This is a genomic window from Clostridiales bacterium (assembly GCA_017569285.1).
Lineage (GTDB): Bacteria > Bacillota > Clostridia > Christensenellales > Aristaeellaceae > Aristaeella.
In genome coordinates, this window is record CP069419.1 from 287,125 (window position 1) to 402,467 (window position 115,343).

100 protein-coding genes and 2 tRNA genes (2 of these 102 only partly in view) are annotated in these 115,343 nt (G+C 54.0%); 50 read left to right on the plus strand and 52 right to left on the minus strand.

Features of this window, described 5'->3' with window-relative positions; all coding sequences use genetic code 11:
* The 6 genes from JNO48_01340 to JNO48_01365 all read left to right on the plus strand — a co-directional run.
* Nucleotides 1-236: the 3' end of a hypothetical protein gene (locus JNO48_01340; GenBank protein ID QTE68584.1), read on the plus strand. 1,183 nt of this gene lie to the left of the window's left edge; 236 of the gene's 1,419 nt are visible here — the last part of the coding sequence; its start codon lies beyond the left edge, outside the window; its stop codon occupies nucleotides 234-236.
* Complete coding sequence (locus JNO48_01345) at nucleotides 233-2,749, plus strand: AMP-binding protein (GenBank protein QTE68585.1); 2,517 nt, start codon at nucleotides 233-235, stop codon at nucleotides 2,747-2,749. The genes JNO48_01340 and JNO48_01345 overlap by 4 nt, the downstream gene beginning before the upstream one ends.
* A gap of 400 nt (nucleotides 2,750-3,149) precedes the next feature.
* A tRNA-Val gene (locus JNO48_01350) sits at nucleotides 3,150-3,225 on the plus strand.
* 448 nt (nucleotides 3,226-3,673) lie between these two features.
* The gene (locus JNO48_01355; GenBank protein QTE68586.1) at nucleotides 3,674-4,252 is read left to right on the plus strand and encodes a DUF308 domain-containing protein; all 579 of its coding nucleotides are present in this window, start codon (nucleotides 3,674-3,676) and stop codon (nucleotides 4,250-4,252) included.
* On the plus strand, nucleotides 4,236-5,942 hold the full coding sequence (locus JNO48_01360) for an AarF/ABC1/UbiB kinase family protein (GenBank protein ID QTE68587.1): 1,707 nt from the start codon (nucleotides 4,236-4,238) through the stop codon (nucleotides 5,940-5,942). Before JNO48_01355 ends, JNO48_01360 begins: the two co-directional genes overlap by 17 nt.
* Before the next feature lie 214 nt (nucleotides 5,943-6,156).
* Nucleotides 6,157-6,594 carry an Hsp20/alpha crystallin family protein gene (locus tag JNO48_01365; protein ID QTE68588.1) on the plus strand — a complete coding sequence of 146 codons (438 nt, stop codon included), beginning with the start codon at nucleotides 6,157-6,159 and terminating at the stop codon, nucleotides 6,592-6,594.
* 124 nt (nucleotides 6,595-6,718) lie between these two features.
* Here the strand turns inward: JNO48_01365 and JNO48_01370 are convergent, their stop codons facing one another.
* Nucleotides 6,719-7,648, minus strand: a complete 930-nt coding sequence (locus JNO48_01370; protein ID QTE69652.1) for a hypothetical protein — start codon at nucleotides 7,646-7,648, stop codon at nucleotides 6,719-6,721.
* A gap of 43 nt (nucleotides 7,649-7,691) precedes the next feature.
* Nucleotides 7,692-8,045 carry a hypothetical protein gene (locus JNO48_01375; protein QTE68589.1) on the minus strand — a complete coding sequence of 118 codons (354 nt, stop codon included), beginning with the start codon at nucleotides 8,043-8,045 and terminating at the stop codon, nucleotides 7,692-7,694.
* Nucleotides 8,046-8,310: 265 nt separating this feature from the next.
* Between JNO48_01375 and JNO48_01380 the strand changes: the two genes are divergently transcribed.
* The 5 genes from JNO48_01380 (at nucleotide 8,311) to JNO48_01400 (ending at nucleotide 14,977) form a co-directional block, all read left to right on the plus strand.
* Complete coding sequence (locus JNO48_01380; GenBank protein ID QTE68590.1) at nucleotides 8,311-9,192, plus strand: hypothetical protein; 882 nt, start codon at nucleotides 8,311-8,313, stop codon at nucleotides 9,190-9,192.
* Nucleotides 9,193-10,405: 1,213 nt separating this feature from the next.
* On the plus strand, nucleotides 10,406-11,083 hold the full coding sequence (locus JNO48_01385; GenBank protein QTE68591.1) for a response regulator transcription factor: 678 nt from the start codon (nucleotides 10,406-10,408) through the stop codon (nucleotides 11,081-11,083).
* Nucleotides 11,073-12,434 (plus strand): PAS domain-containing sensor histidine kinase, encoded by a 1,362-nt coding sequence (locus tag JNO48_01390; GenBank protein ID QTE68592.1) that lies wholly within the window; start codon nucleotides 11,073-11,075, stop codon nucleotides 12,432-12,434. The genes JNO48_01385 and JNO48_01390 overlap by 11 nt, the downstream gene beginning before the upstream one ends.
* Before the next feature lie 56 nt (nucleotides 12,435-12,490).
* Nucleotides 12,491-13,087 (plus strand): HD domain-containing protein, encoded by a 597-nt coding sequence (locus JNO48_01395; protein QTE69653.1) that lies wholly within the window; start codon nucleotides 12,491-12,493, stop codon nucleotides 13,085-13,087.
* A 141-nt stretch (nucleotides 13,088-13,228) separates the two neighbouring features.
* Nucleotides 13,229-14,977 carry a Na/Pi cotransporter family protein gene (locus JNO48_01400; GenBank protein QTE68593.1) on the plus strand — a complete coding sequence of 583 codons (1,749 nt, stop codon included), beginning with the start codon at nucleotides 13,229-13,231 and terminating at the stop codon, nucleotides 14,975-14,977.
* Between the two features lies 1 nt (nucleotide 14,978).
* On the opposite strand, the gene JNO48_01405 is transcribed toward JNO48_01400, so the two are convergent.
* From JNO48_01405 to JNO48_01415, 3 genes are all read right to left on the minus strand, one after another.
* On the minus strand, nucleotides 14,979-15,992 hold the full coding sequence (locus tag JNO48_01405; protein ID QTE68594.1) for a recombinase zinc beta ribbon domain-containing protein: 1,014 nt from the start codon (nucleotides 15,990-15,992) through the stop codon (nucleotides 14,979-14,981).
* A 170-nt stretch (nucleotides 15,993-16,162) separates the two neighbouring features.
* Entirely contained in the window at nucleotides 16,163-17,371 is a 1,209-nt protein-coding gene (locus JNO48_01410; GenBank protein ID QTE68595.1) for a hypothetical protein, read from the minus strand.
* 228 nt (nucleotides 17,372-17,599) lie between these two features.
* A complete protein-coding gene (locus JNO48_01415; protein QTE68596.1) occupies nucleotides 17,600-18,610 on the minus strand; it encodes a rod shape-determining protein in 1,011 nt (336 codons plus the stop codon).
* Nucleotides 18,611-18,784: 174 nt separating this feature from the next.
* On the opposite strand from JNO48_01415, the gene JNO48_01420 reads away from it, so the two are divergent.
* The 6 genes from JNO48_01420 to hemW are packed head-to-tail and all read left to right on the plus strand — an operon-like array spanning nucleotide 18,785 to nucleotide 25,588.
* A complete protein-coding gene (locus JNO48_01420; protein ID QTE68597.1) occupies nucleotides 18,785-20,116 on the plus strand; it encodes a DUF512 domain-containing protein in 1,332 nt (443 codons plus the stop codon).
* A complete protein-coding gene (der, locus tag JNO48_01425; GenBank protein QTE68598.1) occupies nucleotides 20,113-21,438 on the plus strand; it encodes a ribosome biogenesis GTPase Der in 1,326 nt (441 codons plus the stop codon). The genes JNO48_01420 and der overlap by 4 nt, the downstream gene beginning before the upstream one ends.
* Nucleotides 21,439-21,442: 4 nt before the next feature.
* On the plus strand, nucleotides 21,443-22,075 hold the full coding sequence (gene plsY, locus JNO48_01430) for a glycerol-3-phosphate 1-O-acyltransferase PlsY (protein ID QTE68599.1): 633 nt from the start codon (nucleotides 21,443-21,445) through the stop codon (nucleotides 22,073-22,075).
* A gap of 18 nt (nucleotides 22,076-22,093) precedes the next feature.
* Nucleotides 22,094-23,893, plus strand: coding sequence for a translation elongation factor 4 (gene lepA / locus JNO48_01435; GenBank protein QTE68600.1), 1,800 nt, complete (start codon nucleotides 22,094-22,096; stop codon nucleotides 23,891-23,893).
* A 1-nt stretch (nucleotide 23,894) separates the two neighbouring features.
* The gene (locus JNO48_01440; protein QTE68601.1) at nucleotides 23,895-24,572 is read left to right on the plus strand and encodes a DUF1273 family protein; all 678 of its coding nucleotides are present in this window, start codon (nucleotides 23,895-23,897) and stop codon (nucleotides 24,570-24,572) included.
* Nucleotides 24,515-25,588: a radical SAM family heme chaperone HemW gene (hemW, locus tag JNO48_01445; protein QTE69783.1), complete on the plus strand. Its 1,074-nt coding sequence runs from the start codon at nucleotides 24,515-24,517 to the stop codon at nucleotides 25,586-25,588. The genes JNO48_01440 and hemW overlap by 58 nt, the downstream gene beginning before the upstream one ends.
* Here hemW and ppk1 read toward each other — a convergent pair.
* The 4 genes from ppk1 to JNO48_01465 are packed head-to-tail and all read right to left on the minus strand — an operon-like array spanning nucleotide 25,569 to nucleotide 31,708.
* Nucleotides 25,569-27,614 carry a polyphosphate kinase 1 gene (ppk1, locus tag JNO48_01450; protein ID QTE68602.1) on the minus strand — a complete coding sequence of 682 codons (2,046 nt, stop codon included), beginning with the start codon at nucleotides 27,612-27,614 and terminating at the stop codon, nucleotides 25,569-25,571. The two genes, hemW and ppk1, sit on opposite strands and share 20 nt — an antisense overlap.
* A gap of 16 nt (nucleotides 27,615-27,630) precedes the next feature.
* On the minus strand, nucleotides 27,631-29,637 hold the full coding sequence (gene recG / locus JNO48_01455) for an ATP-dependent DNA helicase RecG (GenBank protein QTE68603.1): 2,007 nt from the start codon (nucleotides 29,635-29,637) through the stop codon (nucleotides 27,631-27,633).
* Between the two features lie 3 nt (nucleotides 29,638-29,640).
* Nucleotides 29,641-31,314 carry a DAK2 domain-containing protein gene (locus JNO48_01460; GenBank protein QTE68604.1) on the minus strand — a complete coding sequence of 558 codons (1,674 nt, stop codon included), beginning with the start codon at nucleotides 31,312-31,314 and terminating at the stop codon, nucleotides 29,641-29,643.
* Between the two features lie 43 nt (nucleotides 31,315-31,357).
* Nucleotides 31,358-31,708 (minus strand): Asp23/Gls24 family envelope stress response protein, encoded by a 351-nt coding sequence (locus JNO48_01465; GenBank protein QTE68605.1) that lies wholly within the window; start codon nucleotides 31,706-31,708, stop codon nucleotides 31,358-31,360.
* A gap of 420 nt (nucleotides 31,709-32,128) precedes the next feature.
* Between JNO48_01465 and JNO48_01470 the strand changes: the two genes are divergently transcribed.
* From JNO48_01470 to JNO48_01480, 3 genes are read left to right on the plus strand one after another with little or no spacing between them, the layout of a single operon-like run.
* The gene (locus tag JNO48_01470) at nucleotides 32,129-33,313 is read left to right on the plus strand and encodes a PLP-dependent aminotransferase family protein (protein QTE68606.1); all 1,185 of its coding nucleotides are present in this window, start codon (nucleotides 32,129-32,131) and stop codon (nucleotides 33,311-33,313) included.
* A 12-nt stretch (nucleotides 33,314-33,325) separates the two neighbouring features.
* Nucleotides 33,326-34,555: a tyrosine--tRNA ligase gene (locus tag JNO48_01475; protein QTE68607.1), complete on the plus strand. Its 1,230-nt coding sequence runs from the start codon at nucleotides 33,326-33,328 to the stop codon at nucleotides 34,553-34,555.
* Nucleotides 34,552-35,208, plus strand: coding sequence for a YigZ family protein (locus tag JNO48_01480; protein QTE68608.1), 657 nt, complete (start codon nucleotides 34,552-34,554; stop codon nucleotides 35,206-35,208). Before JNO48_01475 ends, JNO48_01480 begins: the two co-directional genes overlap by 4 nt.
* Here JNO48_01480 and deoD read toward each other — a convergent pair.
* The 7 genes from deoD to JNO48_01515 form a co-directional block, all read right to left on the minus strand.
* Entirely contained in the window at nucleotides 35,197-35,913 is a 717-nt protein-coding gene (deoD, locus tag JNO48_01485) for a purine-nucleoside phosphorylase (protein ID QTE68609.1), read from the minus strand. The genes JNO48_01480 and deoD overlap by 12 nt on opposite strands.
* Nucleotides 35,914-35,932: 19 nt before the next feature.
* The gene (locus JNO48_01490) at nucleotides 35,933-36,631 is read right to left on the minus strand and encodes a TetR/AcrR family transcriptional regulator (GenBank protein ID QTE68610.1); all 699 of its coding nucleotides are present in this window, start codon (nucleotides 36,629-36,631) and stop codon (nucleotides 35,933-35,935) included.
* A gap of 24 nt (nucleotides 36,632-36,655) precedes the next feature.
* Nucleotides 36,656-37,888: an aminoacetone oxidase family FAD-binding enzyme gene (locus JNO48_01495; protein ID QTE68611.1), complete on the minus strand. Its 1,233-nt coding sequence runs from the start codon at nucleotides 37,886-37,888 to the stop codon at nucleotides 36,656-36,658.
* Nucleotides 37,889-37,912: 24 nt separating this feature from the next.
* Nucleotides 37,913-38,668 carry a methyltransferase gene (locus JNO48_01500; protein ID QTE68612.1) on the minus strand — a complete coding sequence of 252 codons (756 nt, stop codon included), beginning with the start codon at nucleotides 38,666-38,668 and terminating at the stop codon, nucleotides 37,913-37,915.
* 76 nt (nucleotides 38,669-38,744) lie between these two features.
* Nucleotides 38,745-40,244, minus strand: coding sequence for a glycogen synthase GlgA (glgA, locus tag JNO48_01505; GenBank protein QTE68613.1), 1,500 nt, complete (start codon nucleotides 40,242-40,244; stop codon nucleotides 38,745-38,747).
* Between the two features lie 12 nt (nucleotides 40,245-40,256).
* Nucleotides 40,257-41,378 carry a glucose-1-phosphate adenylyltransferase subunit GlgD gene (gene glgD / locus JNO48_01510; protein QTE68614.1) on the minus strand — a complete coding sequence of 374 codons (1,122 nt, stop codon included), beginning with the start codon at nucleotides 41,376-41,378 and terminating at the stop codon, nucleotides 40,257-40,259.
* Nucleotides 41,379-41,401: 23 nt separating this feature from the next.
* Entirely contained in the window at nucleotides 41,402-42,586 is a 1,185-nt protein-coding gene (locus tag JNO48_01515) for a glucose-1-phosphate adenylyltransferase (protein QTE68615.1), read from the minus strand.
* A gap of 343 nt (nucleotides 42,587-42,929) precedes the next feature.
* Here JNO48_01515 and JNO48_01520 point away from each other — a divergent pair, with 343 nt between their 5' ends.
* Nucleotides 42,930-43,499: an RNA polymerase sigma factor gene (locus JNO48_01520; protein ID QTE68616.1), complete on the plus strand. Its 570-nt coding sequence runs from the start codon at nucleotides 42,930-42,932 to the stop codon at nucleotides 43,497-43,499.
* Nucleotides 43,486-43,944: a hypothetical protein gene (locus tag JNO48_01525; protein QTE68617.1), complete on the plus strand. Its 459-nt coding sequence runs from the start codon at nucleotides 43,486-43,488 to the stop codon at nucleotides 43,942-43,944. The genes JNO48_01520 and JNO48_01525 overlap by 14 nt, the downstream gene beginning before the upstream one ends.
* A gap of 11 nt (nucleotides 43,945-43,955) precedes the next feature.
* Here JNO48_01525 and sigH read toward each other — a convergent pair whose 3' ends face one another.
* From sigH to JNO48_01545, 4 genes are all read right to left on the minus strand, one after another.
* Nucleotides 43,956-44,585 carry an RNA polymerase sporulation sigma factor SigH gene (gene sigH / locus JNO48_01530; protein ID QTE69654.1) on the minus strand — a complete coding sequence of 210 codons (630 nt, stop codon included), beginning with the start codon at nucleotides 44,583-44,585 and terminating at the stop codon, nucleotides 43,956-43,958.
* A gap of 106 nt (nucleotides 44,586-44,691) precedes the next feature.
* Entirely contained in the window at nucleotides 44,692-45,741 is a 1,050-nt protein-coding gene (rlmB, locus tag JNO48_01535) for a 23S rRNA (guanosine(2251)-2'-O)-methyltransferase RlmB (protein QTE68618.1), read from the minus strand.
* Complete coding sequence (locus JNO48_01540) at nucleotides 45,731-46,477, minus strand: FAD-dependent thymidylate synthase (protein QTE69655.1); 747 nt, start codon at nucleotides 46,475-46,477, stop codon at nucleotides 45,731-45,733. Before JNO48_01540 ends, rlmB begins: the two co-directional genes overlap by 11 nt.
* 10 nt (nucleotides 46,478-46,487) lie before the next feature.
* Nucleotides 46,488-46,901 carry a ribonuclease III gene (locus JNO48_01545; GenBank protein QTE68619.1) on the minus strand — a complete coding sequence of 138 codons (414 nt, stop codon included), beginning with the start codon at nucleotides 46,899-46,901 and terminating at the stop codon, nucleotides 46,488-46,490.
* Nucleotides 46,902-47,027: 126 nt separating this feature from the next.
* Between JNO48_01545 and JNO48_01550 the strand changes: the two genes are divergently transcribed.
* A tRNA-Lys gene (locus JNO48_01550) sits at nucleotides 47,028-47,100 on the plus strand.
* Nucleotides 47,101-47,203: 103 nt separating this feature from the next.
* On the opposite strand, the gene JNO48_01555 is transcribed toward JNO48_01550, so the two are convergent.
* The 4 genes from JNO48_01555 to JNO48_01570 all read right to left on the minus strand — a co-directional run bounded on the left by JNO48_01555 (nucleotide 47,204) and on the right by JNO48_01570 (nucleotide 49,993).
* Nucleotides 47,204-47,374, minus strand: a complete 171-nt coding sequence (locus JNO48_01555; protein QTE68620.1) for a 4Fe-4S binding protein — start codon at nucleotides 47,372-47,374, stop codon at nucleotides 47,204-47,206.
* 87 nt (nucleotides 47,375-47,461) lie between these two features.
* Nucleotides 47,462-48,631: a stage 0 sporulation family protein gene (locus JNO48_01560; protein QTE68621.1), complete on the minus strand. Its 1,170-nt coding sequence runs from the start codon at nucleotides 48,629-48,631 to the stop codon at nucleotides 47,462-47,464.
* The gene (gene holB / locus JNO48_01565) at nucleotides 48,625-49,647 is read right to left on the minus strand and encodes a DNA polymerase III subunit delta' (protein ID QTE68622.1); all 1,023 of its coding nucleotides are present in this window, start codon (nucleotides 49,645-49,647) and stop codon (nucleotides 48,625-48,627) included. Before holB ends, JNO48_01560 begins: the two co-directional genes overlap by 7 nt.
* Nucleotides 49,648-49,660: 13 nt before the next feature.
* Nucleotides 49,661-49,993: a cyclic-di-AMP receptor gene (locus tag JNO48_01570; protein ID QTE68623.1), complete on the minus strand. Its 333-nt coding sequence runs from the start codon at nucleotides 49,991-49,993 to the stop codon at nucleotides 49,661-49,663.
* 227 nt (nucleotides 49,994-50,220) lie between these two features.
* Here JNO48_01570 and JNO48_01575 point away from each other — a divergent pair, with 227 nt between their 5' ends.
* On the plus strand, nucleotides 50,221-51,393 hold the full coding sequence (locus tag JNO48_01575; GenBank protein QTE68624.1) for a nucleotidyltransferase family protein: 1,173 nt from the start codon (nucleotides 50,221-50,223) through the stop codon (nucleotides 51,391-51,393).
* On the opposite strand, the gene JNO48_01580 is transcribed toward JNO48_01575, so the two are convergent.
* Complete coding sequence (locus JNO48_01580) at nucleotides 51,381-52,769, minus strand: NAD(P)/FAD-dependent oxidoreductase (protein ID QTE68625.1); 1,389 nt, start codon at nucleotides 52,767-52,769, stop codon at nucleotides 51,381-51,383. The two genes, JNO48_01575 and JNO48_01580, sit on opposite strands and share 13 nt — an antisense overlap.
* A gap of 137 nt (nucleotides 52,770-52,906) precedes the next feature.
* Between JNO48_01580 and JNO48_01585 the strand changes: the two genes are divergently transcribed.
* The 7 genes from JNO48_01585 (at nucleotide 52,907) to JNO48_01615 (ending at nucleotide 60,898) form a co-directional block, all read left to right on the plus strand.
* Nucleotides 52,907-53,983: an LCP family protein gene (locus JNO48_01585; protein QTE68626.1), complete on the plus strand. Its 1,077-nt coding sequence runs from the start codon at nucleotides 52,907-52,909 to the stop codon at nucleotides 53,981-53,983.
* Nucleotides 53,984-54,000: 17 nt separating this feature from the next.
* Nucleotides 54,001-55,776: a zinc ribbon domain-containing protein gene (locus JNO48_01590; GenBank protein ID QTE68627.1), complete on the plus strand. Its 1,776-nt coding sequence runs from the start codon at nucleotides 54,001-54,003 to the stop codon at nucleotides 55,774-55,776.
* Between the two features lie 30 nt (nucleotides 55,777-55,806).
* On the plus strand, nucleotides 55,807-56,565 hold the full coding sequence (locus JNO48_01595) for a hypothetical protein (protein QTE68628.1): 759 nt from the start codon (nucleotides 55,807-55,809) through the stop codon (nucleotides 56,563-56,565).
* A gap of 75 nt (nucleotides 56,566-56,640) precedes the next feature.
* The gene (locus tag JNO48_01600; GenBank protein ID QTE68629.1) at nucleotides 56,641-57,708 is read left to right on the plus strand and encodes a branched-chain amino acid aminotransferase; all 1,068 of its coding nucleotides are present in this window, start codon (nucleotides 56,641-56,643) and stop codon (nucleotides 57,706-57,708) included.
* A 62-nt stretch (nucleotides 57,709-57,770) separates the two neighbouring features.
* Complete coding sequence (locus JNO48_01605) at nucleotides 57,771-58,784, plus strand: hypothetical protein (GenBank protein ID QTE68630.1); 1,014 nt, start codon at nucleotides 57,771-57,773, stop codon at nucleotides 58,782-58,784.
* A 1-nt stretch (nucleotide 58,785) separates the two neighbouring features.
* A complete protein-coding gene (locus JNO48_01610; GenBank protein QTE68631.1) occupies nucleotides 58,786-59,667 on the plus strand; it encodes an RluA family pseudouridine synthase in 882 nt (293 codons plus the stop codon).
* Between the two features lie 40 nt (nucleotides 59,668-59,707).
* The gene (locus JNO48_01615; GenBank protein ID QTE68632.1) at nucleotides 59,708-60,898 is read left to right on the plus strand and encodes a glycoside hydrolase family 27 protein; all 1,191 of its coding nucleotides are present in this window, start codon (nucleotides 59,708-59,710) and stop codon (nucleotides 60,896-60,898) included.
* Nucleotides 60,899-61,113: 215 nt separating this feature from the next.
* Here JNO48_01615 and JNO48_01620 read toward each other — a convergent pair whose 3' ends face one another.
* From JNO48_01620 to JNO48_01665, 10 genes are all read right to left on the minus strand, one after another.
* The gene (locus tag JNO48_01620; GenBank protein ID QTE68633.1) at nucleotides 61,114-61,914 is read right to left on the minus strand and encodes an amidohydrolase family protein; all 801 of its coding nucleotides are present in this window, start codon (nucleotides 61,912-61,914) and stop codon (nucleotides 61,114-61,116) included.
* Nucleotides 61,915-61,947: 33 nt separating this feature from the next.
* Nucleotides 61,948-63,918: a chitobiase/beta-hexosaminidase C-terminal domain-containing protein gene (locus tag JNO48_01625; GenBank protein QTE68634.1), complete on the minus strand. Its 1,971-nt coding sequence runs from the start codon at nucleotides 63,916-63,918 to the stop codon at nucleotides 61,948-61,950.
* Nucleotides 63,919-63,976: 58 nt separating this feature from the next.
* Nucleotides 63,977-64,813: a hypothetical protein gene (locus JNO48_01630; GenBank protein ID QTE68635.1), complete on the minus strand. Its 837-nt coding sequence runs from the start codon at nucleotides 64,811-64,813 to the stop codon at nucleotides 63,977-63,979.
* Nucleotides 64,788-65,711, minus strand: a complete 924-nt coding sequence (gene hslO / locus JNO48_01635) for an Hsp33 family molecular chaperone HslO (protein QTE68636.1) — start codon at nucleotides 65,709-65,711, stop codon at nucleotides 64,788-64,790. Before hslO ends, JNO48_01630 begins: the two co-directional genes overlap by 26 nt.
* A gap of 19 nt (nucleotides 65,712-65,730) precedes the next feature.
* The gene (locus JNO48_01640; protein ID QTE68637.1) at nucleotides 65,731-66,483 is read right to left on the minus strand and encodes a class I SAM-dependent methyltransferase; all 753 of its coding nucleotides are present in this window, start codon (nucleotides 66,481-66,483) and stop codon (nucleotides 65,731-65,733) included.
* A 23-nt stretch (nucleotides 66,484-66,506) separates the two neighbouring features.
* Nucleotides 66,507-67,559, minus strand: coding sequence for a DUF624 domain-containing protein (locus tag JNO48_01645; GenBank protein QTE68638.1), 1,053 nt, complete (start codon nucleotides 67,557-67,559; stop codon nucleotides 66,507-66,509).
* 45 nt (nucleotides 67,560-67,604) lie between these two features.
* Nucleotides 67,605-69,323, minus strand: a complete 1,719-nt coding sequence (locus tag JNO48_01650) for a phospho-sugar mutase (GenBank protein ID QTE68639.1) — start codon at nucleotides 69,321-69,323, stop codon at nucleotides 67,605-67,607.
* 83 nt (nucleotides 69,324-69,406) lie between these two features.
* Nucleotides 69,407-71,659, minus strand: a complete 2,253-nt coding sequence (locus JNO48_01655) for a hypothetical protein (protein ID QTE68640.1) — start codon at nucleotides 71,657-71,659, stop codon at nucleotides 69,407-69,409.
* Nucleotides 71,660-71,692: 33 nt separating this feature from the next.
* The gene (locus tag JNO48_01660) at nucleotides 71,693-72,847 is read right to left on the minus strand and encodes a DUF58 domain-containing protein (GenBank protein ID QTE68641.1); all 1,155 of its coding nucleotides are present in this window, start codon (nucleotides 72,845-72,847) and stop codon (nucleotides 71,693-71,695) included.
* Nucleotides 72,844-73,788, minus strand: coding sequence for a MoxR family ATPase (locus JNO48_01665; protein ID QTE68642.1), 945 nt, complete (start codon nucleotides 73,786-73,788; stop codon nucleotides 72,844-72,846). Before JNO48_01665 ends, JNO48_01660 begins: the two co-directional genes overlap by 4 nt.
* 272 nt (nucleotides 73,789-74,060) lie before the next feature.
* On the opposite strand from JNO48_01665, the gene acpS reads away from it, so the two are divergent.
* Nucleotides 74,061-74,423 (plus strand): holo-ACP synthase, encoded by a 363-nt coding sequence (acpS, locus tag JNO48_01670; protein QTE68643.1) that lies wholly within the window; start codon nucleotides 74,061-74,063, stop codon nucleotides 74,421-74,423.
* Between the two features lie 49 nt (nucleotides 74,424-74,472).
* On the opposite strand, the gene JNO48_01675 is transcribed toward acpS, so the two are convergent.
* From JNO48_01675 to JNO48_01690, 4 genes are all read right to left on the minus strand, one after another.
* Nucleotides 74,473-75,117: an MBL fold metallo-hydrolase gene (locus JNO48_01675; protein ID QTE68644.1), complete on the minus strand. Its 645-nt coding sequence runs from the start codon at nucleotides 75,115-75,117 to the stop codon at nucleotides 74,473-74,475.
* 1 nt (nucleotide 75,118) lies between these two features.
* On the minus strand, nucleotides 75,119-75,610 hold the full coding sequence (locus JNO48_01680) for a hypothetical protein (protein QTE68645.1): 492 nt from the start codon (nucleotides 75,608-75,610) through the stop codon (nucleotides 75,119-75,121).
* A gap of 9 nt (nucleotides 75,611-75,619) precedes the next feature.
* Nucleotides 75,620-76,951, minus strand: a complete 1,332-nt coding sequence (locus tag JNO48_01685; GenBank protein QTE68646.1) for a CapA family protein — start codon at nucleotides 76,949-76,951, stop codon at nucleotides 75,620-75,622.
* A gap of 183 nt (nucleotides 76,952-77,134) precedes the next feature.
* On the minus strand, nucleotides 77,135-81,514 hold the full coding sequence (locus JNO48_01690) for an SH3 domain-containing protein (GenBank protein ID QTE68647.1): 4,380 nt from the start codon (nucleotides 81,512-81,514) through the stop codon (nucleotides 77,135-77,137).
* A 183-nt stretch (nucleotides 81,515-81,697) separates the two neighbouring features.
* Between JNO48_01690 and JNO48_01695 the strand changes: the two genes are divergently transcribed.
* The 7 genes from JNO48_01695 to JNO48_01725 all read left to right on the plus strand — a co-directional run bounded on the left by JNO48_01695 (nucleotide 81,698) and on the right by JNO48_01725 (nucleotide 88,280).
* Complete coding sequence (locus JNO48_01695) at nucleotides 81,698-82,315, plus strand: GNAT family N-acetyltransferase (GenBank protein QTE68648.1); 618 nt, start codon at nucleotides 81,698-81,700, stop codon at nucleotides 82,313-82,315.
* A gap of 268 nt (nucleotides 82,316-82,583) precedes the next feature.
* Nucleotides 82,584-83,333 carry a metallophosphoesterase gene (locus tag JNO48_01700; protein ID QTE68649.1) on the plus strand — a complete coding sequence of 250 codons (750 nt, stop codon included), beginning with the start codon at nucleotides 82,584-82,586 and terminating at the stop codon, nucleotides 83,331-83,333.
* Nucleotides 83,334-83,369: 36 nt separating this feature from the next.
* Nucleotides 83,370-84,227 (plus strand): energy-coupling factor transporter ATPase, encoded by an 858-nt coding sequence (locus JNO48_01705; protein ID QTE68650.1) that lies wholly within the window; start codon nucleotides 83,370-83,372, stop codon nucleotides 84,225-84,227.
* Nucleotides 84,203-85,075 (plus strand): energy-coupling factor transporter ATPase, encoded by an 873-nt coding sequence (locus JNO48_01710; protein QTE68651.1) that lies wholly within the window; start codon nucleotides 84,203-84,205, stop codon nucleotides 85,073-85,075. Before JNO48_01705 ends, JNO48_01710 begins: the two co-directional genes overlap by 25 nt.
* On the plus strand, nucleotides 85,069-85,878 hold the full coding sequence (locus JNO48_01715; protein ID QTE68652.1) for an energy-coupling factor transporter transmembrane protein EcfT: 810 nt from the start codon (nucleotides 85,069-85,071) through the stop codon (nucleotides 85,876-85,878). The genes JNO48_01710 and JNO48_01715 overlap by 7 nt, the downstream gene beginning before the upstream one ends.
* 32 nt (nucleotides 85,879-85,910) lie before the next feature.
* The gene (truA, locus tag JNO48_01720; GenBank protein ID QTE68653.1) at nucleotides 85,911-86,696 is read left to right on the plus strand and encodes a tRNA pseudouridine(38-40) synthase TruA; all 786 of its coding nucleotides are present in this window, start codon (nucleotides 85,911-85,913) and stop codon (nucleotides 86,694-86,696) included.
* Nucleotides 86,697-86,699: 3 nt separating this feature from the next.
* The gene (locus JNO48_01725) at nucleotides 86,700-88,280 is read left to right on the plus strand and encodes an FAD-binding protein (protein QTE68654.1); all 1,581 of its coding nucleotides are present in this window, start codon (nucleotides 86,700-86,702) and stop codon (nucleotides 88,278-88,280) included.
* A gap of 95 nt (nucleotides 88,281-88,375) precedes the next feature.
* Here JNO48_01725 and fusA read toward each other — a convergent pair whose 3' ends face one another.
* Both fusA and murI read right to left on the minus strand, forming a co-directional pair.
* Nucleotides 88,376-90,463 carry an elongation factor G gene (gene fusA / locus JNO48_01730; GenBank protein QTE68655.1) on the minus strand — a complete coding sequence of 696 codons (2,088 nt, stop codon included), beginning with the start codon at nucleotides 90,461-90,463 and terminating at the stop codon, nucleotides 88,376-88,378.
* Nucleotides 90,464-90,594: 131 nt separating this feature from the next.
* Complete coding sequence (gene murI / locus JNO48_01735) at nucleotides 90,595-91,362, minus strand: glutamate racemase (GenBank protein QTE68656.1); 768 nt, start codon at nucleotides 91,360-91,362, stop codon at nucleotides 90,595-90,597.
* A 167-nt stretch (nucleotides 91,363-91,529) separates the two neighbouring features.
* Here murI and JNO48_01740 point away from each other — a divergent pair, with 167 nt between their 5' ends.
* The 8 genes from JNO48_01740 to JNO48_01775 all read left to right on the plus strand — a co-directional run bounded on the left by JNO48_01740 (nucleotide 91,530) and on the right by JNO48_01775 (nucleotide 99,774).
* Nucleotides 91,530-91,742, plus strand: a complete 213-nt coding sequence (locus JNO48_01740) for a DUF951 domain-containing protein (protein QTE68657.1) — start codon at nucleotides 91,530-91,532, stop codon at nucleotides 91,740-91,742.
* Nucleotides 91,743-91,865: 123 nt separating this feature from the next.
* Nucleotides 91,866-93,422 (plus strand): hypothetical protein, encoded by a 1,557-nt coding sequence (locus JNO48_01745; protein QTE68658.1) that lies wholly within the window; start codon nucleotides 91,866-91,868, stop codon nucleotides 93,420-93,422.
* 157 nt (nucleotides 93,423-93,579) lie between these two features.
* On the plus strand, nucleotides 93,580-94,584 hold the full coding sequence (locus JNO48_01750) for a deoxyguanosinetriphosphate triphosphohydrolase (GenBank protein ID QTE68659.1): 1,005 nt from the start codon (nucleotides 93,580-93,582) through the stop codon (nucleotides 94,582-94,584).
* 26 nt (nucleotides 94,585-94,610) lie between these two features.
* Nucleotides 94,611-96,386, plus strand: a complete 1,776-nt coding sequence (dnaG, locus tag JNO48_01755; protein ID QTE68660.1) for a DNA primase — start codon at nucleotides 94,611-94,613, stop codon at nucleotides 96,384-96,386.
* A 25-nt stretch (nucleotides 96,387-96,411) separates the two neighbouring features.
* Nucleotides 96,412-97,557, plus strand: a complete 1,146-nt coding sequence (gene rpoD / locus JNO48_01760) for an RNA polymerase sigma factor RpoD (protein QTE68661.1) — start codon at nucleotides 96,412-96,414, stop codon at nucleotides 97,555-97,557.
* Nucleotides 97,557-98,270, plus strand: coding sequence for an SAM-dependent methyltransferase (locus tag JNO48_01765; protein ID QTE68662.1), 714 nt, complete (start codon nucleotides 97,557-97,559; stop codon nucleotides 98,268-98,270). Before rpoD ends, JNO48_01765 begins: the two co-directional genes overlap by 1 nt.
* Nucleotides 98,267-99,037, plus strand: a complete 771-nt coding sequence (locus JNO48_01770) for a Nif3-like dinuclear metal center hexameric protein (protein QTE68663.1) — start codon at nucleotides 98,267-98,269, stop codon at nucleotides 99,035-99,037. The genes JNO48_01765 and JNO48_01770 overlap by 4 nt, the downstream gene beginning before the upstream one ends.
* Before the next feature lie 35 nt (nucleotides 99,038-99,072).
* Nucleotides 99,073-99,774: a hypothetical protein gene (locus JNO48_01775; GenBank protein QTE68664.1), complete on the plus strand. Its 702-nt coding sequence runs from the start codon at nucleotides 99,073-99,075 to the stop codon at nucleotides 99,772-99,774.
* Nucleotides 99,775-99,826: 52 nt separating this feature from the next.
* Here the strand turns inward: JNO48_01775 and JNO48_01780 are convergent, their stop codons facing one another.
* On the minus strand, nucleotides 99,827-100,621 hold the full coding sequence (locus JNO48_01780; protein QTE68665.1) for a leucine-rich repeat domain-containing protein: 795 nt from the start codon (nucleotides 100,619-100,621) through the stop codon (nucleotides 99,827-99,829).
* Nucleotides 100,622-100,849: 228 nt separating this feature from the next.
* Between JNO48_01780 and JNO48_01785 the strand changes: the two genes are divergently transcribed.
* From JNO48_01785 to glgP, 3 genes are read left to right on the plus strand one after another with little or no spacing between them, the layout of a single operon-like run.
* Nucleotides 100,850-101,875: a LacI family DNA-binding transcriptional regulator gene (locus tag JNO48_01785; GenBank protein ID QTE68666.1), complete on the plus strand. Its 1,026-nt coding sequence runs from the start codon at nucleotides 100,850-100,852 to the stop codon at nucleotides 101,873-101,875.
* Between the two features lie 25 nt (nucleotides 101,876-101,900).
* A complete protein-coding gene (gene malQ / locus JNO48_01790) occupies nucleotides 101,901-103,373 on the plus strand; it encodes a 4-alpha-glucanotransferase (GenBank protein QTE68667.1) in 1,473 nt (490 codons plus the stop codon).
* A gap of 9 nt (nucleotides 103,374-103,382) precedes the next feature.
* Nucleotides 103,383-105,722, plus strand: coding sequence for a glycogen/starch/alpha-glucan family phosphorylase (glgP, locus tag JNO48_01795; protein QTE68668.1), 2,340 nt, complete (start codon nucleotides 103,383-103,385; stop codon nucleotides 105,720-105,722).
* Nucleotides 105,723-105,726: 4 nt separating this feature from the next.
* Here glgP and rsmI read toward each other — a convergent pair whose 3' ends face one another.
* The 10 genes from rsmI to dnaJ all read right to left on the minus strand — a co-directional run.
* Nucleotides 105,727-106,584 (minus strand): 16S rRNA (cytidine(1402)-2'-O)-methyltransferase, encoded by an 858-nt coding sequence (rsmI, locus tag JNO48_01800; protein QTE68669.1) that lies wholly within the window; start codon nucleotides 106,582-106,584, stop codon nucleotides 105,727-105,729.
* Nucleotides 106,585-106,587: 3 nt separating this feature from the next.
* Nucleotides 106,588-107,535 carry a 16S rRNA (cytosine(1402)-N(4))-methyltransferase RsmH gene (gene rsmH / locus JNO48_01805; GenBank protein ID QTE68670.1) on the minus strand — a complete coding sequence of 316 codons (948 nt, stop codon included), beginning with the start codon at nucleotides 107,533-107,535 and terminating at the stop codon, nucleotides 106,588-106,590.
* Between the two features lie 61 nt (nucleotides 107,536-107,596).
* Nucleotides 107,597-110,251 (minus strand): valine--tRNA ligase, encoded by a 2,655-nt coding sequence (locus JNO48_01810; protein QTE68671.1) that lies wholly within the window; start codon nucleotides 110,249-110,251, stop codon nucleotides 107,597-107,599.
* A gap of 100 nt (nucleotides 110,252-110,351) precedes the next feature.
* Complete coding sequence (gene rpmF, locus JNO48_01815) at nucleotides 110,352-110,543, minus strand: 50S ribosomal protein L32 (protein QTE68672.1); 192 nt, start codon at nucleotides 110,541-110,543, stop codon at nucleotides 110,352-110,354.
* A 3-nt stretch (nucleotides 110,544-110,546) separates the two neighbouring features.
* Nucleotides 110,547-111,038 carry a DUF177 domain-containing protein gene (locus tag JNO48_01820; protein ID QTE68673.1) on the minus strand — a complete coding sequence of 164 codons (492 nt, stop codon included), beginning with the start codon at nucleotides 111,036-111,038 and terminating at the stop codon, nucleotides 110,547-110,549.
* A 65-nt stretch (nucleotides 111,039-111,103) separates the two neighbouring features.
* Nucleotides 111,104-112,342, minus strand: coding sequence for an acetate kinase (locus tag JNO48_01825; protein ID QTE68674.1), 1,239 nt, complete (start codon nucleotides 112,340-112,342; stop codon nucleotides 111,104-111,106).
* 74 nt (nucleotides 112,343-112,416) lie between these two features.
* Entirely contained in the window at nucleotides 112,417-113,580 is a 1,164-nt protein-coding gene (gene nifS, locus JNO48_01830) for a cysteine desulfurase NifS (GenBank protein QTE68675.1), read from the minus strand.
* A 36-nt stretch (nucleotides 113,581-113,616) separates the two neighbouring features.
* Nucleotides 113,617-113,973: a hypothetical protein gene (locus tag JNO48_01835; GenBank protein ID QTE68676.1), complete on the minus strand. Its 357-nt coding sequence runs from the start codon at nucleotides 113,971-113,973 to the stop codon at nucleotides 113,617-113,619.
* On the minus strand, nucleotides 113,951-114,496 hold the full coding sequence (locus JNO48_01840) for a VanZ family protein (protein QTE68677.1): 546 nt from the start codon (nucleotides 114,494-114,496) through the stop codon (nucleotides 113,951-113,953). Before JNO48_01840 ends, JNO48_01835 begins: the two co-directional genes overlap by 23 nt.
* A gap of 129 nt (nucleotides 114,497-114,625) precedes the next feature.
* A protein-coding gene (gene dnaJ / locus JNO48_01845) for a molecular chaperone DnaJ (GenBank protein ID QTE68678.1) crosses the window boundary here: on the minus strand, nucleotides 114,626-115,343 show its 3' portion. Its footprint extends 401 nt past the window's final position; 718 of the gene's 1,119 nt are visible here — the last part of the coding sequence; its start codon lies beyond the right edge, outside the window; its stop codon occupies nucleotides 114,626-114,628.

A 115,343-nucleotide genomic window follows, 5' to 3' on the forward strand; every position in this document is an offset into this window, starting at 1 on the left:
TTGCGGCGGCGTTCAACTCCATCGAAAAGGCAACCGGACGCCACTTCGAGCTGGAGGACTTCCAGATTCAGGCCATTACCGAAGGACGGGAAGCCGTCGGAGAAACCATCGTCAAGCTCCGCCATGAAGGCAAACTGTATTCCGGGCGCGGTATTTCGACGGATATCGTGGGTGCCGGGATCCTGGCCTATATGAATGCCCTGAACAAGATTGTTTACGAGGAGGAAGAAGCATGAAGCTCTCTTTTTCAACCCGCGGATGGAAAGAGCTCCCCTGGCCGGAGCAGGTGAAAGATGCCTCCGAACTCCGTTTTCAGGGAATTGAGGTCTATAATCTTCATAAATGTCCTTCCCTGACAGACCGGAGCGGTGTCTTCCACAAGTTCCACCGGAATGAGACCCTGCGGGAACTGCGGGAGCACCATCTGACGATCCCGTGCCTGGATACCTGCATTGACCTCGGCGCAGAAGAGGATGAAACCGGCTTCATCCCCGATCTGATCGATACGGCTGCTACCATGAAAATCCCGTATGTCGCCGTTTGTGCCCTGCATGACGATGATGAACGGATCCGGGAACGCATTGACCGGCTGATTCCGCAGTTCTCCGAAAAGGGAATCTGCATGCTGATTAAGACTGTCGGCATTTTCGCGGATACCGGAAAGCTCCGGAAACTGATGGATGAATATGCCTGTGACGAACTGGGCGCACTGTGGGATATGCACCATCCATACCGGGATTTCCACGAAACGCCGGATACCACCATCCGCAACCTCGGCGGATACGTCCACCATGTCCACCTTCGTGATTCGGATGATGACCTGAATTACAATCTGATCGGTGAAGGCACCATTCCCATACAGGACATGATGAACGCGCTGTCTTCGATTGACTACAACGGCTTCATTTCCCTGGAGTGGAAAACGGAATGGATGGAAGATATTCCGGACCGTGAAATCATTTTTGCGCATTTCCTCAACTATATGGGCCGTTTTGACAATCCGAAGGGCAAAAAGAAATCCCTCTATTTCAATCACGACGGCACCGGCAAATATGTCTGGAAAAAGGACGAGCTGATCGACCTGACATTCGGGCAGGTCCTGGACCGCATGGCGGAAGAGTTCCCGGATCAGTACGCATTCAAGTACACAACGCTGGATTACATCCGTACCTATACCGAATTCCGCGATGATGTCAACCGCTTTGCCAAAGCCCTGATTTCCCTGGGAGTCAAAGCCGGCACCAAGGTGGCTGTATGGGCCACGAATGTCCCCGCATGGTATATCGCTTTCTGGGCATCCGCCCGAATCGGCGCCGTACTTGTAACCGTCAATACCGCCTATAAAATCCATGAGGCCGATTACCTGCTCCGCCAGAGCGATACACATACGCTGGTCATGATTGAAAGTGCGCTGGACAGCAATTACCGCGCAATTATCAATGAGCTCTGCCCTGAGATTGCGGTATCGAAGCCCGGCGAACCGCTGCACTGCAAGCGGCTGCCCTTCCTCCGGAATGTCATTACCGTCGGTTTCACCCAGAGCGGATGCCTCACCTTTGAGGAGGCGATGCGCCGCGCTGATTCCGTTACCGATGAGACACTGGCAGCGATGGCTGAACGCGTGAAACCGGATGATGTATGCAATATGCAGTATACTTCCGGCACCACCGGCTTCCCCAAAGGCGTCATGCTGACCCATTACAACGTCGTCAATGACGGCAAATGTATCGGCGACCGGATGGGCCTTTCCACCGCAGACCGCATGATGATCCAGGTTCCCATGTTCCACTGTTTCGGCATGGTCCTCGCCATGACCGCCTCCATGACCCACGGAACTACGCTCTGTCCGCTTCCCTATTTCTCTGCCAAGAACTCCCTGGCATGTATCAACCAGGAACGGATTACCTGTTTCCACGGTGTCCCGACCATGTTCATCGCCATGTTCAACCATGAGGATTACCGGAAAACGGATTTTTCCTACATGCGGACAGGTATTATGGCCGGTTCCGGATGTCCGCCCGAACTCATGAAGCGTGCTGCCCGGCCGGATGAAATGAATATGCGCGGAATTGTCAGCGTATACGGGCAGACCGAGTCTTCCCCCGGAAGCACAATGTCCGCCTGGACTGATTCGCTGGAGCTCCGTACCGAAACGGTCGGATATGCATTCCCCCACGTCCAGTGCAAGGTGATTGATCCGGAGACCGGAAAGGAACTGCCGGACGGACAGGACGGCGAATTCTGCTCCCGCGGCTACAATATCATGAAGGGATACTATAAAATGCCGGATGCCACCAGTGCGACCATCGACGCGGATGGCTGGCTTCATTCCGGTGACCTGGCTCGTCGGAATCCGGACGGCACCTATCTCATCACCGGCCGTCTGAAGGATATGATCATCCGCGGCGGTGAGAATATCTATCCGAAGGAAATCGAGGAATTCATCTACACACATCCGGCAGTTGCCGATGTACAGGTAATCGGTGTTCCGGACGCGCGATACGGCGAGGCAGTCATGGCGTGCATCATCAAAAAGGAAGGCGCTTCCCTGACCGCGGAGGAAATGACCGAGTACATCAAGAGCCATATGGCCCGCCATAAGGTTCCGCAGTATATTGAATTCATGGACACATTCCCGATGAATGCAGCCGGCAAGGTGCTGAAATACAAAATGCGCGAAGAGGCTGCTGAACGCCTCGGACTGGTCGGCGCCGCAGGAATCGATACCGCCGGCGGCGGAAAGAACTGACAGAGCAAAACATCCACCGGCGCAGATACGCCGGTGGATGTTCATATTATGAGGAATTAACTTAGCGCAAACATACCAAGGACTCAGTACCAACTGGTCAAAACATCAAAACGGTAATCTCTTTCACGGTGGCATGGCTCAGTCGGTAGGACACCTTGGTAGGAACTTCAAACCGACACGTGGTGGCATGGCTCAGTCGGTAGTCCGAAGTGGTAGCTTGTATAGACCAAAAGCGTGGTGGCATGGCTCAGTCGGTAGTCCGAAGTGGTAGCTTGTATAGACCAAAAGCGTGGTGGCATGGCTCAGTCGGTAGGACACCTTGGTAGGAACTTCAAACCGACACGTGGTGGCATGGCTCAGTCGGTAGTCCGAAGTGGTAGCTTGTATAGACCAAAAGCGTGGTGGCATGGCTCAGTCGGTAGAGCACATCGTTCACATCGATGGGGTCGTTGGTTCGAGTCCAACTGTCACCACCACGAATCCGGTAGGCGTTCAAGTTCAACGCTTACCGGATTTTTTTGCGTACCCCTCAAGGGTACGCACTTTTCGAAGTCAGGAGTACGCACTTTTTTGTCAGAGGGGTACGCAAAAAGGGTACGCAGTTCACCTGAAAACTGCGTACCCTTGGAAGCATTTCGTTCACATCCATCGTGATGCTTTAGCCAACTTCCGTTTTTTTCACCAGAAACATAAGCAATTAACGAGCAGTTTTTCTTTCGAGTTTCGTATGCCTAATAGGAAAAAATTTCAAAAAATAATAAACACTCACCTAGTAGCAGTGCTATGATAATATATGTTGAACAAAGGAACAGAAATCCAATAAAGCACTGTTCCAATGCTTAAATTAACATGGCATGGCTGCCAAAGTGATCAACACACGAGGAGGAATCCTTCATAAACTGATTAAATAAGGAGCACTGCTGTATGTTGTTTCAATCATTGGATAAACTCAAGCGGCAGTCGATACTGGCTGCAATTCTCATGATGGCTCTCGGTGTGGTCATGCTGATCTGCCCCGAAAGCTATGTGAATACCCTCGTTGTGACCGTGGGCTATGGGATGATTATCTTTGCGCTCGTGGAGATGCTTGAATTCATTGTAAGCAAAAAAGCCTTGATTCACTACATCATTTTTACCGGCGCATTATTCATCGCTATTCTCGGCGTCTTCATACTCATTTACAATCAGGATCTTCTGAAAGCCTTGGGCTGGCTGTTCGGATTCGTGCTGGTGCAAGATAGCCTGTTTACGCTGTTGAATGCTCTGTTGTTTGCCCGCCGCTCCAATCGGAAGGGTTGGTGGATGCTGATCATATTTGCCATTGTGCTTATGGCTTTGGGTGTATTGATCTTTTTGAATCCCTGGTGGGATTCCCCGACCTTACTCATGAGGATCATCGGTGGCGCGCTCCTGTTTTCCGCTTTTGTGAGCACGCTTAGGCTCATTTGGGTGTGGCCGTTCAAAAACGGGAAGGAGAGTGCGGAAGATGCCTCTGAACGATAAAGCGCAAAAAATGGTGGACAAGCTTGAAACTGAAAAAGAACAGATCAAACATAGTACGGAGGAAATGAGTGCGGAACTGAAGCGGCTCCTTGAAAGTGAGATCAATGCGTTTCAGAAGCGCGAGAAGCACCGCTCCACCGAAATGATCGCTATCTTTGCCAGGCATAATTTCTACGCCAACGGTTTTACACCGCAGGAGCTTCGGACGACCCTGGAAGATCTTGGGCCAACCTATGTAAAGATCGGCCAGATCATGTCCAGCCGGGTTGATCTTCTGCCTGTCGGGTATTGCAGGGAACTGGCAAAGCTGCGTGATAGCGTAAAGCCTCTGGACCCGGCTGTGGCCAAAGCCGTCATCGAGCAGGAAACCGGCAAAAAAATCGACGAAATCTATTCTGAGTTTCGGGATGAACCACTGGGATCCGCATCGATCGCACAGGTCCATTATGGTGTCCTCAAGGATGGTACCCGAGTCGTTACCAAGATACAGCGCCCTTTGATCGCCGACATGATGCGAAAAGACTTCGTGCTTCTCAACAAGCTTGTTGACCTGGTGAACATCGTCGAGGAAGATTCCGACGAACAGGTCATCGACTTCAAATCGGTGATCAGAGAGGTTGAACGTGTTACCAAAGCTGAACTTGATTTCCGCGTGGAGGCAGAAAACACACGTCTTTTTAGGGAGAAGTGCATTGATGACGAAGAACTGATCTCCTGCCCAACCGTCATCGATGAGCTGACCACCGAACGCATCTTTACCATGACCTATATCGATGGCTGCTCTGTCGCCAACACGGAAAAATTGACTGCGGATGGTTGCGATCTGGATGAGATCGGGCGCGTGATTGTGGACAGTTACCTGCATCAGGTGCTGGACGTAGGCACATTCCACGCCGATCCGCATCAGGGCAACATCCTGGTCAGCCATGGCAAGCCCTATTGGATCGACTTCGGGATGATCGGGCACGTCACGGACAAGGATATCGATTTAATCCAAGACGCGGTCAAGGCGCTGTTGATCCAGGATGCTGACTCTTTGGTCAACGCGGTCATGGGTATGGGCGCTGCTTCGGAGAAAACCGACCGCACTATGCTTACCCGGGATGCAGAAATGTTCATCCAGAAGTATATGAATGTGAAGAGCGTCAGCGACATCAATGCGATCGAGGTGTTCGACGAAGTGATGAGCTTGGCTGCCAAAAACCACGTTTCTATGCCTGGCAGGTTCACCATGCTCGCCCGCTCCCTCACCACCCTGGAAGGCGTCATTGAGCAGCTTTGCCCTGACCTGAACATATTCGATATGCTTTATGATAAGCTGAAGGAGCGTGCGCGGCAGAATATGAACATTCCGCGTGAGCTTTTTGAGAAAGGGCAGGAACTGGTCAAGGCGGGTAAAAAGGCAGCAAGAATCCCTCTCCTCGCTTCTGAAGTTCTGGAGGGTATGGTGAAGGGAAAGACGAAGGTGCGCTTCGAGTTGTCCGGCTATGAGGAACCCCTAAACCGGATCTTCCACTTCCTGCGGTACACCGTACTGACGCTGGTGGCTTTGGTACTGTTCATCGGATCCTGCATTCTTTGCACCACCGATTTCAAGCCGATTCTACCCAACGGAGTGCCCCTGCTGGCTGTAGCCGGGATCGTCTTTTCCATCGCGTTGGCGATATTCTCGATCAAAAAGCTGAAATAGCTGGCATTTGTCGTAGCACGATGGCACTCTAAGGTTGCCACATAGAAAAGAGAAAAAAATTAAAAAATTAGCACTCACCTCTTGACAGTGCTAACAATATGACTATAATATGTGCTGAACAAAGGAACAGCGATCCAATAAACCACCGTCCCAATGCTCAAAATCAACATGGCGTGGCTGCCATAGCGGCCCAACACCCAAGGAGGTAAGAGTTATGTTGATGCCGAGTATTTTTGCTGAGAATTTGTTCGATGATTGGTTTGATTTCCCGTCTTTCCGGAACATGGATCGTCAGCTCTACGGCAGGCACTTTGCCCGTGAGATGAAGACCGATGTGCATGAGCATGATGACCATTACGAAGTGGACATTGACCTGCCCGGCTTCCAGAAGGATCAGATTCAGTTGAGTCTTGAGAATGGTTATCTGACCATCACGGCCACGAAAGAGGTCGAGAAGGATAAGACGAAGAAGGGCAAGACCATACGTCAGGAGCGTTACGACGGAACGCTGCAGCGGAGCTTCTATGTGGGCGATGCGCTTACGGAGGAAGATATCACCGCAAAGCTGGAGCATGGTGTGCTGAGCTTGAACATCCCGAAGAAAAACGAGAAAAAGCTTCCTGAAAAGAAGCTGATCGCGATTGAAGGATAATGGGCTCTCATCCCAAGCAAGCTAAACCAACCGCATGGCTCATCATGGAAACATGGTGAGCCCTTTTTCTATAAAAGAAAGCGTATTAATTATATAATGCAAATATTGTTACTGATTGATGCTTCTATTTCCTTATAATATTCTCGATCTTAGTAATGGGTCTGTTCTCCAGCCTTTCCAGATCCGCATCTATTGTTGCTTTCAGAGCTTTTACTTCCTCGTTCGCCGTTTTTTCATCGTATAACAATGCAATCAAATTTCCCTGTCGCTCAATCAGACTGGCTTTAACCAAAGCTGTTGGCTCAGCGATTTGCCCAACCTTTTTCGTCAGGTCCTGTGCTCTTTGTTCTGCCTCCTTCTTAAGCATTTCTGTCTCTGCTTTTATTTCAGCCAACCGCGCCTTTATGCGGTCAGTCCTATAAATCACGTCTGGATAGGCTTCAGCAAAGCGGCGATAAAAAACAGATTTATCTGTGAGCGTACGTCTGATCTCCAAACTTATTTCCTCTGTATTGTCTGCCTGACTACACTCAACGCTCGTTTTCACCAGTTTCAGGATAAAGTGAGTCATGGCATAGTCCGAAGCACAGACCGCGGCCAGCACTCCAACTGCAATTTCTTTTGTCAGCAGAGCAATCCTATCCAGTATTGTAAAAAGTACCGGATTAAAGAAATGGACGATCGCAACACCACCCAATCCAAACAGAATCAAATTTCCTATCCATACCCGACCATGCAGATTCATGGGCTTTTGACTATAATCCCACCAACGGGCATGAAAGCGTTTCTCCAAATACCAGCTTGTAAAATACTCTACTCCACCGCACAATAGAAATGATATGACAAAGGTTGTACCAAAGGCTTCTTCAAAGGGAGTCAAGAGGTGTACCGCAACGGTGATCAGTACTGCCCCGGTTCCATAGATAGGGCAGATCGGCCCTGTAAGGAATCCACGGTTGATAAAACGGTGATACTGGATATATTTTAGACAAACCTCAATACACCATCCCGTAAGAGAATAAATGAAAAACAGAAGAACAAGATCTATCAGCATTGTGCCTGTCGCATTCATGATGGCGCTCCTCCTTAACCGGAAGTCAAGGTTGTCTGTTTATGCCTAACAATGGTTCCCGGTTCCAATGATAGCATATCCTGGTGATTTTTTCAGAAAATTTTCGCCGCTGGCATTCATCAACAGAAGAATGCCAGCGGCTTTCCGTCATGAAAACATGACGTCCAGCCCGCTGCTGCTGGGTGAGCTTGTTGCCCAGCATGGACAGCTTGGCTTCCGTGCCCGCGATGGTCTTTTCATAGTTTTCAACGCCAGCCCCGGCCAGACGGAAGGTGGGCTCGGCTTCCTTGATCTGCTGGTTGATGGTGCGCATATTGCGCGAGAAATTGCTGGAGTCCAGCGACAGCGCGACTACCAGTTCGCGCAGGGTTTCAGCCATAAAGTTTCACTTTGATTGCAGGAGATTCGGGAAAGATGGCAGAATACTGGTTAGGAACATCGGTTCGACAACTCGGGATCTGAAAAACCACTTAACTTTGAATTCAAAGAACTGTCGACAAATCAAAACTTCCTTTTGCAATTGACCTCTGAGGAATATATTTCCTTCTTTCCTTTTCAGAGAAAAGAAGTATAATGATTCAGCGGAATCGAAAGACCGTCCGGTTGGCCTTTTATTCTGATTCACACTCTTGAGAGGCAGCCTTATGAATCGATTTTTTATTGACTCACTGAAGATGATGCGGGAAAATTACATCCGTGCCTTCGGGGGAAAATACGACACGGAGATGTGTCCAATCAAAGATGTGGAAGTGGACGAGCGGGACGCGGCGGGCATCGTGACTGCTTCTACGGGATTTCTTCGGGGGCTGACGATCGACGGCGTCAGCAGTCTGAAGAAAATCTACACAAATGACGTAAACGGAAAAACAGAGGAAATTCTTGATATTCGGGAGCGGGATGGAAGTGAACACGAATACAGGGATCTGGCGCTGACGAGATACCGCTGTTCCCTGATGACGGTTTTCGCGATGGAACAGCTGATGCGAAAAAAACCGAAAAACGTGGGATTCATCGGGACAGGCCGCACGAACCTAGCGAACTGCATCGGAATCTGCGAGCGCTTCTCTCCCTTGGGAATCGTAATCCGCGGAAGCAAAAGGAACGTCGACAAGAACATCGGGGATTTCCTGCTGGTTAACGGAAAAACGAAAGTGGATGACACGGAGGATATGATTCATCTTAACGCCTGCGATACCGTGATTATCTGCACTTCCGCCACAAGGCGGGAGGAAATGATAAGCGCCAACCTTCTGATGGGCCCGGATTTGATCATCGTTCTGGATAGCGGGTATTACCTGGATGAATCCTTCCGGAAAACCCGGGATAATTATTCGGACAGCCCGGAACAACTGGAAGCTCATTTCCGGGATGAATTTCCCTGGGATGAAAAAGACTATACCTTTAAAACACTGCTGGATAAACGGGACGCCAGAAAATGCACGGCCTACCTGTACGGCATCGGCCTGGCCGACGCCGTGGCGGGGGAGGAAATCACGAACCGCATTGAAAAATCTCACAGGAAATAAAGGCATCCTCTAGAACAAAAATTCTTCATCAAAAACAGGATGCGTCTCCGCATTCAGAGACCAAAATATTTCTCGGAATATAATCTTGTCCGAGAGTCGCCAAAGGGAATACATATGATCCTGTACCGTTCCCTTCCCTTTTTGAGATGAACGGTATGGATAAATCGGGGTAAATAATTGCCCTTCGAGTGTCATGTGAAAACCCGCAGAGCTTATCACAATCTGCTCTGCGGGTTTTCGTCATCTTTGGGTTTAAGCAGCAATCACTTATGGCGATGTATGTATTGACAAGAAGAATGTATATAATGAAACCGTAAATGAATACAGGGGGCTAATCTTAGAACTCTTTACAATAGATATCTCTTCCTCTGTAAACTTTGAATCTCTAGCCATTGTCAACTATCCTTCCTTTCGTTTGGTATATCACCTCCATCCTTTGTCCAGCAAGCATTCTGCATTGCTTTTCTTGTTAGTGTGCTATTTCCATTGTCCAGGTATGAGGACTCTGTGTTAATAGTCTTGTCCATTTTTGAGGATTTCGGCTATTTTATCTGTCCACAAACCGGGATCGGGTTAAATTCATCTGTCCATTCTATGGGGAGTATTTTACACTCCTGGCCCGTGAACACCCCCTGAACACCCCTGAACACCTTTTCATTGAACACCTCCGAAAATAGAAAAAGCCTTTATTTTAAAGGCTTTTCAGGTGTGTTCACGTCCACATTTCAGTTTGACAACTTGACCGGTAGCCCAGTGCACATCGTTCACATCGATGGGGTCGTTGGTTCGAGTCCAACTGTCACCACCACTCTGAAGCCCTTGTAGATCAAGGGCTTCTTTCTTTTTGTCCATTTCCGGTAAAGTGTACCCCGGGGTACACGGCTGTTGCGTATACAGTGTGCTCACTCACAAAAGTACCATATTGTATAGTAGCTTTTGTGGTGGATTCGGTATGGCTTTTTTGCCCGCAATCGGTCTGCCTTTAGCGCCTGCGTACGTGTGAACGGCGTGGTTGCAAGCAGCCATAGATAAATTGTAGAAACAGCATAAAGCGGTGAGAAGGATAATCATCTTTTTAACAAAGGCATAGTCCTGCAAAAATATACGGCTAAAGGATAAAGGATCTAAATAACTTTACGCCGATTTTACAATACAGAGGTTGCAGGACTTACAATATAAAACTATGCTTAAGAGTGACAGAGGAGGTTTTCCTATGATTTATTGTGTTGAAGATGAAAGCGCCATTCGGGATCTGATGGTCTACACGCTGCAAGTGTCCGGATTCGATGCGCAAGGCTTTGAGAACGATGTTGTCTTTTGGGCAGCCATGAAAGAGCAAAGGCCGGAACTTATTATTCTGGATGTGATGCTGCCCGGGGAAGATGGGCTAACGATCCTCCGTAAACTGCGCTCCTCTCCTGTAACGACAGATATTCCCGTTATTATGGCTACGGCAAAGGACAGTGAATATGACAAAGTGATCGGCCTCGATTCCGGTGCGGATGATTATCTTGCTAAGCCGTTTGGAATGATGGAAATGGTTTCCCGTATCAAAGCAGTTCTTCGCAGGGCAGGCAACAGACAGTCTGTGATTCTTTCATATGGGATGATCGTCCTCGATGAAAACAGGCACTCTGTTACCATTGACGGGAAGGCGGTTTTGCTCACATTGAAGGAATATGAACTTCTGAAGCTGTTTATGGAAAGCCCCGGCAGAGTCTTTACAAGAGACAATATACTATCCAGTGTATGGGGCGTTGGTTTTGCAGGTGAAACAAGAACAGTGGATGTTCATATCGGGACTTTAAGGACAAAGCTGGAGAAAGCGGGAGACTATATCCGGACCGTTCGAGGGGTTGGGTACAAGTTGGAGGAAGAAAATGAGCAGTAAGATATTTAAGGCAATCTGGATCGTTGCCATCTCGGTTTTCCTTGCCTCGCTGTTGCTGATTATGGGAACACTATACAACTATTTTTCGTCCTTACAGAGAAATCTGCTGCGCAATCAGACTGAATTGGCGGCACAGGGTGTTGCCATGTCCGGAATGGACTATCTTGACAAATTGAACATAGAAAACTATCGCATCACCTGGGTCAGCACGGATGGAACTGTTCTGTTTGATAACGAAGCAGATACAGCATCGATGCAGAATCATCTGGAACGACCGGAGATCCAGCAGGCCCTGAAGGAGGGATTCGGAGAATCTACCAGACATTCCTATACCCTGGCAGATCAGCAGTACTATGCTGCTAAAAGACTTCCTGACGGGTCGGTTTTCCGTATGTCAATCGCTCAGCTTTCTGTATGGAGCCTTCTCCTCGGCTTTGCTCAACCGATATGTTTTGTCATCCTTGCCGCATTGATCCTTTCATTTATTCTGGCGTCCCGGATCGCCAAAAAGATCGTCAAGCCCATTAATGAAATCGATCTGGAACATCCAAACCAGTACTATGGGCAGGAAGCTTATAAAGAAATTGAGCCGCTGCTTCACCATATTTCAGTGCAGCAGGCACAGTTAAGACAGGATCAGGAAGAGATCGAAAAAGCGGCCCGGATTCGGCAGGAGTTCAGTGCAAACGTGTCACATGAGCTGAAAACACCGCTCCATGCCATATCTGGCTATGCGGAGCTTATTGAAACCGGGTTGGTAAAAGAGGAGGATATCAAGCCGTTTGCCGAAAAGATTCACGCAGAATCGCTGCGGATGACGAAACTGATCGAAGATATTATTGATCTGACAAAGCTGGACAGTGGCGATGTTGATATGAAGTGGGAGGACTGCGATCTGTATCGTATTGCAGAAAATGCTGTCGATTCTCTGGAGGCTGCTGCTTCTGAGATGGATATTACGATTGATATTGGTGGAGAAAGTGCGACCGTAAAAGCAATCCCACAGTTGCTGTACAGCATTGTGTATAACCTTTGTGATAATGCGATCAAGTATAACCATACCGGAGGCAATGTAATTGTTACGGTTGCGCAAAAAGAGCATAGCACCGTACTGTCGGTAAAAGATACAGGAATAGGCATTCCTGAAGCGGATCAGAAACGTATTTTTGAGCGTTTTTATCGTGTGGATAAGAGCCGCAGCAAAGAGGTTGGCGGAACAGGTCTTGGCCTGTCTATCGTTAAACACGCGGTTATGATTCATAACGGAGGAATTGAAGTGAAAAGCGCAGTTGGGGAAGGGTCAGAGTTTATCGTTACGATACCGAACCATCCAGAGGAGATTAAGCTGTGACGTATCAGGAAATAAGAGATAATGAAGAAATCAATACTTATATCCGCCAGGCAGATATGTCACTTTCTGCCCTGGGATATACTGAGCACAGTTTTGCGCATGTAACGATAGTGGCAGAAAAAGCAGGCTATATTTTGCAGACTCTCGGTTACGACAAACGGCTTGTTGAGCTTGCAAAAATAGCGGGCTATCTTCATGATATCGGGAATCTCGTCAATCGTGAAGAACACAGTCAATCCGGAGCCATTATTGCCTTCCGAATACTGGATCATCTTGACTTCCCTCCTGAGGAAGTAGGATTGATTGTTACTGCAATCGGGAATCATGATGAAGGAACAGGCACTCCGGTCAGTCCGCTTGCAGCTGCTTTAATACTTGCTGACAAAAGCGATGTGCGGCGAAACCGTGTACGAAATCAGGACATATCGACTTTCGATATTCATGATCGTGTGAATTATTCAGTCAAAAAAGCAGAGCTTAAAATCAATGAAGCACATACAATCATCAAACTGAAGCTTTCCGTTGATACCCGTTATGGTTCTGTGATGGACTATTTTGAAATATTCATGCAGCGTATGATTTTATGCAGGAAAGCAGCTGAAAAGCTTGGGCTTCAATTCAAGTTGATGATTAACGAACAGCAGTTGATATAGTGCAGAGAATCTTGCAGGGGTTACCAGGCCCCTGCGTTTTTTTAGCCTTCGCTTTACACGAATTTTACTAAGGCGAGATAATGATTTTGACATTGAATCTCTATTCTGGATCTGTAACAAGAAACAGAGTGGAGAATGATTATGGATTTATTTAATGCGTTGAACCTGATTGGCGGCTTATGTCTGTTCCTGTTCGGTATGACTTTGATGGGTCAGGCACTTGAACGACGCGCTGGCAATAAACTGAAAACGCTTTTAGAGCGTATTACAGCGAATAAGTTTGCCGGACTCATGACGGGACTTGGTGTAACCGCCATTATCCAGAGTTCGTCTGCAACTACTGTGATGGTAGTTGGATTTGTCAATTCTGGGCTCATGACGCTGAGGCAATCCATCAATGTGATCATGGGGGCAAATATCGGTACGACGGTAACCGCATGGATTTTAAGTCTTGCCGGAATAGAAAGCAGCAGTTTCTTTGTACGCCTTTTCAAACCATCTTCTTTTACCCCGATTCTCGCGTTAGTCGGCATTGTATTCTATATGATGTCAAAAAACAGTAAGCGTAAAGACACAGGGATGATCCTGCTTGGATTTGCTACCCTTATGTTTGGAATGGAAACGATGTCCGGCGCCGTCTCGGGGCTGCGGAATGTACCGGAATTCCAACAGCTGTTTTTGACTTTCACCAACCCCATTTTAGGCGTTCTTGCCGGTGCGGTCCTTACAGCGATCATTCAGTCGAGTTCTGCTTCCGTCGGTATTCTGCAGGCCCTGGCTTCCACAGGAGCAGTTTCTTACGGTGCGGCCATCCCGATCATTATGGGACAGAATATCGGTACCTACATAACGGCAATACTTTCTTCAATCGGTACAACCAGAAACGCAAAAAGAGCCGCGCTTGTTCATTTTGCTTTCAACTTCATGGGAGCCGCCGTATGGCTGACGGTTTTCTGGCTGGTAAAAACAATTTTTGCTCCGGTATTTCTTGCACAGGCTGCCAGTCTGATAGGGATCGCGGTTTTCCATTCGGTATTTAACATTCTTTGCACCTTACTGATGCTTCCGTTCAGCCAGGTTCTTGAGCATATGGTCTGCAGGATTCTTCCTGATGCCAAGACAACGGAGAAGATTCAGGAACTGGATGAGCGTTTACTTGGAAGCCCTGCCCTTGCTTTAAATCAATGCAGGCAGGTACTCGGTAACATGGCAGAATTGTCAATCCAGGCATTCCGGGATAGCACTGCATGCGTTCTGAATTATGATAAAGTAATTGCAGATCGTATCCATGAAGCAGAAGATAACACGGATCATCTTGAAGACTTGATCAGCACGTATCTTTTGAAACTGACCTCCCGCCATCTGGGAGATGAGGAAAGTGTCAAAGCAACAGAGTATTTGAAACTGATTGGAGACTATGAACGAATTGCAGATCATGCAGTGAATATTCTGGAGTCAGCAGAAGAAATCGCAAGCAAAAATGTTGCGTTTTCTGAAGATGCCGTAGCCGAATACAGAACGATATGTGCCGCGGTAACAGAAATACTGAATCTGTCTTTTTCTGCATTTTCAAACGAAGATATTGAAGCTGCACGTAAAACGGAGCCTTTGGAAGAAGTCATTGATACACTGAAAGAAGATCTTCGAACCCGTCATTTTTTACGACTCCAAAGGGGCGAATGTTCCGTAGCGGCGGGATTTGTGTGGTCAGATCTTCTGTCGAATCTTGAAAGGGTGTCCGATCATTGTTCAAATATTTCGGGATGTGTCCTTGATTCGGCAGGCAACACTATGAACATACACGAAAACCAGCGTGCTCTCAAAAATTCTGATGAGGAATATAAGCAGGAATACAATTTCTTTCAGCACAAGTACAGGCTGACAATTTGAATTATTTGCTCTGATGGATATGGATATCAGAGGGGTTATGCCCACAAAAAAAGGAGCAGCCCGCTCCGCATCTCTCCTGACCGATCAGGCAGTCTGCCGGATGAACTGCTCCGCAGAAACCTTGAATTGAATGTGGACTTCGTAATTCTCGCCGATCTCGATTCTGTCGACCAGCGCAGCGATGATCATATGCTTGGCTTCCACTGGCCTTGTCGTACCGTTCAACCCAGGTCAGCATTTCTTTCACCTGCGCCTGAGCGGCCTTGTTGTTTTCCGCTTCCGCTTCCTTCTTTGCCTTGGCTTCCTCCATGGCCCGCTGGCACTCTTCCAGCTTGGCCCGGTGCTTCAGGAGCATTCCGTTTACGACGCTCAGATCCAGCTGGCTTTCCCCGGTGAGCGCCTTGACCGTTTCCTCTTCCAGAGCCGCTACCTGCCGGGAAGCTTTCTGGAACTCCTCCTCGGCCTGCCTATAAGCGACCTCGTACAGATCAGCATTCTGGCTGCAGGCCGCTTTCAGGAGATCTTCCTCGCTGATGCTGCCGAGCCTGGCCAGATGCTTCCGGATCTCGGTATCAACAGCGTCATTGAGCCTTTCAGCGTTGTAGGCGCTGGGGCCTCTGCAGGTTTTCCGGGAGGACAGTTTCCGGTAGCACCGGTACATATCCCTTTCGTATTTTCGCTTGGTTCCGTCCGCCAATTTCTTCGTCGTTGTGTTATGGCTGAAATAAAGCCTGGTACCGCAGTCCGCGCAGTAGAGCAATCCGCTGAGCAGGCTGCGGCTATCTGTATGAACTACCCCGTCCGGAGCGTGAGCCGGAGTGCAAGCTCGGCCTTTCACCAGTTGGATGCACTTCTCGAAAGTCACGTCATCGACAATCCGCAGTTCCTCAAACGGCTCGGAGCGCTCATCGCCGAATCTCCGTATGCCCTTGTAGATCGGATTCTCGATGATCGCCCGGATCGTCGTTCCGCGCCACAGGGAGGTTCCCTTCTTCGTCAGAATGCCTTGCTGCACAAGCCTTTCGGAAAATGGAAATGTGCAGATCGATGCAGGTCACGGAGTAAATTCAGACCAAAGTCTGATTTCAAACGCTTTCACGCTCCCCTCCTGCCGCTTCCATCTGATTGCAACTGTTGGCGATATGCCCTATGGAGAAAACCTGTAGGGCATTTTCAACAAGGCCTTTACCTGAGCCAAAAGATTGACCACAGATGCTCCAGTTTCTTTCTCTCAGGCGGCAATCCATGATTGCGTATTCCGAGTGCTGGATCTTCGCGAGCAACGGACGGATCAAACCAGTCTGCTTTTTCTGTTGCCCAATCAATCCATTTCTGGGTTTTCTGATCAGAAGAGTCAGCTAAGGAGCGAACACGTTCTACGTACCGTCTGATTCTGCAGGCGATCTCATAGTCATTTGCCTCATTGACAAGGCTGTTTGTGATATCAACCTCTGCGTTATACAGCTCCAGGCGGCGTTCTTTCCTCTGTCTTTCTTCCTCCGCCTTTCTCGCTTCTTCCTCCTGGCGTAATCTTTCCAGACGTACATCCTCCGATGCTTTATACAGGGCAAAGAGAATTTCTGTCAATCTGTCTTCTATTTGGCGTGATTCTGAATCTCTGAAAACATAATGATCATTGATTTTCATTGTCAATTTTCCGTTGTAAACGTGATCATACTTTCGGATATTTGGTTTGTGCGCCCATGAATATGTTTTGCTTTTTCTTTCATATTCTGCCAGTTCCCGCTCTTCCTGCTTTGTCAAAACATGATCATTTTTGTCCTTTGCTTCGCTGAAAGTAACAGGTACCGTTTCACCGCGGACAATCATATACAGTTTTTCTGTGATGCCGCACCCCAGTTCAGCGGTGCTTTTAACCAGTGAATTAAGGATACAAAAAACCCTTGGGCGGGTCTGATCGGAAACGGTGTTCGTCAGTTCCGGAGCAGGATGCTCTCTGTGTTTGGCCAGATGATAATCATATTTCCCATATTCTTTCTTCCAGGTATCAATTGATGCTTTGTATGCTGCAATAGTCTTGTGATATCTGCTTCCTTCCGGCAGCATCTCAATTGATTCCGCCACAGAATACAACTTCTGATATTCCTCCTCAGACAGGATATCCATCAATTCCGGTTCCGGAGCCGGTGCCTTCCTCTCAATAGAAATATACCTGGTTACAGTTGTTCTTTTATCCGTTTTGGGAAGTGGTTCCTTTTTTACTTTCTGTCCAGCGCGTTTCTTTGCCCAGTATCCTCTGGGCGGAACAGGGATATCCATTAACTTGCAGATTTTATGAATGGCAACATCTGAAACGCCGTATCGTTTTGCAACAGTCGAAACTGGTTCATCCCAGACTTCTTTGTAGAGTTTTTCACGTTCATACTCAACCACGGCTTTCCCTCCAAATCATTGTTTTTTCCGTTTGACAAAGGTATGTCCATACTATAGTAAGTAGTAAAAAGGAGTTTCTTTATAATCCACATAGCTATAAGCTTAACCGAACTCAACGCCTATAGCGTGGGATTTTGGTAAACAAAAAAACGGAAGTGAAGGAAATCAACGCTTCCGGGAGTCGAATTCTTTGGATTCGGAACCTCTTCCAGAGATCTGTTACGGTATTTATCCCCGTTCCAGCAGATGGCGCATTCCCGCGGGATTCATCAGCACCTTGGCGCATCCGAGCACCACACAGTCCTTTGCGTCCTGCGCCACATGGCATGGGATTTTCAGCACGTCACTGATTCGTTCTGCCAGACCGTACAGTCCGGAAGCGCCGCCGGTGAGCGTCAGTCCGCCTTCAAAGATATCGGAAACCAGCTGGGGCGGCGTCCGTTCGATGACCACCTGGACCCCCTCAATCAGTTCATTGACGTTGTCCACAAGCGCTTCATAAATCTCGTCCGAATCGATGGCAAGGGTTTTCGGAAGGCCGGAAATCAGGTTCCGGCCGGTCACATCCATCACAACCTTCGGATTGCGCCTGACAGCACCGCCGAGAGTCATCTTCACCTGTTCCGCTGTTCTTTCGCCGATCAGCAGGTTATGCTTCTTCCGGAGATACCGGATTACCGAATCATCAAAATGATCCCCGCCGACAGGAACAGAGCTCATCACAGTCACCGCACTGTTGCAGAGAACCGCAAGATCCGTGCCTCCCGCGCTCATATCAGCAACCAGGCTGCCGTATGAACCCAGGAAATTCAGCTGGGCTCCGAGCGCCGCGGCAATCGTCCGGTCCAGGAGCTGGGTCCTCCGAAGCCCGGCATCAAACATAGCGGATACCAGTGCCTTTTTCTCCATCTCCTTGACCCCGGACGGAACCGCCATCACAGCGCGCGGACGGGCAAGGAAACGTTTCCCCGTAATATTGGTGATATAGTAGCGCAGCATGGAATTCGTCAGATCAAAGTCAATCATTTCACCCTGGGCCAGCGGCCGGATGATGCTGACATTGGAAGGCGCCCTTCCGATCATCCGGTAAGCTTCCGTACCGAAAGCAATAATATTGTTGGTCTCCCTGTCCACCGCCACAACAGAAGGCTCACGGAAAATCACACCGCGTCCTTTCATGTAAATCACGACGTTGGAAGTACCCAGATCGATTCCGAGATCCCCTGCTGCCTGTGCCATCTGCCCGCACCTTTCAACCCTGCATAAAATCCATTATCCGGCTTCCGGATAATGGATACATCATATCATTAACCCCGTAAAATTACAACATCGCATCCCGGTGCCATTCTTGACAATAAACGCGTGATTCAGCATAATATATTGTGGAATGTTATGGAAATGGGAGGGAGTTTCTTGGCAATACCAATCCTGTCGGTGACCAGCCGTTCACCGGCTGATAAAGCCGGTGTCAGGGCAGGCGAAAAGCTGGAATCCGTCAACGGTGAAAAGATCATCGACGAGATTGATTACCAGGCACTTACCTCTGCTTCCCGGCTGACACTGGACCTGATTGACCCTGAGGGAAATCCACGCCAAGTATTCATCTATAAATCCCCCTGGGAACCGCTCGGACTCTGCCTGGATGAGACGGTCGCGCTGAAGCCGCGCAGCTGCCGTAATCACTGCCTGTTCTGCTTTATTGACCAGATGCCGAAAGGAATGCGGAATACGCTGTATGTCAAGGATGATGACTGGCGTCTCTCCATGATGATGGGAAATTATGTCACCCTGACCAATGTGGATGACAGGGAGTTCGTCCGGATTCTTGAGCGAAAGGCTTCCCCTCTCTTTATCTCCATTCACGCTACGGATCCGGAAACCCGGATCCGCCTGCTCCGCAACCCGCATGCCGGTAACCTGATGGAACGGCTCCGCCTGCTGCGCGATCATGGTATTCAGTTTCACGGACAGGTTGTCCTCTGCCCGGGTATCAATGACGGCGATATCCTGGCCCGGACCATTGAGGATACTGCTTCCCTCTTCCCGGCTGCCTGCTCGCTTGCGATTGTACCGATCGGTATGACCAGTCACCGGGAAGGCCTGACCCCCATGCAGTGCGTTACCCCGGAAAAGGCAGAAGAAGTCATCCGCCTCTGTGAGTCCTTCCAGGAGCAGTACCTCCGGGACTTCGGCACCCGGTTCGTATTCCCTTCCGATGAGTTCTACTGCATCGCCGGGAAGCCGCTTCCGGAAGACAATGACTATGAGGATTATCCGCAGATTGAAAACGGTGTCGGAATGCTGCGCCTTCTGGAAAAGGAATGTGAATCCGCTGCAGATGAGGAAATCGCTGATTCTGCCGCTTCGGCGGATCAGCCTGTTCACGGTGAACGGCTGATCATCCCGACCGGTGTTTCAGCTCAGCCGTTTATCCGTGACCTGGCCGAACGATACGCACCGCCCGGCACCAGCGTGGAGGTTATTGCCGTTCCCAACCGTTTCTTCGGGGAATCCATCACGGTAACCGGCCTGATCGTCGGCCGGGATCTCGTGGATGCCCTGAAATCCCACACATTTGACCGCGTCCTGATTTCAGGAACCATGCTGCGGGAGCAGACAGACCGGTTCCTCGATGATATGACACTGGAGGAAGTCCGGCAGCTCGTCGGAAAACCCATTACCGTTGTTGCCAATACAGGAGATGCTTTTATCCGCGCGCTTCGCGGACCGGAGGTTGAATCATGAGCAAGCCGCTTGTCGCAATTGTCGGACGGCCCAACGTCGGCAAGTCTACCTTTTTCAATAAAATGGCCGGAAGGCGGATCAGTATCGTGGAGGATACGCCCGGCGTAACACGTGACCGGGTTCATGCCGATGTGGAGTGGCTCGGCCATTCCTTCACGCTGATCGATACCGGCGGTATTGATCCGAAAAGCGATGATGAACTGCTCAGCCAGATGCGTGCCCAGGCACAGGTCGCCATGGATCTGGCGGATGTTATCTGCTTTTTTACCGATGCACGGGACGGCCTGACCGATGACGACCGTGATGTGGCCAACCTGCTGCGCCGCACCGGCAAGCCGGTACTGCTGGTTGTCAACAAAATCGACTATATGGGCCTGAACGACCAGATGTACGAGTTCTATGAACTGGGACTCGGCGACCCGATTGGTATCAGCAGCGTCAATATGCTGGGTTTCGGTGATCTGCTGGATGAGATCATCCGCCTGTTCCCGGAAGATACAGGCGAAGCAGCGGATGAATCCTCCCCGATTCAGGTCGCAATCGTCGGCCGGCCAAATGTGGGAAAAAGCTCACTGACCAACCGGCTCCTCGGTCAGGAAAGGACCATGGTATCCGATATTCCGGGCACCACGCGGGATGCGATTGATACGCCCTATACTGCGGAGGACGGCACATCCTACAACATCATTGACACGGCCGGTATGCGCAGAAAGCGGTCTGTGGAAGATGAATCGCTTGAGCATTTCAGCGTGCTTCGTTCCGTCGCTGCGATCCGCCGCTGTGATGTCGCCCTTCTGATGATCAATGCCGAAGACGGCGTCACGGAACAGGACACGAAAATTGCCGGCCTCATCCATGAGGAAGGAAAAGGGGTCATCATTATCGTCAACAAATGGGACCTGATCGAGAAGGAAACCGGTACGTTTGAAAAATACCAGAAGGAAGTCCTCTCCGCCCTCAAGTTCATGGACTATGCGCCGGTTCTCTGTATTTCAGCAAAATCCGGCCAGCGGGTCAACACGGTATTCCAGACGGTGAAGGCCGTATATGAGACATCCTGCCGCCGGATTACCACCGGCGTACTGAATGACGTCCTGAATGACGCAATGAACGATCTCCAGCCGCCGATTCAGGGAACCCGCAGGCTGAAAATCTATTATGCCACCCAGTGCGATACCCAGCCGCCGACATTCGTCCTGTTCGTGAATGATGAGACCCTGATGGTATTCTCATATGAACGCTATCTGGAAAACTATTTCCGGAAAACATTCGATTTTACCGGTACACCCATCCGGTTTATCCTGCGCGAAAGGAAAAAATGAGTATATGATTCCTGCTGTTTTTACCGAAAAGCCATGGCTCGTCCTGCTTTCCTGTGTAATTGCCTATCTGCTTGGCTCCATTTCATTCGGGCTGATTGTCGCCCGGTTTGCCGGCGGTCCCGATCTCCGGAAGGTCGGCAGCGGAAATACCGGAGCCAGCAATGTCCAGCGGACCATGGGCTGGAAATTCGGCCTGATCACATTCGCCGGGGATTCCCTGAAATCCGTGCTTTCCTGCCTCATTGCCCAGCTGCTGACCGGTGACCATATGGCCTGCCTGGCAGCCGGCCTGTTCTGTATTATCGGGCATAACTGGCCCGTTTATTACCGGTTCAGGGGCGGAAAAGGTGTGGCAGCCAGCTGCGGTGTGCTGCTTTACTGTTTCCCGGTTCCCGCGCTGATTTGCTTTGTCCTGACGATCGCGCTGATTGCCGTTACACGGTATATTTCCCTGGGCAGCATGTTCCTTCTGACTTCATTTTCAGTGCTCGTTTCCCTGACTTACCAGGGCGAATACCGCCTGTATGTCATCATCTGGTCTGTGCTGCTTGCGATCATCTGCGTGGCACGCCATCATGCAAATATCGGGCGTCTCCTGAAAGGAACGGAAAATAAGCTTCGCTTCAAATCAAAGTAAGACCGGAGGTATTCACCCATGGCGGATGATATGCGGAAAATCCGCAATTTCTGTATCGTCGCGCATATCGATCACGGAAAAAGCACGCTGGCAGACCGGATTCTGGAAACAACCGGCGTTTTTGAGCAACGCGAAATGGTGGATCAGATCCTGGACAGCATGGAACTGGAACGTGAACGCGGAATCACCATTAAGAGCAAAGCCGTTCATATGAAATACCGGGCGGAAGACGGGCAGGAATATATCCTGAATCTGATCGATACCCCCGGGCACGTGGACTTTACATACGAAGTCAGCCGTGCCCTGGCCGCATGTGAAGGCGCCCTGCTGGTCGTGGACGCAACCCAGGGTATTGAAGCCCAGACACTGGCCAATGTGTACATGGCCCTGGAGCACAACCTGGAAACCATACCGGTCATCAACAAGATTGACCTGCCTTCCGCACGCCCGGAAGAAGTCCGCCGGGAGATCGAGGACGTCATCGGGCTGGATGCCAGCTATGCCCCGTGTATTTCCGCCAAAACAGGTCAGAATATCAAAGACGTCCTGGAAGCGGTTGTCCATCATATTCCGGCACCGGAAGGCGATCCGTCCGCCCCGCTTCAGGCGCTGATTTTCGACGCGTTCTATGACAATTACCGCGGCGCGATCTGCTTCATCCGGATCAAGGAAGGCACCATCCGTCCCGGCATGAAAATGCGCCTGATGTCCACAGGTACCGAGTTTGACATCGTGGAAGTCGGTCACTTTACCCCGGGATATACCCCGTGCGATGCCCTCCAGGCCGGCGATGTCGGCTACGTATCCGCATCCATCAAGGACGTCCGTGATACCCGGGTGGGTGATACCATCACGGATGCCGCCCGGCCCGCCGAATCGCCCCTGCCCGGATACCGGCATGTAACCCCAATGGTATACTGTGGAATCTACCCTGCCGACGGGGCTGACTATCCTGCGCTGAAGGATGCGCTGGAAAAGCTTCGCATGAATGATGCTTCCCTTTCCTTCGAACCGGAGACTTCCGTCGCGCTCGGCTACGGATTCCGCTGCGGTTTCCTCGGCCTGCTTCACATGGATATTATTACTACCCGGCTGGAGCGTGAGTTTGACCTGGATCTGGTCACCACAGCTCCCAGCGTTATTTACCGTGTGATTAAAACCAACGGCGCGGAGCTCATGATCGATAATCCGACGAACCTGCCGCCTGTCGGAGAAATTGCCTGCATGGAAGAGCCTTTTGTACATGCCACGATCTATACCCCCCAGGATTCCGTCGGAACACTGATGGAACTCTGCCAGGACAAGCGCGGCATCTTCCTGGATATGCAGTATGAAGGAAGCCGGGTCAAACTCAACTATGACATGCCCCTGAACGAGATCATTTTCGACTTCTTTGATCAGGTCAAAAGCCGCAGCCGCGGTTATGCTTCCTTTGATTATGAACTGAAGGATTATCGGGAAAGCGATCTGGTCAAGCTGGATATCCTGCTGAACGGCGAGATCTGCGACGCGTTCTCCATCATTGTCCACCGCGATAAGGCCTATGCCCGCGGCCGCGGAATCGCGGAAAAGCTGAAGGATGTGATCCCGCGGCAGATGTTTGAAATTCCGATCCAGGCCGCCATCGGCGGAAAAGTCATCGCACGTGAAACCGTCAAGGCCGTTCGGAAGGACGTTCTGGCCAAGTGCTACGGCGGTGATATTACCCGGAAAAAGAAGCTGTTGGAAAAGCAGAAGGAAGGCAAAAAGCGGATGCGGCAGTTCGGTACCGTCCAGGTCCCCAGCGAAGCTTTCCTTGCCGTGCTGAAAATGGACTGATATGAGAATTCCACGATGCGAAACCGCGCGGGTTGAACAGAATACGGTATGTTTTACCGGCCACCGCCAGATTGACCGGGAATCTGTGCCGGAAATCCGGCAGCGCCTGAAATCCGCCATTCACCGGTGCTATGAGCAGGGAGCCCGCTGGTTTATCTGCGGCGGAGCTCTGGGTTTTGACACGCTGGCTGCGGAAGAAGTGCTTGCCTTCCGCACGGATCATCCGGATATCGGTCTGTTTCTGGCCATTCCATGTGCAGACCAGTCCTCGCACTGGTCCGTTTCCGACCGGCGCAGGTATGAGCGGATCCGGAATTCCGCCGACGATGAACTGGTCCTGGCTCCTTCCTATTTCAAGGGATGCATGCATGTCCGGAACCGGTTCATGGTCCGGCATTCTTCAATCTGTATCTGTTATCTCAGAGAGTTTGAAGGCGGTACCGGTTATACGGTCCGGTATGCGCTTTCCGCTTCGCGGGATGTCATCAACCTGTATCCGGATCTTTCTTCCCCGGCCCTGATGAAGGAGCAGTTATGGAACTGTACATTCACATCCCCTTCTGTGTCCGGAAGTGCACATACTGTTCGTTCGCTTCGTTTTCCGGCTGCAGCCGGCCGGAAATGGAGCGTTACCTCCTTGCGCTTCTCACGGAAGCACAGCTCCGGCAGCACGAAATAAGTGAACCGATCGAAACCGTTTATATCGGCGGAGGGACCCCCTCCCTGGTTCCGGCCGGTATGCTTTGTTCATTTCTTTCAGAACTGAAGACAATACTGGATCTTTCCCGGGTTGATGAATTCAGTGTGGAAGCCAATCCGGGCACCGTAACCCCTGCCTGGCTGGACGCAGCCGTCTCCCATGGCATCAACCGCATTTCCTTTGGAATGCAGGCATTCCAGGATTCCATTCTGCAGACGCTTGGGCGGATTCACCGCTCCGGGGATGTGGCTGCATCGGTAAAAGCAGCCCGGGATGCCGGTCTGGAAAACATCAGTCTTGACCTGATGTTCGGAATTCCAGGCCAGACCATTGCAGACTGGGAGGAGACCGTTCGCTTTGCTTTATCCCTTCATCCGGATCACATCAGCGCATACGGCCTGATTCCGGAGGAAGGAACGCCCCTGTCTGCACAGCTGGATTCCGGCATCCTGGAACTGCCGGATCCGGATCTGGAGCGGGATATGTATGACCTTTGTATCCGTCTTCTGGCCGAAAACGGTTTTGAGCAGTATGAGATCTCCAATTTTTCCCGGCCCGGATTTGCATGCCGGCATAATATCGGTTACTGGGACCAGGTTCCGTACCTGGGGCTCGGGCTGGCCGCCGCTTCGATGCTGCGCCCGGCCGTTCTGCCAAAGGATGTGTTCAGTATCCGAACGACGAATCCGGATACCTTTCCTGAGTATTACCGGCTGATCCATTCTCCGGCTTCTCCCGCTCCCGAAGAGTCAATCTCCCTTGCGGAAGCCCGTTTTGAAACCGTAATGCTGTCCCTGCGCATGACGGCCGGTATGAACCGGAAGCGTTTCCGGGAACTGCATGGTGCACCACCGGAAGCCTTCTACGGAGATATACTCGGGCGCCTTGCATCCCAAAACCTCCTGGTCCTGAAAGATGACAGCTGGCGCCTGACGCGGCGCGGGATGGATATTCAGAACAGCATCCTGCTGGAATTTATGGAAGACAGGGCGTGAAGGACGGATCATGAAAAGCATCCTGTGCGTCACAGTACGGCTTTCCCGGATCGTTCCTCTTCCGGTAAGCTCCTGTACTTTCCAGCTCCCATGACTGTTCTGTATCACTCAGGCAGGTTTCCATAATCCGGCTCAGCATTTCAATATGCGGCCTGTGCAGCACAGGGCAGGCGATTTCCACCCGCCGGCTCATATTCCGCGTCATCCAGTCCGCACTGGATATAAACGCTTTTGTCTCTTCCCCTTCTCCGAACAGGTAAATCCGGGAATGCTCCAGATAACGGCCTACAATGCTGATGATCTGTATATTTTCTGTCATTCCGGGTATACCCGGCAGCAGGCAGCTGATTCCGCGGATCACCATCCGAATGCTGACGCCGGCCTGGCTGGCTTCAATCAGCTTGTCCATCAGTTCCTTATCGGTCAGGCTGTTCAGTTTCAGCCGGATCCTGCCGTTCCGGCCTTTCCGGATCTGTTCGTCAATCAGTTTCATCAGGGGAACCTGCATATCGTTCGGGGATACCAGCAGCGTTTCTGCATGGCGGATGGTCTCTCCCTGGGTCAGGGCGTCAAAAACCATCCGTCCGTCCCAGCCGATCTGCTGGTTGTATGTCATCAGGCACAGATCCGTATAGATCCGGCTGGTGTTTTCATTGTAATTACCCGTTCCGATCTGGGTTATATATTCTTCCCCGCCGTCATCGTTCCGGAGGCTGATCAGGCAGAGCTTGCTGTGAACCTTGATATGCTCAATCCCGTATATCACCCGGCAGCCGGCGCTTTCCAGGCGGCGGCTCCATTCAATATTGTTTTCCTCATCAAACCGGGCTTTCAGTTCAACAAAAACTTCAACCTGCTTCCCGTTTTCCGCCGCTTCCTCCAGCACCTCGGCAACCTTGCTGTTCCGGGCTACGCGGTACAGCGTCATCCGAATGGCGGTGACGCACGGATTCACGGCCGCTTCGCGCAGCAGCCGCAGAAAGGTGTTGAAGCTGTCATAGGGATAGTGAATCAGCACATCGCCCCGTTTGATCATTCCGATCATGGAAGGATCCGTTTCATCCGGTACCGCCAGCTTCCGGGATGACCGCGGCGGGTAAAACAGATCAGCTCTTCCCCTCAGCATATCACTGAACTGATACAGGAACGAGAGTTCCAGCGGTGTGTCATATTCAAACACCTGGCTTGCGCTCAGTCCCATGTATTCCCGCAAGCGGTCCACAATGGCCGTATCAATCTGGCGGCTGAGTTCCATCCGTACAGGACAGAGCCGTTTCCGCATACGGATGATTTCCGCCATATGATCCCGGTAATTCAGGTCTTCATCATATACCGCATCCGCATCAATATCCGCGTTCCGGGTAATCCGGGCCAGGCTTTTCCCGATCACCTTTTCTTCCGGAAAAAGCGTAGGCACATAGTGCAGGATAAATTCCTCCAGCAGGATAAACCGACCTTCTTCACCGGGTACCCGGATCAGCCTGGGCAGAACCGTCCCCGCGCATGGAATGACGGCAACACGGACGGCTCCATCCCGTGATTTCAGGACAGCAATTGCGTAGATTTCCCGATTCTTCAGAAACGGAAAATCTTCTTTCCGGGTAATCATAAACCGTGAAAGATAAGGCAGAACATCTGAATGGAACAGCTTTCCCAGCTGCTCTTCCGCTTCATTGGAAATATCAGAAAACCGGACTGTCCGGATTCCCTGGGATGCCAGGTCGTCCATCAGTACATTGTAGACTTCATCCCGTTCCCGGCAGATACTTCGGATTTTGGCCAGGGCCGCCTCAATCTGGCTGGATGGGCGCATTCCGGTCTTATTCTCCCGGCTGCCGTCATCCAGCAGTTTCTGGTCGTGCAGGCTGCCGATCCGTACCATGAAGAACTCATCCAGGTTCGACTGGAAAATTGAAAAGAAATTCAGCCGTTCACACAGCGGAACCAGCGGATTGCTTGCGTTCATCAGCACCCGATGGTTGAATTCGAGCCAGCTGAGTTCACGGTTGGTAAAGCAGTTCAGCATATCCGTCCCTCCCGGTTCAGTTCACTGCAATCTGATGACCGTCTTTTTCAAAATAAGCCTGCGCGTACGCTTCCAGCCGTTCAAGGATTCCGGCCATGGACGGATCACGGTGAAGCTCCCGCACGGTCTGCGCCACTTCGTCCAGCAACCGTGCATCGCCGCCGGCAAACGGTCCGGCTGCGTCCCCGGACTGCCGGGTCCCGATCAGGTCGCCGGGCCCACGCAGTTCAAGGTCCTTCCTGGAAATTTCAAACCCGTCATTGGTGCTGCACAGGATCTGCAGCTTATCCGTCGCATCTGAAAGCAGGAAACACCAGCTTTCCTCCGTTCCGCGGCCAACCCGCCCCCGCAGCTGATGCAGCTGGCTGAGGCCGAATCTTTCCGCGTTTTCAATCACCATGACCGTTGCGTTCGGATTATTGACCCCCACCTCAATCACGGTGGTGGAAACCAGGACCTGGCTGCTTCCGTCCATAAACCCGCGTATGGCTTTTTCCTTATCCTCAGTTCTTTGTTCTCCCCACGTCAGGGCAATATTCAGGTTCTGCAGTTCGTTGCTTTTCAGCTGTTCATAGACCGCCTTGGCGCTCCGTACACCGTCGGTTTTCTCACTGTCCTCCACCATCGGGCAGACGACATATGCCTGCCGTCCCTTGAGAACTTCGCGCCGAAGAAACGCATACATCGCTGCCCGCTTTTCTTCCGGTACCATCCGTGTCCGAACAGCCGTTCTTCCGGCCGGCAGCTCATCAATAATCGAAAGGTCCAGATCCCCGTAAAGGATCAGCGACAATGTCCGGGGGATCGGGGTTGCGGACATCACCAGCACATGCGGTGCCGTACCGGTTTCCCCGGTTCCTTTTTCTTCCAGTCCGGACCGCTGGTTCACCCCGAACCGATGCTGCTCATCCGTAATCACCAGCCCCAGCTGATGATATTTTACATCCCTGCTGATCAGTGCATGGGTGCCAAAGACCGCCTGGCAGCTTCCGCTTTCCAGTTCGCCCAGGATTGCTTTGCGTTCCTTTGCTTTTGTGCTTCCGGTCAGCAGCCGGCATGTGATACCGGCAGGCTCCAGGATTGTTTTTGCATTCCGGTAATGCTGCTCCGCCAGGATTTCAGTCGGGGCCATCATACAGGCCTGAACTCCAGCCCTGCATGCCATGTATATGGCGCCAAAGGCAACTGCGGTCTTTCCGCAGCCCACATCCCCCTGAACCAGCCGTGCCATGGCCGTATCCTTCCGCAGGTCGGATGCAATCTCACAGAGCACCCGGTTCTGGGCCGAAGTGGGCGGAAACGGAAGAAGCTTCCAGTATGATTCGGGGGCATCGTCTGGAGTCTGCAGCGGAACCGCCGGCTTCCGGTGGCTTCCGTTCATGGACACATACAGCAGATATACCAGTATTCCCTCAAAGGCAAGCCTCCGGCGGGCTATTTTCAGGTTCGCTTCATTCGATGGAAAATGCGCCTGACGGATTGCAAAATTCAGTTCACACAGCCGGTACCGCAGACGGAATTCATCCGGCAGTGTTTCCGGACAGCAGTCATCCACACTGTCCAGTGCCATCCGGATCAGTTTCCGGAAGGATGCTGCCGGTATCTGCCTTACCGCACGGTATATGGGTGCCCATCCCGTTTCCGTCACGATCACGGGATTCTGCAGCATTCTCCGGTTGTTTTTGATATTCACACGCCCGTAAAGCGTAATTTCATCCCCCGGACGGATATTTTTCGCCATCCAGGGTTCATTGAACCAGCACACCGGCATTTTCCCGGATGTGTCGGCAATCGTACCGGTAACGTGGGAAAGGCCGTGGAAATAACTGAGTTTCAGGGATTCCGGGAATGATCCGCGGACCATAACCGGTCCTTCCTGCCGGGTTGCACACGGATAAACGGTACTGTGATCTTCATACCGGACCGGAAGCGTATACAATAAATCGCGCAATGAGAGAATCCCCACTGCGCGTAATGCTTCAGCACGTACCGGGCCGATGCCTTCCAGGTCTGTCAGTTCCATGCTTTACTCCACGGAGATCAGATAGTAGTACAGCGGCTGGCCTCCGTTATGGCATTCCACATCGCAGAAATCATATTCCTGCTCAATGGCGTCTGCAAGATCCTTTGCGTCCTCTTCCTTCACATCTGCCCCATAGTAGACAGTGATCAGTTCATCCTCGTCGGTCACAATGTTTTTCATCATTTCAGTCACGACTTCCTGGATGGACGAACCGGAAAATTCAATCTTGCCGTTGTGCAGACCGATAATGTCGCCCTGCTTGATTTCAATCCCATTATACTCACTGTCCCGGATCGCGTAAGTCACCATGCCGGTTTTGACATGCTGGGAGGCTTCATCCATCCGGGCCACATTCTCGTCCGGTTCCAGGTCATTCTGGAACGCAATCGCTGCCGCAATGCCCATCGCGACATTCTTTGTCGGAATCACGCGGACATCCTTCTTGCTCAGTTCGGCTGCCTGGTTGGCTGCGAAAATCACGTTTCCGTTGTTCGGCAGGATAAACACACACTGGGCTGGCACCTGATTGACCGCATTCAGCAGGTCATCCACCGACGGATTCATCGTCTGTCCGCCTTCCACAATCTGGTCCACACTCAGGTCATGGAAGAACTGGGAAAAACCGGCGCCCAGGGAAACCGCCACAAATCCGTATTTCTTTTCAGGTTCAGCAGGCGCTGCCGGTTCTGCTTCCTCAGCCGGCTGTGCTGTTCCGTTTTCCGCATCATATGCCCGTTTCATTTCCGCCAGGTTGTCAATCCGGATTTCGGAGATCTCCGCCAGTTCAATACCGTATTCCAGCGCAGAACCGGGATTGTCCGTATGGACGTGCACCTCGGCTTTTGTCAGGTCACCGCTGACCGATACATTGTCGCCGATCCGGTTCAGGCGGCGGCGGAAGGAGTCCAGGTCATGCTCGTCACAGTCCTCCCGGAATCTGGAAAGCGTGAAATTGACACAGTAGGAATACGTAAGTTCCTTACTCAGGTCATGGCAGTCATCGGAATCCGCAATGCTGTCATTTTCCATCCCGGTTTCCGCCATGCTGATATCTTCGCCGCGGAGTACAGCAGCATACCCCTGATAAATCAGCAGCAATCCGCGTCCGCCGGAGTCCACAACACCGGCCTGTTTCAGGGCCGGAAGCATATCAGGTGTTTTCTTCAGAATGGCCTCGCCGCTCTTCAGGATCACATTGAACAGTTTGTCGTAATCTTCCGGATCGTTGGCCGCCTGTTTCATGGCATCCTCAGCAACCACGCGGGCAACCGTCAGGATTGTGCCTTCCTTGGGCTTCATCACGGCCTTATAGGCCATCTCGGCACCTTTCCCCAGCGCCTCGGCAAACTGAACCGGAGTAATCTTTTCAATTCCGCTCACCGCTTTTGCAAAACCGCGCAGCAGCTGGCTTGTGATTACACCCGAGTTGCCGCGTGCGCCTTTCAGCGCTCCCTTGGCCAGGGCGTTTGCCGCCTCATCCGCCCGGAGGAATTCCTTGCTGTTCACTTCCCGGGTGGCAGACTGCATGGTCAGGGACATATTTGTACCGGTATCACCGTCCGGCACAGGGAAAACGTTCAGGGCATCCACCGCTTCACGGTTCTTTTCCAGCAGTGCTGTGCCGGCCATCACCATATCGCGCAGCAGGAGGCCGTCAATTGTCTTAAACTGAATCAAGAAATTTTCCTCCGTATTACAATACTTGTGAGTTCAAACAGGATCAGATCCGGATGCCTTCCACCGAAATACTGATCTTCCGGACTTTGACACCGGTCATGCTTTCCAGTTTATACCGAACCGTTTCGACAATGGTCTTGCAAACTTCGGAAATGGAAATTCCGTATTCGACAATGATAAAAAGATCCACATCAAGCATATCGCCGACATTCCGGATCTGGACGCCCTTGGACAGGTTTTCCCGTCCCAGCCATTCAGAAATCCCGTCTGTTGCCCGCTTACCGGACATTGCCACAATCCCGTAGCATTCCAGGGCAGCATAGCCGACAACCTTCAGCATGACGTCTTCCGCAATATAGATTGTGCCGTAATCATTCTTGATTTTGCATTCCATTGAATACGCCTCCTTGCACATCCCGAGGAAATAGCCGGGCTGCAGTATCCTGAAAAAGACCCAGTAAATTATACAGGATTTCGGGGGCTTAATCAAGCTTTTTCCAAAATGCCCATGCCGCGGGCACTTGACATTTTGCCTTCCGTCGGTCATAATATGGCCAATACGATGATGGGAAGATGTTCCCCGGAAACGGTCTTCAGAGAGCTTCCGGCAGGTGGAAGGAAGCGTCCGGCGGGGAAATGTACATCCCGGAGTTATCGTCTGAAAGCTGCGGCAAGTAGGATGGATCCGGTGCGCCGGTTACAGCGTTCAGATGAGGACATTGCATGGTTGTCCGCAATGTCAAATGGAAGTGGTACCGCGGTTCTTCGCCTTCCGGAGAACTGCGGATTTTTTGTTTTTGAAGGAGGCTTTTCCATGGACCAGTCCGCTGTTCATTTTGCCCACCGGTTTGACAATGTATCCGGAAGCGCTATCCGGGAAATCTTCAAGATCATTGCGCAGCCCGGCATGATCTCGTTTGCCGGCGGCAATCCTTCCCTCAATGCCCTTCCCGACAGGCTGGTTTCCGAGCTGGCCGTCGATGTCCTGGCACAGAACGGGAAAGCGATCCTGCAGTACGGGGCAACGGAGGGATACGCGCCTTTCCTGGAGAGCCTTCATGCTTATGCTGCGGATATGCTGAAGTGTGAAATCCCGGCCGTCCTGCCGGTTACCGGTTCCACCCAGGCGATGGACCTGCTCTGCAAGGCCATGATTGATCCCGGTGACACGATTCTGGTGGAAAATCCTTCCTTCCTGGGCAATCTCCAGTGCATGAAGCTTTATCAGGCCAACCTGGTGCCGGTGGAAAGCGATGGAGACGGGCTGCTTCCGGATGATCTCGAAGCGAAAATCCGGCAGCACCATCCCAAGATGCTCTACACGATTCCGACATTCCAGAACCCGACCGGGAAGACGCTTCCGGCAGACCGCCGCAGGCGTATTGCGGAGCTTGCCAATGAGTACCATGTCGTGGTGGCGGAGGATGATCCGTACCGTGATCTTCGCTATACAGGCTCTCCGCTTCCTTCCATCAAGAGTTCCGATACAGATGGATGGGTGATGTTCCTCGGCAGTTTCAGCAAGATCATTTCTCCCGGCCTGCGCGTCGGTTTCATGGCCGGCGATGCGTCCATCATCCGGAAATGCACGGTCGGCAAGCAGTCCACTGACGTCCATACAGCCAACCTGAACCAGGCGGTTGTGGACCAGTTCATTCGCCGCGGTCTGCTGCCGGGCCATATCGCTTCCATCTGCGCCGAGTACGGAAAGAAGATGAAGCTGATGCTGGACCAGCTTTCCGCATTCCCCGGCGGCGTCTCCTATACAAAGCCGGAAGGCGGCCTGTTCATCTGGGCGGAACTTCCGGAGAACATCAGCGCGCTTGACATGCTGACCAAAGCCATCGATAAAAAGGTTGCCTTTGTCCCCGGCACGCATTTCTGTGTCGGCGGCGGCCACGAAAACACCATTCGGCTGAACTTCTCCAACAGTACCGAAGAACAGATCATAACCGGCATGGGCATCCTGAAGGACCTGATTGCCGAAGCAATACGATAAGGAGGAATCCCCATGGAACACATTCTCGACATTCTGAAAGAGCGCGGCTTTATCGCGCAGGTTACATTTGAGGATGAACTGTACGAGCAGCTGAAGAATCCGACCGTTTTCTATGTCGGCTTTGACCCGACTGCCGACAGCCTCCATATCGGCCATTATATCCCGATTATGGCGATGGCGCATATGCAGCGGGCCGGCCATAAGCCCATCGCCCTGATGGGCGGCGGAACCGCCATGATCGGCGATCCGTCCGGCAAAACCGATATGCGGAAAATGCTGACCACCGAAGCAATCGACCACAACGTTGAATGCATCAAGAAGCAGATGTCCCGCTTCCTTGATTTCAGTGACGGGAAAGCCGTCATCGTAAATAACGGGGACTGGCTGCGCCACCTGAACTTTATTGAGTTTATGCGGGATATCGGCTCCCAGTTCTCCGTCAACAAAATGCTCACCGCAGACTGCTACAAAGCCCGTATGGCAACTGAGAACGGCCTCAGCTTCCTGGAATTCACCTACATGCTGATGCAGAGCTATGACTTCCTCGAACTGTTCCACCGCTTTGGCTGCCGGCTGGAAATGGGCGGCAACGACCAGTGGAGCAACATGCTCGGCGGTGCGGACCTGGTCCGGAAAAAGGAGGGCGAAAAGGCTTTTGCCTGCACCTTCCAGCTGCTCCTGACCCATGACGGCCGGAAAATGGGCAAAACGGAAGCCGGCGCACTCTGGCTGGATCCGGTCAAAACCTCTCCCTATCAGTTCTACCAGTACTGGAGGAACGTGGATGACAAGGACGTGGAAAAGTGCCTTGCCCTGCTGACCTTCCTGCCCATGGATGAAGTGCGCCGCCTGGGTGCTCTCCGGGATTCTGAAATCAACGAGGCCAAGAAGGTCCTGGCCTATGAAGTCACCAAGCTGGTTCATGGTGAAGAAGAAGCCCGGAAAGCCGCGGATGCATCCGCTTCTCTCTTCGGCGGCGGCGCTTCCATGGAGAATGTCCCGACCCTGGAGGTTTCAGAAGCGGAGCTGAACGAGGATGCCCGTGTTTCCACAATGCTGGTCCGTTCCGGCCTCTGCAAGAGCCAGAGCGATGCCCGGAAACAGATCGAGCAGAACGCGGTCTCCCTGGATGACAGCAAGGTGACCGATCCGGCTGCGCAGATTTCCGTCTCGCAGCTGAAAGAGGACGGAATCCTCCTGAAAAAAGGCAAGAAGGGATTCTGCCGCATCAAGCTGGCATGAAAGACTCGTATATTACCGTAAAATCATCGGCCTCCGATGAATTCACAATCGAAAAAAGCCGGTTCATCGGCTATGCATGTCCCTGTGCGACAGAAAGCGAAGCCCTGTCCTTCCTGCAGTCCGTCCGCGATCAGCACCACGGGGCAACACACCACTGCTATGCGTATATCATCGGTGAAAACGCCGGGATTATGCGGTACAGTGACGACGGAGAGCCCGGCGGTACCGCCGGGCTCCCGATTGTCGAAGTGATGAAATCTTCGCATGTGGTAAATTGCTGTGTGGTTGTCGTCCGGTATTTCGGCGGTGTCCTGCTGGGGACCGGCGGCCTTGTCCGTGCCTATACGCAGGGCTGTAAAACAGCCCTGAACGCAGCCGGAATCGCCAGGATGGAGCTGACTTCCCGGATGCTCTGCGACATTCCGTATTCCTGCTGGGACTCACTCTGCCACGCTGCCGGGAACCTGCCCGTCCGGATTGAAAATCCCGAGTTTGCCTCCTCCATCACATTTACCCTCGCCGTCCGCACACGGGACCTGGCTTCCGTAACAGATGCCCTGAACCGTGTTACCGGCCGGAAAATCGAAATGATTCCGGGGGAAGAGCTGTACGTTCCATGGGAAGTGGAGAAATCCGGCCCGTCAGGCGATTGAAAGGGCCAGTTCCATCATTTTGGTGAAACCTTCCTGCCGTTCTTCCGCACTGGTAATCTCTCCGGTAACCAGGCTGTCGGAAATCGTACAGATACAGAGCGCGTTTTTGCCTGCCCGCGCGGCGTTCAGATAGAGCGCCGCGCTTTCCATTTCAATTGCAAGCACGCCCTGCCTTGCCAGTACTTCATTTTCCTCTTTGCTGATGTCCGAATAGAACATATCACTGCTGAAAACAGGTCCGGCAAATGCCCGGATTCCCATTTCTTCCGCCTTGTCCATCGCTTTGCGGAGCAGATCATAGCTGCAGCACGGCGCGGCACTGCCTGTAAAACCGAATGCTTTGATATATCCGGAATTGGTGTAGGCGCTCATGCCGATTACAATATCCCTTACCTTGATTTCAGGGCGAAGCGCACCTGCACTGCCGATCCGGATGATATTGTCCACATTGTAAAAATTGAACAGCTCATAGGAATAGATTCCGATGGACGGGCATCCCATGCCGCTGGCCATCACGGATACCCTTTTCCCATGCCAGGTTCCGGTATATCCCTGGACTCCGCGGACATTGTTGACAAGTACCGCATTCTCCAGGTAATGTTCCGCAAGGAATTTTGCCCGCATCGGGTCTCCGGGCATCAGGACAGTTTTTGCAAAATCGTTCTCTCCTGCAGTGATGTGGGGGGTCGGGATATTGGGATTCATGTTTCAGTCCTCCTTATGATTAATGTTGACGATTCCAGGAATAATGAATCTGTTCGGTCAGGCGGATCAGTTCATCCAGATTCATCAGGCGGATGGATCCGAATGGAGCAGACAGCAGTCTTTCCACAGAATGGCGGTAATGCTCGGTCAGGCTGAGCAGTTCGGCAGGATCCGTCTCCGATCCGGCCTGTTCATTCCGGATAATGAGCATACAGATCCGGATCCAGCAGTCATGAATCACCAGCCAGCACATTTCTGCGGAGTGCTGCGGATCTGTACAGTAAAACTCACCGGTTTCATTCCCGCGTTCGATCTCCTTCACTGTGGACGGCAGCATCATTTCCGTCAGTGCATCCGCATAGCCGGCTCGGACCTGTCTTCCCTCCGGAAGGGTGAAAACCGGAAGAAGCATCCTCAGGAAAGACAGGTTTTCCCCGTTCAGGGGCATTGCGCCGGAAAAAAGCCGGTTGATGTTCTCAGCTGCCGGCATGCTGTCCGTAAGGCCCGAAAGGATCTGTTCCATTCCGTTTTTTGCACGGGTCCGGCATATTTCCTCCAGCAGCAGTTCCTTGCTGGCATAATGATGGTAGAAACTGCCCTTGCTGGTATGCAGTGCATCCAGGATATCCTGGACGCTGGTTGTTTCGTATCCATTCCGGCAGAACATCGTCTCTGCTGTCTGCAGGATAACCTGCTTTTTGATATCCCCTTTTTTCAACTTGTTATTCACCTCCTCCGGATTTCAGAAATCCGGTTTACGCCCGTTCAGTCCGGCCAGGATGCCGGAACCGAACGCAAACATCAGATTAAACCCGCCGCAGTCTCCGTCCACATCCAGAATTTCCCCGGCTGCATGCAGGCCGGGTACCAGAACGGATTCCAGGGTATCCGGCCGGAATTCTTCACAGGCAGCTCCGCCTGCCGTCACCTGGGCATTTTCCATTCCCCGGGTGCCGGTTACTGTGATCCGGTAATGATGCATCGTGTAAATCAGTGCGGGGATGATTTCCCCGGGGATTTCTCCCAGTTTTTCACCGTGCAGGGGAACTCCCGCCTGTTTCATCACCGCATAGGATATCCTGGAAGGGACCAGCCCGACCAGCATCGTCTGTGCTTCCATATCCGCATAGCATTTCATCCGCCGGATCAGCTCTTCCGACAGGGCGGTATCATCCGGGAACAACCGGTCTGCGATGTCCAGTTCCAGGCAGCATCCTTCTCCGGAAATAAACCTTGCGCACTGCATCACACAGATTCCGCTGACACCGGTGTCAGAAAAAAGGACTTCTCCGGATTCCCGGTGCAATTCTTTTCCGGACGGATCAGTCAGGGTTACAGTGCACCGGATCCGGATTCCGGACAGCCCGGATATACTCCGGCGGTCTGTTTCAACGGGAACAAGGGCCGGAAATAAAGGATGAATTGCGTGACCGAATCCCTTCAGGATCCCGTAACCGCTTTCCGCACTGCCGGGTTTCAGCGCCGCCGCTCCTCCCGCCGCCACGATGACCCTGCGGGCACGGATTCTGTTCCCGTTCTCCGCTTCCAGAAGAAAAAAACCGTCGTTTCCTTTCCGGCACAGGCGGATTCGCGTATTCAGGCATATCTCTGCTTTCCGGCTTCCGATCTCCCGCCTGAGCACATCCAGGACAGACGCGGCCTGGTATGTGCACGGATAAACACGGCCGTCACTCTCCCGGGCAAGCGCCAGTCCGATACAACTCCAGAAACGGGTCTGCTCCGCAGCTCCGCAGCGGGAGATCACGTTTTCCGCAAAGGAAGCGCCCCCATAATACCGGGGAATGCCCGCATTCATCAGATTGCACCGTCCGTTCCCGGAAGCCAGAATTTTCCGGCCGATGGAGGAGGCGCCTTCCAGAACAATCACACGGTCACCCAGCCGGGACGCCGCTGCGCAAGCCGCCAGTCCCGCCGCGCCGCCGCCGATGATGGCCAGATCGTAGATATTCTCCATTCCGTCATACTTCCTTGTGTCAATTCAGACCGGATTCTGTTCCTGTATATGATAAATAGACTTGAGTTTGTTTGTCAAGTGCATGCTGTTGTCGTAAATTATCAGCGGAGCCATGGGCTTCAGGGTTGGCCGTGCATCCTTTACTCCTTCAATCAGCACCAGGTTCGCGGGCTTGTTTTCCCGGGGATACACCAGCTGGAAGCGTTTGGGCTCCAGATGGCACCGGCGCATCATTTCCATCGCCTGCAGCATCTGCGGAGCCGGATACACCATGCTGAATTTTCCCTTTCCCCGCAGGATCCGGAATGCGGCAGTAAAAAACCGGCAGAGGGTATCTTCCTCCTGGTTCCTTGCTGTCGCCCGATCGGGAAACGGGCTCGTCAGCGAAGCCCCGTGTATCCCGTAGGGCGGATTGCAGATTACCGCATCGACACTGCAGGGAGGAAGCAGCCGGTCTGCGTTTCCGGCATCCCCGCAGATGATGGACACTCTGTCTTCCAGGTGATTGAGCACCATCGTCCGGGATGCCATTTCGCAATACTCTTCCTGAATCTCAATCGCCCGGAAAAGCTGCCCTTTATCTCTTCCAATGAGCAGAAGCGGAAGAATTCCTGTTCCCGTTCCGAAATCCGCCACTGTATCCTCTTTCCGGACTGCTGCAAAATCAGCAAGCAGTACGGAATCCATTCCAAACCTGAATCCCGTTTTTTTCTGCAGCAGCTGAAGTCCGCCCAGCTGCAGATCCTCCACCGTCTCATCTTCACGAATCAATTGATCCAAAGTCGCTTGCCTCCATGCATTTTTCAAAAAGAGATGCGCACGTTCGGCGCATCTCTTTTATAGCATCTGCAACCTGTTACAGGTCTTCCATCACCACCGGATTCTTTTCAGGAACCCGGGGCGGTTCTTCCGGCTTTTTCTCTGCAAACAGATCCTGGTAAATCTTCATATATTCACCGGCGGAATGAGTCCAGCTGTAGTCCCCTTCCATTCCGCGCCTCTGGATAATCTTCCAGATATCCTGATGATGCAGGTAATAATCCACTGCGCGCTCAATCGTATGCAGCATATCATGCGCGTTATAGTTGAAGAATGTGAATCCGTTTCCTTCACCGGAGAACTCATTGTAGCTCAGCACGGTGTCCCGCAGTCCGCCGGTTTCCCGAACGATCGGAACCGTACCGTACCGCATCGCAATCATCTGGCTCAGACCGCATGGTTCAAACTGGCTGGGCATCAGGAACATGTCCGCGCCGGCATAAATCTTATGGGCCAGCGCGTGATCCATCGTAAACCGGGCGGCTACCCTGCCCTTGTATTCTCCTTCTGCCCAGCTGAACAGGTTGAAATACCGGCCTTCACCCATTCCCAGGACCACCAGCTGGATATCCTGCCGCATAATATCGGCAATCACATAGTCCACCAGGTCCAGGCCCTTCTGGTTGCTCAATCGCCCGACCATTCCGATAATCGGGACATCCGGACGCACATCGAGGCCCAGTTCCTCCTGGAGGGCTTTCTTGCATGCTGCTTTTCCGGTCAGGTCATCCATGGAATAGACAGACGCGATTCTCTGATCTTTCGCCGGGTCATAATCCGCCATGTCAATTCCGTTCAGGACACCGTGCAGGTCGCCTTTCCGTGCCCGGAGGAGGCCGTCCAGCCGCTCCCCGTAATACGCAGTCTGGATTTCTTCGGAATAGGACGGACTGACGGTCGTAATCGCATCGCTGTAGACCAGCGCCGCCTTCAGGAAGTTGGCACATCCGAAGCATTCCAGTTTGTCATCCGTCCAGAGGCTGTCACCGAGCCCCAGGATATCCTGGACTTCACGGATTCCGAAGATGCCCTGATACTGGAGGTTATGGATGGTAAAGACCGTTTTGATTTTCCCGTAGAACGGCAGGTGGGCATACTGGATCTTCAGGAGCGCGGGCACCATGCCGCTCTGCCAGTCATGGGCATGGATCACATCCGGCTGGAAATCAATCAGCGGCAGCATATTCAGGACGCCGCGGCAGAAGAAGCCGAACCGTTCATATTCATCGCCGCCCATTCCGTAGATGTACGGTCTTCCGAAATAGAACTTGTTATCCATGAAGTACCAGGTAACTCCGTCCATTTCGATCTTTTCGATTCCGCAGTACTGACGGCGCCAGCCCAGCTGAACCTCGAAGTCGCATACGTGAACCATTTTTTCCGTGTACTCCTGCGGAATTGCACTGAAATCCGGAATGATTACACGGACATCATGCCCCTGCGCAGCGAGCACGGGAGCCAGTGCACCGACCACGTCAGCCAGACCGCCGGTTTTGACAAACGGTACAGACTCACTGGCAGTAAACAGGATTTTCACGATGATTCCTCCTTAAATCACAACATTCTTGCCGATTACAATCGGATATGCTTCCGGTCCGATCAGGCGGGCATTCTGCCGGATAATCGCTTCCTTGTCCAGGATGCAGTTTTCAATATAGGCTCCCTCCTGCACCTGGCCATCCTGCATGATGATACAGTTTTTGACGTGGGCATTTGGAGCGATCTTGACGCCGCGGAAAAGCACGCTGTTTTCCACTTTTCCTTCAATCTGGCAGCCGTCTGCCACCAGGGAATTCAGCTCGGTCGAATTGTCACCGTAGTAAGCCGGCATTTCATCGCGGACTTTTGTATAAACCGGAAGCTCGTCCCGGAACAGTCCCTTCCGCATTTTCGGATCCAGGATCTCCATGTTGAACCGGAAATAGCTCTGGACAGAATCGATATGCCAGCATTTCCCCTTGTATTCATAAGCATTGATCTTCGCGCTGCGGCTCTGGATCAGGCGGAGGAAAATATCCTTATCCATGGAATGCAGGCCGTGTGCGACTGCTTTGTCCACCAGGTCCAGCAGCAGTTCGCGTTTCATCACAAACACCTGCATATAGCAGTTCCCGTATGCAGGATGGGTCGGCTGAACCTCCATATCGGTTACGTCGCCGTTCTCCTCAACCTTGATATACGTGCCGTACTCATCCCGGATCATGGTGGGATCCTTGGTGTACATCAGGGTGATATCCGCACCTGTTTCCCGGTAAAAACTGATCAGTTCATCCAGGCGGGCATTGTACAGGATGTTGCTGTTGCTCAGCACCAGGGTTTCCTGCTTGCTGCGGGTCAGATAGCTGTTGTTGGATCGGAGAGCATCCAGGATGCCCGGATACAGTCCGACATTCTCACGCGTCAGGAACGGCGGCAGAATATGAAGGCCCTCATGTTTGCCGTGCAGATCCCATTCCTTGCCGGATCCGAGATGGTCCATCAGGCTGTGATAATTTTTCTGCATGATCACGCCGATGTTTTTCATTCCGCCGTTCACCATGCTGGAAACCAGGAAGTCAATCACGCGGAATCTGCCCGCGACCGGCATGGCGGCGATTGCCCGGGTAATCGTCAGTTCCCGGAGTCTGGCGTCATTTTCACCGGTATAGATAATTCCCATTATATCTTTCATTCTATTTCATTCCTTTCCATTTCTCAGAAAGAATACGACTCGTCCACCTGTTGTCCGGCCGGAACGGTTGCTCCCGCGGGAATCGAAATACCCTGTCCGATCACCGCAATATTCCCTTCTTCTTCCCCGACGATTGCACCGGCGCCGATTACGGCATTTTCAGCAACAATGGTCCTGCGGATGACAGCGCCCCGCTTGATGACACTGCCGGGCATAATCACGCTGGATTCAACATACGCGCCTTCTTCCACCACAACACCGGCAAACAGAATGGAATGATGGACATTCCCGTACACCTCGCCGCCTTCGGTGATCAGCGTATCGGTGACAGTCGCGCCCTTGGCGATATAGTGGGGCGGCATTCCCGGGTTCTTGGCATATATCCGCCATTTCTTGTCATGCATATCCATCGGCATCGGATTCTCAAGCAGGTCCATATTGGCCTCCCAGAGGCTTTCAATGGTTCCCACGTCTTTCCAGTACCCGGTAAAGTTATAGGCCATCATCACCTGGTTGTCATTAAGCATGTTCGGGATGATGTTTTTACCGAAGTCATTGGAGCTTCCCTTGTCCGCTTCATCATCTGTCAAGTATTTGTACAGTTTCTCCCATGTGAAGATATAGACACCCATGGAAGCTTTGTTGCTCTTCGGTTTTTTCGGTTTTTCCTCAAATTCGATGATCCGGTCATTTTCATCGGTATTCATGATGCCGAAACGGGGAGCTTCCTCCCAGGCGACCGGACGGACCGCGATCGTCGCGTCCGCACCATGGCTGATGTGGTAATTCAGCATGGCATTGTAATCCATCTTGTAGATATGGTCGCCGCTCAGGATCAGCACATAATCCGGATTGTACTGTTGGATAAATGCAATATTCTGGTAAATTGCATTTGCTGTGCCGCGGTACCACTCCCCGCTTTTCCCCTTCTGGTACGGGGGAAGCACGAAAACGCCGCCGTTGGAAATATCCAGGTCCCACGGGGCGCCGCTTCCGATATAGGCATTCAGTTCCAGGGGCTGGTACTGAGTCAGCACGCCAACCGTATCAATGCCGCTGTTGGTACAGTTACTCAGCGGAAAGTCGATTATTCTGTACTTCCCGCCATACGGAATTGCCGGTTTTGCCACATTCTTGGTCAGAATACCAAGCCGGCTTCCCTGGCCGCCAGCGAGAAGCATTGCAACACAAGTCTTTTTTCTTAACACAGGATAACACGCTCCTTTATTATTTTGATGTGCACGCATAATACACGAACTGACATGCAAAATCGTTTTATGCTTTCTCTGGTAGTATATTAACCCGTTTACGACACTTTCGTCAAGTGCAATTTGCACATTCGGCAGGTAACAAATCCTTGCGGACTGGTTTCAATTATTGACGGATTGTGTTATACTATTTTATTGATAACTGTATTGAAACGTTTTCTGTCATCAGTTATCCGGACCTGCACCGCGCTCTGTACCGGCAATGGCATTCCGGTTTTCGGCCGGTATTCTTGCCGCGGTGAAATTTTATCGGATTTTTTCCGTTAACGGGGGAATAAACCGCTTGTTTGTTTCGTTACTATCAATGGAAGAGGGTTCCGGCCTCCGGCCGGCAGACGGAAACGGTTCTCCCGCTTCCGGGCTCTCTTTTGAACAGCTATACGATCTGTACGCTACCGACGTTCTCCGTGTATCGTATTATTATCTCGGAGACCGTCAGCGCGCGGAGGATGTTACGCAGGATGTATTCGTCCGGTTCCTCACTTCCCGTCCTCCCCTGGTGGAGGGACGGGAAAAGGCGTGGCTCCTGAAAGTTGCGCTCAACCGGTGCCGGGATCTCTGGCGCGGTGCATGGATGAAACGAGTCGTCCTGGGGCATCCGGCTTTCGAGCTGTTTCCGGCAGATGATGAAATTGGCCGCCTGGCGGAGAATACTGCCCTGGCGGAAGCGGTCAACCGGCTGCCTGCGATTTTCAAGGAGGTTGTCCTGCTGCACTATTATCAGGGATACGGAGTATCCGAAATTTCCATGATGCTCGATATTTCAGAAGGCACGGTATCCTCCCGGCTCAGCCGGGCCCGGACGCGCCTGGCAAATGATTTGAAAGGAGATGGAGCAGATGAGCAGAATTGAACAATTGCCCGAAGTAACGGAACAGGTCCTCTCCGGTCTCCAGGCCGGTGATGAACTGAAAAACCGTATTTACCGGAAAGCCCTTGAACCGGATTCTGTTCCGGCCCGCCGTTCCGTACGGATCCCGATGATCGCACTCTGCTCTCTTTCCGTAGTGATGATTGCACTGGTGGCAGTTCTCGGCCAGGTGCGCTCCCTGAACGATTCCGATACCGCAGATATCCGGACAATCACCGCCGGTGCGCGCCGGATTGAATCACCGGTTATCCTGCAGACGATTATCGACGAAACTGTCAGCCAGTATACCACCGGGATTCCGGTTCCGGATGAAACGGAAGAAGCAGCCCCTGAAACAGGCGAAACCGATGAGGCTGAAGAAGATGATGAAGCGGCGGATTCTGCCGAACCCGCCGCTTCCATTCCTGAAAACCAAAGCACAAACTGATAACCGGTCGGTTATACCCACTTTTCTTCCAGATACTTTTCAAGCTTTCTCTTTACGCGCTGTAACGCATTGTCAATGGATTTGACATGGCGTCCCAGCGCGTCTGCTATTTCCTGGTAACTTTTTCCGTCCAGATAGGCCTGCAGGACTTCCTGTTCCAGCCCGGAGAGCACCTCGCTGATCTTGTTGTGGATATTTCCCAGGTTTTCCCGGTTGATAATCAGCTCTTCCGGATCGGATATCCGTCCTTCCATAATCACATCCAGCAAAGTACGGTCGCTTTCCTCATCATACAGGGGCTTATTCAGCGATACATAACTGTTCAGCGGAATATGCTTCTGCCGGGTTGCCGTCTTGATGGCGGTAATAATCTGGCGGGTAATGCAAAGCTCCGCAAATGCCCGGAATGAGCTGAGCTTTTCCGGTTTGAAATCTCGGATCGCCTTATAGAGCCCAATCATTCCTTCCTGCACAATATCCTCATGGTCCGCGCCGATCAGAAAATAACTCCTCGCTTTGGCCCGGACAAAATTCTTGTACTTGTTCAGCAGGTATTCCTCGGCTTCAGAATCACCCTGGTGGCACATTTCAACCACCTGTTCATCATTCATCTGCTGATAGCGGGCGCTCAGGAATCCCATTTCGTTTTCTTCGCTGACAGCAGTATCGGGTGCGCTATTCATTTCTTCCGGCTGTTCGTCCGGCACTCTGTTCTCATCCAGCATGCAGTTCTCCCGCCCTCAGTTGTCATTCATTCCGCGCTGTGAACACCCGATACATCATGATGCCTGCGGCAACAGATGCATTCAGGCTGTCCAGATGTCCTTTCATCGGAAGGGATACGGATTCATCGCACTTTTCTTCTGTCAGCCGGCTGATTCCCTCGCCTTCGGCGCCGATCACGAGCGCAGTTCCGCCTTCAAAGGAGACTTCACGAAAATCCTTTCCGTTCATCGTCAGCGCATAAACCCAGATGTTTTCCTTCTGGAGTTCCTCAATGGTACGGTTCAGGTTCATCACGCGCGCCACTTTCACATACTCAACCGCACCGGCGGATGATTTGACAGCAGCCGGCGTCAGTCCGACACTGCGGTGCTGCGGCACAATCACGCCATGTGCACCCACACATTCTGCCGTTCGGATAATCGCACCGAGATTGTGGGGGTCTGTCACCCCGTCCAGAATAATGATAAAGGGCGCTTCGCCCTTTTCACGGGCAGCTTCCAGGATATCCTCCACCGTGCAGTACTGATAGGCAGAAGCAAATGCGATCAGGCCCTGATGCCGCGGTGCAATCTCGTCCAGGCGGCTCTTGTCCACGGTCTGGATCATGATTTTCTGTTCCTTGGCTTTCTGGATAATCTCCAGGGCAGATCCGGACAAGTCACCCTTCTGGACCATCAGTTTCTCCAGGTCCCGATGATTCTTCAGCGCTTCGCGGATCGGATTCCGGCCGGTCAGGATATACTTTTCCGTATCGGTATCCTGCTCCGGACGGGATTCAAAAGAAGGAATCCGTTCGCGGCGTGGGCGCGCCTCCTCCCGGTATTCATAATCACGGTATCCGCCGTTCTTCCGGCTGCTGTCCCGTTCCGTTTTTCCATCCGGGAAAGGCCGTCCGGTCCGGCGCAGGCCATCTTCTGCTTTGCGGGCTGCCGCCGGGCGGAAACTGCTCCGTTCCCGTGGATTGTCCCCGTTTTTCCGCCCCCCCGCAGGCGCAAATCCTTTCCGTTCCCGCTGGCCGTATGAGGCCGCCGGGGTTTTCTTCCGATCCTTGCTGCTGTAATTATTCGGCATGATGATTCTCCTCATTCAGGCGGGCAAGAAGCTTTTCCCGCTCTTCCCGCTTAATTGTCTGCATTCCGCAGCTTTTTTCCCCTTCCGGGCATTTCCCGCGAAGGCAGGCCGGTCCGGCATCCCGGAAAAGCTCCGGGGAAACCTGAAGGCAGAGCTCGTGCATCTTTTCCGCCAGGGTGCGAATCTCCCACTGGGCACGTGAGCACATCCGCAGGCTGAAGAAATGGCGGAGCTCCCGTACGTTCATGGTTACAAGCATCCGTGTTTCACAGGCGTTCGGAAGGACAAACCGGGCATCTTCATTCGACTTTTCCCCCTGCTTTCCGAGTCTTTCCTGCCAGTTTTTGTACCATTCCTCAATCTGGTTCATCTGGGCATGGTATTCCTGAACAGCCGCCTCTCCGAGCGCCTCAATGCTCGGCGGAATAATATATCCGAATCCGTTCTCATAGGAAACGTACCGCTGGCTCTGAACCGAGAAGGCCACACCCACACGGTGCCGGGTAATCTGTGCCAGGAGCGCCCGGCTTACACCTTCAATCCCGAAGGTAAATGTGGCATGTTCCAGCACCGATTCATGTCCCATGTTCATCAGCCTCTGGATAAATGCAGACTGATCCTTCTCGGATATTTTGGCTTTCAGATCCTCAATATTGGCCTTGGAATAGCACAGTTTTGCTCCAAGGGATACCGTTTCCTCCGGAAATCCGGTATGCCGGATCAGAATCACATTCATCTGTTTTCTTTCAGCCATCGCCATTCCCTCCGATAATCATTCCGGCAAACTGCAGAATCCGGTCCTCCCTGCCGGTTATATAAAGAAACCCGATCAGGGCTTCAAATCCGGTCGCCGCCGAATAGTCCCCAAGCTCCTGGTTCTTCGGTGCAGGATGCCGCGCATGGGCGTTGCGTCCCCGCCGGATAATTTCCTGCTCCCGTTCATCAGTTTCCGGCAGGATCATTTCCAGAAAAGAAGCCTGTGCGGCTGCGTTTACATATTCCACACATGACCGGTGCATATGGTGGACATTCAGCCCCCGGTGTACGAGTGTATCCCGGACTACGGTTTCCCATACAGAATCACCCAGGTACGCCAGCTGAAGCGCATTCAGCATCCCGGCGTCCCGTTCTGCCAACGGTTCTGTCAGTCTCAGACTCAAGTTCATCCCTCCGCTGTTACGGAAAGATTATACCATAAATCAGTGAAAAAAATAGTCCTGCGATTTTTGAATATTTCTGCTTGACAAACCCTCTGTTTTCTGTATAATAACATCTGTTCGCTGTGAGCACCATTAGCTCAGTTGGTAGAGCACCTGACTCTTAATCAGGGTGTCTAGGGTTCGAGTCCCTAATGGTGTACAGGGCCTGCGGTTCAGACCGCAGGCTTTTTTCATGTTCCCGGTGGTTTCTGTAATAAAAAAACCGGCCATCATGATATGGCCGGCAAAACCGCGAAATCAGATTATGCCTGGGCAGGAGCTCCTACAGGGCAGGTCTCCGCGCAGGCACCGCATTCGATGCACACATCGGGATTGATTTCGTACTTGCCATCTCCTTCAGAGATCGCGTTCACGGGGCATTCCGCAGCGCAGGCGCCGCAGCTGATGCAGTCTTCAGAAATTTTGTAAGCCATAAATCCTACCTCCAAAAATTATTTGGGGAACGTTGTCACCCATAATATATCATCGAATACGTGTTTTTGCAATACCATCCGCGGGCATCAGTTGATCGCATCCATTGCTTTCTGCAGTGCATCCGCCCAGCTTCCCCGGGTGGTTGTCTCCGCTTTTTTCTCCGGAACCGAAACCGGTTTCTCCGCGGATCCGCTTTCTTCCTTTGGCCGGTTTGGATTTTCCCGCCGTACGGGTTTTCCCAACTGCTGTCCGTCCCGTCCGGAATTCCGGCTGCCTTTTTTTCCTTCCGGGTTTCCCGGCCGGCCGGAATCCGGTCTGGTATCACGCGGATCCGGTTCGCTGGCGCGCTCTGCTTCATTTCCGGATGTCTTATCCCCATTCCGGTTTTCAGCGTCCGCCGGGACACGGTTCTTTTTTCCCGCCGGCTGCGTGTTTTCATGCGTCTTTTCGGCATCAATCCGGACGATCTCCTCCAGCGGGAATTCCTTAATCTCACTGGAGTCACCGGTTGTAATCCGGACACTGACCGTTTCCTTCAGAATATTCAGATCAGAAACAATTCCCGTTCCTGCAGGCGTGGAAACTTCCCTGCCGGTTTTCGGCATCTTTTTTCGGGTCTGCTCATAATGATCCTGCTCATATTTCAGGCAGCACATCAGTCTTCCGCATACGCCGCTGATCTTGGTGGGATTCAGCGAAAGATTCTGTTCCTTGGCCATCTTAATGGATACCGGCTGGAATTCATCCAGAAACGCCCCGCAGCAGATGGGGCGGCCGCACGGACCGAGCCCTCCGAGCATTTTGGCTTCATCCCGGACCCCGATCTGCCGAAGTTCAATCCGCATTTTGAACACGGATGCCAGGTCCTTCACCAGGCTTCGGAAATCCACACGGCCGTTGGCAGTAAAATAGAACAGGATCTTGCTGTTGTCAAACGCATATTCCACAGATACCAGTTTCATATCCAGCTGATGCTCTGCAATTTTCTTCTGGCAGGTCTGATAGGCTTCCCGCTCTTTTTCCCGGTTCTCAGTACTGTGCTGGATGTCCTGCGGAGTGGCAATCCGGACAATTTTACGCATCGGCGCATTTGCGGATTCCTCCACTTCCCGGATCCCGATCACAACCTCCCCAAGGTCCAGTCCCTTGGCCGTATCCGCCACCACATAATCGCCGGGCTTCATCATCATGTCGCACGCGTCAAAATAATGAATTTTCCCGTTATTCTGAAATTGGATTCCAACAATTTTTACCATTTGTTTCCTTCCCCCATAAAGACAAAAAGAAGCTGTTCCAGAACCGCCTGGAAATTGACATTTGACTCCAGCTGCTTCCGGGCGTCACTGACTGCATTGATCAGGCCCGTAAAGGCTTCAGGCCCGGCTTTCCCGGAAAAGCGTCTCCAGTTATCCGGCAGGCCGGAAGCTTCACCGCCGGTCCCGTTCTGAAACCGGAAACGAGCCATCCGTTCCAGGGACGACTCCAGTATATTCAGCATGATTCCGGCTTCTGCTTTCCTGTCCTTCCAGCTGTTTGAGAGCCGGAGGATATCACTTCTGCCGGTCCCGGCCGGACGGAAGAACATGCTGTTTATTTCATCCCGTGTCTTCCAGTATTCCTCGTCACCGGCCAGTTCAAGCGCCCTGCCGATGGAGCCGTGCGCTTCTGCCATGCATTCCTCGGCGTGGCTTCCCCGGATTCCTTCCTGTGAGAGCACTTTCAGGATATACTCATCACTCCATGCTTTCAGCCGGATCGGACGGCATCTGCTGATTACCGTTGTGAGAAGCGTCTCCGGATGTTCTGTCACCAGAATGATATACGTGTTTTCCGGCGGCTCTTCCAGGGTTTTCAGCAGGCTGTTCTGTGCCTGGGCGGTCATCCGGTCCGCATCAAACAGAAGCACCACGCGGGCTTTTCCCTCCAGCGTATGGCTTCCGCAGATCCGGATCATTTCCCGGATATCATCCACCGGGATGGTCGTCCTGTCTTTCTTGCCGTCCGGTGCCAGCGGCACTCCCTGCCGGATGATCGTCATATCCGGATGCTCTCCCTGCTCGGCCAGCAGGCAGTCCCTGCAGGTGCCGCAGGGGCGTTTTTCGCCTGAACTGCACAGAAGAGCGGACGCCATCAGCTTTGCCAGCGTCCGTTTTCCGGTTCCTTTTTCTCCTGTGATCAGGCTTGCATGAACCAGCCTGCCTTCTGCCATCTGGGACAGCAGCCCGCTGACCTCTTTGCCCTGTTCATGAAAAGACGCTAATTCCGGTTTCATACCATCCGACCCGTTATACTTTCAGGAACTGTTCCACGTTCAGCACAAAGAGGGTCGCTCCTCCGACAGTAACTTCCATCGGAAATGCGGCATATTCCCCGTGGGTGATATTGTTGATGCCGGTGGTTGCAGCCGTCATCTGCTTCCTGCTCTTGCAGACAGTTTCGATAATATGGATTGCTTCGGATATCCGATCCTCATCGACACCGAGCAGCAGGGTGGTATTCCCGGCCCGCAGGAAACCGCCGGTGGTTGCCAGCTTGGTAACCCCGAACCCTTTTTGCATCAGCTTGGACAGCAGCTTAGAAGAATCTTCATCCTGAACGATCGCGATAATCAGTTTCATAATGAATCCTCCCTCCTGACAAATCAATTTAGTATATCCTACATCTGCCAGAAAATCAATATTCCCCGCTGTTCCGGGCTGTCCGGCCATTCTGTTTCAGGAATCATCCCTTTGTTTCATGTGCCTTTTCTGGTATAATCCTTATAACGCATATGATCCTGTCCGACCGGATCTGTATCCCGGTACCATCAGCTGAGCATGCTGGACCGGAACGTATGGAGGAAGAAATGTCAGATCGGAAAACCATTCTGGGGATTGTCGCCGAGTATGATCCTTTTCATAACGGACACGCCTGGCATCTTTCGGAGTCCCGGAAGGCCGTCTGTCCGGATTCCGTATATATCGCGCTTTCCCCCTGCCTGAAACAGCGGGGCGAATTATCCATGCTGTCCCCGTTTGACCGGGCTGCCTGTGCCGTCCACGAAGGCGCCGACGCCGTCTTTTTGCTGCCGGTTCTCTGGACTGTCCGGGACGCGGAGCATTATGCTTTCGGAGCTGTCCACATGCTTGCCGGCCTGGGGATTTCCCATCTGGCGTTCGGTGCGGAAACACCGGATCTTCATTTGCTGGATGGCATTGCCGGTCTTCTGGAGGATGTCCCGCCCCGTTTCACCGAAATGCTGAACCGGCAATTGTCCGGCGGAAAAGGATATCCCGCTGCGCTGTCAGCCGCTGTCGATGACTGTATGCCGGGAGCCGGTTCTGTGCTGTCCCGTCCGAACAACATCCTTGCCGTCTGTTACCTGCGTGTACTGCGCCGAATGCATTCGCATATTGTCCCGGTTGTCATTCCGCGCCGCGGCAGTTACCACAATCCGGATATCCGGCCGGAAGCACCGTCCGCTTCCGCACTTCGGGACAGCCTGTTCCGGGGTGTTTACCTGCCCGCATTTTCATCCATGCCGCCATTCTCCGCTGATCGGGTAAAGGCGGCTTTCCTGGACCGGCGGATTCCCGATCCGCGGAAACTGGACATTCTCCTGATCAGCAAACTCCGGACCGCTGATCTCTCCGGTCTTCCGGATTTGTCAGAAGGGCTGGAGAATGCCCTGAAAAAAGCAGCGTCGGTATGTTCTTCCCGTGATCAGCTGCTCCGGCAGCTGTCCACCCGCCGTTATCCGGGAGCACGGATCAGCCGGCTGATGGCTGCTGCACTGCTGGATATTACCCGTACACGGCTGGAGTCGCTTCCTCCTCCGGATCGTACGCTGCTGCTGTCGATTCGGAAAAGCTCCGCCCTCAGTGACCGCTGGAAAGATCTTCCGGTGAAAATCCACACGGCTGCTTCGGAATGGAAAAAAGCCGCGGATCCGGAAGATCTCGCGGCCTGGAAACTGTGGGCCGGCTGCTGCGGTCTGCCCGATTCAGTCCCTTATTCTGAAAAAATTTATACCGAATAGCCCATATCTGCCAGGATTTTCCGGGCCACGTGAACCCCGCTGGCACTGGCATGGGAGAGGCTGTGGGTCACACCGCTTCCGTCGCCGATCACATAGAGTCCGCGATACTGCGTCTCCAGGTTTTCATCAAGTTCCACTTCCATATTATAGAATTTTACTTCCACACCATACAGAAGCGTGTCGTCATTTGCCGTTCCCGGTGCGATTTTGTCGAGCGCGTAAATCATCTCAATGATCCCGTCCAGGATCCGCTTCGGAATCACAAGGCTCAGGTCTCCGGGAGTCGCGGTCAGCGTCGGGGTGACGAATGACCCGGCAATTCTTCCCGGCGTGCTTCTTCTGCCGCGGACCAAATCCCCGAAGCGCTGGACGATTACGCCTCCGCCCAGCATATTGCTGAGCCTTGCAATGGATTCACCGTACCCGTTTGAATCCTTGAAGGGTTCTGAAAAATGCTTGCTGACCAGCAGGGCAAAATTGGTATTGTCCGTATGCCGGGCCGGATCCTCATAGCTGTGGCCGTTCACAGTCACAATCCCGTTTGTGTTTTCGCTGACAACTGCTCCGTGGGGATTCATGCAGAATGTACGCACCAGGTCCTCAAATTTGGCGGTGCGGTAAACAATCTTGCTTTCATACAGTTCATCCGTCAGGTGGCTGAAAACAGCCGCCGGGATTTCCACCCGCACGCCGATGTCCACCCGGTTGCTGTGTGTCGGAATATTCATTTCCCGGCATACGCCTTCCATCCACTTGCTCCCACTTCGGCCGACAGATACAACGCACTGTGCCGCTGTCACAGTCGATCCGTCATCCAGCGTCACTTCAAATCCGCCTTCCGCTTTCCGGATTGCGGAAACTGCGGTTCCGAAAAAAAAGCTCACCTTGTCCTTCAGCTCGTGATACAGGTTTTCCAGCACCACATAGTTGATATCGGTTCCAAGATGCCGGACCTGTGCATCCAGCAGGTGCAGTCCGTGCTGGAGGCACATTTGCTTGATTGCGCTGTTGGCGGTGGAGTAAAGCTTCGTTCCCTCCCCGCCATACTGAAGATTGATGGAATCCACATATTTCATCAGTTCCATCGCCCGGCTCTTGCCGACATGCTCGTGAAGGCTGCCGCCGAAATCATTGGTCAGGTTGTATTTTCCATCCGAAAAAGCACCGGCACCGCCGAACCCACTCATGATTGAGCAGGTTTTGCACCGGATACAGCTTTTGACTTTCTCCCCGTCAATCGGGCATTTCCTGCGGTCCAGCGGATTTCCCAGCTCATATACCGCGATTTTCATCGCGCGGCCGGAATCCCGGGTCAGTTCATAGGCAGTAAAGATTCCCCCGGGGCCGGCGCCGACAATCAGGACATCATAATCCATTTCTGATAAACCCCTTGCTGTATTGAACTATGTACGGATTATATCATTCTTTTCGGGAAAAGCAAATTTACATTCCCATCGTTTCATTGTATAATAAAATGTGTATTTGTTCCCTTTGGGAAAAGGAGTGTTGTGCCTTGGCGCGTAGGCTGATTTGTGTTTTCCTGTTCATCATTCTGCTGGTTCCGGCTGCAGCATCGGCATCTGATACCGGCTGGGCAGATGAATTCAAAAACCAATATGAACGGAATCCTGTTCCGTTTGAGATTGTACCATGGGATGAGCTTCCTCCGGATAATCCGGACCAGCACCATTATCTCCTGCTGGTTCTGGATCAGAAAAACCGGAACGCCCGTCCGGATGATGCAAAAAACCCTTCTGAAGCCGCAGGAAAACACAAGGATGACTGGGGCAATACAGACGGTATTGTGATTCTGACCCTGGACACCCGTGCCAAGCGTATTATGCTGACCTCCATCATCCGGGACGCGATCATCCAGCGGCCGGACACTACGGAAACCAAAAACCACTATGGCCGGATTAATTACGTGTACAACGATTACGGACCTGAAGCACTGTGCCGGGTAATCGGCGAGCATCTTGGCTTCCGGATCGAAAAGTATATGATGTTCACCTTTTTCCAGGTCCGGGACGTAATTGCCCTCCCGATCCTGGGGAGCAGTGTGGATGTCCAGCTCAGTTCAGCCGACATCAGTTACCTCCGGAACAATTATGAAGTGGATCCCGGCTGGGTGGTTTCGGTGGACGGGCAGTATGATATTGCCCGGAACCGGAGGGCCCCGGAAGGCCTGTACCGGCTGAAGCCCTGGGCTGCGGTCCTGTATATGCGGATCCGGAAGGATAACAGCCAGGGTGACCTGATGAGAACCCAGCGTGCCCGGAATGTCCTCAGCGCTCTGGCAGACAAGTGCCGCGGTTTTTCACTGGATGAGGCAAACGCCCTGGCCAATGAGCTCGCAAACCTGAGCAACAAAACCAATATGTCTGCCCAGGATCTGCTTGAAGCCGCCGGATATGCCTGGCAACTGCGGAACTGCACCATTGAAGAACTTCGCATTCCGGCCGAGGGCGACAGCCGTCCAATCTGGTTTGCCGGAATGGCCGCAAGGGAAATCAACTGGCCGGTTGCCCGTGCCAAGATGCAGGATTACCTGCAGAACAGTTTCCTGGTCATTGATGATGACGATGAATAACGAAAGGTAAGTTACGAATGAAATGTCCTGAATGCGGGCAGTGGAACCGGGCCTCCATGCCCCACTGCACCCGCTGCGGAACGCCCCTGAATATTGACGCGTCCTCCCGCATCGCGTGGAAGGATACTCTCCGGGACGGCGGCGCTTCCACATCTTACCTGCGTGCAGACGAGTTCGGTATGGTGGATAATACACCGGACTCCCGCGACACCCTGGCAGGGGAAATGCAGGATCTGAAAAGCCGGAAAAAGCGGGGCGCTGAACTGAAAAAACAGCTGCAGGATGAAACATCCCGTCTTCAGCCGCAGGTCCGTAAACCGTCCGGTGAAAAAAGCACCCCGGATGCGGAAACGCCCGATCAGCCGGCACGAACCGCGGTCTCCCCTTCCGATGCAGAGATGCGCCGGGAATCAGAAGTCCGCCACCGCGTCCGCTTTATGGATGATGCCGGCACCTTCATTGAACCCCGGTCCTACGATCCGATTCTCCCGGAATACCCCGGCGCCGGCCGAAGCCGCTCTGTTACTTACACGTCCGCCTTCTCCCCATATGGTGCCCGGGACGGACGGGTCATTTTCCGCCGGATTGCAGTCACCGTCCTGGTTTTGCTGCTTCTGGGCGGAGGCGGTTTCTTTGCCTGGAAACGGCTGTTTTCCAGCCGGCAGCCGTATTTCAGCACGGATGCGATCATCACTTCCACAGTAGCCGGCGAACTGGCTGCGCATACTGTCCTGATCCCCGGTGAAGAGGGAACTTCCATCTATATCCGGGAGCTCCACGCCAGCTATGTGGTGGTGGACGGATATGCAACCATTGAAATTCCGGATCATACCTGGTATGACAATCTGGAAGGCACACTGGGCGAAACCATGGATGTTACCCTGACTCCCTTCCTGAAGAACTCCTCCGGCCGCCAGACACCCCTGGACCTGATTTCCTATACCATTGCCATTCCGCTCAGTCCCCTGTCCCTGGAAACCCCGTCGACCCTTCGGAGCACCGTATCCACCACCATGGCCAATATTGTTCTCAACGTCCGTCCCGGTTCCCACGTCACTGTCAATGGAAAGGATTACAGCGACACGGTAAGCGAGGACGGTGAGCTGAGCATTAATGAACAGGTCCAGCCGCAAGGTGACAATGTTTTTACTATTGTTGCCCGCGCCCAGTACTGCCGCGAAAACTCCCTCACGCTGGTCATTTACCGTGCAAAGCAGGATATAACGCTGGACCTCGCACCCGAAACATTCTCTTCCACATTTAACGATACCATGACGGTCAGCGGCAATACGGTCCCCGGCGCATACATCACCGTCCTGAGCAAGCATTCGGACCTGGATATCTCAGAAGTGGACTCCACCGGCCATTTCTCCTTCATCGCGCATTTTGACCATATCGGAGACAACACAATTTCCATTCTGGCGGAGATGCCGAACAGGCGGCCTACCCGGGTAGACCATGTCGTGTATTATGTCCCGACCGCTGATATCTATACAACCAAGGCATTTTCGCTGAATGATTCCGATTACAGTGAACTGCTGGCCAATATCGACGCCCGCAGCAAAAAAGGAACAATCTATGAGGTAAAAGGATATATCGTGTCCATCGAATCCCAAAAACCGCAGATCGCCATCATCAATACCAGCGAGGATGGCAAATCACGCCCTGTTTATATTGTAAACTATTCCAAAACCAAATGGGAAATGGGAAACTACTACCGGCTTTTTGCCGATGTTTACGGCACTTTCATCAACTACCCGGCCATGAACGTCCGTTATACCTATACGAAATAATTTCCGTTCCGGAGAAGAGGAGATCCACAGATGAAACGGTTCCTGTCTGTCCTGTCGGCATTTCTCATACTGCTCATCGCTGCCGGAACCGTCCTGGCAGATCCGCTTGAACTGGACACAGACCTGGCCGATACACTGGTTATTCCATATGATCCGGACAATCCTTCCGCAGGATCATATACGTATACCTATTGCTATCCGCATGTTTCCGAAGATGAACCGGATGCAGGCAGGATCAACCCGTTCTATGCGGATCAGGTTTACACGCTGGAAACCAATATTCATTTCATGGCAGACGGATATATCGATTCCGGCAAAAGCGTTTCAGTAAATGTGTCCTATCAATGCACCTGCAACAATGACCATTTTTTCTCCGTCCTGGTCCGGAAAGAGTCCGTGATCGGCGATGTTGTCCGTACCGTCTGGACAGGGCATACCTTCTCCCGGCAGGACGGTCTGTCTGATGCCACATTTGATCTTCCACGGCTTCTCGGAATCCTGAATGCAGGGGAACAGGACGAGTACCAGCTGGCCCGCCAGACTGAAAAAGCCAGCCGGATCGTCCGGGAAATGATCATGGACCAGATCACCGAAAATCCCGGAAACCTGCCGTATTACGACGATTTTGCGGAGGATGACCTGCTGGATGTCTTTTATCCGGAAGAGGATTTTTACCTGGATGCAGAGGGGAATCCGGTGTTTTATCTGGAACCGGGGATCGCTGCGGACGAATCCGCAGGATACCTGGTTTTCCCGATAAAGCTGGAAGACATTGCCGATGAACTGTAATACAGGAAAAAGACAGTGTTTTCCCCCGGTCCGCAGTATAATGGCTTTATTATCAGAGGAAAGAAGGGTTATCTCATGCTGGATATCAAAGTGACGCTCACCCAAACCCCGAAGCAGAAACCTGTGGATGAATCCGCCCTCGGATTCGGGCGGATTTTCACCGATCATATGTTCCTGATGGATTATGAACTCGGAGTTGGCTGGCATAATGCCCGGATCGTTCCGTACGGTGATTTCCCGATTGATCCTGCCGCCATGGTGCTCCATTACGGTCAGGCCATTTTCGAGGGATGCAAGTGCTACCGCACCGCGGATAATACCCTGCAGCTGTTCCGGCCCAAGGATAACCTGGCCCGTATGAGCCGCAGTGCGGAGCGGATGTGCATGCCCGTACTGGATGAAGAAACCGCGCTCGAAGGGCTGAAGCAGCTGATCCGGATTGATGCAGACTGGGTTCCCCACCGGGAAGGCACCTCCCTGTATATTCGTCCGACCATGATTTCCACTGATGTCGGTCTGGGTGTCCACGCTTCAAAGAAGTACTGCTTTTTCATCATCCTGTCCCCCGTCGGTGCCTACTATAAAGAAGGCCTGAAGCCTGTCAGCATCTACGTGGAAGATGAATATGTCCGTGCTGTCCGCGGCGGCGTTGGTTTCACCAAGTGCGCCGGCAACTATGCCGCATCCATCCTGGCCGGTGATATTGCGGAGAAGAAAGGTTTCTCCCAGGTCCTGTGGCTGGATGGTGTTGAGCAGAAGTATGTGGAAGAAGTCGGTTCCATGAACATGATGTTCGCCTACGGCAACAAAATCGTCACCCCGAAACTCAACGGTTCCATCCTGCCCGGCATCACGCGGGACAGCGTTCTGAAGCTGGCTGTCCAGCTCGGATATGAAGCCGAAGAAAAGCGGCTGGATGTCAATGAAATCTTTGCCGATGCCAAATCCGGAAAACTGACGGAGGCTTTCGGAACCGGTACCGCCGCGGTGATCAGCCCGGTCGGTGTGCTCGCGCTCCGCGATGAGAAAGTCACCCTGGGCGATGGCGGAATCGGCACCATCTCCCAAAAGTTGTATGATACGCTGACCGGTATCCAGTATGGAAAACTGGAAGACCGGAATGGCTGGATCCTCAAGCTCTGATTGAAAGGAACCTTATGCTCAGACGAGGAAATACCCGTCCATATCACTGGGCCGATAAAACCATGAGTGTTTTACGTGCCGATCAGCTGGAGGCCTGTGAGAAAGATCTCACAGGCTTTCCGGCTGTCTGCCTTTTTGACGCTTCCTGCCAGGACCGGGATGCGGAAAAACTGTATGATCTTTCCTGGTATGCCGAGGAGGACAAGGCTTCCGGGAATCAGCCGCTGCTTCATAGAGTGAGCGATCTTCGAAGCCGCGTGCTTTCCGGCTTTGCGGCCGAAATGGCGCTTCTGCCCGGTGAAGAACATGATCTCCTGGTCCGGACCGTCCTGTTCGGCGGGCATCTGGCGCTGCAGGACTGGAATGACCTGATCCCTGCCCGCAGCCTGATCCGCCGGCTGTGGTGCCGCGGTGAATGGAAGGACAATGTACTGATCCTGCATATGCCGCATCAGCTGTGTGCAACCGCGCTTATTCTGCTGGCCGGGGATGAGCATCGGAAACTCCGGGATATTGTGGAACATGTGATTGACGGAATCGACAACACGCTCTACCTGATGGGAATGATGCAGGCTGCTCCGGCACTCCGCCACCTTCAGACGCTGCTCGCCGGCACCTGTGCGGAAGGGCATCCGGATCTGGCAGAGCGGATGCTGCGTGCCGCCTTTGATTATACATATGACCGCGAGGGCCAGCTGGTTCTGCTGCATCCGGGACTGGCCGAACCCGATGGAATGATCACGAAATTTTCTTCTTTCTCCCGTACGTCATCGTACCAAAGCATGACCAGCGATGCCATGAACACTGCTTCTGCCAGCGTAATGGACCTTGAATCCCCGCTTTATGACCGGATGCTGTCCGTTCTGGACGGTGCAGTCCGGCCGGAGATTTCTCCTGAAGATGCTGTGGAAGATCTGATTATTCTGGCAAAGCAGGGAGTTCCGTATAAAGACATGAAGGAAGTCCTTTCCTCCATGCTGGTTTCCTATCCTACCCGTGAAATGCTGGCGTCCCTTGAGAACCTCAGCGGACAGATTCCCCGCTGGCTGTATTTTTCTTCATCTCAGGTGCAGTAATATGGCGCTGAAAACCGTCCTGATTTCACCGGATGTATCCGGAATGCGGCTGGACCGTTATCTCCGGAAACTCCTTCCGGACCTTCCGGAGAGTACCATCCGTAAATTGTTTGCTTCCCGGGATATCAAGCTGGACAAAACCCCGGCTCACCGGGATGATATCCTGCAGTCCGGCCAGGAACTGAGGATTTACCTTCCGGATCGGTCATCCCTGTCCGGCAGCCAGCAATCCCTTCGGATTATCTATGAGGATGAAGATATCCTGCTTGTCAATAAGCCTGGCGGAATCAGCGTAGAGCCGGATACTGCCGGGTCTCTTTCACTGACGGAATTATGCTTTCAGCATGCTTGCGCTTCCGGTCCGGTTTCCTTTCCGCCCGCTGCCTGCCACCGCCTGGATAATAAAACCAGCGGGCTTTGCCTGTTTGCCAGGAATGCGCATGCACTGGCTGTCATGGAAGAGGCCTTCCGAAACCGGACGATCGAGAAATACTACATCTGCCTGGTTCGCGGGGTAATGAAACCGCCTGCTTCTGTCTGCAGTGCTTTCCTGGTCAAGGACAGCCAGCGCGCCGTTGTCCGCATTACAGATCATCCCGTGCCGAACGCCAGGCCTATCACGACCGGATATGAGACGCTTGAAAGCGGCCCCGTTTCCCGCCTGCGGGTTCACCTGATTACCGGACGAACCCATCAGATCCGGGCGCATCTTGCCGCACTTGGCCATCCGGTCCTTGGGGATGACCTGTACGGTGACCGTGCTTTTAACCGCCAGTATAAAGCCCGCAGCCTGAAGCTGTGTGCTGTCTCCCTGCGGCTGGATACCGGCGGAGCGCTCCCTGCCCTGGATGGCCGGGAATTCACAATTGATCCCCCATTCTGATTCTTATATCCCATCAAAATGAACTATACGGAGGTGCCCTATGCTTGCTGTCCGCCCGCCGCTTGGCTGGAATTCCTGGAACACATTCGGTGACAAAATCAATGATTCCCTGATCCGCGAAATGGCGGATTACATGGTGGATCAGGGCTACCTGGACGCCGGATATGAATATCTGGTCATCGATGACTGCTGGTCACTCCGTGAACGGGATGCCGCTGGGCGTCTGGTTCCTGATCCGGAAAAATTCCCCCATGGAATGAAGGACCTTGCGGATTATGTTCATGGAAAAGGCCTGAAATTCGGAATGTATTCCTGTGCCGGCGTTATGACCTGCGCCGGATATCCTTCCAGCTATGATCATGAGTTTACAGATGCCGAAACCTTTGCCTCCTGGGGTGTGGATTATCTGAAATATGATTTCTGCAATTTCCCGGAAACCGGCGACTGCCGTACCCGCTACCAGACGATGTCGATGGCGCTGAAGGCCACAGGGCGGGATATCGTTTTCTCTGCCTGCAACTGGGGCCAGAAGGAACCATGGAAATGGATGCGGAGTATCGGCGCGCATCTGTACCGTTCCACCGGCGACATTATGGATAACTATACATCCTTTACAGATATCTTCAAATCCCAGCTGGATAACCTCTGCATGAGCGGTGTCGGCTGTTTCAACGACATGGATATGCTGACCGTTGGGATGGATGGACGCGGAAACGTCGGTTTCGGTAAAGTATGTACCTATGAGGAATACCGGATGCAGTTCTCCCTTTGGTGCCTGTGCGGCGTTCCGCTGATGATGGGAGCAGACCTGCGCAGCCTGAAGCCGGAATACGTTTCCCTGATGCAGCACAAGGATCTCCTGCGGATTGACCAGGATGAGGAGGCACGGCCTCCGATGCTGATCCGGAAAGGTTCCATCTTTACCGGTAATCCGGATCCGAAGGAAGGGGAAATGCCCTGGCGTCACATTCCGGATTCATCCTATACCCTTTTCCGCCACCTGTCCGGCGGCGAGTTTGCATTGGCCTATATCAATCTGTCCGATGCCGAGTCCGTCATTCATGTGGAGATGGTAGACCTCGGCCTTCCGGTTGCTTCCGGTTACTCCCTGCAGATCCGGGATGTGTTTACCGGTGAGGACCTTGGGCGGAAGGCGGATTTCTTCAACCCCGTTGTTCCCGGCCATGATATGAAGCTCTACCTCTGCCGGCTGGTAAAAAACCGTGAATAATTCGTCCGAAAAAGCACAGACCGTCGGTATTCCGACGGTCTGTCGTATATGCGGCCGGACGCTTGTTCCGGATGAATGCGCGCTGACCAAAAAACTGATCAACCGCGGCGCGGTTGAATATATGTGCCTTTCATGCCTGTCAGAGCACTTCGGGGTGCCTGAGGATGCGCTTCGGGATAAAATCCGGCAGTTCCGTGAAATGGGATGTACCCTGTTCAGGTGAGCTGCAGAAGTTCTGCTGCATTCCGGTACAGGATTTTTTCCGTTTCATCATCTGTCAGTTCCAGCTTCCGGAAATGATCCAGCTCCTCTCCGGGAGTCCACATCGGGTAATCCGTTCCGAACAGGACCCGTTCCCTGCTGTAGTGCCGGATCATATCCCGTCCTTTCTCCGGTGTAAACGCATACAGGGAACTGGATGTATCCACATAGACATTCTCATACCCCGCAAGCGTTTTCCAGGCATCCTCCCATTCGCTCCATCCGCCGAGATGGGCGCAGATGCATATCAGGTGCGGAAATGTATCCAGAACCCGTTTCATCCGTTTCGGGTTGGAATATTCAAACCGCCTGTCCCCTGTATGGATCATGACCGGCATCTGCCCTTCAATCCGGCTGAACATATTCATGGCTTCCGGACTGTCCAGCGCAAACTGCTGCATGTCGGGATGGATTTTGAATCCTTTCAGTCCCATGGATCTCACTTCATCAATGAGTCCCGGAATATCTTCCGCCCCGGGATGAATCGCGGCATATCCCGTAAACTTCCCGGGATCATTTCTCACGGTCTCTGCGATAAACCGGTTAATGGCCGGGATATATTGCGGTGTGACCGCCACTGAATGAATGCATCCGCTGCATATCCCGGCTTTGCCATATTCATCGGCCAGCTGCCTGACTGTTCCGCAGTGCTTTGCGGTCATACCGTAAAATTTCCCGATGCTTCCTGCCGCCTTCTGAGCGATTGCATCGGGAAACACATGGGCATGTATATCGATAATCGGTCCGGTTGTCATGGTTGTCTCCTGCGGTTGTACTTCCGATTCTGCCTATGTACGGTTTGGCGTTCTGACACTGTGCCTCAGGTCAATTCCTGTCACCGTTCCGTCCGTTCCGACATAGTATTCCAGTACCAGATACTTGCTCTCCGAAGAATAGAACGTGTACTGGATCAGCTTGGAACCGTCCTCATATGGTGTAATGGTTCCTTTTCCGTTGGTAATCTCATAGAGACCGCGGTACCCTTCTTCGTTCTCCAGCTGAAGCATATCCCGGAATTGGTTGGTTACGTCCTTTTCAGCCCTTCCGATTGCAGTTCCCCGAGGCGCTTTGAATGTCCCCGGTGTTGAATAATATACTTCCACAACCACCCAGGTTTTCCGGGACTTGTTCATATTCATGATCGCATAGCCCCAGGGATATACATACCGGCGGCACTCTGTATCAAAACCGTCATTCTCCACCTTGCCGGCCGGTGTCCCTTCACCGTATTTCTCCTGAAACTCCTGCTGGGAAGTACTTCCGAGCTTCAGTGAATCCAATGTGTCGCTGGCATTGAATGCTTCCTTGGGCTTGGGATTCGCATCGATTTTGTATTTGACCTCCAGCGTATTCGAAGGTTTTCCATACTGGTTGACCGCAATCGCTTTCAGGGTCACCCATCCGTTCGCCAGCTGGATCGGCTCCCCGGTATATATGGGACTGTTCAGGCCCGGATTGGAACCGTCGATCGTATAGTAGATCCGGATATGATCATCGCCGATATCATCCTTGCCCGGTTTCAGCTTAACGCGCTGGCTGGTTTTATATGTATTCGGTGCCAGGTTGGCCTGGGGAGTCATCGGTGATGGCAGGGCAATCCGGTATGTACCCTTGATTTCATCGGAGACAAGCTGGCCGTTCACCGCGACTGCCCGAAGCGTCCGGACCCCCTCCGGAAGCGGAACCGGATACTGATACAGGATTCCCTGGTACGGAAGGAGCGCGTTTTCATCGAATGTATAATAAACATCATACCCCTGGGGGGAAGACAGTACAAGGGACTTCAGCGCATTGTAGAAGCCGGCCTTCGGTTCCGCTTCCGGCGGAACCGGCAGCAGGTCGCTCCGCTGGGTCTGGAAGGATGCATCCCCCGTCTTCTCGTAAGCCTGTTTCATCAGTTCCCCGGCTTCCCGTTCCTGCCCGTTGTTCTGCAGAATCCGGATATGGGCAATGTAAGCCTCCGGCCGGGATGGTGTGTTTTCATATATATACTTGTAAAGCTCCGCGGCTTCATCCACCATTCCTGCCGCTTCATAGGCGCTGCCAAGATTCAGCAGACCGTCCGGATCCGAATAATGGTTCGGAGAATCTTCGTCCTGCGCTTTTGCCTTCTCATAGCACGCAATCGCGTCATCAATCCGTCCGGAATCCAGCATTTCATCCCCGACTTCCCATAACGCGGCAGTGGAAACCTGCATGGTCAGCTTCGGAAAATGCATTCCGAGACGAACCAGGATTTTCTGCCCGGGATTGGTGTATTTCAGGAAGCCAAAGCTTCCGGCTGCCAGCACAATCATGGCGATCGCCGCAATCACGGCAATCTTCATCCAGTTGACCATCTGCCGATGCGGACGCCGGTTCGCTTCCACCGATGCCAGATACTTCGCAGCCTGATCCGGATCAGCCTCATCATCATATATGGTCCGCCGCCTGCGCTCGATGATCTCCCTGCCCGGATTCTGCTCCGGATCTTCGGAGACGGTAAAACGGTCAAAATAATCCTGTCCCGGCTGGCGGGTATCTGCCACAGCGGGTATTTCCATGGTGGCATGGCTTGCCCCGCTGCGCCTTCTCCGGGTCTCCGCCGCATCCGGTTTCTGTTCTGTTTTGTTTTTCAGCGCTTCCCGTGCTTTTTTCCCCTGCCGGATTGCCTGGGCTCCCTGCTGACGGAAGCCGGACTCATGCTTCAGGATCTGCCCGCATGCCGGGCATACGCTCTCATCACTCTCACTGTAATATCCGCATTTCTGACACAGCATTCCATCACCTCCCTGCTTTCCGCAGATCATTGCCCGGGCCTGTCAGCCCGGCTTTCCTTCACGTCAGATCCATCTGCCGAAGTGCCTCATACTCCGGATCGTCATCATATTCCCGCTCCGGGCATACGCCGCCGAGAGCTTCGATGGCATTCCGGACCTCAATAAACGTCAGGTATGGAAGTCCGGGCTCCTGCGCTGCACTGATCAGCGCCGGCAGCGCACGGTCATCCCCCAGTTTTGCAAGATATCCGGCAAACAGTGCCCGGCGTTCTTTTTTCTCTTCAAACAGCCGGATCGCCAGCTTGAATATCCGGTCATCTCCGGGAAAATTGGACAGCACCTCCATCAGGGCTTCCTGTCCGGCCGGGCACGCCTGATTCAGGTTCTGCAGAATTGGCTGGACAACGGTTTCCCCCATGGCAGTCAGGCTTTCCAGGGCCTTGTCCTTCATATCATCCTTTTCTTCCCGGTCCAGCTGCCAGTTGATATACAGCATTTTAGGCATCGTGCTGTCCATCTCACGCAGCAGTTCAATGGCAGTCATCCGTGCCTCTTCTTCCGATTCCTCATCCTTCAGCAGCGCGGTCAGTCGTTTTTCACAGGGCTTCCCGACAAAGGAAATCTGTTCCAGCAGCGGTTCCGGCAGCGGTACCCGTTCCGCGCAGTATTGGTTCATCCAGTCCACCAGTACCTTGGGATCCTCGAACTGGGTAAAATACGCGCCGGGCGTTACATTGCCGAGCCATTTCGCGCGGGTGTTCAGGAAGTTCATATATACCCGCGGCATATCCTCTTCCATCTCGTCAAAGTTGCTGTATTCACTCTGATGGGCTTTCATCCATTCAGATACATATTCCGCAAAATGCTCATCAAAGTTCACAATCGGCATTTTCATCTGGTTTCTCTCCTCCGTTTTCTGAAGCATTCCGGATCAGTTCTCTCAGGTCATCCTCGGAAAAAGCATAACGGCTGCGGCAGAAATGGCAAACCAGTTCGGCACCGTGGTCTTCATCGATGAGGCTGGTCAGGTCCTTCCGTCCGAGGGAAATCAGTGCCTTCTCCATCCGTTCCCGTGAGCATGTGCACTGATAGGATATCGGCGTCCGTTCCAGAATAACCGGATCCATTCCGCGGAACCAGTCGCTGCACAGCTGTTCAATCGGAGCGAATGTCATTTCCCGGCTGATATCGGCAAACATCGGGCTCCTCAGCTCCAGCTGATCAATGATTTCATCCGGGCATCCGGGCAGCGGCTGAATCAGCAGTCCGCCGGCTTTCAGGATCCTGCTTCCGCTGACCAGCACCCCCAGTGCCACAAGGCTTGGCTGTTGTTCCGATACGGTAAAATACTGGGCGAAATCCATTGCAATCTCGCCGTTCACAAGCTCGCTCTGGCCGATGTAATTTTTCTTCAGTCCCAGATCCTTGATCACGCTCATCCGGCCGGAATGGCCGACAGCGCCGCCGACATCCAGTTTCCCGTCCTCCCGGAGCGGAAGCTCAACCTGCGTATCATCCGCGCAGGCACGGACTTTTCCGTGATCCGCAACCGCGACCAGAGAGCCCATGGGGCCGTCTCCCTTGATCGTCACAGTTACCGATTCATCTTCGCCCTTCATCATGATTCCCAGCATCACCGTGCCGGTCATCAGCCTTCCCAGGGCAGCAGAACAAACCGGTGTACACTCATGAATATCGGTACAGCGCTGAACCGTCTGTGTCGTTTCGCAGAGCATCACCCGCACCTGTCCGCCGCACAGATCGATCTGAAGCATTTCATCCCTGTTTGCCATGGTCTTCCCTTTCTCCGGTTTATTCCTCATCCTCCGCCCGGGTAGCAGCAACATGCCACCGCTGATTTCCGTCCGTGCTGCTGTTCAGGGTAAAATCCCCGTATATGCTGACCGCCCGGAATCCGGCATGCCAGAGGTTTTCCTTCAGTGTTTTCTCATCCCAGGCCCGCTGTTTCTGGTGTTCCTCAATCCGGCGGTACTGGTTTTCCTTTTCACGAACAAAAAAAACAAGATCCAGGCTGACGGTCTTCTGGCGCTCATTCCAGGAATTCTGCCACATATAGGTAATATTCTCCCGATCTTCCGCCATCAGTCCGCTGCACAGCACATTCTTCAGTTTATATGGAGTGGATACGTCAAATACCAGGGCACCGCCCGGTTTGATTGCCCGATGTGCTGCCCGGAAGAAACTGAGAAGATCCTCCTCCGTCAGCAGGTAATTCACACCGTCACATGTTGCCAGTACAGCGTCCATCGGCCGGTGGAGATTCAGTGCTTTCATATCCTGCTGGACAAACGGCATCGCAATCCCGAGTTTCCGGGATTTCTGGGCTGCTTCCCACAGCATCTCGCGGCTGATATCCACACCGGTCATCTGAAAACCGCGCCGGTGCAGCGGAATGGTCAGCCCGCCTGTACCACAGGCGCATTCGCAGATTTTACCGTTCCGGATGCCGTAAATGGAAAGCAGGCGGGTATAATAATCCGCCCAGCTTTCATAGTCTACGTCATCCATCAGTTCATCGTACAGTTCGGCAAATGCCTGATACATGTCGTTACCTTCCCCGCTGCCTGTTATTCCGGATCCGTCCCGTTTTCAGTTTCGTCTTCATCTTCATCGTCTTCCGGAGCCTTCAGCCCCTGGTTGACCTTGGCGCCTTCAATCCGGCTGTTGATATACCGGTCAAACACGGCATTTGTATAGCTGGCAGTGATAAAACGGCTCAGTGAGAAACCGATCAGCATATAATAGCCGCCCAGGATCATAAGTCCGATCATCAGGTCCAGTCCGAAGAACCAGACAGCAGCAAAGAAAATGAGCGCCGGCACGCAATGAAGCAGCCGGATGCCGACACTGAACGGAAGGCGCGCCACCCCAAGCAGCAGGCCGTTGCGAAGAGCGTCCTTCATCTTCAGTTCATAGGTCACAATAATCGGATACATATAGGTCACGGAAATCGCCCAGATGAGGCCGACCAGAATCACCAGCACCTGCGGAATAATCAGGATCATATTCTGTGATGCCATCTCCCCGTAGAAGCTCCATCCTTCATATACCGCCAGCGGAAGGAACCCGGTAACAGCGCTGATCACGAGGGCCTGCTTCCAGTTCTCCCTGACCGCGTCCTTGAAGTCAGTCCATACAAACGCATGTTCATCCCGTGCCCAGTTCCGGGTCACATAGCTCAGGCCGGCTGTAAACGGACCGGTAATTGCGATACAGGGAATCAGCCACAGCAGAAGCCTGGTCAGGGAAGCCCTCAGGGTGGAGTTCATATAGGTGCCCAATTCATCCTTCTGGGAAACCAGTGAGCCGAATTCTTCCTCAGAGATGACATTCTCCACCCCGGAATTCTGCATCATCTCCACATATGCCGGATAATTATTATCCTGGATCAGGGCAAAATTGGTCAGTGTGGAATACATATTCATTGCAGACACCATGATCACAATCATCGTGGGCAGCCAGACCAGCATGTACAGCAGATTCAGCCGGCAAAGCGCGGAAAGCCGTGTGCGCAGCGTATCCCGGAAAAGCTGGGAACGCGTTTCGGGCAGGTCCTCCTTCCGGAAATCTCCCTTTCCGCTCTTTCCGTAATAGTAGTTATTCATCATTCTGCCAAACATGTCCGGTAGTCCTCCGTCTGCCCCGTTCCGGGACCTTGATATTGATTATGCCATCAGCGCCTTGCTGGCTTCACACAGCCGCCGGTTCAGTTCTTCCGCCTTTGCCTGCTCCGAATCATTGCTGTTCACATACAGTTTGATCTTTGGCTCCGTTCCGGAAGGACGTACGCATACCCAGCATCCTTTTTCCAGTTCAAAGTACAGTACATCCGAAATGGGAAGCCCGGTCGGCTCTTCCGTTCCGCCTGACATCCTTGTTCCCTTCAGGTAATCGCGGACCGCTGTCACCTTCAGGCCGGCAATTTCCTTCGGCGGATTGTTCCGCAGGCCGGTCATGATCTCTTTCATACGTGTCAGTCCGTCCTTTCCGGGCAGCGTTGTGGAGACCACATTCTCCACATAATAGCCGTATTCCCGGAAAATCTGCTGGACACGGTCATACAGGGTAATACCTTCCGCCATGCAGGCACAGGCAACCTCACTGATCAGCAGGCTCGCATTTACACCATCCTTGTCCCGGACAAATGTGCTGCTCAGGAAGCCATAGCTTTCCTCAAATCCGAACAGAAAGGTATAATCCCCGCTGTCCATAAACTGCTGGATCTTCTCGCCGATAAACTTGAATCCGGTCAGCGTTTCGAAGAGTTTTACATGGAAGCTTTCGCAGATCCGGTTGGCCAGGCTGGTGGAAACAATGCTCTTGACAGCAGCCCCGTTGGCCGGCAGCGTTCCGCTTTTCTGCTTGCTGGAAAGGATGTAATGAAGCAGTACGCAGCCGATCTGGTTACCGCTCAGGAGATGCCACTCACCGGAACCGTCCTTAACGGCAACGCCCAGCCGGTCACAGTCGGGATCTGTCGCAAAGATCACGCTGGCGCCGACTTCTGCGGCTTTTTTGAATGCAAGCTCGTAAGCACCCGGATCTTCCGGATTCGGGACCTTGATCGTGCTGAAATTCGGATCCGGCATTTCCTGTTCCTTCACCACCGCAACGTTGGTCAGCCCGATTTCCTTCAGCACACGGCGGACCGGTACGTTTCCGCTGCCATGAAGGGGCGTGTACACGATATTCAGCCTGGGACCTTCCTTCTTCAGCAGTTCCGGATTGATACTCAGCGTCTTGATTCTGGCAATATAGTCATCGTCCACTTCTTTGTTTCCGATGATTTTCAGCAGCCCTTTGTCCAGCGCTTCCTGCTCATCCATCAGGCGGCATTCGGTATACTTTGTGGCACGGATAACCCGGGTAATGCTTTCTGCGATTTCAGGAGCCACCTGGGCACCGTCTTCCCCGTATACCTTGTATCCGTTGTACTGGGGCGGATTATGGCTGGCCGTTATCACCACGCCGGCTGCCGCATGCAGATGCCGGACCGCAAAGCTCAGGACCGGAACCGGCCGCAGTGCGTCAAACAGGAAAGCCGGTACGCCTTCCGCGCACAGTACCAGGGCAGTATCCCTGGCGAATTCAGCGCTGAACCGCCGGCTGTCATAAGCAATGACGACACCGCGCGCCGCGTCTGCCGGGTTCTTCAGCAAATGCCCGGCCAGGCCTTTTGTCGCACGGCGGACATTATACTTATTCATCCGGTTCATACCGGCGCCAAGTACGCCGCGCATTCCGGCGGTACCGAAACTCAGTTCGGTATAAAAACGGTCTTCAATTTCCTTCTCATCATCCCGGATTTCCAGAAGTTCCCGAACCGTTTCCGCATCATCCGCGAAGTCTTTCAGCCACTGTTCATAATTTTCACGAATCGTCATACTTCAGCATCCTTTCTGTCCGAGACATATACTTTATTTCATTATAATGGGATTCTTCCGGTTTGACAAGAACCATCCCCGGCTTACCGGCTCCAGCTGCGCCGCGCGGCGGGAAGAAACACGCGCCGCATCCAGTACCGCACATGTCCAGGCCGGCTGAGTTCTGACTTCAGGAGTACAGCCGTATCCCGGATAAATCCGGTATCCTCCTGTCCGGGCTGCATTGCGGAATACCGCAGCACCGATACAATCCTTCCGACCGGCTCAACCGATGTGGAGAACGGCCCCATCCGGTCAATCCGCCGGGTGAATGCAATCGGCGATTCCCCGTTCTTCCGGGTCAGGTTTTCAGCTGCAAACAGATCAGATACTTCCTGAATCCAGATCTCCGTCTTTTTTTCCTCCGATCCGGCCCGCTTTTCACGAAGCACCGGGGATGTCACCGTGATCCGGGCTGCCAGTGCGGTCAGCAGCAGGATTGCAAGCAAAATCAACCAGGGAAATCCGCCTGACCCGCCGTTGTCCGTACGCCCGGAATCGGAGTCCTGCGGCGGGACTGTCCCGGAATCCGGCGGACTCGTCGGTTCCGGTTCCGGCGTCGGATTCGGATGATCCGCTTCCGGGGTCGGCGTGGCATTCTCTGTGTTGGTTATGGGATCCGGGGACGGAGCTGCGTCCGGTGCAGATGGGTTTTCCGGCGGCTGGGCGTTCTGTGATGCATTTCGTGTTTTGGGAGTCGCATCAAATGTCAGCCATCCGAAGCCCTTAAAACAGACTTCGGTCCACGCATGTGCGTTTTCTCCTGTTACCAGTGCCTCTCCGCCGGCACCCGGCTCCGCCAGGTATCCTTCCACATACCGTGCCGGCAGTCCGGCCATCCGGCACAGCACTGTCATTGCCGACGCGAAATATGTACAGTATCCTTTCCGGGTCTGGAACAGAAACATGGTCACAAAATCGATGTTCTCCGGATGTTCACTGACATCCAGGGTATAACGGCAGTTGTTCCTCAGCCAGTTCTGAATTGCGGCTGCCTTTTCATACGGGTTGCTGACCCCTGCAGTGATCTTCCGGGCCAGGTCGTATACGGACTCTTCCAGATGATCCGGAAGTGCCGTATAGATCTCCGGAACATCTTCCCACCCCGTATCGCTCTTCGCAGCGCAGAAATCCAGCAGGGCTCCGATTCCTGCATCGTCGGAGGTAAACAATGGTGCCCGGACTGTATACGTATCCCCGTCCTGAAGATTCCGCGTAATGAAAATTTCGGATGCATCGGAAAAATAAGGAACCAGATCCGCTCCGGGAATCAGTTCCCGGACCCGCTGCGGTACAAAAAGCGTGGAGGGGCTTTCATTCAGCAGACGAATACGGATCGTTTCCGTTCCGCTCAGTGAATTCTGGATGGAATCCGGCGGCAGGCCCTGGTCAAACAGACGGCGCCTGTTGCTCTCCATCCGGCCGGACTGCCACAGATACCTGCGTCCGCCTGCTGTGTTGCCCCAGGAGCGCCCCGTATAGGCATCGTAAATTGTGCCGCGCAGATATGTGGTACGCGGAGTGTTCACCTGCATAACCGGTGTTTTTTCCGGATTGGGTTTGCCGCCCAGCTGATCCTGTCCCTGCGGCGAATATCCGACTGCATAAAGCGAGAAAACATCCCGGGCTTCCGTAAAAAACAGGCGGTCCATAATCGCCTGGCGTATATCATCCGCCTTATTCTTCAACGCAGGCACTTCCGTACATCCCCCGCCCAGCAGGAAAGCAAGTACAGTGATCAGTGCAGCCCATGGGAGAACACGGAGTGCCGGGGTTTCTTCATTCCGGGTGATCAGGATCAGTGTCAGCACAGCTGCCAGGGCCGGGAGCATCCACGGAAGCAGATCCTGGCGCTCTGAAAACCATGTCATCAGTGCAACACCGATACAGAGCAGCAGGGACGGAAGGCATGTCGCCCTTCGGATTGTCACCGTGAAGCAGATCATGGTCATGGCGATCGTGGTAATCCGCATCGCCTGCCTGGCAATCAGCGGAAGCGCCGACTGGATTCCATGCATCCGCAGGGCCATCGCCATCACATAATCCGACATCATCCGGGATCCGCTTCCTGTCAGCCAGACCAGTAATCCGGCCAGTCCGGCCCCAGTCACCGCGATCACTGATATCCGATGCAGGCAGGCAGCTTCCAGCACGATGATAATGGCTGCGGAAAGGAGCAGCATCCCCGAATCAAAGAGAGAGGGATCCATCACGCCAAGCAGCGGCATGATCAGTCCGGCAGACAAAAGAAAAGCAATCAGCGCATGGACTGCCCTTGCGCGGATTTTCATGCCCATCCGGTCTCCCTCCTTCCCGAATCCAAATCCCGTTTACCCGGCATTCGGCGTCACATAGGCTACTTCGATCTCACTGTGCTGCAGCCTTGATATCAGAGGCAGCACGTTCGCGTCTTCCGGGGTGGATGTCACCAGGTACAGGCGCAGGTTGGGGCCGGTCCTGTGAATCCGGGTCATGATATCCACCATCGCATAGTTCAGACGTGCTGTTACCACTGCCACGCAGCCGACTTTGCTCATCCGGCTGCTTTCCATCTGAAGCACCCGTTCAAACCGGTCTGTTTCAGAAAAATCGACTCCGGCAAGATACTTCAGTGCAATAGTCGTACCAATGCTGCGGTCCGCCTCTGCCGGCCTGCTGCCGGTGAGCGGCATCCGGATTTCGTGGTCTGTCCGCATCTGGGCAGAAAACAGGGATGCTGCTGTCTCAAGCAGCGTGTCCCGGATATCGGCTTCCGCCTGGGAATCTCCATGGAACGGCGGCCTCGAGCAATCCATCAGGATCAGGACCTCCTGCAGCAGGGGCTCTTCAAACTTCCGCACAATCAGTTCCTGTTTTCTGGCTGAAAGCTTCCAGTGGATTTTCTTCATCGCGTCACCGGGCTGGTAGGCCCGGATATCAGAAGGAGCATTCAGATCCTCATTGGCCCGCGCCATCAGTTCACTGCCGGGATCGCCGGGCGCCATCACCAGCGGGTCCACATCAAAAACGCGCGGAAGCACCGTCAGTGAATAAACCGTCTCATCCGGACGGATCACCCGCTGGAACATTCCCAGCATATCTTCTATCATGCAGGTTTGTATTCCTGATGTGTAAATGCCCACATGTGCAGCATCAATCGGCATCCGAAGGCTCTGAACGCGGCCGGGAATATCCTTCAGCCGGATCTTCCGGCTATCCCCGCCGCTCATGGACGGGATTTCCAGGATCACAGGTGCGACCGGAATCCACCCGCCGTGGCTCACTCCCAGCACAAGCGTGGTATGTTCTCCCCGGTAAACCGTCTGGTCCTCTATCTCAGCGGTAATACGAACAGTCGCGGAAGCCCATATTACGCTGATCAGGCAAACAAATACCGTCAGCGCAACCATGATTGCGAGAACAAACAGCAGTGTGCTGCCGGTCGACATCGCCGCGGTCAGCAGCATCGCAAACAGCCCGGCCGGCATCATCAGATGGCTCTTCATAATTTAACGGGGACCGCGGTGTTCTGCAGAATGTTCAGCAGAATCTGCTCCGTCTGGATCCCTTTCATTTTTGTTTCCGGTGAAAGGACCATCCTGTGGGCAAGAACCGGAAGGAACATGTGCTGGATATCCTCCGGAAGCACAAAATCCCGGTCGTCCAGCAGCGCGCAGGCCTGGCCCCCGCGCAGCAGTGCAATGGCCGCCCGCGTGGATGCCCCCAGTGTGAAGGAAGGATCCTCACGGGTCGCGGCTGCCAGTGTCGCCACATAGGATCTTACCTCCGGTGAACAGTAAACCCGCGTCACCTGGTCCTGCATGGCAATCACATCCTGGGCGCTGCAGACAGGTTCAATCGTTGCCATTGGCGGAATGCTTCCGGAATAGCGCTCCAGGACATCCATTTCCTGCTGGACAGTCGGGTATCCGATGGATATACGCAGGAAGAACCGGTCAACCTGGGCTTCCGGCAGCGGATAAGTTCCGACAAATTCTCCGGGGTTCTGGGTGGCAAGCACAATAAACGGCCGCGGCAGCGGGTGGGTTTCCCCGTCCACTGTTACCTGATGCTCTTCCATAACCTCCAGCAGGGCGGACTGGGTTTTGGGGCTGGTACGGTTGATCTCATCCGCCAGAACGATCTGGCTCATTACTGCCCCTTCCCGATATTCCATTTCACCTGTCTTGATGTTGATCAGGGTGTAGCCGGTTACATCCGACGGCATCAGATCCGGCGTAAACTGAATTCTCCGGAATGTACAGTCCAGTGACCGGGCCAGCGCGCTGGCCAGTGTCGTCTTCCCGACGCCCGGCACATCTTCAATCAGCACATGGCCTTTGCACAGCAATGCAATCAGCGCATATTCAACGGCTTCCTCCTTGCCGACAATCGCCTTGCCGATATTCTGCTGCAGCGACATAATCATACGTCCTGGATTCAGCATGAACCTGCGCCCCCTCCGGAAAGAAAATTACAATGGAATCAACTTGAGTATTATACCTGTAATTGATGAAAACATCAAGATGTTGTATAATGCTGCCAGCCGATGCAACATCTGATAGTAAGGAGGCCGAACTCCGTGTGGGATATCCGGGTCGTGGATGAAACCCCGGCCGGGAATGATGCAGCCGCCCTGGCCCGCAGCGGTGCGGCTTGCCTAAGGCCGGCGGTTCTTCGCTACCTGCGGTAATGTATCCGTCAGAGGGGTGAATGGATATGTGTAACGGTATTGGAATTGATCTTTGTGAAATCTCCCGAATGGAAAAGCTGATGGCGGATGAACGGTTCATGAACCGCTGGTTTACGCCGGATGAAATCCGTTATGTTCACACCAAGGGGAAAGGTGCCGCACAGACGCTGGCCGGCCTTTTTGCGGCCCGCGAAGCCCTGGCTAAGGCGCTGGGATCCGGAATTGATTTTAACCTGAAGGAGGCAGAAATCCTCCATACGCAGACCGGAACCCCGTATTTCCGCCTGAACGGCCGTCTGGCAGAAAGGACCGCCGGGAGCCGGATCCTTTTAAGCATTACGCATGATGCCGGAGTCGCAGCCGCTGTCTGCATCCTGGAACAGGAATAAAAAAGGAACCGGCTATGCTATGCCGGTTCCCTGATTTTGTATACCCCTGTCACTGCCGGAACAGCACTGCCTGCGGCTGGCATTCCATATCGCCGGATGTAACCCTGAGCGCTTCCGCATCCTGTAATACTGCCTTTCCGGAATAAGCTTTCAGGAAATCCTCCGGTCCGGAAATGGGCCATCCGGAAATATACTGTGTTTTATAGTGCATCGGCAGGACCGTGCGGGCCTCCAGGATTTTAGCTGTTTCAGCCGCCTGTTTCCCGTCAATCGTAAAGAAGCCACCGACCGGAACCATCAGGATATCAGGCCGGAACAATTTCCGGATTTGTTCTTCATTCAGCGCACAGCCCAGGTCACCCAGATGAACCACCCGCAGTCCTTCTGCTTCGATCAGGAACAGCAATGTTGTTCCTCTTTTTTTGCCTTCTTCGTCATCATGGTACCCGGCGATGGCAGTAATCCGGATCATCGGGTCCGGGGAGAATGTCCCTTCCCCGCTGATCACAGCCGGATGGCCGGTGATGTTCTCCACCGCATTGTGATCCCGATGTCCGTGGGAAACAAGGACCGCGTCCGCTTTTACCGCTTCAACCGGGTAGCCGCAGGAACTGTCATAAGGATCCGTTGCAATCCGGAATCCGCTTTCCGTTTCAATCAGGAATTCTGCGTGATGAATCTGCCGGATAACCATATCATTTCCCTCCGCCGAAAAAAGTCATATGCACAGCCGGAATTCCCTGATGGCCGCGGAGCCGTTCTGCCCACCGGGCATGCAGTTTCCGGCATGCTTCCTCATAGGATTCCCGGCTTTCCTCTCCTGCTTTCAGCAGCATCCTCTCGGTGTTCCCGTCTGAAGGGGCCAGATGGTTCCGATGTCGTTCCAGCAGGCTTCTGCAGCATGCAGCTGCCGGGCCGGTTGTACACTCCTCCGGAATGAATCCGGGCAGAAATACGCCGTCTTTGCGGTCCAGCAGAATCCATCCGCCTTCCCTTACCAGCTTCCATCCAGCCTTACCCGCCCGGTTGATGAAATCATTCAGCGTGTTCTCTGAAGCTGCTGCAGGAAGGTCGGTAGCATACAGCCATTCTTCGGACCGGCTTCGCCGGAGCACTGCGGGACGTTCCGTTTCCAGGGCGTCCAGAATACTCCTCAGTTCTTCACGAAAAGGATTCACAGAGATCATTTTCCCTTCCTATCGTTCTGACAGCGGAGAACCGGCCAGGGCACTCCGCACAGCCTCTGCTGCCTTGTCCATGTTTTTGATCTGTTCGTTGTCCATTCCGTCCGGCGGGGTCCGGTTGGCGGCAAGGCACCGGTAATAGTACTGGCCGTCCTGCCGGTACCGCCATGTATAAAGCGGCGTATACTCCGGCTGTTCCACTGCAGCTTTACCGTCCCGGGTCATATGAATGCGGACGTGCAGCAGGTACCCGGAAATCCTCCTGATATTGGAGCGGTCTCCGCTCAGTACGGTTCCCAGGCTCCAGATACACAGGATCTCTTTTTCATTTCCGTCCGGCTGCTGTACAGTAAGATACTCTGCCGCCTGCGGAACCCGGCTTCCGGCTCCGATAATCAGGTCTGCCCCCGCATCCGCAATGCTCTGGGCCAGCGCTTTCTGGGCTTTATCCGGCGTTTTTCCGACCTTGCCCCAGTTCATCAGGACAATCACCGCTTCCGCGCCGCGGTTCCGGGCTTCGGTAATATCTGCTGCAATCCGTTCGCTTTCTGCCGCCGGCACAGTATCGGATTCTTCCTTTTTATCCATTTTCTTCCGGGTGGAAGCAGAAACGGTGTCCGTATATGACAGAATCGAAATCCGGATTCCCTGAACCACAGTGATGCTGACCCGTTCCCGGTCTCCGGATTCGAATATTCCGGCCGGTGAAATACCGTTTTCCCTCAGGTTTGTCCGGGTGGAGGAAACTCCGCCGCTTTCCTTGGCCCATGCGTTGGCAAATCCGCATGCTGCAACCTGGAAACCGGCATTTTTCAGGACCCTGGCCACGGAAGACGGTGTAACCGTATCGGAGACCTTTTCCTCGTCGCTGATGATATTTTCCAGGAAAACCGCATTCAGATCAGACCGGATTTCATTTTTCAGAAGGCTCAAAACATCCGAGAAATCATATGTCCTGGAATCTGAAAGGTAGCTGTTTTTCCGGACTTCGCCGTCCATTGCCACCGTACCGGCCACCGTCATGGTAAAGCTCCGTTCGGCAGCTGCAGTCACCGGAGTGGCTTCCGGCGGTGCGGAAACACCGGATGCAGTTTCATGCAGAAGATCAGCTGTTTCGTTGTCCCGGTCCGGTTCCGGAGTATTTCCCGGCTTGCCGGTAACTTCATCCGGGCCGGTATAGCTTTCTTCCAGATTCAGGGGATTCATTCCGGCACCGGTCAGGTCAATGGACCTGCCGGAGGAAAACCGGATCAGGATCATAACCGATCCGATCAGAACCAGAAGGGTCACTACTAGCATCACCCGCGTACCGAGTGATACCTTCCTGTTCCCCGGATCCTTCACCGGTTTCACCTCCATTTTCTCTGCCACAGCCGGAAAATCAGACTACGCCCTGCAGTATAGCTGCCAGTACTACACTCCCAAGCATAATGCCTGCAAGGACAAGCGCTCCAATCCTGAGCATGCTCTTTTTGCGTTCAGCGGTACTTTTTCTGGTCATTTCTGTCTCTCCGTCCGAAAGCCGGTTCAGCTTTCCGTTTTTGTCTGATCCGGATTCCTTCTGCGCCGGGATACCGTGCTGGTTTCCCGGTTTCCTTCCGGTTTGAATGAAGCGGTGTAATCCGCATCGTCTTCGGTCCCGGATGTGTATCGTCCGTATGGATTGTCCACATTCCTGGAGTATGGCTTCACGGTTGCCTGTCCTCCGGCATTTGTTCCGTTAGGCCTGGGAACAGCCGTTCCGTTGTTTCCCGTATAGATTCCGGTCCTGATCCGGGCTGCCTGCTGGGCAGCGCCGGGTTCTGCCACGGCACCCGGCCGTGCTGTTCCGGGCTGCTGCGGCCGGCCTGCTGCAGATGCCTGAGGCCTCACTGCCGGGGTGTTCTGGGGCTTGGCTGTTCCGGCGTTCTGCGCACGCTGCTGTGCGACACGCTTCTGGGCCATCCGCTGGGCGGCTTCGCGTTTCCTGTTCCGGTTGGCGTATACCGCATATCCGGCTCCGGCAGCGCCGAGCACGAAGATTCCCCCGATCAGCCATCCGAACCCTCCGCCCTGCCCGGCGTCCTGTTCATATGTAATATTTTCCTTTGTTTCCGGGCTTTCGGTCGGTACCGGGCTTTCAGCCGGCTGGGCCGTTCCGGTGCCGGTCTTTTCCCGGATATACCCGATAGCCGCCGCAATCGTTTCTTCCTTGTTGCTGTTATCCTGGTAGGCGATCTCCAGCGTATTCTGCAGGTCTTCCTCCTTCAGGCTTCCGTTCCGGATTCTCTCTGCCAGGGAGTCCAGGTATTCGGTATTTCCGGGGGTGCTGCTGCTGTTCTCAGGGAGCGGTGCCGGCGTCGCAAACGGATCAAACGGCTTATAGCTTACCTTGATTTCGCTGTTGGGATTGGTCCAGGTATTAACACGCTGGTCTTCCGCGGAAACAACGCCGGTCGGCGTTCCGGTGGTTGCAGGCTGGGATGAACCCGGGTTCGTCTTGCCGGAAGAAGGCTCCGTATTGTTTGCGATTCCTTCCAGGTATTGGGGAGAACCAAAGAACGCATCTGCCTCACTGACGGTCATCTGTTTGAAATAGCCGCCGTTCACATAGCCTGTCTGGCCATTGTAGCTGACCCGCAGCCACTGGTCTCCTCCCTGACTGATCGTATCATAAACGATGCACAGAGCGTATTTCTTCAGCCGTCCGATTTTGTTTCCGTTCATACTGGGTTCGCTGCGGAAATTGACGGAATCAGCCGAGACGTAACCATAGCAGCTGAGGCTGTCCGGGTTATACGGCGGAAGCGTAATCACCGGTTCCGGTTCCTCTGTCTGGGTGGCTTCCTCCAGGAAAGCCGCTTCCTCCATCGAGCTCATCATGCGCAGCATATCCGCCCGGATATATCCGGATGTGCCGTCATACTGGGCAACATGCCAGGCAACTCCGTCCACATATTCCTGTCCGGTCACATAAACCACCTTGTTTGCGGGCAGTTCATCGATGATGACGCTCATGCTTCCAGGCCAGTTCCGGACATAGATGCCGTCACCGATTGTTACAGCATGTCCAACCCGCTGATAGGGTTCCTGTGTCGGTGCGGGAGTCGGCGGCGCTGTGGGCGTCGGCTCAGTGGTCGGTTCCGGGCTGGCGGTCGGCTCCGGAGTTGCAGTTGGTTCCGGCGTGGCAGTCGGCTCAGCTGTCGGTTCCGGGGTCGGTTCCGGAGTCGGTTCGGGTGTTGCAGTCGGTTCCACGGTCGGTTCAGCGGTCGGTGCCAGGGTCGGCTTTGCCGGTTCTTCTTCACGGAATCTGTCCGGAGAATATACCGGTGCCGGAGTCGCCTGGGCGGCGTCATAGTCCCGGCTTTCCTGCAGCGTCAGGCCATTTTCAACAAACTCCCATTTGATATAGCCTTCCTGCCCGTCCACCATGATATGAGCCCATTCTTCATCCTTATCATTCAGCACCATTCGGATCAGATAGGCCATTGTATTCGGTTTCAGCTTTTTGAGCAGGGTGGAATTCGTACTGGCTTCCTTCCGGAAGTTGACGTTTTTGCTGGTTTTTACATAACGGTTCTGGATTTCATCCACTTCCACCGGTTCCGGAGTGGGTTTCTCCGTTGGAACTGCCGTGGGTTCCGGGGTAATCACCGGAGTCGGCTCTGCCGTCGGTTCCGATGTGGGCTCTGCAGTCGGAGCCGGAGTGGATGTGTAAACCGGTGCAGGGCTCGGCTGGGCCTGGTTGTAGCGGTTGCTGTCATCCAGACTCAGCACATTGATGAATTCACTCTTCAGGTATCCTTCCTGGCCGTCTGCATTGACGCTGGACCAGATCGAGCCGTCGCTTCCAACTTCATTCCGGATGATATAGACATGTTTTCCGCTGCTCAGGCTCCCCTTCCGCGCAGAGTCAGAAGCCGGTGCTGCGCGGAAGTTTACCTTTGCGTTGGTAACTCCGTAAACATTGATCATCTGTCCGACAGGAAGCGATTCGGCGGTCATGATAACAGCCGGCTCGGAAGTCGGTTCTGCCGTCGGTTCAGTTGTCGGTATTGCAGTCGGTTCAGCTGCCGGCACTGAAGTCGGTTCAGCTGTCGGCGCTTCCGTGGGAGCCGGTGTCGCGGTATATACAGGTGCGGGGCTTGACTGGCTCTGGTTGTAGCGGTTGCTGTTGTCCAGGCTCATTGCATCCAGGAACTCACTCTTCAGGTATCCCTCATCACCGTTGACGCTGACCCGGGACCATATGGATCCGTCGCCCCCGACTTCATTCATAATGATATAGACGTTCTCACCCGCACTCAGGGTTCCCTTGCGTGCAGCGTCGGTGGAAGGAGCCGCCCGGAAGTTTACCTTCGCATTGGTGGTCCCGTAAACATTCAGGTATTGTCCGATTGGAAGAGACTCCGCTTTCAGCTGCGCTGCAGGCTCTTCATCCGGCGTCTGGGGCAGTACTTCAGCAGGTGCCGCTGTCGGTTCGGCTGTCGGTTCCGCAGTCGGCTCAGCCGTCGGTTCGGCTGTCGGTTCGGCTGTCGGTTCGGCTGTCGGTTCGGCTGTCGGTTCCGCTGTCGGCTCAACCGTCGGTTCGGCTGTCGGTTCCGCTGTCGGTTCAGCCGTCGGTTCGGCTGTCGGTTCCGTAGTCGGCTCAGCCGTCGGTTCGGCTGTCGGTTCCGCAGTCGGCTCAGCTGTAGGTTCTTCTGTGGGTGCTGGTGTCGCGGTATACACAGGAGCAGGACTGAACTGGGCCAGGTTGTACCGGTCACTGTCTTCCGGACTCATGACATCGACAAATTCGCTCTTCAGGTATCCTTCGTCTCCGTCCACGTTGACTCTGGACCAGACCGCATTGTCTCTGCCGGTTTCGTTGATAATAATATAGACTGTTTTTCCGGAGCTCAGGCTTCCTTTTTTATTGGTGTCCTTGGATGGGCCGGAGCGGAAATTGACATTCGCGTTGGTCCTTCCGTAAATATTCAGGTATTGTCCGACGGGAAGAGCTTCTGCTGAAATAAAGGCTGCCGGTTCTGCGGCAGGTTCATCCGTCGGTGCCTGCGTCGGCTCTTCTGTCGGTTCCGGTGTCGGCTCTTCTGTCGGTTCCGGTGTGGGTTCTTCTGTCGGTTCCGGTGTGGGTTCTTCTGTCGGTTCCGGTGTGGGTTCTTCCGTCGGTTCCGGTGTGGGTTCTTCTGTCGGTTCCGGTGTGGGTTCTTCTGTCGGTTCCGGTGTCGGCTCTTCCGTCGGTTCCGGTGTCGGCTCTTCCGTCGGTTCCGGTGTCGGTTCTTCCGTCGGTTCCGGTGTCGGTTCTTCCGTCGGTTCCGGTGTGGGCTCTTCCGTCGGTTCCGGTGTCGGTTCTTCCGTCGGTTCCGGCGTCGGTTCTTCCGTCGGTTCCGGTGTCGGTTCTTCCGTCGGTTCCGGTGTGGGCTCTTCCGTCGGTTCCGGTGTCGGTTCTTCCGTCGGTTCCGGTGTCGGTTCTTCCGTCGGTTCCGGTGTATACAGCTCGATTACCGGCATTGCCGTCGTAAAAGAAATATACAGACGGAAAGAATAATAAATATCATATTCAGAAGCCGTAATCACAAAATAGGGAGTATCGGGATTCAGTCTGTCCCCGGCATCGGCGGGAACCGGCAGTGCTGTACCCGGCATGGGATCAAATGTATATTCGTGCCATGGATGGGAGGCGTCAAAAAACAGACCGGCCGCATTCACGTCGCCCGGAATGCAGATCCAGAAGCTTCCCGGCTGTTCGTATACCGGAACAGCCTGGGCGGTCTGCTGTTCACCGTTCCCGTCAAACCAGGTCAGGGAAAACACCATCCCGTCCCAGTCTGCGGGAGCTTCGGCCTGTGCAAAGGCCGTGGCTGTTGTCAGCATCAGCAATGCCGCCAGCAAAGCAGCCACTTTCAATAGCAAACCCGTTCTCTTCATATACATTTCCTTCCTTTCGGAATCGTTCACGGAACTAATGCAAACATTGTACTTCCTTTCCGGAGGGGTGTCAATCAAAGCGCCGCCGCCGGAAGGAATTACGGTTCGTCCCGTCGAAAAAACCGTCATTCGGTAATGATAACGGACCGGCAGTCCGTTTCCTTCCCGGGAGGGGTGAAAACCATGTTCAAATCCTGTTTTTCTGCACTGTTCAGGCTTCCGGAATCAGCAGACAGCAACCCGGCTGTCTATTTTTCGAATCTGCCGGTGCTGGAGACTGCCGACCTGATCCTGCGCCCGGTCCGTATGGGAGATGCAAAGGATATATTCCGGTATGCTTCCGATCCGGAAGTTGCAAGATATGTGATGTGGGAACCGCACCGGAGCATTTCGGATACCCGGGCCTATATCCGCTATGTCCGTTCCATGTACCGCCGGGGTCTTCCCTCTTCATGGGCTGTTGTTCACAGACCGACCGGCCATGTGATCGGTTCCATCGGGTTTGTCGGATATTCACCGGTTCACCATGCAGCTGAAGTCGGATACAGTTTTTCCCGGGAATACTGGAACCACGGGTATGCCACCCAGGCGCTCTCTGCCGTTATCCGTTCCGCATTCGACCGGATTGGCGCGCTGAATCGTCTTGAAGCCCAGCATGATGTCCGCAATCCCGCAAGCGGACGGGTCATGGAAAAGTGCGGAATGCGCCGTGAAGGAATACTCCGCGGGCGGCTTCTGAACAAATCGGAATTCATTGATGTCGTGATCTATGCAGTTCTCCGCTCAGACCGAATGGGTTGAAGAAACCGGCTGTTCGGCGTATAATAAGATGTTAGTGTAAATCTGGCTGGAAGGAGGAGGTTTTTCCATGAATGAATACCGGGGGAAGCACGCTCCTTCTCAGCCATGGCCTGTTGCCTCCACTGCCTCAGTTCCGGGCGGAAAAGGTCGGCACAGGAAGAAAAGCCGTCGGAAACGCCTCCGGGGTTTTTTGCTCGTTTTGCTGCTGCTGGCGGTCATTTCATATCCGTTCCTTGAAGCACGGATCCTCCTGACGGATAAAGCTTCAATGGCAATGGATGATCTGCCGCCTGATGCCAATCATCTGCGTGTGGTATTCCTGTCAGATATCCATTGGGGATTCTGGTATTCCGATTCCGATCTGGAGGGGCTCATTTCACGGATCAATAATCTCCGGCCGGACCTGGTGCTTTTCGGCGGTGATTACGCCACGGACAATGCCTCCGCCATCCGTTTTTTCCAGCAGATGAAAAAGATGAACAAAATCCACGCCCGGTACGGTATTTACGGCGTCCTGGGCGAGTCGGACCGCGGGGAAACCGGCTATGAACAGGCTCAGCTGCTGGATGCCATGAACGCCGCAGATGTAGTTCCGCTCGTTAACAAAACAGCATCCATCAACATCGGTACAGGCCGGATTTATATTGCCGGAGCAGACAAGCCCGCAAAAGGGGCTCCGGATATCAGATCACTTGTACGCAGCCTGTCCGTCTCGGATTTTGTCATTTTCCTTGCACACGACCCGTCCCTGATTCCCATTGCGCAACAGGCTCCCAACGCATCCGGATCCCTGGGCTGGATGGATCTCGGGCTCTTCGGTCATACGCACGGCGGGCAGATGTCTTTCTTCGCTGATCTGCTGGATATTGCCCCGGATGTACCGGACCGGTACCGTTCAGGCTGGCTGAAGGAAAACCGCGGAACACTCCTGATTTCACGCGGAATCGGAACATCGGTCGTTCCCTGCCGGCTTTTCTGTTATCCACAGATCCACTGTATAGAGCTGACAGCCAACTGACATTCCCGATTGCTTACTTGGAGGTATCTGATACTGATGCAGACCGATACGCAGATTGACGTAAAGGATGTATCCTTTATGTATGATGGTTCATCTTCACCCGCTCTCTCCCATATTAAGGCAGAAATCAGGCCGGGCGAGTTTGTGGCAGTTCTCGGGCACAACGGTTCCGGGAAGTCCACACTCGCCAAGCTTTTGAATGCCCTGTATACTCCTACGGAGGGAAATGTTGTGGTCTGCGGGTACGATACACGCGATGAAAAGCTGGTATGGGAAATCCGGCAGCGTGCCGGTATGATCTTCCAGAATCCGGATAACCAGATCGTTGCAACCGTTGTGAAGGAAGACGTTGCCTTTGGCCTGGAAAACCTCGGCATTCCTTCAGAAGAGATGATTCCGCGGATTGAGAGTGCGCTCTCTGCCGTCCGGATGAACCGGTATGCCGATTCTGCCCCGCACCAGCTGTCGGGCGGCCAGAAGCAGCGTGTTGCGATTGCAGGCATTCTGGCGATGGAGCCCTCTGTGATTATTGCCGATGAAGCGACTGCTATGCTGGATCCTTCCGGCCGGAAGGAAGTACTTGATACCATCCGTATGCTGAACCGGAGCAAAGGGATTACTGTCATCTGGATCACCCATTTCATGGAGGAAGCCGCCCTGGCGGACCGGGTCCTGGTAGTGACAGACGGCTCCGTGCGCCTTGACGGTACCCCTGCTGAGGTTTTCGGTCATGTGGACGCGATGCGGGAGATGCATCTGGATGTCCCTCATATGACCGCGCTTGCGGATGAGCTGCGCCGGGAAGGGCTGCCCATCCGGGATGGCGTCCTGACTGTTGATGATCTTGTACAGGAGGTGGAAAAAGCAATATGTCCATTGAAGTCCGCCACCTGACACACCTTTATTCTGCGGGGACACCGCTGAGCACAGTCGCGCTCGACAATATCAGCTTCCGGATCGATGACGGGGAATTCATCGGAATTATCGGCCACACCGGTTCCGGCAAGTCCACCCTGGTCCAGCACCTGAACGGCCTGCTGAAGCCAACTTCCGGAGAAGTCCTGATTGACGGAGAGGATCTCAACGGCGAGCATACAAACCGCCGGCTTCTGCGCCAGAAAATCGGTCTTGTCTTCCAGTATCCGGAATATCAGCTCTTTGAAGAGACCGTCGCAAAGGATATTGCTTTCGGCCCAAAGAACATGGGGTTGTCTTCTGCAGAAATCGATGAACGGGTCCGCTATGCCATGGCCAGTGTCCATCTGGATTATGACAAGTATGCAGAGCGCAGCCCGTTTGAGCTCTCCGGCGGACAGATGCGCCGTGTGGCAATTGCCGGTGTGCTTGCCATGCGTCCCTCTGTGCTGATTCTGGATGAGCCGACAGCCGGGCTGGACCCGCGTGGCCGGGATCGGATTCTGTCCATGCTGGAGGAGCTTCATTCCGAAGGAAATGTGACCATTCTGATGGTATCACACAGTATGGATGATATGGCCCGCCTGGCCACCCGCCTGCTGGTGATTGCGGACGGCAAGCTGGTCGCCACCGGTACGCCGAGGGAAATCTTTGCCCAGTCCGAAATGATGACCTCCATCGGTCTGGATGTTCCTGAAGCCGTTCACCTCTGCCGTGAACTGCGAAACAGGGGGCTGGATATTCCTCCGGACCTGTATCGCACAGAGGAACTGAAGGATGCCATTCTTCAGCTCTGGTCCCGGAGGAAGGAGGGACCAGCATGCTGAACAACATTACAATCGGCCAGTATTATCCGGTGGACAGTCCGGTGCACCGCCTGGATCCGCGGATCAAGCTGATCCTGACAATTGGCTTTATCGTTTCGGTATTCCTGGCACAGTCTTTCTCCGGCTACGTCCTGCTTTTTGCGTTCATTTTCTTTGTTGCCCGGCTTTCCCGGGTGCCGTTCCGTATGCTGCTGAAAGGGCTGAAGCCCCTCCGGATTATTCTCATCCTGACTTTTTTCCTTAATCTTTTCTTTACTCAGGGTGATATTGTATGGGTGAAATTCTGGATTGTCCGGATTACGCAGGAGGCATTTCTGCAGGCGCTGTTCTATTCCCTGCGTCTGGTTTTCCTGGTAGCCGGCACCTCCCTGCTGACACTGACAACATCCCCCGTTGCCCTGGCTGACGGACTGGAAATCCTGCTGACACCGCTGAAGAAGATTCATTTTCCTGCACACGAACTGGCCATGATGATGACCATTGCGCTCCGGTTCATTCCGACATTGCTGGAGGAAACGGACAAGATCATGAAAGCCCAGATGGCCCGCGGCGCTGACTTTGAGAGCGGAAACCTGATTTCCAGGGCCAAAGCGATGGTTCCCCTTCTGGTCCCCCTGTTTGTCAGTGCATTCCGCCGTGCCGGTGACCTGGCCATGGCCATGGAAAGCCGCTGTTACCACGGGGGGGACGGCAGGACCCGCCTCCGTTCCCTCAGACTGACCCGTGCAGACCTGATTGCCTGCATTGTGGTTGCCAGCTTTATCGCCTTGGTTGTGTGTTCCGGTATGTTCCTTCCCTTCTGAATCCTGCATTTTCCTGATCCGGAGGCTTTGTTTTGAAGAGAATCCTTCTGACAGTTGAATATGACGGAACTGCCTATGCCGGCTGGCAGCGCCAGATCAACGGCCTTGCCGTTCAGCAGGTGCTTGAGGAAGCTCTTGCTTCCGCCTGCGGCCATCCGGTTGTCGTAACCGGATCCTCGCGGACAGACGCGGGAGTCCATGCACTGATGCAGATGGTTCATTTTGATACCGACAGTACGATTCCGGCGGATAAATATCCGTTTGTGCTCAACAACATTCTGCCTCCGGATATCCGGGTTCAGGCCGGTAAGGAAGTACCGGCCGGTTTTCATGCCCGTTTTCTCGCTTCGGGAAAGACCTATACCTATCGGATTCTGAACCGCCGGCATGCCGGTGCGCTGTATCGCAACCTTTGCTGGCATGTGCCGGTCCCCCTGGATATCCGTTCCATGAAACTGGCAATTGCCGACCTGATCGGAACCCATGATTTCCGGGCTTTTGAAGCTTCCGGCGGTACCGCGAAATCCACCATCCGAACCCTGGACCGTGCAGCGCTTGATGAGAATGACGGAAATATCACCATCACCGTGAGCGGCAATGCATTTCTCTATAATATGGTACGGATTATCGCGGGCACGCTGGTGGAAATCGGCCTGGGAAAGCTGAAGCCTGATGCTTTCCGCCGGGCTTTTGAATCCGGAAGCCGTCTGGATCTCGGAATGACAGCCCCGCCATCCGGCCTCGAGCTCACAGAGGTTCGCTATCCGGCACTCGCCTTTACAGATCCCGATACGCTTCGCTGGCACGAGGAGGAATAACTGATGCTCCGCCTGACAAATCTCCGTGTTCCGCTGGACATGGCATCCGGTTCACTCCGTCCCCTGCTGGAGAAGAAGCTTTCCCTGCATTCGGAGGAGCTCCTTTCCTGGCGGCTTGTCCGCCGGTCTGTGGATGCGCGGGACAAGAGTGATGTCCATTTCGTCTGTACCATCGATATTGCGGTTTCGGATGAATCCCGGGTGCGGAAGCGGAACCGGAACCTGACATATGTTTCCGCTGCGCCGTCCGTAAAGCTGCCCCGGGCATCCCTGCCCTGCCCCCCGCTGGTTGTCGGTGCAGGCCCGGCCGGTCTGTTTGCGGCGCTGACACTGGCGCGCGCCGGTGCAAATCCTGTACTGATTGAACGCGGAAAGCCGGTGGAAGAACGTTCCCGGAGCGTACTGCGGATGTCGGAATCCGGAGAGCTGGACCCCGAATCCAACGTGCAGTTCGGTGAGGGCGGCGCCGGCGCTTTTTCCGATGGCAAGCTCACCTGCGGGGTCAAGTCTCCCTGGCTTCAGGACATACTGGATACCTTTGTTGCACACGGGGCTCCGGAATCCATCCTGTATGACAGCAAGCCGCATATCGGAACAGACCGGCTTCGCGGGGTTGTGTCCTCGATCCGTGAAGAAATCCGCCGGCTTGGAGGAACTGTCCTGTTTGATACCCGGATGGAAGAGCTGCTGATCCGGGGACACCACATTTGCGGTGCGGTGTTGTCCCATGACGGTGAGCGCCGGGAATTCCTGACGGATACCGTCTTGCTGTGTATCGGCCATTCAGCCCGGGATACGGTCCAGAATCTTTTCGGCCAGGGTGTCCGGATGTGTCAGAAACCGTTTGCAATGGGGGTGCGGATCGAACATCCGCGTGTCATGATTGACCGGAGCCAGTACGGTGCCTTCGCCGGACATCCGGCGCTCGGAGCGGCTTCCTACAAACTGGTATGCCATACGCCGGACGGAAGAGGCGTCTACACTTTCTGCATGTGTCCGGGCGGATATGTAATTGCGGCAGCTTCCCAGCCGGGAGGTGTCGTCGTTAACGGAATGAGCCTTCATGCGCGGGATGCGGAAAACAGCAATTCCGCGCTGCTGGTTGGTTTCCGCCCGGAGGACTTTGGTGATGATCATCCGCTGTCCGGTTTTGTGATCCAGCGGAAAATTGAGAAAGCAGCCTTCTCGGCTGCCGGAGGCGGGTTCCGCGCTCCGGCACAGCGTGTGGAGGATTTTCTTGCCGGAAGGGCTTCCGACCGGTTCGGGGATGTCATTCCTTCCTACCGTCCCGGAGTGGTTCCGTCCGATCTCCGGGCAGTTCTTCCCGAAATGATCTGTGCGAACCTGAAAACCGGTATCCGTGCAATGAACGCACAGCTTCCGGGATTTGCGATGCCGGATGCTGTGCTGACCGGGCCGGAAACACGTTCCTCCTCCCCGGTCCGTATGCTGCGGTCTGCTTCCGGTGAGGCAGAAGACCTGGCCGGTCTCTATCCGGTCGGGGAAGGCGCCGGCTTCGCCGGCGGCATTGTATCTGCAGCGATTGACGGAATTACCGCCGCACGCCGCGTTCTTGGATGCTGATACAACCGCATAGCCGGATATGAAACAGGCCCGAATCCGGAAATCCGGACTCGGGCTTGTTTTTTTTTGATTGGAAATCGGATTCTGATCCGGAATTATTCCTCGTCGTCGTCCTCAATCTTCGCGTTGGCAATAATCTTCTGGGCTTCCACCTGGGGTACTTCTTCGTACCGCTCAAACTTCATGCTGAAGGAGCCTCTCGCCTGCGTCATGCTGCGCAGATCGGTTGCATACTTGAACATTTCCGCCAGGGGTGCTTCCGCTTCCAGCTGCTGCATGCCATTGACCTGGTTCATACCCATGATCCGGCCGCGCCGCTTGTTCATGTCGCCCATAATATCGCCCATGTACTCATTGGGAACCAGCACATCCACATGCATAATCGGCTCCAGCAGTACTGGGTTTGCTTCCATGCAGCCCTTCTTGTAGGCAATACGCGCTGCAGTCTTGAAAGCCATTTCGGAGGAGTCCACAGGATGGTAGGAACCATCGTACAGCTTCGCATGCAGGTGAACCATGGGATAGCCCGCCAGAACACCCTTGACGATATTCTCGCGCAGTCCCTTTTCGACGCTGGGGATAAAGTTCCGCGGGACCACACCGCCGACGACGGCATCTTCAAACTCAAATTCAGCATCGCTGTCTGTAATGGGGCTGAATTCGATCCAGACATCACCGAACTGTCCGTGTCCGCCGGTCTGTTTCTTGTGGCGTCCCTGGACCTTCACGGTCTTGCGGATTGTTTCACGGTACGGGATCTTGGGATCCTGCAGTACCGCGTTGGCGCCGAACTTGGAAGCCAGCTTGTTCCGGATCACATCCAGGTGCATTTCGCCCTGGCCGCTCAGCTCAGTTTCGGTCGTTTCGGGATTCTTTTCAATCCGGATGGAAGGATCTTCCTCAGCAAGGCGGTTCAGTCCGCTGAACACCTTGTCTTCTTCGCCCTGCTTGGCAGCGAAAACAGCCTTGGAAATGCAGGGAGCCGGGAACTCAATCGTGGGATAGAGGGTAGGATTGTTCGGGTCACACAGCGTATCACCGGTAGATGTAAACTGCAGCTTGGCCAGAGCGCCGATATCGCCCGCGTGGAGCTTGTCAACGTTCGTCTGCTTGTTGCCTTTCAGCGTAAACATGCCGCCGGCCTTTTCGTTCTTTTCCTTCGTGGCGTTGTACAGCGTGGAGGAGGATGTCAGCATACCGGAGAATATCCGGAACAGGCTCAGTTTTCCGACAAACGGGTCGGCGATGGTTTTGAAAACGAGGGCGGAGAAGGGTTCCTCATCCTTGCAGAGGCGGACGACTTCTTCCCCGGTCTTCGGGTTGATGCCCTTCTGGCACAGGCCTTCATGGGCAGGAGACGGCAGGTACTTGGCCATCAGGTCCATGGTACGGGCAATACCCACGCCGGTCAGTGCAGAGCAGGCAACGACGGGAACAATACTGCCGTCCTTCATGCCCTTCCGGAATCCGGCCATGATCTCATCATAAGTCAGTTCTTCGCCTTCGAGATACTTCATCATCAGGTCGTCATCCGCGGCGGCAGCCTGCTCTGTCAGGTATTCGAACGCTTCGTTGACTTCCGCCTCGAGTTCGGAAGGCATCGGAACTTCCACGCTCTTCTTGTAGGCACCTTCGTATGCCTTCTTTTCCAGCACGTTCACAACGCCCCGGAAGCTGGCGCCCTGACCGAGCGGCAGCAGGATCGGCACAACACTGGAGCCGTATTTTTCACGCAGCTGGGCAGTCACCTTTTCGAAGTTGGCGTGTTCACGGTCCATCTGATTGACCACAAACATACGTCCCAGATTATGTGCGCCTGCGTAATCCCAGGCTTTTTCAGCGCCGACGCTCAGTCCGTTAACGCCGCCGACCACGATCACCGCGGTCTCGATGACGCGCAGGGGTCCCATCAGTTCACCGATAAAATCAAAATATCCGGGCACATCGATCACGTTGATGACTTTTCCGGCCCACGGGATCGGCGCGTAGCTGGCGCTGATGGAAAAGCCGCGTTTTTTCTCTTCCGGATCAAAGTCGGAGACGGTGGTTCCGTCTTCCACTTTGCCCTGGCGGTCCGTCATCCCGGCAGCAAAGAGCATTGCTTCGATAAGCGTGGTTTTCCCTTCACTGCCGTGGCCCATCAGTGCAACATTGCGAATGTTTCCGGTTATGAATTCAGCCATATTATCCCAACCTCCATATTTATGTTTTCCTAAATATAATCCTGCGGAACAGCAGGAATCATATGCCAGTCAAATTATATTATACCATATCTTGCGTCCTTTGAAAAGCCTTGATTTGCGTTTTCTGACCATTATCTTCCCATTTTGTCCGTTTCCAGCAGTTTGCGCATCAGCAGAATATCCTTCTCCGTGCCGCTGGTCTGCAGGATCACTCGGCCTTCTCCCTGTTCATTCAGCAGTTCGTTTTTCTGCAGGACGCGCCGAAGCTGCCGCGCGGTGCCTTCACTTCCCTCAGTGATCGCAATTCTGTCCGGAATCATGTCCCGGATCATATCCTTCAGAAACACATAATGGGTGCATCCCAGCACAACCGCATCCACATGTTCCATGTCAAAGCCGGCAAAAAGCTCCCGAAGATACTGTTCGGCGCCGTCGAAATCCTCATTCTCAACCAGCTCCATCAGCCCGTTGCACGGAACGCGTTCTGCACCTTCCCCGTATTTTTCCATCAGCCGGTTGAACTTTTCCTGATGCAGCGTCAGGGGAGTCGCCAGCACCAGGATCCGGCCGTTTTTCCGGACTTCGGATGCCGGCTTCAGCGCCGGTTCCATTCCGATCACCGGAATCGTCAGTTCCCTGCGCAGTGTGGCGGCTGCCGCCCCTGTTGCAGTATTGCACGCAATCACCAGGGCTTTGATTTTCTGGTCCAGCAGCTCCTTTACAACCGCCCGGGCGTATCCGATCACCTCATCGGTGCTTTTGGTGCCATAGGGAGCATTTCGGATATCCCCGTAATAAATAAATGTCTCTGAGGGAAGAACGCGCCTCATTTCCCGCAATGCGCTGATTCCGCCGACACCGCTGTCGAAAACGCCCACAGGATCCAGTTTCCGGTCCACGCTGCTTTTCCTCCCGAATGCTCTGGTTGTCAGTTGTCCGTAATCTTAGGTATTTTATCAAATCTTTCCCGCGATGTAAACCGGGGCCGGAGAGGGTGGTTTGATTATTCAGCCGTTCCGTATTATTATATATGGAAATATCAGTATTGGAATCATGGAGGTGCCCCATGCAGAATGATATCCTGACGGGCGATGTGATCCGGACCCGAAAGCCCCACCCCTGCGGAAATGACACATGGGAAGTGATCCGGACCGGCGCGGATATCAAAATCCGCTGCCTTCGCTGCGGTCACGTCGTCCTCATGGACCGCGAAACCTTCCTGAAGCGTCGGAAAGCTCTTGTCTCCCGCCGGGAGCCTCCGGCCGGCACGGCGGACTGATTCTTGCCATTCCACTAAATTATGGTATAATCAATTTTGCTGATTCTTGTGCAGGAGCGGTTCTTTCCTGCTTTTCCGGCCCGTCTGCGGGTGACAAAACCTTTCTGAAAGGTCGTGGATTTTGTGCGTAAGATTTTATGGGTGACGGTCCTGCTGCTGGCGCTGCTGTGCTGCACCTGTGCGGCTGCGGATACATCGTATTCCCTGGCTCCCTGCCCCGGCACCGTTGAAATCCCGGACGCCAAGTTTATCGTGCTGACTCCGGACAATCTCACCAGCCATCCCGACCTGCTTTCCAGGATCGGGAAAACAGCTAAGCAGCTGACTTCCGACTGGGAAGAACGCGGCGTTATCATGCAGGCCTGGTTCCAGAGCAAGAAGCCCGACTCCTGTCTGGAAATCTCAGTCCGGGAAGACGCGGATTCCAAACTGTACTACGACCTGGTTAACCATTCCGCCGACCAGAACTGGAAGTCCTTTATCAGTTCCCATAAGGATGGTTCGGCTTATGCAGCAGATGGGTATTCCCTGCGTGAAGTAACCAAAAAGCAGCAGGCAAACAAAAATTACTTCCTTCGTCTCCAGTACAAGCGTACGACCGATGAAAAGGTGTACTGGGGTTATGTCGCCAAGACCGTTGCACGCGGTTATACAATCGTTTTCGACTACCAGGTTTTTGACCGCGGCCTCCGTGCGGGTGACCAGACCCAGCTGAACCGGATTGTCAATACACTCAGCCTTTCTGAAGGCGGAACCGGCGGCGGAAGCAGCGTGTCGGAATCCGGAAAGCTGAATATCATCACAAATCCCCCGGTTGAAACCAATTTGGATACATTTACGGTCGAAGGCCAGACCATTCCCGGTCTGGAAGTCATCGGTGTCCTCATGAATGAGGAAAGTCCGGAACCTACCCGGTTTTATGCCACTGCGAATGAGAAGAACGGTAATTTCAAGCTGAAGGTTACCCTTCCCTATGAGAAGACCTGGCTGCTGACACTTATCGTGGTTGATGGCGATGTCCAGAAGGATTTCCATGCGTTCAGCCCGGTAAAATACAGCCAGACACTGCTTCCCCTCACATTCGACTCTCCGGTTCCGGAAACGCTGACCGCAAATGAAACCGTGATTTCAGGTACAACAGACAAGGGTGTCACCGTTCAGTGCATTGTTTCAGACGGCGGAAAAACCAATTTCACCAAGCAGATCAGGACCAACGGAACCGGGCGTTTCACTTTCAAGGTGCCGACTGCGGATGAAGCGGATTACCATTTCACACTGGTATTCAGCAAAAAGGGCTTTGATACAAAGCGGCTCACTTTCGATGCGTCCCGCAGCCTGTCCGAAGAGGACCGCCGCGCGGCAATCCAGAAATCCGCAGTCCGTCCGAGTTACAGCAATCTGATGAACAAGAGCGAGAAATACATTCATCAGGCAATGGGTTACAATCTGTATGTGACGGATGTGCAGCAAAGCGGCGAAGAATGGATTATTCAGGCTGCCATGGTCCGCAGCGGAGCACAGTACAAAAATATCGTATATTTCAACGCCGATGAGGATCCGGGTCTTGAAATCGGTTCCCGGTATCTGATGTACGGTGATTATATCGGCTCCTATGTGGTCCAGGCAGATGACGGCGCAGAACAGTTCCCCGGGTTTGATCTTCTGTTTGTCATCAAATAATCCTCCGTTCGGTTTTGGCAGGAGGCATATGCCTCCTGTTTTTTGTTTTCCCTTCCGGAGCCGGTTGATTTCTCCGTGGAAAGCAGGATTTCCGGCCTTGATGTTGTATTATATTTTCGTACAAGCAGTATGACCGGATGAAAAGGAGTGCGCGTGTATGAACGTTCGGGAACGGCTGGAACAGCAGGAATACCTGCTGCTGGCACCATGGGCTTCCCATGCGGCGGAATCCAGGGGGCGCTCCGTTCCGGATGATCCGTGTGACCTTCGGACGGTTTTCCAGCGGGACCGGGACCGGATCATTCACTGCAAATCCTTCCGGCGTCTGAAATTCAAAACCCAGGTTTTCCTCTCACCGGAGGGGGATCATTACAGAACGCGCCTGACCCATACGCTGGAAGTGGCGCAGGTAGCCCGGACCATCGCACGGTCACTCCGCCTGAATGAAGACCTGGCTGAAGCGATTGCCCTGGGACATGATCTGGGTCATACCCCGTATGGGCATATCGGGGAACGGACCCTTGATTCACTGCTGCCGGAGGGATTCCGCCACAATGAGCAGAGCCTGCGTGTGGTGGAGCGTCTCGAAAATGACGGCAACGGCCTGAACCTGACCTGGGAGGTCCGGAACGGAATCCTGACCCATTCCGGCGCCCAGTATCCTGAAACCCCGGAAGGTGAATGTGTCCGCCGTGCGGACCGGATTGCCTATCTGAATCATGACCTGGACGACGCGCTCCGCAGCGGCCTCATCCGTCTTTCCGATGTTCCGCCCGACTGCCTTAAGGTCCTTGGGCAGACTCACCGGGAACGGATCAATACCATGATTACAGATATTGTCGCTGCCAGTGAAGGGCAGCCCCATCTCTCCATGTCACTGGTTGTCCAGGAAGCCATGGACGGGCTTCGGGAGTTTATGTTCCAGCGGGTTTACCGGAATCCGTGGCGTGATCCGGAGGAAATCCGTTGTGATTATGTCCTGCGCCACCTGTTTGAATACTACTGCGCCCATCCGGGTGAGATGCCGGAAGAATTTGTCATGATCGGCTACCAGGATGGAATTGAACGCAGCGTATGCGATTATCTTTCCTGCATGACCGACCGTTATGCCACCCGGAAATTTACGGCATTGTTCGCTCCTTCATCCTTTCCCGCCTTCTGATTTTTTGGACGAGGTGATATTGATTCATGGCATCCCGCTATCCTGCCGCATGGCTGGATGAGCTTCGTTCCCGCTCGGATATCGTCCAGGTCGTGTCCGGCTATGTGGGGCTGAAGAAATCCGGCCGCAAGTATTGGGGCCTGTGCCCGTTCCACGGAGAGAAAACCGCTTCCTTTTCCGTGGATGCAGAGCACCAGCTCTATTATTGTTTTGGCTGCAAAGCGGGCGGCAATGTAATCAACTTTATCATGGAGATTGAGCGGTGCAGCTTCCACGACGCTGTGGAACTGCTGGCGGAACGCGCGCATATCCCGATGCCGGAAATGGAAGACGATCCGGAATATGAGCTCCGCCGTTCCCGCCGGCTCCGGCTGCTGGATGCCAACCGCCGTGCCGCGCAGTTCTATCACGAGATGCTTTTTAAACCGGAGGGTGCAGCCGCCCTGGCTTACCTGCGCAGGCGCGGACTGTCCGACGGAGTCATCCGGAAATTCGGCCTGGGCGCCGCTCCGGACCAGTGGTCTGCGCTGACGGATAAACTGACTTCTGACGGGTTTACAGCCGAAGAGCTGGTTACTGCAGGCCTGGCTGTTGCCGGAAAGAATAAAAACGCCGCCGGTGAGACCCGGTATTTTGACATGTTCCGGAACCGGGCCATCTTCCCGATCATTGACATGTACAAAAATGTGATTGCCTTCGGCGGCCGCTCGCTTGGAAAGCAGGAGCCCAAATACCTGAACACATCCGATACGCCTGTCTTCAACAAGCGCAAGGGCGTTTATGCCGCCAACCTGCTGCGCCAGCAGCGGCATCTGGACCATGTGATCCTGGTGGAAGGCTATATGGATGTAGTCAGCCTGAATCAGTTCGGCGTTGAAGGGGTATGCGCTACGCTGGGGACCGCGTTGACTGCAGAACAGGCCCGTCTGCTGCGGCGCTTTGCTCCGGCAGTCTATCTGGGATACGATGGGGACTCTGCCGGCCAGCATGCCATCCTGCGCGGACTTGAAATCATGGAGCAGGAAGGGATTCCGGTCCGCGTACTGGATTTTCCGGACGGGCTGGATCCGGATGAATTCATTCGCCGGGACGGCCTGGAAGGTTTCAGGAATCTTCCCGCCATCTCCCCCGCTGTCTACCGCCTGCGCCGCCTGAAGGAACAGCATGACCTGTCCACCCGGGACGGAAAAATCGGTTATTCCCGCGCGGCTGCTGAAATCATTCGTCCCCTGGATCCTGTGGAACGTGAAACCTGCCTGCGGGACCTGGTGGTGGAAACCGGTTTTTCCCGGGAAATCCTGCTTGAGCAGATGGAACTCCATGCCGGAAAGGAAAATCCTGTCCGGGAACCCGGTGTTCCGAAAAAGCCGGTTTCAGTGCAGCGGCCCGGTGAAAGCGCCGCCCCGCCTGATACAAGCGCCCAGGAAACGCTGCTGAGTCTTCTTGCAACCGGCCAAATTCCGAAAGATATGATCAGTGAAAAGGATTTTGACGATGATGAGTTGAAATCTATATATGCCGGCCTGATATCGGGGAAATCCCCGGCTGCGCTGGTCGATACCGCTCCGGATGACGAAACCCATTCCCGCTATGTGAGAATTCTCCTTTCTCCCATTGCAGACAGTACGGATCAGCTGATCTCCATGGCCAACCAGTGCCTGGCCAGAATCCGGAAATCCGCGCTGCAAAAGAGATATGACACCCTGATGAGTCAGATCGGCGCTTTGCCTCCCGATGATTCATCCGTTCCTGCCCTCCTGAAGGAGGCGCAGGATGTTCAGGCAAAGCTCAGGCTTCTCTGACCGTCCCAGTTATGATGCGGATCGTATGATTAAGAAGGAGAGGATTCCATTGTCGCTTCTTTCACCCGAAAATAAACAGGAAAGGCTGAACGAGCTCTACGAATACGGCAAGTCCAAAGGTGCATTGACCTATAAGGAAATCATGGACCGCCTGATGGAGCTTGAAATGGATCCGGACCAGCTGGATCACGTACTCGAAACGCTGGAAGCATACGGTGTTTCCGTGGTCAACGAGCTGCCGGAATCCGGAAATGCGTCTGACGCATCTGCTGATGCACAGTCAGCTGTCCTGGATGATTCTTCTGCCTCCGATGCGCTGGATCTTTCCGTTCCGGAAGGTATCAGCATTGATGACCCGGTCCGGATGTACCTGAAGGAAATCGGCAAGGTGCCGCTGCTGACCGCCGAAGAAGAAATTGAAATTGCCAAACGCCTGGAAGAAGGCGATGAGAGCGCAAAGCAGAAACTGGCGGAGGCAAACCTTCGTCTGGTGGTTTCCATTGCCAAGCGCTATGTCGGCCGCGGCATGCTCTTCCTCGACCTGATTCAGGAAGGCAACCTGGGCCTGATCAAAGCCGTTGAGAAGTTTGATTACCGAAAGGGATTCAAATTTTCCACCTATGCCACCTGGTGGATCCGCCAGGCCATCACGCGCGCCATCGCTGACCAGGCCAGGACGATCCGTATACCGGTCCATATGGTCGAAACCATCAACAAGCTGATCCGGGTTTCCCGCCAGCTGCTGCAGGAATACGGCCGGGAGCCTACCCCGGAGGAAATAGCCAAGGAAATGGGCATTTCTGAGGCAAAAGTCCGTGAAATCATCAAAATTGCTCAGGAGCCGGTGTCCCTTGAAACCCCGATCGGTGAAGAGGAAGATTCCCATCTGGGTGACTTTATTCCCGATGATGATGCTCCTGCCCCGGCCGAAGCCGCTTCCTTCACCCTGATGAAGGAACAGCTGATGGATGTGCTGGATACCCTGACCCCCCGCGAGGAAAAGGTACTCCGCCTGCGTTTCGGACTGGACGACGGCCATCAGCGGACACTGGAAGAAGTCGGAAAGGAATTCAATGTTACCCGCGAGCGCATCCGCCAGATTGAGGCCAAAGCGCTGCGCAAACTGCGTCATCCTTCCCGCAGCAAAAAGCTCCGGGATTATCTGGACTGATGCGTATCCTTCATCCCGTTTCGCTGGACGCCCGCCTGTCACTGGTATACGATCTGGTTGACCCATGTGAGCTGGCTGCAGACATCGGAACGGATCACGCCCGACTGCCGGCCGCGCTGCTTCAGCGCGGCCGCTGTTGCCGTATGATCCTGACGGATATCAGTCCTGATGCGCTGGAAAACGCCCGGCGGGAAATCATTCACTGCGGTCTGTCCGAACGGGCGGACCTGCGGCTTGGGGACGGCCTGTCCCCCATTTCGGAAAAATGTGATGTCATCTCCATTACCGGAATGGGCGGTCAGACCATCCGCTCCATCCTGCTTTCAGGACGGGACCGGCTGCAGAATGCTTCACTGATTGTTTCAGCCCATACAGACTGGCATCTGATTCGTCAGACCATCATGGAAATCGGCTACCACCTGGACCGGGAAGAGCCGTGCTTTGCTTCCGGCCGGTATTACCTGGTGCTGCGCGCCCGTCCGGGGATTGCTCCCCTGTCCGGCCGGGAAATCCGTCTCGGGGGGCCGCTTTTTGATTCCCGCTCTCCGGTTCTTCCGCGGTTTCTGGATCGAAGACGGCAGATCCTTTCGGTCCGCCTTGCCGGAGTCCGCCGTGCGGCAGATCCGGATCCGGCTGAGATGCTCCAGCTTTCGTCCGATATTGCTTACCTGAATGAAATGATTGCCCGCTGCAGTCCGGAGGTGGAAAAATGACCGTTCGGGATGTTCTGGCCCTGATTGATGCTGTTGCGCCTTTTGATTCCCAGGAGGAATGGGATAACTGCGGCCTGCTGGTCGGTTCTCCGTGTCAGGAAGTCACCGGCATTCTCTTTGCCCTGGATGCAACCGGACCGGTCATTGATGAAGCTGTCCGCCTGGGTGCATCCCTGATCATCACGCACCATCCGCTGATGTTCTCACCGGTCCGGCGGATTACGGATGAGGGTTATGAAGGCCGGCTGATCAGCCGCATGCTGGAAAACCGGCTGTCCCTGATTGCCGCCCATACCAACCTGGACCGTGCTGAGGACGGAATCAATGACGTACTTGCGGCGCTCTGCGGTCTTTCCGATGTCTCCGGGCACGACTTTTTCCGTACCGGTACCCTGGATTCACCCGTTTCCGCACAGGACTATGCGCATCGTCTGGAAGAAGCCCTGGCCACGGTTGTCCGGGTCTACGGTCCGGCCGGACAGATGATCAGCCGGGTGGGGCTTTGCTCCGGCGGCGGCGGTGACAGCTGGACCGATGCGTCCTCCTCCGGTTGTGATGCCTTTGTGACCGGGGAAATCCATCATCATGTTGCCCTGGCTGCGGTGGACGCCGGTCTGATTGTTTTCGAATGCGGCCATTTTGCAACCGAAGAGCCGGGAATCCGTGCCCTGGCGCAAGCTTTACAAAACAGTATGAATACGGTAAAATGTAATGTAGGGGTTTATATATCTGGAATCCCTGCTTATTCATTTCCCCAGCAGCCGTGACAGGCGGTGTTTTCCTGTCGGAAGGAGGCCCCTTTATGGAACAGTTTGAAGCTCTTTGGCTCTTCCAGGCCGAAGACATGAAAGCGGATGCGATTGCCAGCGCAATCAAGCGCTCCCCGACCCGCCAGAAGCTCGAAAAAACGCGTGACCTGATTCTGGAGCGCCAGAAGCAGTATAAGCAGATTGAATCCGATACCGCCGCCATGGTGGACCGGAAAGATATCATTACCCAGGCACTGGATCATTCCCAGGCGCAGCTCAGCCAGCTCAGGGAGCGTTTTGAAAAAGAACCGCCGCAAACCGCGGAGAGCGTTCGTTCCATGATGGCTGAAGTTGGAAAATGCCGTGAAACCATCCGCCAGTACGAGCTGGAAATCAATCGGATTGTCAAGGAATCCGCAGCGAATGACAAGCTTCAGCGAAGCGTCCGCCTGGAAGCTGCAAACGCCAAGAAGCAGTTTGACCAGCTGAAGGCTGATTATGAAGAGGAGTCCAAAAGCAAAAAAACGGAGCTGGACGCCCAGCGGGCCAAAGCCAAGGAACTGGAGGAAAAGGTAGATGCCGGCCTGCTGGAGGAATACAATACCATCAAGCGCCGTATCTCCCCGCCTGTTGCCCGGCTGACCCACGGTCAGTGCTCCGGCTGCAACACTTCCCTTCCCTCCGCTATTCTCTCCCGGATCAAGGGAGGTGCCCTGGTGGAATGTGAAACCTGCGGCCGGATGATTATCCAGTAACACTGCAGTAAAAAACCGTTCGTTCAGAACGGTTTTTTTTGTTGGGTTTTATTCACATCCGGTCCGCATAGATCAGTTCCATTTCATCCGGGCATTCCTCAAATGCGTTCGGCTCAATGGCAACATCTTCGGAGGGAACAGTGACCTTCCCCAATGCTGAACAGGTATGGAATGCATTGTCCCCGATGGTTTTCAGTCCGTTGCCGAATGTGATTTCACGCAGGGCAAAGCAACCGAGAAACGCCATGCTCCCGACCGTTTCCAGCGACTGGGGCACAATAATCTCATCCAGCATGGAGCATCCGCCGAAGCACTGGTCCCCGATTCCGGTAACACCTTCCGGGAGGCAGATGGACTGCAGGCTGCTGCACTTGAAGAAGGCCTGCTTTCCGATCATTCTTACCCCTTCAGGAATCACTACCGTTTCGATAAATGTATTGTTGGCAAATGTATGATCCCCGATTTCCACCACCGGCAGTCCGCCCAGCCTGGAAGGAATCTCCAGCTCTGTTCCCTCTCCCCTGTACAGGGCAGTAACGCATGATGTCTGATCCTCGGAAACAAAGTATCCGTATTCACCGTCAAACAGGAGGTCCGGATTCATGTATCCGGAGGAAGCGTTCATGTTTTCCGTCCTGCGGCCATGTTCCTGTGCGGCGCGGAATTCCGTCTCTTCATCAAACAGTTCTTCCTCGGCGTCGAATATTTCTTCCCCATCGAATTCAAACAGCACGGTATCCTGGTCATCTTCGAAGTCCATGTATTCATCTGCCAGTGTAGCGGCCGGCCTGCCGGCAGCAAAAAGAAGAATCAGCGATAGAACAAACGCTGCAATCGCTTTTTTCATCGCATTTTCCTCCTTTTTGCCATGTTTTCATTCTATCAGATAATTATAAAATAGCCGGTTCAAAAAATCAACATCGCAGCAGAAGACCATCCCGCACCATTCTGCCCGGTCGTTTCTGCTTAATCCTTTATGTTTCTCCGTTGACTGATTGCGATCGTTGTGATATTATATGGCTGAAAACGTTACCGTTATCGTTTCCGTAACCAATTCCAAATACGGAGGTCCAGAATGAAAGTCTATACGATTCGGGATATCGCCCGTTTGGCCGGCGTTTCTGTAACGACGGTCAGCCGGGTACTGAACCATCGTCCGGATGTCAATCCGGAAACCCGCATCCGTGTTGAAAAAATCATTCAGGAAAACCATTTTGTCGGGAATACCAACGCACGCGGCCTGAAGCAGAATAACGAGGTCATTGCCGTTGTGGTCCGCGGCCGTTCCAATCCCTTCCTGAGCAACCTGGCGGAAGCGATTCTGAACCGTGCTTCCTCGTTGGATGACATCTTCATCACCGAGTATATCGATGAAAAGGATGATGAGTTCCAGACAGCGCTTCGGCTGTCCTTCCAGAATGCCGTCAAGGGGATCATCTTTGTCGGAAGCCTGATCGACGAGCGGGTCAGTACGATCCGCGATCTGGATATTCCTGTCGTTTTCACGACTGTAAATGCGAAATCCGCCGATCTGCCGCGGGCTTCTTCCGTTGCAATTGACGACCGGGCAATGGGATATCAGGTTGCCGCCGAACTGCTTTCTCTGGGGCACCGGCGCGTGGCGGTCTTCGGATCCGATCCTGTTGCGGGCGACTCTCTTGCCATGCGATTCCAGGGCTTCTGTGACGCGTTCACGGATCAGGGTCTCACCTATCGCCAGGAAGATTACTGCGAAACCCGTTTCTCCTATGAAGCCGGATACCAGGCAGCCCGCACTTTCTTCTCGGAGCATCCGGATGTAACCGCGCTCTTTTCCATGAGTGATACGGTTGCGGTCGGTGCTATGCGGGCCCTGAAGGATCTGGGCCTTTCCGTCCCGGAGGATATCAGCGTGATCGGTTTCGACGGAATCGATATCAGCCGTTACACTGTCCCCCGGCTGACCACACTGGAGCAGCCGGTCAATGAGATTGCTATGCGCAGCGTCGATTTGCTGCTGGATATGATCGAATCCAATGCCGAACCGCGTCATATCCTGGTGGAGGGCATTTATCACCGTCGGGAATCCGTTGCTCCCCCGTCGTCTGTTTCACGGACCTGACTACCGAAAAAGGAGTATGATCCCTATGCGTACAAGCGGTATCCTGCTGCATATCTCCTCGCTTCCTTCCCCGGGCGGTATCGGTTCACTCGGCCGGGAAGCATACGCGTTTGCGGACTTCCTGCACGCCTCCGGCCTGAGGATCTGGCAGGTCCTTCCGATCGGTCCGGTCGGATACGGTGAAAGCCCGTATCAGTCTTCCTCTGTCTTTGCCGGTAATCCCCTGCTGATCTCCTGCAGGTCGCTGCGGGAAGAAGGCCTGCTGGATTATGAGGATGCGGAAGAGTTCACGCCGGATAATCCCGAGGTTGTGGATTATGACGCAGTCCGTCAAAACAAGGATATGCTTCTCCGCCGCTGTTTTGCCCAGTCACGGGAACATCTTTCAGACTCTGTGGAGCAGTTCCGTCGGGACAATCCCTGGGTCAGCGATTTCGCGCTTTTCACTGCACTGAAAACACATTTCTCCGGCCTGATGTACACCGCCTGGCCGGATGAAGATATCCGCCGCAGGAAGCCGGAAGCCGTCCGGAAATATACGGAGATGCTCCGTTCCGAAATTGACTTCCATATTTTCTGCCAGTATCTTTTCCGCACGCAGTGGATGGCTCTGAAGCGCTACTGCAATGAGCGCTCCATTATGCTTTTCGGAGATATGCCGATCTATGTGGCCGAAGATTCTGCCGACACATGGACGCATCCCGAGATTTTCCAGCTGGACCGGAATCTGATCCCGAAAAAGGTAGCCGGTGTACCGCCGGATTACTTCTCTGCGGACGGTCAGCTATGGGGAAATCCGCTGTATCGCTGGCATCGTCTGCGGCGCCGCGGATATGACTGGTGGGTAGACCGGATGCGGGGAATGGCTTCGTTGTTCGATATCATCCGGATCGACCATTTTATCGGTTTCGCAAATTATTACTCCGTGAAACACGGCATGCCGAATGCCCGCAGCGGCAAGTGGATTGTCGGTCCTGGAAAAAAACTGTTCCAGGTGCTGAACCGGGAACTGCCCGGCATCCGGATCGTTGCGGAAGACCTCGGCTGTGTGAATGACCGGGTTCAGAAGCTGCTCGACTGGTGCGGCTATCCCGGAATGAAAGTGCTGACATTCGGTTTTGATTCCGATGAGAGCAATCCCCATTTTATTGACCACTATACTGCCAACACGGTTGCATATACCGGCACCCATGACAATGACACCGTACGCGGATGGGCGGATAAAGCATCACCTGAAGCATTGGCCTTTGCCGGGAAAAAGCTTGGCTTCTCCACTCCGGAGGAAGCTCCGGAAGCTTTCATCCGTGCGCTGTTTGAATCTCCCTGCGACACGGTGATTGTTCCGATGCAGGATGTCCTCGGTCTCGACGGAAGCTCAAGAATGAACTTTCCCGGAACGACCGGCGGCAACTGGAAATGGCGTATGAAACCGGATGCGCTTTCTCCGGAGCTTTCTCTCCGGTACTATACACTGAATCGTCAGACAAACAGGAGGTAAAACCTGATCATGAACGCAAAGCAACTGGTCCGGGACGCGGAACAGCGCCTGATGACCGAAACCCATAAAACGCTGGCGGAGGCTTCTGCAACAGAACTGCACAACGCCCTGTCCGGCGCTGCCATGGATGCCATCGCCCCGCTGTGGAAGAAGCGGGAGGACGCCCGTTTTCCCCGCCGCCAGGCATACTATCTTTCCATGGAATTCCTGGTCGGCCGTCTCGTATACAATAACCTGTACTGTATGGGCCTGCTGGATGAAGTCCGCACCCTGCTGAAGGAAAAAAACGTGGATATTGCCATCATGGAGGATGTGGAGGATGACGCCTTCGGCAACGGCGGTCTCGGCCGTCTCGCCGCATGCTTCCTGGACAGTGCCGCATCCTGCAATATCCCGCTGACCGGATATGGTCTCCGTTTCAGATACGGTCTGTTTAAGCAGAAGTTTGTGGACGGCCGCCAGTCGGAGGAACCGGATGACTGGTCCCGTTACGGGGATCCATGGTCCATCCGCCGTCCCGATGACGCAGTGGTTGTTTCGATGAAGACCGGAGACGTCCTGGCCGTTCCGTATGACATGCCGGTGATCGGATACGGAATGAAGAACATCGGAACGCTGCGGCTTTGGCAGACCGAAAGTCTGCATGAGATGGATTTCGATCTGTTCAACCGGCAGGAGTACGCCAAAGCCGCCGCCAATAAGAACCAGGCGGAAGACATCACCAAATTCCTGTATCCGAATGATACCCGAAAAGAAGGAAAGCAGCTGCGTGTAAAACAGCAGTATGTGCTGGTTTCCGCAACCATGCAGGATATCCTCCGCGGATACCGGAAACGCCACGGCAGCGACTATTCCTTCTTTGCCCGTGAAACGGCTGCCCAGCTGAATGACACCCATCCGACCATGGCAATTCCGGAACTGATCCGGCTCCTGAATGAAGACGGCGTCAGCTTTGAGGATGCGTTCCGGATTGCCTGCGACACGTTTGCCTACACCAATCACACAGTCATGCAGGAAGCCCTTGAAAAATGGGATTTGGCGTTGCTCTCATCCGTCTGCCCGCAAATCGTCTCCGTGATCCGGAAGATTGATGCCCGTTTCCGGAAGGAAATGAAAGGGCTGAAAAAGGAGATCACACCTTCCCTTTGCATCATCCTGAACGGACAGGTCCATATGGCGGAGCTGGCAGTCTATGCCACCCACGCGGTCAACGGCGTTGCGGAGCTGCATTCGGAAATCCTGAAGAACGATCTTTTCGCCGACTGGTACCGGATCTGGCCGGAACGTTTCCAGAACAAAACAAATGGAATTACCCAGCGCCGCTGGCTTGGGCTCTGCAATCCGGAGCTCTGCAGCCTGATCGAAAGCAAAATCGGTCCCGGCTTCATCACCGACCTGGATGAGCTGAAAAAGCTGCTGCCGGCGGTCAATGCCTCCCTCTGCAAAAAGTTCATTGCCGTCAAAAAGCAGAAAAAGAAGCAGCTCAGCAGTGAAATCCTGCGGCGTGAAGGCGTGGAGCTGGACCCGTCCATGGTGTTTGACGTACAGATCAAGCGCTTGCATGAATACAAGCGCCAGTTTATGAATGCTCTGAGTATCCTGGCCATCTATGACCAGCTGAAGCGCGGCCAGCTGAAGGATCTTCCGCCCGTTGCATTCATTTTCGGTGCGAAGGCCGCTCCCGGTTACGACCGGGCCAAAGCGGTAATCCACTGGATTAACATGATCGCAGACAAAGTCAATAACGATCCGATAACCCGGGACCGGCTGAAGGTGGTCTTCGTCCAGAACTATAATTGTTCCTGGGCGGAAAAGATCATTCCCGCGGCGGACATCTCTGAACAAATCTCCCCTGCCGGAACAGAAGCATCCGGCACCGGCAATATGAAATTGATGCTGAACGGTGCGGTAACCCTGGGAACCTTCGATGGTGCGAATGTGGAAATCGTGGAAGAAGCCGGCCGGGAAAACAACTATATTTTCGGTGCCACGGTCGATGAGCTGGAAAAAATCAGGGATTCCTATGATCCGAATGGAATCTATAAAAAGAATGCACTCCTCCGCCGTGCGCTGGATACTCTGGTGGACGGTACCTTCCCCGATGAGGACGGCCGGCTGAAGGAACTGCACGACGCAATCCTGAAGGGCGCCTCCTGGCACAAACCCGATCATTACTTCGTCATGAAGGATTTCCCGAGCTATTATGAAGCTAAGCTTCAGGCAATCCGGGACGCAAAAGCGGACGAAGTTGCCTTCGCCCGCAAGTGCCTGATCAATATCGCCTGTGCCGGAAAGTTCTCCTCTGACCGTACAATCCGCCAGTACGCAAAGGAAATCTGGAAAGTCTGACCGCTTATTCGGAAACTGCCTTTTTCAACCGTAACGCCGCCTGTTTGACGGCGTTCTTTTTTTCACCGTTCCGGATCAGCACTTCCTGGGCTTCCCGGAGCGACAGGCCGCTGTCGATCGCATCCGCCAGCCTGGCTGCTACGGATCCGGAAACAGCAGCCGGTTCTGCGTCTTTTTCCGGTACTCCGTGAAGGTCCATCACCACGCAGTATTCACCCTTTTCCGTTTTTTCATTGGCAGCAAGGGCCTGCAGTACCTCGTCCGGGGTTCCGTAGAGAGTTTTCTCATGCAGTTTGGTCAGGTCGCAGCAAACGGTCAGCCGGGCTTCCGGAAGGGTCTCGCGGATGGCTTCCGTCAGCGCAATGATCCGGTACGGGGATTCATGCAGAACCGCCACCCGGACTCCCTGCCCGATCTCCTTCAGCTTGTTCTGAAGGTCTTTCTTCTCCCGGGGCAGAAAGCCGTAAAACGCGAATTCCCGCGCGTCAAAACCGGAAATGGATACCGCGGCAATTCCCGCGCTGCATCCGGGTACCGGAATCACCGGAATCCCACGGGCTGCGCATGCGGCCACTACCATATTCCCCGGGTCCGAAATGCACGGGGTTCCCGCATCTGTTACCAGCGCGGCCTTCAGGTCTTCCGTCCGGATCCGGTCTGCCAGTGCTTCCGCCTGGGATGTCTCATTGTGCCGGTGGCATGAGATCATCTTCGTCTGGAATCCGAATACCTGGCCCAGCTTCATGGTCACACGCGTATCTTCAGCAATAATCAGGTCGGCCGTTTTCAGCGTTTCAATCCCGCGCGGGGAAAAATCGCTCAGGTTGCCGATCGGAGTGGCTGTTACAAACAAAACTGCCATTGCTTAAACCTTTCTGTCCAGCTTTTCCGCAATCCGGAGTTTGGCGCTCCTTGCCCGCGGATTCCGTGCTGTCTCTTCCCCGGATGGTGCAATTGCTCCGCCGCCAAGCACCTTCACCGACGGTTTCCGGCCGCAGGTGCAGATCGGTGCTTTCGGCGGGCAGATGCATGGGTTTTCAAGGGTTTTGAAAGTCCGTTTCACGATCCGGTCTTCGAGTGAATGGAATGTGATGACACAGATTCGTCCGCCCGGCGCCAGGCAGTCCACGAAATCACGCAGCGCCTGCTCCAGCGGATCCAGCTCGTCATTGATCCGGATCCGGACCGCCTGGAATGTCCTTCGGGCCGGGTGTCCGTCATCCTTCCGGCGTACTGCCTTTGGAATCGCGGCGTCCACCGCTTCCACCAGGTCAAATGTGGTTGCCAGAGGTTTCACTGCGCGGTGTTCACAGATAATCCGCGCGATCCGCGCCGCCCATTTCTCCTCGCCGTAGTCCCGGATGACCTCCATGATCTCCCGTTCCGGAGCGCTGTTCAGGAATTCAGCGGCGGTGATTCCCCGGCTTCGGTCCATCCGCATATCCAGGGGGGCGTCTTCGTGATAGCTGAACCCCCGTTCCGGGGTATCCAGCTGCGGACTGGAAACGCCAAGGTCCAGCAGTACACCGTCCAGTTTGGGCGCTCCTGCCTCTGTCAGCAGTTCCCTTCCGTCATGAAAATTGCCATGGATTGCCTGGAAACCGGGATATTCCTTCAGGCGGGCTTCCGCCGCCCGGATGGCGTTCTCATCCCGGTCAATCCCATACAGCCGGGCCGTTCCGCCGGATGCTTTCAGGATCGCTTCGCTGTGTCCGCCGCCGCCCAGCGTGCCGTCACAGTAAATACCGTTCTCCCGGACGTTCATCCATTCCAGGACTTCCTGAAGCAGCACCGGTTCATGCCGAAATTCCATCTGACAACTCCCCCGAAACCGGTAACGGGCCGCGGAAAAATCCACGGCCCGGTTTCCGGTATTAAATCTGTTCCTTCAGTTCAGCAATCCGTTTTTCCAGGGCTTCTGCCTTGGCAGCAGCTGCTTCCAGCTTATCCTTTTCCTGCTGGACCAGCTGTGCCGGTGCCTTGGCGATAAAGCCGGCATTATTCAGCATACCCCGGGAGCGGTTCATTTCCTTGCCGATATTCTCCAGTTCCTTGGTGAGGCGTGCGATCTCCTTGTCGAAATCCACCAGATCGCCAAGCGGGATAAACAGCTCGCCGGCCGCGGTTACCGCAGAAACCGTCTTCTCGGTTACCTGGTTCCGGTCTGCCAGCAGTTCGGTCTCAGATGCTCCTGCCAGCCGGCGGAAGTATCCGTCGCCGCCTGCCAGCGTCTCCTGCCAGCCTTCGCCGGGCAGCAGCATCAGGCGGGTCCGTTTGGAAGGCGCTACATTCATCTCGCTGCGGAGGTTCCGGATCGTCCGGATGATTTCCATGATACCCTGCATCCGGGTTTCATCCGCTTCGAACACATAGTCTTCACGGTATTCCGGCCACTTCTGCAGCATCAGGAAGCCTTCGCTGTCCGGCAGGTATTTGTAAACCTGCTCGGTCAGGAACGGCATGAAGGGGTGCAGCAGCTTGAGCAGGTTTTCCAGCACATACAGCAGCACGGCCTTCACGGTTCCCTTGCTCTCGCCGTCTTCGCCCAGCAGGCGGCTCTTGCTCAGTTCAATATACCAGTCGCAGAATTCGCTCCAGGCAAAATCATAGATCTTGGTTGCGGCCAGTCCGAAATCGCCGTCCTCCATATGGTCGGATATGTCGCGGACTGCTTCCTGCAGCCGGGTCAGAATCCACTTGTCCGCCGTCTCCAGCTGTACGGGAACAAAAGGCTTCCGCTCGTTCACATTCATCAGCACGAACCGGCTGGCGTTCCATACTTTATTGGCGAAGTTCCGGGCAGATTCCACCTTCTCCCGGCTGTACCGGGTATCATTTCCGGGACTGACTCCCATCACCAGGCTGAAGCGCAGCGCATCAGCTCCGTATTCATCCACCACTTCCAGCGGATCCACGCCGTTTCCGAGGGACTTGGACATCTTCCGTCCCAGCTCATCCCGCACCAGGCCGTGAATCAGCACCGTCTCAAACGGGGCCGCACCCATATTCTCAATACCGGCAACCATCATTCGGGATACCCAGAAAGTGATGATATCATAGCCGGTCACCAGCACGTTAGTGGGATAGAAGTACTTCAGGTCCTCCGTCTTGTCCGGCCACCCCAGCGTGGAGAAAGGCCAAAGGGCGGATGAAAACCAGGTGTCCAGCACATCTTCATCCTGATGCAGCTTCCCGCCGCACTTCGGGCAGGCGGTCGGGTCTTCCCGGCTCACGGTCATCTCGCCGCAGTTATCGCAATACCATACGGGAATCCGATGGCCCCACCAGAGCTGGCGGCTGATGCACCAGTCACGGATGTTTTCCATCCAGTTGTAGTACATCTTGCTGAAGCGTTCCGGCACAAACTTCGTCCGGCCTTCCCTTACCGCAGCAATCGCAGGTTCCGCCAGGGTCTTCATTTTCACGAACCACTGTTCGCTGAGGCGGGGTTCCACAGGAGTATCCCCGTGACGGTAGCAGAAGCCCACATTATGGCTGTAATCTTCAATCTTTACCAGCAGGCCGAGCTTCTCCAGCTCTTCCACCACGGCCTTACGGCATTCCATGGGATCCATCCCGGCAAAACGGCCGGCATTCTCATTCATGGTGCCGTCGTCATTGGTTACCGTGATGATCTCCAGGTTATGCCGCTGGGCTACTTCGAAGTCATTCGGATCATGGGCCGGCGTCATCTTCACCGCACCGGTGCCGAATTCCATCTCCACATAGTCATCGGCGACGACCGGGATTTCCTTATTCACGATGGGCAGAATCACTTTCCTGCCTACCAGGTTCGTGTACCGCTCATCTGCGGGATTCACCGCCACGCCGGTATCACCCAGCATGGTTTCCGGCCGGGTGGTTGCTACTACCACGCCCTCACTGCCGTCCGCGCCGGGATAGCGGATATGCCACAGGTGGCTGGCCACATCCTTGTAAACCACTTCCGCATCGCTGATGGCGCTCTGGCAGGCAGGGCACCAGTTGATCATCCGGTTCCCCCGATAGATCAGGCCTTTTTCATACAGGCGAACAAATACCTCACGGACAGCCCGGCTGCATCCTTCATCCATGGTGAAGCGTTCCCGCGTCCAGTCGCAGCTGACACCCATTTTCCGCTGCTGGTGAACGATTCGTCCGCCGTATTCCTTTTTCCAGTTCCAGGCGCGTTCCAGGAAAGCTTCCCGTCCGATCCCTTCCTTTGTCAGGCCTTCCTTCCGCATCGCTTCCACGATTCTCACTTCCGTGGCGATGGCAGCATGGTCAGTCCCGGGCAGCCAGAGGGTCGGATCTCCCTTCATCCGGTGATAGCGGATCGGTGCATCCTGCATCACGCAGTCCATGGCATGGCCCATATGGAGCTGCCCGGTAACATTGGGCGGAGGCATCACAATTGTGAAGGGCTTCTTCCCTTCCACACGGTGCGCGGTAAACGCGCCGGCTTCTTCCCATTCCTTATAGATTTCCGCCTCAATTTCCTGCGGATTGAACCGGGTTTCCATGTCTGCGCCGGTCTTCTTCTGGCTCATGGCTCTGACCTCCGATTATTTCATTCGCGGATTAATGAAAAACAGCTCCGACCCTGATGGGCGGAGCTGCAAAATCACGATCCAAAAAAGCAGTCGACAATCAGGCGTTCTTTTCTTCGTCCTTATTGACGACCTGGACGCCGTTATAATAACCGCAATTCTTGCACACGCGATGAGCCAACTTCATCTGATGACACTGGGGGCATTCAACGATCCCCGGCAAGGTCAGCTTCCAGTTGGCGCGGCGGCTGTGCTTGCGAGCCTTTGATACTTTCCCCTTCGGAACAGCCATGATTCACACCTCCAATTTGTTTTCAAGCAATTGCTGCAGCCCTGCAAACGGATATTGAATACCCGGCTCATTCGGGGCGGCATCCGGGTCCCTGTATTCAAAGCCCGGGCAATCCTCCCTGCAAAGGAAACGGATTGGCAGGGCCATGACGGCGTATGACATCACCAGCTTGTCCAGGAAAACCTCGTGCCCGTCGTAGGCAAAGATTTCGTCATCTTCCTGATCTCCGCCCCGCTGGAACGTTTCGTCGAAGCTGTTTTCAACCCCGGCTTCCGCGTCCCCCAGGCAGTTGGCACAGGGAGCATGGGCAACGGTCTTCAGCTTGCCTTTTACCGCGATGTTGCCGTCTTCATCCGCCAGGAAAGTTCCTTCCACCGCACAGTCGTCCAGTCGGACGGTGTCGCCGGCGATTTCCTGATCCGCAATGGCCTGCGTTCCGGAAAATCGGTACTCCTGGCCGGGATGGGCTAAAGCATCTGATACGTCAAGCTTCATGTCCTCACCTCAAAAGTGACCGTCGATAATTATAGTTGTTTCAAAACCGTTTGTCAACAACAATTTCAATTGTCCCGGACCTTTCCGGTCGTGACCAGATCCAGGGTATCCCGGGCAATCATGATTTCCTCATTGGTCGGAATCACGCAGATCTTAACCTTGCTGTCGGCTGCGGAAATCACAGCTTCGCTGCGGGTCTTGTTCTTTTCCGGATCAATCTTCGCGCCCATGAATTCCAGGCCGTCAATCACCCGTTCACGCAGGGAAGCATTGTTCTCCCCGATACCGGCCGTGAAGCAGATCACGTCCACCCCGCCCATAGCGGCTGCGTAGGAACCGATATACTTCTTGATGCCGTAAATCAGCATCTCCTGGGCGAGAATTGCGTTCTCGTCTCCCTGATCGGCCAGAGCATCAATATCGCGGCAGTCGCTGCTCTTTCCGCTGATACCCAGCAGGCCGCTCTTCTTGTTCATCATGGTCAGCACTTCATCCACACTGATCGGATGGCCCAGGGGCGTACCGTCATCCTTCAGGGGGTTGTTGGCAATAAACTGCACAACAGCCGGGTCGCAGCTGCCGCACCGGGTGCCCATCAGCAAGCCTTCCAGAGGCGTCAGGCCCATGGATGTATCCACGCACTTCCCGTCCTTCACAGCGCTCAGGCTGGATCCGTTCCCCAGGTGGGCAATGATAATCCGCTGCCCCTTGGGGCTGATCCCCAGGAATTCGCATACCCGGCGGCTGACATAGCGGTGGCTGGTTCCGTGGAAACCGTAGCGGCGCACATGCAGCTTTTCCTCATACATCTTCGGAACGCCGTACATATAGGCCTTCGGAGGCATTGTCTGGTGGAATGCAGTATCAAACACGGCGACCTGCGGAGTGCCTTTCATGACCTTCTCGCACGCTTCGATTCCCATCAGGTTGGCAGGATTGTGAAGCGGTCCCAGCGGGAAGCAGTCCCGGATGGCCTGTTTTGCCGCATCATTCACAATAACGGAAGCGGTAAACGCACTGCCGCCATGGAGGACACGGTGGCCGACCGCACCGATTTCATCCGTGCTTTTGATCACGCCGAATTCCGGATCCTGCAGGATCTTCAGCATCAGCTGTGCAGCCGCCTCATGATCCTTGATTTCCTCACAGATCTCCGTCTTTTTTCCGCCGGCGCTGTGTTTCAGCTTGCTTCCCTCAATACCGATCCGTTCCACCAGGCCTTTGGCCAGTTCCTTCTCGCCGTCCATGTCGATCAGCTGATACTTCAGGGAAGAGGATCCTGCGTTTACTACCAGAATTTTCATGCTCCGTTACTCCTTTTACTTGTTTCGGTCCTTCAGAATTATACTCGTAATCCGGGGAAATGAAAAGCCCCAAATCACTTTACCAGCATACCCCGGAGATTCCGCAGGTCTGCAACAATCTCCCGCATGGTCCGGACAGTTTCGTCCACATCCGCCTCCGTTGTCTCCCGGCCCAGGGTCAGCCGGATGCTCCCCCCGGTCTGTTCCCCGCCGGGCCGGATTGCCTCCAGTACATGGCTGGGTTCCGTGGAGCCGGAAGTACACGCGCTCCCGCCGGAAGCCGCAATCCCCGCCAGATCCATCCGCAGCAGCAGTGTCTCGCTTTCAACACCGGCAAAGGAGAAATGACAGTTGTTGCACAGCCGGCCCTCCGCAGGTCCGTTCAGCCATGACTCCGGAATCGTATCCAGTGTCTCCCGGATCATCCGGTCCCGGAGGCACCGGATCGTTTCGGTCCTTGCCGCCATGTCCGTTCTGGCAATTTGGATCGCGGCACCAAGGCCGACAATACCGGCCGTGTTTTCCGTCCCGGCCCGAAGCCCCCGCTCCTGGGCGCCGCCCCGGATCAGGCCTTCGATCCTTGTTCCGCGGCGGATGAACAGTGCACCAATTCCTTTGGGACCGTAAATTTTGTGTGCGCTCAGGCTCAGCAGGTCGATTCTGTCGCGGTGGACATCCACATCTGTGCATCCCACCGCCTGGACCGCATCGGTATGAAACGGGATTCCATGGTCTCCCGCAATCCGCCCGATCTCCCCGATCGGCTCCAGGGTGCCGATTTCATTGTTGGCCGTCATAATGCTGATCAGCACGGTGTCCGGCGTAATGGCTTTCTCCACGTCCTCCGGGGAAACCCGGCCCGACCGGTCCACCGGAAGGTATGTAACCTGCCATCCTTCCCTTTCCAGCTGCCTGCACGGATTCAGCACGGCATGGTGCTCAATCCGGCTGGTAATAATATGCTTTCCCCGGCCGGAGGCTGCCCGGGCGATTCCCTGAATTGCCATATTGTCGCTTTCGCTGCCGCCGGAAGTAAAGTATATTTCTGCCGGTTCCGCGCCAATGGCTTCCGCCACCTGTCTCCTGGCCTGTTCAACAGCCCGGTGGGCATCCCTGGCTGTTCCGTACACACCGGAAGGATTGCCGAACTTTTCGGTAAAATACGGCAGCATTTGTGCCAGGACTTCCGGCAGGACCGGTGTGGTTGCCGCATAGTCCAGATAAATTCTGTTCTTCATGGTGAAAAACTCCTGTCGTTCTGCCGGCCCGGCACATCAGAACTGAATCCGGAACAGGGTAAAGTTTCGGGTAATATCCGAACGGACAAAATAAGCCATACTGAACAGAATGGTCACCAGCAGGAGCACCAGTACCGTCCCGACGATGATGCCGGTAATGTTGCCGGCTTCAAAAACCACTTTGGCCCGTTTTTTCTGGATATCCGCCTTCTCATCTTCTGAAAGCTCCGGCAGATCGTCCGGATCTTCATCTTCATAGGGGTCGTCAAATCCGTCGTCATAATCATCCTCCGGGTATTCCTCCCAGCCGCTTCCGGCATTGGTACCCGGTTCATCCGGCAGGGACGGATTTCTGCGGGTTTCTTCCTGCTCATTGCTTTTGAAGTACGCCATCCGGTTCCCTTGCCTCCTTCTCTTTCGCCGCGATATATGCTTTGCTGCCCAGCACTACGACGACCGATGCAATTACAGCGCCGGTCAGTACGCCGGAACTGTCCAGTACCACATCCGTCCACTGGCCTGCGCGCCCGTCCGTCAGCAGCTGGTGCAGCTCATCCGTCACCGCATATAGCGTTCCGATCATCCAGCTGACCGGAAGCAGATGCCTTTTTTTATTTCCGATCCAGCTTTGCAGGCAGAACCGGAGCAAAAGTCCAAGCAGGGCATATTCGGTAAAATGGGCGGTCTTGCGCACCAGATGCTGGATTACATTGTAAACTTCTTCCTGTTCAGGCTCCGGCAGCTCCTCAAAATCCGGATACGCAGTATCAATGACAACACGGGTAAATATGCCGCTGGTGCGGTCGGAGCGGTCGGCCGTCTCATTGGAGAAGAAGAAAATCAGCAGCATCACGGCGGCTGTCAGCATCGTCAGCACCACCCTGACCCATGTCCGCTGCCATCCTGTCTGCTCCATGTGCCCATTCCTTTCCGTTCATACCCTTTAACCTTTATATTTTACCGTTTTCAGGCCGGAATCGTCAAGTGACCGTGTCCGCTTAAAAAGCGCGGAAGCCATCGGCCCCGCGCTTGATAAGCATTTCAGTCACTGGAACAGTTCCTTGACCCGGTCCATAAACCCTTTCCGGTTGTCATATTCCCGGTCGGAGGTGGTGGCATCAAACTGCCGCAGCAGATCCTTCTGTTTGCTGTTCAGCCGTTTCGGGATTTCCACCTTTACCCGCAGCACCAGATCACCCTTCCCGGCGCTTCGCAGCTGCTGGATTCCGGCTCCCTTGATCCGGAATTCCGTCCCGGGCTGCGTACCCTCCGGAATCCGGTATTTGATCGGCCCGCTGAGCGTCGGCACCTCAACGTCTCCGCCGAGGGCGGCCGTCACAAAGCTGACCGGGAAATCCAGCAGCAGGTTGTATCCTTCCCGCCTGAACAGCTTATGGGGTTTCACCCCCACCACAATGTACAGGTCTCCGTTCGTGCCGCCGCGCATTCCGGGCTCGCCCTGGCCGTTCATGATGATCGTCTGGCCGTTGTCAATACCGGCGGGCACTTTGACCGTCACGGTCCTCTTCTTCCGTACACGCCCGCTCCCGGCACAGTCCGGACACTTGTCCTTGATCACCTTGCCGGTTCCGCCGCACGCGGAGCATGTCCGCATCATGGTCATCCATCCGCTGCTTTGGCGCATCTGGCCGGTTCCCTGGCAGGTGGGGCATGTCACCGGACTGGTCCCCGGTTTGGCACCGGTTCCCTGGCAGGATTCACAAAGCTCGTTCCGGTAAATTTCAAAGCTCTTCTGGCAGCCC

What these genes read in the sequence shown, in the direction of transcription:
- JNO48_01345 (QTE68585.1), top strand. Translation starts at nt 233, where the DNA reads ATGAAGCTCTCTTTTTCAACCCGCGGATGGAAAGAGCTCCCCTGGCCG.
- JNO48_01355 (QTE68586.1), top strand. Translation starts at nt 3,674, where the DNA reads ATGTTGTTTCAATCATTGGATAAACTCAAGCGGCAGTCGATACTGGCT.
- JNO48_01360 (QTE68587.1), top strand. Translation starts at nt 4,236, where the DNA reads ATGCCTCTGAACGATAAAGCGCAAAAAATGGTGGACAAGCTTGAAACT.
- JNO48_01365 (QTE68588.1), top strand. Translation starts at nt 6,157, where the DNA reads ATGTTGATGCCGAGTATTTTTGCTGAGAATTTGTTCGATGATTGGTTT.
- JNO48_01370 (QTE69652.1), bottom strand. Translation starts at nt 7,648, where the DNA reads ATGCTGATAGATCTTGTTCTTCTGTTTTTCATTTATTCTCTTACGGGA.
- JNO48_01375 (QTE68589.1), bottom strand. Translation starts at nt 8,045, where the DNA reads ATGGCTGAAACCCTGCGCGAACTGGTAGTCGCGCTGTCGCTGGACTCC.
- JNO48_01380 (QTE68590.1), top strand. Translation starts at nt 8,311, where the DNA reads ATGAATCGATTTTTTATTGACTCACTGAAGATGATGCGGGAAAATTAC.
- JNO48_01385 (QTE68591.1), top strand. Translation starts at nt 10,406, where the DNA reads ATGATTTATTGTGTTGAAGATGAAAGCGCCATTCGGGATCTGATGGTC.
- JNO48_01390 (QTE68592.1), top strand. Translation starts at nt 11,073, where the DNA reads ATGAGCAGTAAGATATTTAAGGCAATCTGGATCGTTGCCATCTCGGTT.
- JNO48_01395 (QTE69653.1), top strand. Translation starts at nt 12,491, where the DNA reads ATGTCACTTTCTGCCCTGGGATATACTGAGCACAGTTTTGCGCATGTA.
- JNO48_01400 (QTE68593.1), top strand. Translation starts at nt 13,229, where the DNA reads ATGGATTTATTTAATGCGTTGAACCTGATTGGCGGCTTATGTCTGTTC.
- JNO48_01415 (QTE68596.1), bottom strand. Translation starts at nt 18,610, where the DNA reads ATGGCACAGGCAGCAGGGGATCTCGGAATCGATCTGGGTACTTCCAAC.
- der (QTE68598.1), top strand. Translation starts at nt 20,113, where the DNA reads ATGAGCAAGCCGCTTGTCGCAATTGTCGGACGGCCCAACGTCGGCAAG.
- plsY (QTE68599.1), top strand. Translation starts at nt 21,443, where the DNA reads ATGATTCCTGCTGTTTTTACCGAAAAGCCATGGCTCGTCCTGCTTTCC.
- lepA (QTE68600.1), top strand. Translation starts at nt 22,094, where the DNA reads ATGGCGGATGATATGCGGAAAATCCGCAATTTCTGTATCGTCGCGCAT.
- JNO48_01440 (QTE68601.1), top strand. Translation starts at nt 23,895, where the DNA reads ATGAGAATTCCACGATGCGAAACCGCGCGGGTTGAACAGAATACGGTA.
- hemW (QTE69783.1), top strand. Translation starts at nt 24,515, where the DNA reads ATGGAGCGTTACCTCCTTGCGCTTCTCACGGAAGCACAGCTCCGGCAG.
- ppk1 (QTE68602.1), bottom strand. Translation starts at nt 27,614, where the DNA reads ATGCTGAACTGCTTTACCAACCGTGAACTCAGCTGGCTCGAATTCAAC.
- recG (QTE68603.1), bottom strand. Translation starts at nt 29,637, where the DNA reads ATGGAACTGACAGACCTGGAAGGCATCGGCCCGGTACGTGCTGAAGCA.
- JNO48_01465 (QTE68605.1), bottom strand. Translation starts at nt 31,708, where the DNA reads ATGGAATGCAAAATCAAGAATGATTACGGCACAATCTATATTGCGGAA.
- JNO48_01470 (QTE68606.1), top strand. Translation starts at nt 32,129, where the DNA reads ATGGACCAGTCCGCTGTTCATTTTGCCCACCGGTTTGACAATGTATCC.
- JNO48_01475 (QTE68607.1), top strand. Translation starts at nt 33,326, where the DNA reads ATGGAACACATTCTCGACATTCTGAAAGAGCGCGGCTTTATCGCGCAG.
- JNO48_01480 (QTE68608.1), top strand. Translation starts at nt 34,552, where the DNA reads ATGAAAGACTCGTATATTACCGTAAAATCATCGGCCTCCGATGAATTC.
- deoD (QTE68609.1), bottom strand. Translation starts at nt 35,913, where the DNA reads ATGAATCCCAATATCCCGACCCCCCACATCACTGCAGGAGAGAACGAT.
- JNO48_01495 (QTE68611.1), bottom strand. Translation starts at nt 37,888, where the DNA reads ATGGAGAATATCTACGATCTGGCCATCATCGGCGGCGGCGCGGCGGGA.
- glgD (QTE68614.1), bottom strand. Translation starts at nt 41,378, where the DNA reads ATGAAAGATATAATGGGAATTATCTATACCGGTGAAAATGACGCCAGA.
- JNO48_01525 (QTE68617.1), top strand. Translation starts at nt 43,486, where the DNA reads ATGAGCAGAATTGAACAATTGCCCGAAGTAACGGAACAGGTCCTCTCC.
- sigH (QTE69654.1), bottom strand. Translation starts at nt 44,585, where the DNA reads ATGGGATTCCTGAGCGCCCGCTATCAGCAGATGAATGATGAACAGGTG.
- rlmB (QTE68618.1), bottom strand. Translation starts at nt 45,741, where the DNA reads ATGCCGAATAATTACAGCAGCAAGGATCGGAAGAAAACCCCGGCGGCC.
- JNO48_01540 (QTE69655.1), bottom strand. Translation starts at nt 46,477, where the DNA reads ATGAATGTGATTCTGATCCGGCATACCGGATTTCCGGAGGAAACGGTA.
- JNO48_01555 (QTE68620.1), bottom strand. Translation starts at nt 47,374, where the DNA reads ATGGCTTACAAAATTTCTGAAGACTGCATCAGCTGCGGCGCCTGCGCT.
- JNO48_01560 (QTE68621.1), bottom strand. Translation starts at nt 48,631, where the DNA reads ATGGTAAAAATTGTTGGAATCCAATTTCAGAATAACGGGAAAATTCAT.
- holB (QTE68622.1), bottom strand. Translation starts at nt 49,647, where the DNA reads ATGAAACCGGAATTAGCGTCTTTTCATGAACAGGGCAAAGAGGTCAGC.
- JNO48_01570 (QTE68623.1), bottom strand. Translation starts at nt 49,993, where the DNA reads ATGAAACTGATTATCGCGATCGTTCAGGATGAAGATTCTTCTAAGCTG.
- JNO48_01575 (QTE68624.1), top strand. Translation starts at nt 50,221, where the DNA reads ATGTCAGATCGGAAAACCATTCTGGGGATTGTCGCCGAGTATGATCCT.
- JNO48_01580 (QTE68625.1), bottom strand. Translation starts at nt 52,769, where the DNA reads ATGGATTATGATGTCCTGATTGTCGGCGCCGGCCCCGGGGGAATCTTT.
- JNO48_01590 (QTE68627.1), top strand. Translation starts at nt 54,001, where the DNA reads ATGAAATGTCCTGAATGCGGGCAGTGGAACCGGGCCTCCATGCCCCAC.
- JNO48_01595 (QTE68628.1), top strand. Translation starts at nt 55,807, where the DNA reads ATGAAACGGTTCCTGTCTGTCCTGTCGGCATTTCTCATACTGCTCATC.
- JNO48_01600 (QTE68629.1), top strand. Translation starts at nt 56,641, where the DNA reads ATGCTGGATATCAAAGTGACGCTCACCCAAACCCCGAAGCAGAAACCT.
- JNO48_01605 (QTE68630.1), top strand. Translation starts at nt 57,771, where the DNA reads ATGAGTGTTTTACGTGCCGATCAGCTGGAGGCCTGTGAGAAAGATCTC.
- JNO48_01610 (QTE68631.1), top strand. Translation starts at nt 58,786, where the DNA reads ATGGCGCTGAAAACCGTCCTGATTTCACCGGATGTATCCGGAATGCGG.
- JNO48_01615 (QTE68632.1), top strand. Translation starts at nt 59,708, where the DNA reads ATGCTTGCTGTCCGCCCGCCGCTTGGCTGGAATTCCTGGAACACATTC.
- JNO48_01620 (QTE68633.1), bottom strand. Translation starts at nt 61,914, where the DNA reads ATGACAACCGGACCGATTATCGATATACATGCCCATGTGTTTCCCGAT.
- JNO48_01625 (QTE68634.1), bottom strand. Translation starts at nt 63,918, where the DNA reads ATGCTGTGTCAGAAATGCGGATATTACAGTGAGAGTGATGAGAGCGTA.
- JNO48_01630 (QTE68635.1), bottom strand. Translation starts at nt 64,813, where the DNA reads ATGAAAATGCCGATTGTGAACTTTGATGAGCATTTTGCGGAATATGTA.
- hslO (QTE68636.1), bottom strand. Translation starts at nt 65,711, where the DNA reads ATGGCAAACAGGGATGAAATGCTTCAGATCGATCTGTGCGGCGGACAG.
- JNO48_01640 (QTE68637.1), bottom strand. Translation starts at nt 66,483, where the DNA reads ATGTATCAGGCATTTGCCGAACTGTACGATGAACTGATGGATGACGTA.
- JNO48_01645 (QTE68638.1), bottom strand. Translation starts at nt 67,559, where the DNA reads ATGTTTGGCAGAATGATGAATAACTACTATTACGGAAAGAGCGGAAAG.
- JNO48_01650 (QTE68639.1), bottom strand. Translation starts at nt 69,323, where the DNA reads ATGACGATTCGTGAAAATTATGAACAGTGGCTGAAAGACTTCGCGGAT.
- JNO48_01655 (QTE68640.1), bottom strand. Translation starts at nt 71,659, where the DNA reads ATGGGCATGAAAATCCGCGCAAGGGCAGTCCATGCGCTGATTGCTTTT.
- JNO48_01660 (QTE68641.1), bottom strand. Translation starts at nt 72,847, where the DNA reads ATGAAGAGCCATCTGATGATGCCGGCCGGGCTGTTTGCGATGCTGCTG.
- JNO48_01665 (QTE68642.1), bottom strand. Translation starts at nt 73,788, where the DNA reads ATGCTGAATCCAGGACGTATGATTATGTCGCTGCAGCAGAATATCGGC.
- acpS (QTE68643.1), top strand. Translation starts at nt 74,061, where the DNA reads ATGTGTAACGGTATTGGAATTGATCTTTGTGAAATCTCCCGAATGGAA.
- JNO48_01675 (QTE68644.1), bottom strand. Translation starts at nt 75,117, where the DNA reads ATGGTTATCCGGCAGATTCATCACGCAGAATTCCTGATTGAAACGGAA.
- JNO48_01680 (QTE68645.1), bottom strand. Translation starts at nt 75,610, where the DNA reads ATGATCTCTGTGAATCCTTTTCGTGAAGAACTGAGGAGTATTCTGGAC.
- JNO48_01690 (QTE68647.1), bottom strand. Translation starts at nt 81,514, where the DNA reads ATGAAGAGAACGGGTTTGCTATTGAAAGTGGCTGCTTTGCTGGCGGCA.
- JNO48_01695 (QTE68648.1), top strand. Translation starts at nt 81,698, where the DNA reads ATGTTCAAATCCTGTTTTTCTGCACTGTTCAGGCTTCCGGAATCAGCA.
- JNO48_01700 (QTE68649.1), top strand. Translation starts at nt 82,584, where the DNA reads ATGGCAATGGATGATCTGCCGCCTGATGCCAATCATCTGCGTGTGGTA.
- JNO48_01705 (QTE68650.1), top strand. Translation starts at nt 83,370, where the DNA reads ATGCAGACCGATACGCAGATTGACGTAAAGGATGTATCCTTTATGTAT.
- JNO48_01710 (QTE68651.1), top strand. Translation starts at nt 84,203, where the DNA reads ATGTCCATTGAAGTCCGCCACCTGACACACCTTTATTCTGCGGGGACA.
- JNO48_01715 (QTE68652.1), top strand. Translation starts at nt 85,069, where the DNA reads ATGCTGAACAACATTACAATCGGCCAGTATTATCCGGTGGACAGTCCG.
- JNO48_01725 (QTE68654.1), top strand. Translation starts at nt 86,700, where the DNA reads ATGCTCCGCCTGACAAATCTCCGTGTTCCGCTGGACATGGCATCCGGT.
- fusA (QTE68655.1), bottom strand. Translation starts at nt 90,463, where the DNA reads ATGGCTGAATTCATAACCGGAAACATTCGCAATGTTGCACTGATGGGC.
- JNO48_01740 (QTE68657.1), top strand. Translation starts at nt 91,530, where the DNA reads ATGCAGAATGATATCCTGACGGGCGATGTGATCCGGACCCGAAAGCCC.
- JNO48_01750 (QTE68659.1), top strand. Translation starts at nt 93,580, where the DNA reads ATGAACGTTCGGGAACGGCTGGAACAGCAGGAATACCTGCTGCTGGCA.
- dnaG (QTE68660.1), top strand. Translation starts at nt 94,611, where the DNA reads ATGGCATCCCGCTATCCTGCCGCATGGCTGGATGAGCTTCGTTCCCGC.
- rpoD (QTE68661.1), top strand. Translation starts at nt 96,412, where the DNA reads ATGATTAAGAAGGAGAGGATTCCATTGTCGCTTCTTTCACCCGAAAAT.
- JNO48_01765 (QTE68662.1), top strand. Translation starts at nt 97,557, where the DNA reads ATGCGTATCCTTCATCCCGTTTCGCTGGACGCCCGCCTGTCACTGGTA.
- JNO48_01770 (QTE68663.1), top strand. Translation starts at nt 98,267, where the DNA reads ATGACCGTTCGGGATGTTCTGGCCCTGATTGATGCTGTTGCGCCTTTT.
- JNO48_01775 (QTE68664.1), top strand. Translation starts at nt 99,073, where the DNA reads ATGGAACAGTTTGAAGCTCTTTGGCTCTTCCAGGCCGAAGACATGAAA.
- JNO48_01780 (QTE68665.1), bottom strand. Translation starts at nt 100,621, where the DNA reads ATGAAAAAAGCGATTGCAGCGTTTGTTCTATCGCTGATTCTTCTTTTT.
- JNO48_01785 (QTE68666.1), top strand. Translation starts at nt 100,850, where the DNA reads ATGAAAGTCTATACGATTCGGGATATCGCCCGTTTGGCCGGCGTTTCT.
- malQ (QTE68667.1), top strand. Translation starts at nt 101,901, where the DNA reads ATGCGTACAAGCGGTATCCTGCTGCATATCTCCTCGCTTCCTTCCCCG.
- glgP (QTE68668.1), top strand. Translation starts at nt 103,383, where the DNA reads ATGAACGCAAAGCAACTGGTCCGGGACGCGGAACAGCGCCTGATGACC.
- rsmI (QTE68669.1), bottom strand. Translation starts at nt 106,584, where the DNA reads ATGGCAGTTTTGTTTGTAACAGCCACTCCGATCGGCAACCTGAGCGAT.
- rsmH (QTE68670.1), bottom strand. Translation starts at nt 107,535, where the DNA reads ATGGAATTTCGGCATGAACCGGTGCTGCTTCAGGAAGTCCTGGAATGG.
- JNO48_01810 (QTE68671.1), bottom strand. Translation starts at nt 110,251, where the DNA reads ATGAGCCAGAAGAAGACCGGCGCAGACATGGAAACCCGGTTCAATCCG.
- rpmF (QTE68672.1), bottom strand. Translation starts at nt 110,543, where the DNA reads ATGGCTGTTCCGAAGGGGAAAGTATCAAAGGCTCGCAAGCACAGCCGC.
- JNO48_01820 (QTE68673.1), bottom strand. Translation starts at nt 111,038, where the DNA reads ATGAAGCTTGACGTATCAGATGCTTTAGCCCATCCCGGCCAGGAGTAC.
- JNO48_01825 (QTE68674.1), bottom strand. Translation starts at nt 112,342, where the DNA reads ATGAAAATTCTGGTAGTAAACGCAGGATCCTCTTCCCTGAAGTATCAG.
- nifS (QTE68675.1), bottom strand. Translation starts at nt 113,580, where the DNA reads ATGAAGAACAGAATTTATCTGGACTATGCGGCAACCACACCGGTCCTG.
- JNO48_01835 (QTE68676.1), bottom strand. Translation starts at nt 113,973, where the DNA reads ATGGCGTACTTCAAAAGCAATGAGCAGGAAGAAACCCGCAGAAATCCG.
- JNO48_01840 (QTE68677.1), bottom strand. Translation starts at nt 114,496, where the DNA reads ATGGAGCAGACAGGATGGCAGCGGACATGGGTCAGGGTGGTGCTGACG.